A 115,343-nucleotide genomic window follows, 5' to 3' on the forward strand; every position below is an offset into this window, starting at 1 on the left:
GGACAATTAAATATGAGTTCGTTCTTGCACGCTTATACACTATATTTTTTGCATTCAACACTAAACAAACCTTCTTCACCGCGCAGCTTTGCCAATGCCTCGACAAAGAAATAATCGCCATAGATAATGGGAACGTTGATGTATTTTTGTTCAGGATAATGTACGGTCCCGTTCATCAGCAATCCCTCATGCTCCTCGCCCCACGCCGTACACGTATGATGCAAGCCCTCGAGGATAGATGCTGCAGCTTCTGTAAAATGCTCTGCACGCATCGAATATTTTGCCAGCTCCAGCAAACCACTGGCCGCAATTGCCGCCGCCGATGAATCCCATGCCCCGCGGTGCTCTTCTTCTGCTCTAAAATCCCACACAGGCAGGCAAGCATCGCCCAGCTGGGATAGGAAAAAATCAGCTGTGTTCTCGGCCACCTTCAAATAACGCGAATCGCGCGTGTACCCATACGAAAGCGTAAAACCATACAGAGCCCAAGCCGTGCCACGTGCCCAGGCAGAACCGGGAGCAAATCCCTGTCCGCCATGCTCGGCTACCTTTTTTCCAATCTCCGGATCGAATTCGATCACATGTGCGATAGAACCGTCCGAACGGACAAATTCACGTGCTATGGTATCTGCATGCTGCACAGCGAGAGCGGCAAAACGCGGATCTCCGCTTTCCTCCGAAGCCCAATAAAGCAAAGGTAGATTCATCATACTATCTATAATCGCAACGCCCCGTGTATCCATGTCCTTCGAGGGGAAGTTCCACGCGCGAATAAAACGGCCATTCACGTTAAAACGGGCAGCCAGCAGATTGGCAGCTAATAACCCACGTCTTTTGGAATCAGAATCTCCGTTCAATCGATGGGCGGCCACGCCGCTGAGCAGCCAAATAAAGCCAAGATCATGGTCTACAGCTTCGCTATTATAGAGTATTTTTTCCAAACGACCCTCGCACCGCTGTGCAATCCCGGCGGCCACACTGTCAGGACGCGCCCTATTGGCTAGCCATAGCAGTCCCGGATAAAAACCTGCTGTCCACCACGCTTCTTCACGATTATCATAACGTCCATCCTCAGCAACATGTGGAAAAGCGTCCCCCAGTCTTGCCGCCAAGGCAAGCGTCTTATCCAAAGCCAGCTCCCACGATTGCTCCAGCCACGCTTCTGATTTCGTCATTTCTTTTTCCTCTCCTTTTTCCACATGTTAAACCATATTTATGGCTCCAGCTCTATCTATTCAGGTAACCGAATGATAAAGGAAATGCGATTACCTTCACATTCCAGACGCGCTCCCTTAAGTAAACCATTCCGACAGGCCACAGAAGCTAGTTCTTCCGGCCAAACCACGTTCGTTCCATCCGTCGTCGGGATGACTTCAAGGCTTGCACCTGCGTATTCTACTCGAATGCTTTCCGTTTCTTTCCCAGCTGACATGACATGATGAATAACGCTGCGCTCCCGACCGTCGTACGCCATTAGGGGAATAAGTGCCCCTACATTCTGAATATTGCCTTGAAGCTCATACGCCACTTCAATTTTGCCCGGTACCTGACGATAATGCGTTCGGATTTCCCTCACTCCCGGGAAGGGGCCTTCCCACAGGAGTGTAAAATCCGTTGCTCCGTCAAACGCTGAGCTTTGTTCCATCTGTACGGTTCCTCCACCATCCTGCGGGTCAATCCCTCCATCCCGATCGAACTCCATCGTACCGGGAATGCCTTCCGACAAGCTGTGCCACTTTCCGTCCTCCGTTTGCCAGGCGGGGGTATAGCTCAGCGGGAAAATATCTCCCTCCGCGAAGCCTGTAAAGCCGCGGTCTGCATGACCTGCTGAGGACGGACCGATCAGCGACGGCAGCGCAGACTGCTGAATACGCACGATGCCCGGAACATTGTACGGGTCGTTGACCGATGTTTGCACAAGCATTTGCTGCCCGTCTACGGCTGCAATGACAGTCTGGAACCAGCCATCCGTTTCCAACACCCGGCTGCCGATCTCCGCCGGGATGAAGGTTGGAGAAATGTGATCCATCTCCTCCCCATATAGAAGGGTGTGGGCCAGCACAGCCACCGTCCACAGACTGTAGCAGGTATGATTTGAGTACACCTCAAAGCCATGTCGTGCCTCGGACGAATAATGGTTGCGGACGATATGTAGCTTGCCGTCATCCGTCTGCCAGCGACTAATCGCTTGCCAGCATAGATCTGCTGCCCGTCGGAACGCACCTGCGAGCCCATGCTCTCCTGCTGTAATAGCCTGCTGAGCATGTGTTGTAAAGACAAAGGCCGCCGCCGCTTCGTTCCACTGATGCTGGGCGCTTCTTCCACGCGGCGGAATTTCCCCGTGCGGGGATAGCGCCAGTAATGTGCTGAGCGCCCCCCTGCGAAGGTGGTCACGCAGTTCGAGTGCGCAGCTGCCATCATATCCGTTCTCCAGCATCACGCCCAGATGAAAACGTGTAACGATATCGTAGGCAAATGGGCTATTGGGCCGATCCAACGGACCATCCTGATACAGGCCCAACCCGGTAAAACGAGGCAAATGGTAGCTGCGGATATACGTCTCCATCCATTCCGAATCGGCTGCAATTCCTTCCGTTGCACGCAAAAACTCGCCGGAAATCATAATCGCATTCCAGTTGATCATCCGGTTCGGATTTTTCATTTTGCTCATCGTAAAAATGTAGGTCTGCTCCGGCTGAATTCTGCTCAGTTGCTGCTTCCATGCCATGGCTTGTTCTGGCAGCAGATTTTTAAGGAGCCGATACGCTCCCATCATCATAATTGGAAAAAAGTCTGGGTGGTGATCTGGCGCTTTTTCCTCCACTACACAAGCTATGCTATGCGTCAAGGCCGCAGCAGCAGATTCCAGTAAATCATGCCGGCCTTCTTTGACCAACACAGCCGCAGCCAACGCATAGGAGGGGGTGGAGTAGTACCGTTCACTTTCAGAATGGGGGTCAATGATAGCTCCGGTATCATCCTGATGCAGGGCATATGCGCGAACCAGCTTTTCCAGCACAGCCAGCTTATGTTGGTGAGTCCATCCGTCATTCACTCGATTTGGCGCGCTTTCCACCTGTTTTATAAATCTCTCCAGCTCCGTCTGCCAAGGGTACACGCTGCCTGTCTGCAGCTTATTCATCCTGTCTGCCTCCCATTCAAAATGAAAATTAATGTATGGTAAAAAACAGATTGCAATCTACGCTTGCAGAACCGTTCCATTGATTGGAGTCCAGTTGCAGCGATGTTTTATAAAACACAAAGGGAGCTCCGTCATGATCTATGTGCTTCACCGCCTCCAACCCCGCCCGCAGCACGCCGGCATCATAATCTAGCCTGACGACTGCGTTCGCTCCCTTCCATTCCACGAAGCCTGCTCCCAGATTAGGCTGAATACGGCTGATGAAAACCTCCTCCACATCCCATGACTTCATGCTCACGCCAGACGTTTCAAACTCAAAATGATCGGTGACGGTAAGCCTTGCCCCCTCGTTTCCCTCCAGCACATTCCATGTAAAGGAGCGGGTGAAGACCTCCAATTCTTCTACAGGATAAGCAGATGTCAAATCAAGCTTAAGCCTTGTGCCCGTCTGTATCTTCTCCTGCTCATCCAAAGCAATATCCAGCACAACTGCCTTTGCCTGTGTGCCCGATTGCTGCATAGTCCCATTGATGACAGGCACGGAATGACCGCCGGAGGAGATATTGATAATCGACTCTCGTCCCGATGAAAAATAGGCTTTCGTGTACAGGCCTGCTCCCAGATCACACAATATATTTTCGCCACCGCCATGAAGGATGAAATGTCCAAGATCGTTATGATTGTGCGGTTCATTGTTATGCCCAGCCTTCGCTGAAAATGCAAGCATGACACCTGGTTCACCCTTTTGGCTTCCGAGTCCACTATGGCTGGAACTGCGGCTGCGGCACATCAGCCAACCGAGTTGCGGTAAATAATTGGTAACGGTCTCACCGCTCCCGAATGCCAGAGGATTCGTCCAGACCAGGTTGCGCAATACATGAGCCCAGCGGCGACAGGGGTCTTCCAATAGACCAGGTACGCGGAAAGGGAGTGTAGATGGTCGTTCTTGCAATGAATTCAAATGAGAGATGAGTCCGGAAGGCAATCGTTCAGTTTCACTACTGTCCGAATAATTAGCGAAAATGCCATTCGACAGATGAACCCGCTCTGCAAAGGATGCGATTTGCCTAACCTTTTCCGAGTTCAGAATATCCACAGCTCCCTCGGTAAACTCACGCAGCATATCGGCAAAATAAGTAAAATAACCAAAGCCGTATACCCAGTAACCTACGCCTTCGGGACATCCCCCGTCCTCTCTGTAGCCTGCCAAAAAACAATCCAGCGTGCCCAGCATACTTTCGATGGCTACCGCTCTGGAAAAGTCGTCTTCTACCAGCAGCAATGCTGCAATTCCGCAACCGGAAGCACATACTGCCGACCAATTATGATCTGCGGTTTCCCATCCAAAATGACGAGGCTTCCAAAAAACGGGTTCCAGCACACGACGTTCGATCTCTTCATGCACCTGAGCGACCACATGGCTAGCCAGTTGTTCTCCTAGCAGCAATAAAATTTCAACCAGCGTTTGTGCTGTTTCGGACGCGAACAAATCCACCTGCTGCCAAGGCGGGGTTACTGTGTCCTCTTCATTGACATGTGCAGGAAGCGCCCATGTGTACTCACTGCATATGTCCAGCAGACCGCTTTCCACCTCTTTCATCTTTCGAGGCTCCGGCTTAACAACAGCTTCCAGCACTATAGCAACCAGTCGTCCACGCCGTTCAAAGTACACATCCTCATACGGCTTGCGCTCTCCTGTATTAGCAAATTCCCGAAACAGAGACAACGGCAGTTCAGGCCATGATGCTTCCCGATTATCTTTACAGACACGCTCAATATCTATCCAAAGCTCGGCGTATATCGGCTCAGAGACAGTCGTCCGCAGCCTTTTTGTCCAATTACTCCTTAACCGTTGCCTTACTGAATCCTGCATGCCGCCAGCCAGCGCCTTAACGAGCCGCGAAGCAGGCCAAGCCTCCCTCAGAAGACTCATTTGCATTTCCTCCCCATGAGAAGCATTTGTTTCACCTTCTTTTTTTGTTAACGCTTTCATTGTATCTAACAATCATCCTAAATTCAAAGGGGTAGTAAAACAATTGAGAAAAAATAAAAGAACCTCGATGCCCCGTTGCCGTGGTCATGGAAGTTCTTGTTTTACACTATTGGCCAATCCCCGTCCAGATTCGCTTTGATCATTTTTTCTAAACTGTGGGTTTCTCTTGTTTCCACTTTCTAATCCCGTCATCTTCCAGAATACCCAATGCTGCATCTGAGATATTAGGATCACGTAGCAAAGCGTCCTCGACTCTAAATTTAATATCGTCAGCATCTGCCAGCGTCATGCCCGGTGTAAGCTCAATCAACCCTTCCACGTGATAGTAGCGTCCCTCCTGTAAAATACGCATTTGATAAATATCCGTTACATGTGTATCTGCTAGAATAATGGAAGCCACACGTTCTTCGATATCAGGAGGAGCAGATACACCGATCAAACCTACCATGTTGTCGTAACCGACCCGAAAAGCAACACCGACCATCAGACAACCGATGAGTATACTCGAAATTCCGTCCAGCAGTTTAAAATCTGTCAGCGATGTAACCACTACTGCTAGCAGAGCAAGTACTCCACCCGTTGTTGCTACCAAATCTTCATAAAACACCAGCCGGGTTGGCGGTGCAGCACGCCCCACATGGCGGAACGCAGTGGTGAAAATGCTTAGCCCCTTCGCTTCTACTCTGGATTCATGCAGCACTTCTTTCATCGCTTTGCTCCATACAAATCCGTCCACCACTAGTGACAAAATCAGCACTACTACATTAATCCAAAATCCATGTGTAGATTCAGCCGGATGCTGCAGCAAATGAATGCCTTCCAATGCGGTTTCATAGGCCATAATCGTTACGACAATAACGGCAACCATACAAAACAGGTTGATCACTCGTCCAAAGCCGGTAGGAAAGCGTTTTGTCGGTTTTTTCTCTGCCAATACACTGCCCGCGAATACAAACATTTGATTCACTGCATCCGCAATGGAGTGCATCATCGTAGCAAACATAGAGCCGCTGCCTGTCAAGGCAAAAGCAATCCCCTTAATAAGAGCAATGCCGGTATTACCTAACGCAGCCGAGCCCGAGGATTTGTTTCCTTTTTTGACCATACTCCAAAAGGAGTCCTCTCTCTGTTTCACTTCCATCTTGTAGCTCCTCCTGAGGTATACATAATCTGATATATCCACATTATGTAATCGTTTGTTATGTATATTTTTAACCCGTCCATATTCTACCTAACCATCTGAGGAGAATCAATACAAACGATAATATTTTCCATGGAAAAGGAATGCCCCATGTCCCCCTACGACATGAAGCATTCCCGTTACAACCTTCTATCAGACATATCCTCAGGTTAACAACACAGATAATCTCCATGCGTTGACGATCGACATAAGTGCTGTTTACCAGCTTGATTTCGTAATTCCTGGAATTTGGCCTTTATGTGCCAACTCGCGGAACGCGATACGAGACAGCTTGAATTTGCGCAAGTATCCTCTAGGTCTGCCTGTCAGCTCGCATCGGCTTTTCAGGCGGGTTGGAGATGAGTCACGCGGAAGCTTTTGCAAAGCTTCGTAGTCCCCTTTTGCTTTCAATTCACGTCTCAGGTCCGCATATTTAGCTACAATTTCCTGGCGTTTCTTCTCTTTTACGACTTTTGACTTCTTGGCCATGTAAAGCTCCTCCTTGTGATATATGCCAATCATGAAGGTTCACCATCACTACCGCGAGATTGATGAACACGGATATGGACATGATTTTATAGCTTAAATAGTAATCATTACGATTAATACTTAATATAACGCTGCTCCAGGTGTGTTGTCAACCCAAGCGGTTTGAATCACGACATTAAAAAGCCGTTGAAACAGCAGCCCCCTTCACTCTTGTGAACGGTCTGTCGTTTCAACGGCTTTAAAATTTGCTGACTGACTTTGTTCATTCAGCCAAATGGCAAGCTACCCAATGATCTGGACGAGCCTCACGATAGAGTGGAATCTCTTTGGAGCAACGGTCGATTGCAAACGGACAGCGGGTATGGAACTTGCAGCCTGAAGGAGGGTTAACCGGACTTGGAATATCCCCCTTGAGCAAAATGCGTTCTCTCTTCAGCTTCGGCACCGGAATAGGTACAGCCGACAGCAACGCCTTCGTATACGGATGCAATGGATTCCCGAATAGCTCGTCACGCGATGCCGTTTCGACCATGGAGCCTAAATACATCACGCCAATACGGGAACACAAATGTTCCACCACGCTCAAATCATGCGAAATGAACAAATATGTCAGACCCCGTTCAGCCTGCAATTTGGCGAATAGGTTAATAATCTGCGCCTGTATGGACACATCCAGCGCTGATACCGGCTCATCAGCGATAATTAGATCCGGCTGAAGCGCCAGCGCTCGGGCAATGCCGATCCGTTGGCGTTGACCTCCCGAAAATTCATGGGGAAAACGGTCGATATGATACTCTGACAATCCACATAGCTTGAGCACGTCCAGCACAATCTGCCGGACCTCCTCCTTCGTTGCTATACCGTGATCCAGTAGCGCCTCACCAATGGCATCACCAATCCGTACACGCGGATTCAGCGAGCTATATGGGTCTTGAAAGATCAGCTGAATTTTGGGACGAAGTTCCTGCATCCCTTTGGCAGACAAGCTATGGAGATCCACCCCTTTGTATTTTACGGTACCGTCCGTTTTATCCGTCAATCTAACAATCGTGCGGCCCACCGTGCTTTTACCGCTCCCCGATTCCCCTACCAATCCGAAGGTTTCACCCTGACGGATCGTAAAGCTGATATCGTCTACCGCCCGCACATGTCCTGAAGTACGGTTCATAAACCCGGACTTCACCGGAAAGTACGTTTTTAAGCGGTCTATTTCCAACAATGGCTCAGCCATGAACAACCGCCTCCTCATATAACCAGCAGGATGCTTTCTGCTGAGCTGAAACTTCTTTTAATGTAGGCTCCTTTACACGACAAATGTCCATGCACTGCCCACAGCGGTCATGAAAATAACAGGAAGTCGTCAGCTCCAGCGGATTAGGTACCTGCCCGGGAATGGAATACAGTTCATCTTGGCGCTGATTAAGCACCGGTTTGGATTTTAGTAACCCTTGTGTATAAGGATGCTTGGGATGATTAAACAGCTGTACCACTTCGCCTTCCTCGACGATCTTGCCTGCATACATCACAATGACGTAATCAGCCATTTCGGCGACAACACCCAGATCATGGGTGATTAGCATGAGCGACATATTGGATCGGGCTTTAAATTCACGCAGCATATCCAGGATTTGCGCCTGAATCGTTACATCCAGCGCCGTGGTTGGCTCATCCGCGATAAGCAGCTTGGGACCACAAGAAACAGCAATCGCAATCATAATTCGCTGCAGCATCCCCCCGCTCAGCTCATGCGGATAACTTTTTAAAATCTGCTCCGGCCGGGATATACCGACCTGTTCGATCAGCTCCAGTGCTCGCTTACGAGCTTCCTTACGGCCTATTTTCAAATGCTCAATCAGTGGTTCGGATAGCTGTTCACCAATGGTCATGACCGGATTCAATGAAGACATCGGCTCCTGAAAGATCATGGATATTTCATGTCCGCGAATCGTGCGCATCTTATTTCTGCTAAGCTCTAGCAGATCGGTTTCCTCAAAGCGGATGCTTCCGCCTGCCACTTTACCACCGGGACTCTGGATCAGACCCATGATGGACATCGCGGTAATACTTTTGCCGCATCCCGATTCACCGACAATGCATACCGTTTCCCCCGGCTTCACACGGAAGCTGATATCATCCACCGCTTTAACCGTTCCTTCTTCTGTATAAAAATGAGTGCTTAAATGTTCAATAGAAAGTAAATTGTCCATGGTGTATGATCACCTACCTCTTATGTTTCGGGTCAAGTACATCCCTCAGCCCGTCACCAAAAATATTAATAGCGATGACTGTAGCAAAAATAGACAGGCCTGGCGGTATCCACAACCACGGTCGTTGCTGAAAATCCAGCACATTGTTAGCGGCATCAATCATGTTGCCCCAAGTCGGTGTCGTGGGCAGCACGCCAAGGCCAAAGAAGCTGAGTACAGATTCACTCAAGATAGCTCCGCCAATATTCAATGTAGCGATAACGATCAATAACGGTAAAATATTCGGCAGCAGATGCTTGAACAGCTTTCGACGATTCGAGAGTCCCAGTACCGTCGCGGCTTGCATAAATTCACGTTCCCGCAAACTAAGCATCTGGCCCCTCACCATCCGTGCAATCCCCGGCCAGTTGACCAGACTAAGCATCAGCATGACAATATACATCCGTTGATCGGGTGGAACCTTCCAGTCAGATAGCAGCGCGCCCATAATAAATAGTAGGGGCAAACTGGGAATCGTCAGCAGCAAATCAGCAACGCGCATAATAATCTGATCCGCAATCCCGCGAAAATATGCGGATATGACCCCCAGCGTAGCCCCCAAAAAGACTGACAATACCATTGAAGCCAAACCCACAGTAAGAGAAATTTGACCTGCCTGCATCACACGTGTCAGCACATCCCGCCCCAGCTTGTCTGTTCCTAACCAGTGATGGATATTTGGCGCCTTGTTCATCATTAATATATTTGTTTTATTATCGGAATAAGGAGAAAATAGCGGACCGATAAAACAGAGCAAAAACATAAATACCACGACAAGCAGACCAGCCATAGCAAGCTTGTTTCTGAACAGCTGCCGGAGCGCTTGCTGCCACATTGAAGATTTAACAGTTGTTCGCAGTCTGCCGTTGCTCTTGCTCAAATTACTGCTCACGGATGACATTCCTTAGCCCCCTTCTTACACTTTCACACGCGGGTCCGCGATGCGATACAAAATATCGGACAACAGTGTCCCGATAACGCTCAATATGGCAATCAGCATCGTAAAGCCCATAAGTAGCGGATAATCCCGGAGCGAAAAGGATTGCATGTACAACTGACCGATTCCTGGCCAATTAAAAATCTTTTCAATAATCAGGGACCCGCCAAACAGCGCAGGTAATTCGAAGCCAACGAGCGTAATGGCAGGCAGCAATGCATTTCTCAATGCGTGCGTAAAAAGTACCTTTCTTTCCTTTAATCCCTTTGCACGGGCTGTGCGTATATAATCCTGCTGGATCACGTCGATCATATTGCTACGGAAGTAGCGGGTCAACGACCCCAGTCCCAGCAGCGTCATAACGATCACTGGCAAGGTCATATGCTGGAGAACCTCCTTCACATACTCCATACCTGTAGCGTTACTCCCCGTATTAAGCATGCCACCGGGTGGCAACCACTTCAGGTCAACCGCTGCGATTTTAATCAGATACAACCCGATAAAAAATGAGGGCACAGACATGGCAGCGAAAATCACCACCATTACCAAAGTATCAAACCATGAATACTGCTTATAAGCAGCAACCACACCGATAATGACCGCGATAAACCAGGTCAGGAAGGTCGATACAACGGCCAGCAAAAACGAGTTCCAGATATACTCATTAAATAAGGTCAGCACCGGCTTCTGCTGGGCAAGCGAATAACCAAAATTTCCATGCAGCGCATTGCCCAGCCAATTTCCATAGCGTTCAAGAATAGGCTTATTCAGGCCGTAAATTTCCCTCAGCTCCGCCTTTCTCTCTGGCGACAGCTTCAGATTGCCGCTAATGAAATCTCCCGGTGTCATGGCATACAGGAAAAAAATCATCATCGAAGCGGCCAACAAAATAATAACCATATACGTCAGTCTTTTCGTTAAAAACGAGCTCATGACAGACTCCTTTCAATTCAAGGTCAGGCTACTCACTACGTTTTCCCCATTTGGGAGGCCCCTTGATCCGAACCTGATGTTCTTCACAAGGGGCCCGCAAATGTGGCTTATTTAAGGGACCATTCGAACAGATTACCAGACAAGCCAATGAACGGACTGACCTTTACATGTTCCATCCGACCATTGTAGGCATATACCGTCTTCTTATAGTTGGTAAAAATAGCGGGCAGTTCATCGTTTAGCAGCACATATAATTCTTGATATATTTTCTTACGTTCTTCCATATTCGTCGTAGACAAGCCTTTTTCATATAGCTCTTTTACCTTTGGATTGTTATATCCCTTGACTTCTCCATTGACGAATTGCTCGATTCCATCTGATGGATCTGTCAGCATGCCTGTCGAGAAGGCGGCAAGATCATAATCCTTACCTTCTACTTTGGCGACCATGGCATTAAAGTCTGCAAAGATTTCCGGCTGTAGGTCAACGCCAATCGCTTTGTAATTTTCAGCCGCAAGCGCAATAAAGGTGTCTGTTTCTGGACGTTTAGAGGTCAGCAGGTGAATGGTCAGCTTCTGACCGTTTTTCTCACGGATGCCGTCACTACCTTCTGCCCAGCCCGCTTCATCCAGCAGCTTTTTCGCTTGCTCTGGGTCGTAGTTGTATGGATTGATTCCATCGGTCGTGTAAGACCAGAATATTGGGGAAGCTGGAATGTTTGCGACCGCCCCTGCTCCCTGAGCTGCGTCGACATAAATGCTTTTCCGATCCAGTCCATAGGTCAATGCTTGACGAACCTTTTTATCCTTAAGCTTTTCATTTTCAAGATTTACTTGCAAATATCCATAAGTGCTAGGGGTATACGGCAAAATGTTTAAAAAGCCAAGCCCTTTTAGTTTGTCGATATTTTCCTGAGTTGCGGTGAATTGAGCAAAATCGGTATCGCCTGTTTCTATGAATTGCCAAGCGTCGCCTTCTGCTGTTTTGTAAATGAAATGCTGTGTTTTCGGTTTGCCTTTGAAAAAGTGATCATTCGCCTCCAGTCGAACTTCTTGCCCTGGAATGAACTTTTCCAACTTATAAGCCCCATTTCCCAGAGGGCTACTATGTAAATTTTTAAAATAATCCAGCTCTCCGAACTTGTAATCCTTGCCGTAGTAGGCTTTGGACAGTACATAGTCACCCAGAATCTGCAGAGCCAGCGCGTTTGGTTTTTCCAATGTCGCAGAAATGGTCTGCGCATCAATCACCTTGATTCCTTCAATTTGTTTTGCCTTGCCTTCCGTATAGTCTTTGCCGCCTTTAATGTTCAGCTTTCGGATTTGGCTGTCACCAGGATAGGCTTTGTCATAGATCAACGTCCAGGTAAAAGCGACATCCTCTGCTGTCAAAGGAGAGCCATCACTGAATTTTGTACCGGGAACCAGATGAAACGTGTACGTTAGATTATCCTTGGAAATATCCCAGCTCTTAGCCAGATTGGGCAGCGGAAGCCCCTTCTCGTCTACCGTGACCAGCGGAGTCCACAACTGCGAAATCACATTGCCGTCATAGCCGCTTTGGTTAAAATACGGAGTAAACACCCCGGCTGGGTCAGTCAGACCAACAATAATCGTGTCGCTTCTCTTTTTGGACACTTCCGGCAATTTGGATAAATCTGAAGCTTGTACCAGACTTGTTAATGGCTGCGCTGTAGCGGCTGTCTGTGCGACATCACTATTTTGCGAAGTAGCATCATTAGCGCTATCTGATCCACCACTAGAGCAAGCTGCTAATAAGGTAGAACTTGCCAGAAGTAGACTGCTGAGTAGAATAATTCCCTTTTTCAAAATAATCCCCCCGAGTTAATTTAGTAAATTCCGATCGAACAAGTTGTAATTAATAAGATAAATCTCATTATAGGAATCTATTCCGGTTCTGTAAAGAGAGAACTCCATTTTTTATGTAAAAAAATAGACGCCAACTCATCTGGATTCCAAATGATCGACGTCTATTTGTTTAAAGTGTTAAAGTCTAACTGGTGCGTGCAACCTAATTTCGCTCCATATAGCCAAGAATGCTCCGATGCATTTCATCCACAGCCGAAAGCCGTGCGCTATATCCGAGTAATGTTTCGCCATCAAAATGTGCATGGATGAAGCCAGAGGCCCGGAGTTTGAAAATATGGTCGTGGGTGATTCCCTTGGACAGCTTGAGATGACGGACAATCTCAATAAAGGTTCGTGGAGATTGGCTTTGATACAAATATTTTAAAATCTTAAGCCTGCTCTTCTCCCCCAAACTTCGGATCATTCGATATTCCTGCGGGGATAAAAAATCATCCTCCTGAACATAAATCCCTGCCGAATAATGGCACAACAGGAGCGACCCAAATCGATAAATGATATTAATCGGCTGAAAATGGTATTGAGGCACCAGCAACACCCGCGTCAGTCCTTTGGAAGGCTCGAACCGGAAGCCATTAGTGGTACGATCTACCCACTCCATAGTGCTATATACGCCCTTCTCCTTATTTCTCCGTTCAGCTTCCTGTTCCAGACCGCTTAGAATACTCGTATCCACATGGCGAAAATACTCCTCGTCCCAGCCAGATAGCAGTTGCAAAGCAAGTTTACGAAGCTTCTCCATATCGTCAGGCAGCTCGATCCCATGGGCTGATGCCAGTTCGTTTAATTCCTGTACAGTCCGGTTCTCCAGACGGTCTACGACCTCTTTAACGTTCCCATGATCAGAAAGCATACAGACGAGTCCATAAATAACCTTCCAATCTGCATTGATTTCCATGGACTCCAGCAATTTGGACAAACCTGGGGACAGCGTTCCACGCACTTGCTCCGCCCACCCGGCTGATAAATCGGTCTTCTTGTAAGCCTTGCGGCAAATAAAGGTGTGTAAGCTGCTAAGCAGCTCAAAAACCGGTCCATATGCTACATGTACATCGTAAGGAGCATTCACGTCGTGACTCATCGCTTTCTGTCCTCTTTTCTTTCATGTCTGATGTCCATTATACATACTATCGTACACCCGTTCATTCTTAGTGATCCATTCATACGAGAATTTAGCAAAACATAGATACAAATATGAAGGAAACAAACGCCATAATCAAGGCGCAAAAAAAGCCTGATCTCATCAGACTCTAACTGATCAGCTATGAATTAGAAAAGGTTGTCTCCCACAAATATTGTAGGAGACAACCTCTGGACAAATAGTATGATGTTTAATGTTTGTTAGCTGCTACTTTCCACTCTAATATCCCTGTGGATGCTGAACCTTTGGATACCATTTCAATTCTCAATTTCGCTGTTTTTACAGGCGTAAAAGTAGTCGTATTATACTGGTCTGCCGAAGTACCCAATCCATTAGCCTGCTTGACATTGGACCAGCTACGACCATTCCAATACTTAATCTTGTAAGACTTAGGAACATCAATGCCACCGCCATCTTTAAACCAATAGATTTCCGTTTGGGATACCGTATATTCCTGATCAAAATCATATTGGACCCATTGTGTACCTGTCTCAGGCCAATTGCCGTACACGGCATGACTTCGATCATTAGAGCTGGTTGGATCAAATCCATCATGGAGTGCGCTTATATCTTCCCAAGATGAAGTATAGGAAGTGCTGACCGTTGCAGCTGGTGCAATGTTTACGTTTTCATCAGGTGATGTATCGATGGGACCCTCATCACCTCTAGTCGTATTAAGGAAACGAGAAGTATCTTTTTTGAGCTGACTCCAGGTATAACGCAGCATCCAGATATCCCAGTCTGTGATATGATCGGAATCACCAGCCCACATAATGGTGTTGGTTGGGAATCCACCCGGTGGACGCTCGTGTTCTTCATAAAAATCAGTTAAGCCAAATCCATGCCCAATTTCATGTTCCGTGATTTCAATCTCATCCGAGTTTAAAGTGCTAAAAAGGTAATCATCATTCACACGTTGACCCCAATCCTGACCGGTTCCTCCTACAAAATTTTCGGTTACCCACAAATACATATCAAAGCGTTTATCATATCCACCCGGATACGAATAGTACGGGTCCCAATAGTGCTCATATCTGGACAAGGCTGCCGGCGCAACCGGGAGTACAGCGGGAATTTCAGGTTTTTCGGAAGCTAACTCATCTGTAGTCGTATCCGTATAAACGACCTCGTCAGGTTGCTTGTCCAGTAATAGTGAAGGATCAGCAACAGCCCACCCTACCACTTTTACTTTAATATCTTGATAGGGCCAGCCATCATATCCTTTGAGATGCTCCGTCCAATGATTCATCTGGCGACCTAGCATTCTAGCAATATCTTGGCGTTGTTGCAGTGTAACGGGCTTAGAAGATTGCCAGCGCACAACGTAATTGATTGCCCCTTTTCCCGCATCAATTTGATCAAAAATCGTGTTGTTACGAGCAGTTGAGCCTTCAGTCAACATCCTATTCTTCCAAACCCATTCCACTGAGGATTTGAGATAGGGCGGCATATCAGCTAACGTCGAATCACCCGTTGCCGCAACCACAGAATTCCCGTTTAGATGAGAATCCGCTGATACAAAACTAGCGTTTCCTATCAGTAATGAACTAGCAATGACTACTGAAAAAGAAGCCATCATCATTCCTTTTCTGTTCAACATGTATGTACCTCCATATCCATTTGTATTATTGCAATAGTGTTCTTGAAACGACTATCTCTATCACCTCTCTTTTCGTGTTTGCGAACTAATCTAGGAGATCAAGAGTACACTATCAATCCTCCTTGTCGTTTTTTGTAAATAATCACAAATCATATTATCACTGGATTTTTGCATCGTCAATATTTTCCTTAATAATTTAAATTAGTCATTTTAATCGTATATTGGAATATATATACCCTTTGCATGCACAAAACTGGTATTTTATAAAATGAAAAAACCGTTTATTCACTAAATCAATTCCACCACAGAATTTGATTTTGGAACAAACGGCTCTATTTATAATCGTTTTCACACTACTCTAGCATTTTTTAGCGGGTAGGAAAACGAGTAGTATCCTTCTTGACCTGGCTCCAGGTATAGCGCAACATCCAGGTATCCCACTCTGTTATTTTGGGAGAATTTCCGGCCCACATAATAGTTGGCACAGGAAAACCACCGGGTGGACGCTCATGTTCTTCATAGAAGTCAGGCAACCCGAATCCATGCCCCATCTCATGCTCTGTAATCTGGATTTCATCCGAATTCAAGGTGTTCAGGATATAATCATCAGGCATACGTTGCCCCCAATCTCCGCCGGCTCCACCCTGAAAATTGGAAGTTCCCCATAAGTACATATCAAACCGCTTGTCCAGTCCACCCGGGTAAGAATAGTTAGGGTCCATAAAATGTTCAAATCTCGATAGTGCGTTAGGAGCAACCGGAAGTTTAGCTGGAATATTCGGGTCTGTTTTACTTAAGTCATCTGTAATGGTATCCGTGTAAACGATTTCATTAGATTGTTTGTTAAGAATCTGTGATGGATTCGCAACGGCCCAGCCTACTATTTTTACTGTAATATTGTTATAAGGCCATCCATCATACCCTTTCAACTGCTTATTCCAATTATTGATTTGGCGACTCAGCATAGAAGCCATATCTTTACGCTGCTGAAGAGTGATATTTTTAGAGGATTGCCAACGCACTACATAATTTAGCGTTCCTTTTCCCGCATAGATTTGATCAAAAATCAAATTTTTACGGTTGGTAGAGCCTTCTTTGACCATTCTATTCTTCCAAACCCATTCTATCGATGGCTTAAATTTAGCAGGTATATCAGCAGCAGCCAAATTAATATTTGTCGACTCTATATCAGAAGTGCTTTCCAAATCTGAGGCTGCTGAACCAACGTTAGCCCCGCCAACCAGTAAAGAAGCAGCCACTACCAATGAAAAAGAAGCCATGATCATTCCTTTTTTCTTCGGCATTTATTTAACCTCCATACCTTTTATTTTTACGAGACATCTAAAACGACAACGCCTACTCTCTTATTACACCCGCTCTCGATTTTGAATAAAATTACAATTTTATACTATCATTGGAATGATATAGCGTCAAACAAAAATATCCCCTCTACAAGGAGGGGATAAGTATCCATAGACTAGGCTCGCACTCCTACTCTATGGATATCAATGTCGATTCTGCCAGTGAAGCCAGTAGCTTCGCTGTTCCGGGCAACGCGCGTTCGTCCAGATCAAAGGCAGGATGATGCCATTCCTGACTTCCCGCAGTGCCAACAAAGACAAACACACCGGGGATGTTCTTCTGATAAAACCCAAAATCCTCGCTCGCCGAGGATGGTATGGGACGAACTACGTCCAGACCGACCGCTTCTGCCGCCTCTTCCGCGATGACGGCCAACTTACCGTCATTCAGTACAGGTGGCGGACCCTCGATCCAACGGATAGATGCTTTCGTGCCGAAAGCATTGGCAACGCCTTTTACGACCTGCTCAAAGCGCTCAGTCACCTGGGCGCGAACATTCTCATCAAATGTGCGAATTGTTCCGTCCAAATGTGCACGGTCAGGAATGATGTTCCAGGCGTTGCCACTGTGCAGCTTCGTGACGCTAATGACCGCGCTATCCAGCGGATTAACGTTCCGACTCACAATGGATTGCAGCGCCGTAATGATATGTGACGATACCACGATGGGGTCAATCCCTGCATGCGGCACTGCCGCATGTGTGCTCAGACCCTCCACCTCGATGTAAAAACCATCCGCCGCTGCCATTAGCGGGCCTTCTTTGATGCCGACCGTGCCTACGGGCAGGTCCGGCTTGTTATGTAGGCCAAATATGGCCTGCACCCCTGCCAACGCACCGCTGTCCAGCACTTGGGTAGCGCCTTTGGCCTTTTCCTCAGCTGGCTGGAAAACCAACCGAACCGTGCCTTTCAGCTCCTGCTCCCGCTGCTTCAACAATACGGCTGCTCCTAACAGGGATGCGGTATGAAAATCATGCCCACAGGCATGCATCTTGCCGGAATGCACCGAAGCATAAGGCAATCCCGTCTCCTCCTGAATAGGCAACGCATCAATGTCTGCACGAAGCGCAACAGTTGGTCCCTCCTGCTGTCCGCCGATTTCCGCTACTAATCCGGTACGTAGCGGCACATCCAGAATGGTTATGTTCTGTTCTTCCAGCAGACGGCGGATAAAGGCGGTAGTTTCAACCTCCTCGTTAGATAACTCGGGATTTCGATGCAGATGGCGGCGAATGTCCACCAGCTTCTGCTCCAAAACCTGCTCCTTCGTCCCGGTTGATCCACTCATCCCTATTCCTCCTTCGTGAACCCAAAATAGTTATAATTCTCTCAGACCAGCAACATCTAGGACTGCACAGGCAACCCGGCAAAAGCTTCATGCAATAACTCGAATGAGCGCACGCGCTTGTGTATATCCCTTATTCCTGTCGTAACAATTAGCTCATCGGCCTGATACTTCGCTTGAATTTCCGTCAACACAGCATAGATTTCGTCTTTATTCCCTTTGTTAATTTGCGCTTGTGTAGCTTCAATTGTATATTCTTCACCTGATTGCTTGCCGAACTCTTCTGCACTTTCCAGCGTGCCCACCGTAGCCGTCTTGCCACTGGCCAGATGAATTTTGTACAGCTTGTGCTCCCCTGCTAGCTCTGCAGCTTCCTCGGAAGTGTCCGCTACGATGACTGAAAGCGCAAAAAGAGCTTTCGGTTCACGTCCATAACTATAATCGAAAGACTCCCGATACGTACGGAATGATTCCAATGCAACCTGCTCATTACTATTGATAAATTGCGAGAAAACGTAGGGCAACCCCAAACGCGCAGCAATTCCAGCACTGTCTGTACTTGTACCCAAAACGTAAATATCCGCTGGTGTTTCTGGAATCGGATTCGCCTGTAACCCGGCTAACGGTCCTTCTTCAGACGGAATATTATGAATATAGCCACTTACTTCATCAATTTTTTCTTCGAGAGAAGGCGCGTCATGAACGTTTCGTTGTAACGCCTGTGTGGATTTCGGCAACCCGCCCGGCGCACGTCCGATTCCCAAATCTACGCGACCCGGTGCAAGAGAGGAAAGCACATTAAAGTTTTCAGCTACTTTATAAGGGCTGTAATGCTGAAGCATCACTCCACCAGAACCGACTTTAATACGCTCAGTGCGTGCCAGCAAATGGGAAATGAGTACCTCTGGCGAAGAGCCCGCAACCTGCTCGGAATCGTGATGCTCTGATACCCAGAAGCGCGTAAACCCCAATTCCTCTACACGCTGTGCTAGCTTAATCGTATTACGAAGGGCCTGCGCTGCTGTTTCCCCCTCATGTATAGGGCTTTGATCCAATACTCCGATTTTAATACTCATGTCTCCCTCTCCCGTCTAAATTGAATAGTTATATTCCGGTGTAATCCGTTTCAGGAACTGTTTGGTACGTTCCTCTTTGGGGTGGTTAAAAATGTCGTCCGGTGTGCCTTCCTCGATAATATGACCGCCATCCATAAATACCACATGATTTGAAACATCGCGCGCAAAACCCATTTCATGTGTAACGACAATCATTGTAATGCCTTCCTTCGCAATCTTGCGGATCACCGACAGCACCTCACCCACCAACTCAGGGTCCAGCGCCGAAGTCGGCTCATCGAACAAAATCACTTCCGGGTTCAGCGCCAAGGCACGCGCTATGCCAACACGCTGCTGCTGCCCGCCGGATAGCTGGCTTGGATAATGATTCAGCTTTTCACCCAGACCGACCTTTTCCAGCACTTCAATGCTAATTTTTTTCGCTTCCTCGTGCTTGACTTTGCGGACAACGACAAGTCCCTCCATGACATTTTCCAGTGCTGTTTTATGCTTGAACAAATTGTACTGCTGAAAAACCATAGCCGTCTTTTGACGTAGAGCCAAAACATCCTTCTTCGCAGGTCGCTTGCAGTTCACTGTAAAATCGCCAATGCTGACTTCCCCATCATTCGGCTTTTCCAGATAATTAATGCAGCGTAGCAGAGTCGTTTTTCCTGAACCGCTCGGGCCTAAAATAACGACGACCTCGCCTTTGTTCACGGTCAAATCAATGCCTTTGAGCACTTCATGTTTGCCGAACGACTTCGTTATATTTTGCAGACGGATCATGATGCTCGACCTCCATTAAACACATTGATTTTTTTCTCCACTAAGCCGGATATTCGCTCAATTAATACCGTCAAACCCCAAAATAGCAGTGCAGCCGCGATATATACCTCTAAATATTTCCAGTTGGTAGATGCCAGAATTTCAGCCTGTGCCTGGATTTCTGTGACCGAAACCGTGAAGGCCAAGGTAGAGCCATGAAGCATCCCAATAACGGAATTCGTCAGGTTTGGCAAACTCACCACGAACGCCTGCGGAAATACAATCCGTCTCAGCACTTGCCACGTCGTCATACCAACGGCATAAGCCGCCTCGATTTGCCCCTTGTTGACCGATTGGATTCCAGAACGGACGACCTCAGACATATACGCGCCACTGGTAATGGAAAACGAAATGAGTGCAAATACCATATAAGGAACATCTTTGGAATGCAGAGGCCAGCCGAAATGCTTCGCTCCCGCATCAATCAACAAAGGCAAACTGAAATAAATAAGCAGCAAATGCATCAGCATCGGTGTGCCACGGATAAAGGTAACGTAACCGTGAGAAATTTGGGACAACACAGGAACCTTATAGATTCGCGCCAGTGCCGTTATAATACCGATGACCAACCCTGCCAGTACGGAAACCACCGTAATAATTAAAGTGTTGGGCAGCGCGGAGAACAACCCTAAAAAGGCAGTATATATAAATCCAAAATCCAGACTCATATGCCTTTACCTCCTTTACTAAGACGAGGACTTCTCAGGTAGCGCACCACAAAACCTTTTCGTTTTTCGGGTTCTTTCTGTACTGCATCCCGATGTTCATGCCGGAGAAGCGTATTTTCCAGCACCTTGAACAATTTTTGTAAAATCAGACTGATCACCAGATAGATAAGGGATAACGCGATATAGGTTTCAACAAAATGCTGGGTAGCCGACCCTAATGTCTGTGATTTCCCTGTCATCTCCATCGCTCCGATCGTAAATGCCAGCGAAGTATCCTTCAGATTGCCAATCACCAGATTAGAAAATACTGGAACCACCACAGCCAGCGCTTGCGGCATTATGATACGTGTGAAGGTCTGATAGCCTGACATGCCGACGGACTGCGCAGCCTCGATTTGTCCTCGATCTACTGCCTCTACTCCTGACCTGATAATTTCGGAAATAAAGGCTCCACTATTGAGCGCGTAGGTCGCTACGGCAAACCACAGCACATCCCATCTGGAGGAATTGATATCCACCAGCTTTAGTAGCTCTGGTAGCCCGTAATACACCAGAAACAATTGGATTAGAATAGGTGTTCCGCGAAAAAAGGAAACATACACTTGAGAAACACGTTTGAGAAATGGAATGTTATACATGCGAGGCAGCGCAACCAACAGACCAATGATAAGCCCCAATACAAGCGAGCTTGCCACAATAAACAAGGTGATGTGTAAGTAAGACAGCATTTTCGGGATAAAGCTAAAAACATAGTCAATATTGAACTCTCTGCTCATATGCCTGCCTCCTTTCTATACATCAACGGTCAGAATACATAGAGTACCCTGACCGCTGAAATGTCCAAGTCTATCCTTACTTCTTACTGCTACCTTCTTTTTTCACATCTTCCAGAGACTTAGTGAAATCCTCTCCAAGCCATTTAATGCTCAGCTTCGACAACGTACCGTCGTCCTTCACTTCCTGAATGGCTTTGTCCAGGTCATCCGCCAATCCTTGCTCATTTTTGTTCAGTACATACAGTACATCCGATTGAGTCAAAGGATCACCAACGGTCTTCAGAGCTACTTCTCCTTTTTCATCGGTGTTAAAACGGTTCGCAAAGTCTGTCGTAACGGTAGCATCTATACGGCCGCTCGTAATTTGTTGTACCGTATCATTGGCTGCACCACTCGTATAAACGATATTCAGGGCATCTCCGTGGGTTTTGTTATACTCTTTCAGCACATACGCCGCATTACTGGTTGGACTGGTGAGTACCTTTTTTCCTTTCAAATCATCAATTGAATGAATGGTATTGTTATCCTTCGCTACAGCGACTCTGTTCAGAAAAATGCTATACGGATTTTTGTTGAACAGATACTTGGCTTCGCGCTCCGGGTTTTTTTCCATTTGATGCGATACCAGATCAATCTTGCCGGCATCGAGACTTAGCAGCAAATTTCCAAAGTCCATCGTTTTGAATTCAAATTCGTATTGAGGCAGGCGCTTGTCCAGCTCCTTAATCAGCTCCACATCAAAACCTGTTAAATTTCCGTTTTCGTCAATAAAGCATACATTTTTGAATTGAGTGCCTGTGCCTACGATAATTTTCTTCACGTCTCCGCTTGAACCTGACGCGCTAGACGCGTTATCTGAGGAACCGCAGCCTGCCAACACCAGGATGATTGCCATAACAGACAATATTGCAAACCACTTTTTCATATGAATCCCCCTCATCTCTTTGTATATCAGCAGTTTGCGACATACATGGTAGCTACAACATCTGATTATTAATAATTCCTATAAGTTTAATTGGTTTTAGGATGTGATTAATTTAACACCTGGAAACCAATACGTCAATCCATCAAGCCATAGAACTTTTCTATAACAAAACAGCACCCCGGAAACCTTCTGTCAGTGCATCTGCAAAATCCGAGGTCACTGCACAGTCTTCTTTGGTCGCTATTATGCTAATCTGCATAGACACCCCAGCTACCTCTGGAACATGGATACGGAACAGTTTCTGATCTTTCACTTCACGGTTCACACAGACATCGGGCAAAAAGGCAATACCCGCTTCTTCCAATACCAGCTTTTTGGCCGTGACCACATTGTCTACCTGAAAAGCAATGTCCGGTGGCTGCTCCAGTGATTCAAAAGCGCGATGAATCCTCATCCAATCTAGTGATCCGCATTCGAAAAACACCAGTGTTTCACGTTGAATATCCTGTATGCTGGCCTTTCCTGTCTTCATAAACGGATGGCCGTCGTATACATACAGGGAAATCGGATCTTCATAAAAAGCAAGCGTACGGACAGCCGGATGCATCACTTTACGGACAAAACTGATGTCTACCTCACGGTTCAACAGCTTATGTACCAGTTGATCCGTCGTAGCCGTCACAATTTTGTAGTTAACCTCTGGATAACGGGCACGAAGCTGCTTTAATATTTCAGGAATGATGTAGTTCGACACCGATATCGTGCAGCCAATTCGAATTTGCTGAGGGGCTTTCTTACGCTGTTGGAGCTTTTGCTTCCCTTTTTGCAGCACCTGAAGCATCTGCTCCGCATAAGGAAGAAACTTTCGTCCATCCTCCGTCAGAACCGTTTGCTTGCTTTGGCGGTCGAACAGCTTGCATTCTAGCTCGCGCTCTAACGTCTGAATCCGTGCTGTAACGGAGGGCTGGGACAAGAACAAGGCTTCTGCCGCCTTGTTAAAGCTTCCATAATGATTCACGTATACAAAGGCTTCCATATTCTCGATATTCATACGCAAGTCCCCCAGTAAGTTTTATATACATTTATCCAATACGTTAACTTGGTTTTTTGTATCATAAAACTCACTGAACGACCTGTCAATGGAAATATTGAAAATATCTATAACTTTAATAGCTCATTTAGTTCTTTAACAGAACGTTCCAACCGTGCCACCAATTCTTCGGACAACCCGTATAGTCCATCCGGCAGACGTTCGACCCACTGATCCACTGCATACACCCCGCCAAGAATATGTCTTCCACCCAGTGCATTAATAACCGGCTTCAAGGCATAGTCAATGACCAGCAGGTGAGCCAGCGTGCCTCCGATAAATAAAGGCAGGACAGGTTTCCCCCTTAGCCCCTCCTGCGGAACCAAATCCAGGAATACTTTCAATAGTCCTGAATAGGACGCCTTATAGACTGGAGAAGCCACAATAACGGCATCCGCTGCTGCAATCAGCGCAAGTGATGCAGTGACATCGGGACTATTAAAGTTAGCCTTTATCAAATCCTCCGCTGGCAAGTCGACCACATTCAGCAGTGTGACCTCCGCTCCAGCCTGCTGCAACTGCTCCGTTGTATAGTTAACCAAGCCGTATAAACGGGATTGTGTAGACGGACTGCCTGATAGGATGACAACCTTGGACATATTTTTTCCTCCTTCTGTTATGCGTCAACCTTCACTTTGGATTTGGCTGCTGTATAGCGATTCTCAGGAATAGGCACACCCAGGTTTTCACGCAGTGTGCTAAATTCATAATCCTGACGGTAAATACCGCGTTCCTGCAAAATAGGCACAACTAGATTTACGAAGTCATGCAGACCCGATGGCACATCAGAACCAATAATAAACCCGTCTGCTCCTTTTCTTTCGAACCACTCCTGCACTCGGTCCGCTACCTGCTCAGCGGTTCCGATAAAAGAGGTTCTCGGCGTAGCTGAACGCAACGCAACCTCGCGTAAGGTCAAATTTTGTTCCTTGGCTACTCGTTTGATTTTATCAGTACCGCTGCGGAACGCATTGCTACCAATACCATCAAGCTCAGGGAATGGCTCATCCAGCGGATATTGTGAGAAATCATGATGATCGAAGAAACGTCCCAAATATTTTAACGCAGCCTCAATCGTCACCAGATTAGTGATCTCTTCATACTTACGTTCCGCTTCCTCCGTCGTGCTGCCAATAATCGGCGATATGCCCGGCAAAATGACAATATCCTCTTCGGATCTACCATAGCGTACCGCACGTTCTTTCACATCACGATAAAACTGCTGTGCTTCCTCTAACGTTTCATGTCCTGTAAATACAGCATCCGCTTCCTTGGCGGCCAGGTTTTTGCCATCCTCCGAGGAACCTGCCTGAAAAATAACCGGCTGTCCCTGCTTGGATCGTCCAATGTTCAGTGGACCCTGCACAGAGAAAAACTCACCTTTATGGTTCAATGTATGCAGCTTTTCAGGATCAAAGAATACGCCGGCTTCCTTATCACGAACGAACGCATCCTCTTCCCACGAGTCCCACAGTCCTTTGGTAACCTGTAAATATTCCTCTGCAATTTTATAGCGCTGCGGATGCGACGGGTGCTCGCCTTTGCTAAAGTTAAGGGCAGAGCCTTCCAGCGGGGAAGTTACCACATTCCAGCCTGCACGACCTCCGCTAATATGATCAATGGAAGAAAACTGGCGTGCTACCGTGAACGGTTCGCTATAGGAAGTCGACAGTGTGCCGACCAGTCCAATATGCTTCGTCACTCCAGCCAAAGCGGACAAAATCGTAATTGGTTCAAAACGGTTCAGAAAGTGGGGGATGGATTTTTCGTTAATGAACAGGCCATCTGCGATAAATACGAGGTCAAACTTTCCTTCCTCTGCCTTTTGCGCCTGCGTTTTATAAAATTCAAAGTTAACACTCGCATCCGCAGGTACTTCAGGGTGACGCCAAGTCGTCATGCTTCCCCCAACACCGTGAATAATCGCACCAAATTTAATTTGTCTATTCTTAGCCATAACTCTTCCACCTCTCTTGAACATAAATTGTTATCCTACGGCTATCATTTTTTAGGGCAGCTAGGCTGCTAATGGTTTGTATGGCAGTCTCCACTACTTATTTTTTATAGGTAGCGGAGCAACTGATCCTTTTCCTATTGGGCTATACTACTTGATTGTAACTTTCCAGCACTTTACCCAACTCTTCCAGATCCGGGTTGAGCAGTGCTTCATATTTGTTATCCCCGCCTACCTCGACGACAGGGACATAACGAATACCATATTTGGTCTCCAGCACGTCACGCAGCGCATCATTTCCGTCCACTTGGATATTTTCATACGGCTGATTTTGGGATTCCAGGTACGATTTGATCTCTCCACAAAAATGACAGCCGGTTTTACTCCACAATACAACTTTAGGTTTGGACGACATATACATACCTCCGTGAGCTTAATGTTTATAATCCCGATGAATTAAATAAGAATTATATTTATAATGTATCCTGCCATCCCTTTTCCGTCAATCGCTTGTGTAATAGACATTGACAATTCAACGATAGAAAATTTTAATTTTATATCGTAATCAATCGGTTTGTTGGCAGCTCGGTTATTTAAATTTAGGGGAATTGGAGTTTAAATGTGCCTTGACGCGGATATCCTTGGAATAGTAGCGCCCTTGTGGCGAAATGAAATGAGGTTGAGCAAATGCAGGATTGGGCCGAGGTTGCTATACGCACATTAATGGCTGTCGCTATATTATTTTTAATCACCAAAATCCTTGGAAAACGTCAGGTATCCCAGCTTTCCTTGTTTGAATATATAACAGGAATCACGATAGGTAACCTGGCTGCTACCATTCCTATGGAGCGTGAATCCACCTGGTATCTAGGCCTCATAGCCTTGTCAGTATGGGTACTGACAACACTTGGCATTGAATATTTGCAAATTAAAAGCAAGAAAATCAGAGATATAACAGATGGAAGGACAACAATCCTGATCAAAGACGGCAAAATTTTAGAGGATAATCTGAGAAAAGAACGGCTCACCCTGGATGAACTCATGGAGCAGCTTCGAAGCAAAAATGTATTCAAAGTATCTGACGTGGAATTTGCTCTTATGGAAACCAGTGGCGAAGTCAATGTGCTGTTAACCAAAGACAAGCAGCCGGTGACGCTTAAGGATCTGAATATGCTGCAATTACCGGAGAAGGAACCCACAGCAGTCATTATGGATGGACAACTTATGGAGCAACAAATGGCATATATGGGGATCACTCAACAATGGCTGGATGCCAAGCTAAAGGAAAAGAGTTTAACGGTCAAAGATGTGTTTTTCGCGCAGGTGGACCCGCAAGGAGAACTGTACATTGACCAATATAGTGACAATGTACAGCTAAACAAGGTGCAGGATTCGAATCAAGCCGTGCTGATTTTGCTGGAACAATGCACAACGGAGTTGCAAAAACTCGCATCTGGTTCCAGTGAGCAACAAAGAAAACAGCTATATGAGCAATGCTCACAAAGCTTGAAAGAAGCTATACAGGAGATGCAGCCGGTAAATACATCTAAGTCCTGAGCACATACGCATATGCCATAAGAGTATAAGTATGGGAACTAAAAAGGAGCGTCCTTCAGCCGTTTGTGGCTTTGAAGACGCTCTTTTAACAATGCAATTCAACCTCTACTCCCAGCTTCGACTCAGCTACGCACTAACTTTGATATTGAACCTATTTACACTGTAAAAAAATAATCTCGTTCTACCTTGCTCACTCTTAAACCAAATGTTTTATACCACTCGGATTTTCCTTTTTCCTGCGCTACCTTGTGCAGCTCGTTATGTTTCCAATTTTTTATAGCGTCTAGAGACTCCCAATAGGAAACTGTAATGCCAACTCCATTATGGTCACGAACACTTTCCACACCTAGAAAACCAGGCTGTTGGGCAGCCAGTTCCACCATTTTGTCTCCCATCACTCCGTACCCGCCATCTCCTTCCGTACGTTCAGAAGTAAAGATAGCCGCATAATAGGGCGGACGAGGAGTTTTAGCAATTGAATTCATATGACCCTCCTAAAACAAAATTAAATAACCTTTCTTTAATTTGATTATAATCATAAATATTAAATAAAAAAAATGAATATATCTGATATGATGCATGAATATATTTCATAAAAAAATAGGAGTGAACACGAATTTGTTTAAATATAAGATTTTTCTTTGCGTAGTTGAAATGAGAAGTTTCACAAAGGCCGGGGAAGTTTTAAATCTTACACAATCAGCAATCAGCCATGCGATCTCTGGATTGGAACATGAACTAGGGCTGACTCTTCTAATCCGAGGTCGTTCAGGCATCAGATTAACCAATAATGGGGAAAGATTAATGAAGCGATTTAGAGAGATTGTACAAATGGACGAAAAGCTTTACCAAGAGGTAGCTTTAATTAAAGGATTGGAAATCGGAACCGTAAAGATCGGCACATTTTCAAGCGTCTCTATTCATTGGCTGCCCCGTATTCTAAAAAAATTCAATGAGCAGTTTCCTCTTATTGAAGTAAAACTGCTCGATGGGAACTACCATGAAATTGAGAGCTGGATAGTCAGTGGGGAAGCGGATTTCGGCTTTGTGAACCTACCCACGTTAGACACATTAGAGGCGTTGCCATTAAAAGAAGAAAGCATGCTTTGTCTACTTCCTTCCGATCATATTCTTGGAAAGCAAGCCTCAATTCGAGTAGAACAGCTCAGAGATGAGCCTTTCATTATGCCTGTTGTAGGCTGTGACACCGATATAAGAAATATTTTTTCACAGCATCATATGTCACCTAAAATCAAATATGAATTAGAAGATGACCATGCGATTATGGCTATGGTGCAGAATGGCCTAGGCGTGAGTATTCTTCCTGAAATGATCCTGTCTCACATTCCTTACGACATCTCTATACGACCTTTGGACGAAAGGCATTCCCGTACTATCGGTATCGCTACCGCTTCCCTAAAAAATGTTTCTCCAGCAGCTAAAAAATGTATGGACTTTATTGCTGAATGGATCAGCTAACCTCATTATGTCGGCCAAGGAAGCGGATTCTCAAAACTGGACCAGTCCATATCCATTTCGTTATCGTTCAGCAGACATTCATCTAGCTCTTCTTCCAAGTCCGGTCTATTCATTCCAATACCTATCATGACGATTTCGTTCATGCGGTCGCCCCATTGTTCATCCCAATGGTCCAGAACCTCAGGGTCGGCTGCGACGATCTCCTGCCGTTCTTCTTCAGATAACGCAGCAAGCCAGCTTCCCGCAGGGCCAAATTGAATAGATGGTCCTGCCTGGCTAATACTCGCTGCCCAATCCTGCGGGGTGGCAATCCAGGCCAAACCTTTGGCGCGAACGACCTCCTCCGGCCAGTAGTTCATAAATTCAGCCAATCTTGCAGGATGAAATGGCCTTCTACGGCGATATACAAAGGAATTGATCCCATATTCGTCCGCTTCCGGTGTATGGCTTTCAAGCTCCAGCTCACGAATCCATCCAGCGGATTGACTAGCCTTGTCAAAATTGAACAGCCCTGTATTCAAAATGTCCGAAGGAGCGACCTTTCCCTTGGAAGTGCGAATGATTCGGGCTTCAGGCTGTAATCTCCGCAGCACACCCTCCAGCTTATCCAGCTCTGCAGGCTGAACCAGATCGCATTTATTCAGAATCAATACATCACAGGTTTCAATCTGGTCAATCAGCAAGTCCGAGATATCACGCGTGTCGTCTTCACCAGTAGCCTGCCTGCGATCCAGTAGCGTTTCTCCCGATTCAAAATCATGCCAGAAACGGTTCGCATCAACTACGGTCACCATGCAATCCAGTTTTGCCAGCGAAGCCAAATCAATGCCAGTTCCTTCATCAACGTATGTAAAAGTTTGAGCGATTGGCACGGGTTCACTGATGCCTGTAGATTCGATTAAAATATAATCAAAATCGCCTTGTTCCGTCAGCTTCTTGACCTCCAGCAATAAATCTTCACGCAATGTGCAGCAAATACAACCATTAGACAACTCGACCAGTTTTTCTTCTGTTCTGGACAAGCCGCCCTCTTTTTTAACCAGCTCAGCATCTATATTCACTTCACTCATGTCATTGACGATGACTGCCACTTTCATTCCGTCCCGATTGTTTAATACATGATTCAAAATCGTTGTTTTTCCTGCACCCAAATATCCGCTCAACACTGTTACCGGTATTGGTTTCTTATTCATCACTGTTACGCTCCCTTGAATATTGGCTTTTCATTTTCATTTTTTAAATCGTAATAATTACTATTAACATCAACTTTCAGTAATATACAGCATCCCTTTTACCTTGTCAACTGTAAGAAACTCTTGAATTGAATGATCTAAAGTTATTAATATGAGAAATAACGATACTTAAAGAATTAGGTGAATGCTATGCGCTCAATATGGTTAGGTGTGTTAGCGGCTTTCTTTTTTGCTTTTACATTTGTTCTGAATCGGTCTATGGAGCTGTCTGGCGGGAGCTGGATCTGGAGTGCTTCATTGCGATATCTGTTTATGGTTCCTGTTTTAGTCTTCATTGTGATGACCCAACAAAAGCTTAAGCCACTTTGGAAAGTCATGAAGGAACAACCAGGAACGTGGTTGTGGTGGAGCTTCATCGGATTTGGCTTATTTTATGCTCCATTATGCTTCGCATCGACTTATTCACCGGGTTGGTTGATCGCGGGAACCTGGCAAATTACCATTATTTCTGGTTCTTTGCTTGTCCCTTTATTTGTTGAGGTTGTCCAAACGGAGAACGGCCCTGTCAAAATACGAGGAAAAATCCCTCTCCAGGGACTGTTGATGTCTCTCGTTATTTTAATCGGCATTATTGTTATGCAAGTCGAACAGTCGCAATCTATTTCTACCCAAGATTTTTTATACGGTATTCTGCCTGTCATACTCGCCTCATTCGCCTATCCATTAGGTAATCGTAAAATGATGGAAGTCTGTGCGGGACGATTGGATGCCTATCAACGTGTGCTCGGGATGACATTAGCCAGCTTACCCTTCTGGTTATTGCTTTCGTTATATGGAGTTTTCAGCGCGGGAATGCCAAGTAAGGAACAGACGATACAGTCTGCTTTGGTGGCCGTGTTTTCAGGTGTGATCGCTACGGTTTTATTTTTTAAAGCTACAGATCAGGTTCGTGGAAATATGCAAAAGCTGGCGACCGTAGAAGCAATACAATCGCTGGAAGTTCTTTTTGCATTAATGGGAGAATTAATCTTTTTGTCTATCCCCATGCCGTCTCCTTTATCATGGATGGGTATGTTCATCGTCATCCTCGGCATGATTCTGCACAGTTATGCAACACATCATAAGAAAACCACTCAGCAAATCATATCTAAAAAGATAGATCCCATTTAGCGCATATTTATTCTTGTCACGGTCGTTCAAGTGTGGATCAGGCACCAGAAAAAAAGCAGCAGATCAGAAGCTTCCTCTTTGATCTGCTGCTTTTTTTTCGATTATTTCTCACAAAGAATGATGTTTTATTACGAGTACGAAGTATTATTACCAGGCGTAGGCTTCTGGAGCAGGTTTTCCCGGACCGGGGAAAATCTCATTAAGCTTGGCAAGCACATCTTCGCTCAATTTGACCTCAGGTACCCGTAGAGCATCCTCTAACTGTTCTAAGGTCCGTGGTCCGATAATTGGAGCCGTTACGGCCGGATGGGACAGTACCCAAGCCAGTGCAATCACGTCTTCCTTTTCACCCAGCTCGCGGGACAATGCTGCAAATTGCTCCAGCTTCGCACGATTCTGCTCCACCTTTTCTTTGGCGCGTGCGCTGCGAGAACCCGTACCTGCTAACGCATTCCGTCCCAGCAGTCCGCCCGCCAGCGGGCTCCATGGGATCACACCCAGACCCAGCTCTTGAGCTGCTGGTAATACTTCAAGCTCGGCGGAACGTTCGTTCAGGTTGTACAAATGCTGCTCGGATACAAGCCCCAGAAAACGCCGTGCCTTCGCTTCTGCCTGCGCCACCGCAATATGCCAGCCTGCAAAATTACTGGAACCGATATAATCAACTTGTCCCCGATCCACCACGGACTCAAATACGCCCCACAGTTCATCCCATGACACATTTCGGTCAATGTGATGCATTTGATATAGCTCTACATGGTCGGTTTGAAGACGTTTCAGCGACGCATCCAAATGACGGCGAATTTTGTAAGCAGACAAGCCTGATCCTGCATTGGGTCCGTCATGTTCATTTTTCATGTCTCCGTATACCTTCGTTGCCAACACGACCTTCTCGCGTCTTCCGCCGCCCTGTTGGAACCAACGTCCGATAATTTCCTCTGTCCAGCCTTTACGATCATGACCATATACATTAGCCGTATCAAAAAAGTTAATGCCCGCATCCAGCGCGGCATCCATAATTTTAAACGCATCCTTTTCTTCGGTTTCCGGTCCGAAATTCATCGTCCCCAGACATAACCGACTAACCTTCAAGCCTGACTTTCCTAAGTATGAATACTCCATACTGCTTCCCGCCTTTGCCAAAGGATTTTAAAATTCCGCAAAATTACATGCCAAAAAAGACCATACTCCGTTTATTCACCAGAAAAAACCACATTGAAACACCCAAAAATGCATTTTAAATGGTGGATAGCGCATGCAAAAAAGCCTCCACACCATGCCGAAGCATAACATGCGGAGGCCATCTCCCCTTATACTACCCGCCGAATATTAAAAGAAGTGACTTTACGGTGGTTGCCAGCGGAGCGGAGAATTTGAATCTGGAGAAGCGAAGCGTTCGCCTTTGTCACGGGATTCTTACCCTTTCATGTTTGTCTAATCCAAGAATCCCGTGGCAACAGCGATCGTAAGATCAAATCCTTCGCGGAGCGCAATTCATCCACCGTAACTCACTCTCTTTTTTACAATCAAGGAATCAATTTTGTTTCTTTTGCTCGCTCGGCCATTTTTTTCGTATGCTTGCTGAGCGGCTTCTTAAACACCAATCCAAACAGGAAGCAAACACCGATAAATACAAACAGCATCACCACATCTCGTATCACCGTTGAAGGCAACATCCCTCCTACTGTCTCTCGTAACAGACTAACCGCATAGGTGAAAGGTACGAACGGATTCAGCGCCTGAAAGAACGGTGTACTCGTCGCAATCGGGAATGTTCCTCCTGAACTGGAGAATTGAAGCACCAGCAGGATGACTGCCAGTCCCTTACCGATATTACCGAACACAGAAACTAGTGTATAGGTCATCGCCGTAAACACCAGACTGATCAGCATAGAGGATAGTACAAAAGCTACTTTGGCATCCACATACGCCCCGAGCAGGAACAAGTCACCGAGAGATACGCTCAGCGCCTGAAAAATACCAATTGTGGAGAATGTCATAAGCCGTCCGAAATACACTTGGTAGCTTTTAAATTGTCCTTCCGGGTCATCCACATCTACCCTGAACATCGAGACCAGTAGCATAGCACCTACCCAAATCGACAATGTAGTGTAAAAAGGTGACATCGCAGAACCATAGTTGGGGATTGGGTATATCCGCTCCTGCTTCAACGATACTGGACTGCCGAGAAAATCACTTTCCTTTTTCACATCCCCCTTGAGCAATGCAATAGCGCGTCCGAGTGCATTTTCGCCCTTAAGCTTGCGAATTGTGTCTGCAGCCTGACGTATGGAATCCTCGGCGGCTGGAAGATCGGTCCTTACAAAATTGGCTACTTGGTGTACCGCTTTTTCTGCTTCAGGAAATTTATTTTCAATTAAGTCAGCCATTTTGACAAACTGTTGTTCCGCTTTAGGCAAATCATTACGCACAAAATCTGCTGCTTGATGAATTTTACTTTTAACTGCTGGCAAATCGTTATTTACAAAGTCTGCCGCTTTGTTCACAGCATTCGTAAACTCGCCCATGCGCCCTTGAATCGTCGTCGCCGCTTCATGCAGTTTTTGACGGTACTGTGGCAGATCCTGCTGGAGACGTGTTAGCTCTTGCTGACCGAATTCTGCTGCAGCCTGTGCGTCATTTAATAGCTTTTCAATATTCGGTAGCTGCTCTTGAGCTGTAGTCAGCACATTGGCAGAATTGCGGGCAACGGATTTGATCTGATCCAGCGCCTTTTGAATGGCGGGTGCATACTCCGTATCATAATTGCCCAAAATGCTGTCAATTCCGCTACTGATTTCTCCTGCAAGGCGATCAGCGTCATCCAGCAGATTTTGCGCAGGCTTTTCGCCGCGCTTAATGGCATCCCCGATGCTAGTTACTGTGCTATTCAAACGACGGAAACGATCCTCTACCCCGCTCACACGGGAAATAAGTGAATCCAGAGGTTGACTTGGCAAATATCCGTTCACACGGTTCAGCAATTGAGAAATATGATCCAGCACCCCCACGGCAGTTGTCAGCCTACCGCTGATACGATTCACCGCAGCTTGTGCTGCTTTAGGATCAAAATCCACACCACGAATAATGTCTGTAATCTGAGAAACTTCATTCGCGATTTGTTGTACTAATTGTAAGTCTTCTTTAACTACTGTACCCATCGAATCAAGCGCACCCTCGTTTTTGTCCAGAAATTCAAGTAAACCGGTTGTAAAATCCTTGCCTGAGTCCGCTATTTTCTGTACTTCTGGCAGTGCTTTCTGGGCAGCATTAATGACTTTAAGAGCCGTTTGCGTGTCCTCTAGGGCGGTGGCCAGTGCGCTTTCTACCTTGCTGAAATTTTGATCCAGTTCAACAATTCGATCACCGGCCTTTTGAATATCAGGTAGTCTTTTTTGGATATCCAAAATAACAGCGGCTACCTTATCCAGCTCAGGCATGTTTTTGTCAATTTTGAGCACCAGGTCACCGGCACGGTTAATTTCAGGAATTTTCTCCTTCAATGCAATGATCTTTTGTCCCTGTGCCTTAATTTTGGGCAGATTTTGCTCCAGCTCCAATGCCTGTTTGCCCAACCTATCGATATCCGGTAATCGATTATTTAGCTCCAACACCCGGTTCTCAATGTTACGAATCGTCGGGAGTTCCTCCTCCAGCTTGACTCCTGCTTCCTTCAACTTCGTCAATACAGCCTGGCTGGCAGTTTCAATAAAGTTTTGGCTAATCTGATTCGTCAGAGAGGTTGCCCCCGAAGATGTAATTTTCGGAGCTACTGCATTAATTTTTTCATTTACGGCGTAATCAATTTCCGGCTTTTGCGGATTTTCCGTCAGCACACTCGTAATTTTCTCTGAAAAATCTTTCGGGATCAGCAGGCTGGCATAATAATCACCATTCAACACACCTTTTCGTGCTTCCGCTTCATTGACAAAAGTCCAACCCAGCTTCTTGTTATTTTGAAGGTTATGCAAAACCTCATCGCCGATATTAATCTTTTTACCATTCACTTCTGCACCTTGATCTTGGCTGGTTATTGCAATTTTAATCCCAGATGTATTCGCATACGGATCCCACATCGCTTTCAAATTCACCCATGCATAGACAGAAGGCAAAAGAATGATGCCAATGACTAATAAAGTCCCGGTCGATACTTTGAATACATTTCTCCAGTCTGTTAAGTAGATTTGCCATATCTTCCGCAACTTCATCACTCCTTGTATGTACATTAACCTGTCGTCCATTGTTGTATGCACACGTATTGTAAACGATTCGAGCGAATGAAGCCAATTCTGTTGCAAAATATGTCAAAAGCGTATGCCTCTTATAGAGATCATACGCTTTTGACTAAAATCAATCTGCTTAATTTCGAACTCCATTCGCAGGCATAGCCTCTAGTGAATAAAATGCCCCTTTTTTATTGATTTTTCCCACAACAGTAACTGCGCCCTTTTGGGAGAACGTATACTCGTTATCCTTAATTTTTACGCTATATCCTTTTAGGTTAATTCCAAAAAGGGAGTGAACTTTCGACTTCGCGGCTGAAAGCGCCTGAGTTTGGCTGAGCTTTGGCTTAGCGAATGCTTTGACAAAATCCTTTTCCCCCGTCCAATCCATGCCAAGCTCGTTTTTTACGGCCCACACTTTACCGGTTTTCACGCCAATCAGCACGTTGTTTAACTCATTATCGTCCCGGAAATTCCAAACGGTATCATTGCCTTCATGCTGACGAAACACATATTCAAACGGATTGCTCAAAGAAATACCAAGTGTTTTGAGCGAACGATTCGCTTTGTTGGTCAGTGAAGCTTTAACGTCTTTGAGCGAATACATTATGCTGGCCGTTATTTTATTTCCTTGATCAAGGTCAATGTAAAGACTTTGGTCATGCCCCCACAGTACCCAATAATTTTTGAGTTCTCCATCGTCATTCGGGGAATATGAACGCCAGACAGCATCCGTTTTAAACACTCCATCAGAATCAAATGTTTTCAGGAACGATGCAACCCTACTGCGTAGATTATTGTCCAGAACTTTGTTGAGATCAGCCGCATCATAAATAATGCTGGTGGATTGCACGATTCCCTTTTTGGAATCATAATTTTGGATGAAATCAGCATTAGCTGTCCCGCTCAAAGTACCGTTTACCGTCCAGGAGTCAAAAGCAGTATCAGCGCTTGTAAACTCTATTGTTTGTTTTCCGGCTAGTTGTTTCAATACATCCGTTAAACGCTTAGTGGCGGTTGGGTCCAAGTTAACAGAAGTTTGTGCGTTTTGAGCTATGGCAGCGGCGGGCTGCTGTGCCCATGCAACTGGAGCCGTTCCCAAAAGCATGGATATTGCCGCAACTGTTGCAGTGATAGAATTCCATTTTTTCATGGGGCAATTCCTCCTGATGTCTCAAAAGAGACTTAAAAGAATGGATACATATATTCCTTAGACGTAATACAAAAATAAAAGTTGCTTGCCCCAACTCAAAGAAGCCCTTCGGACCTAATAAATAGGCTCGAAGAGCTTCTTTCTTATGCATCGTTATCCATTCTTCAGCAGTCTGGCCGCCGAAAATGCTGCACCATGACGCAACTTCCGCTTCTCCAACCGTTTGTGCAGCGAACGATTATACAGAACCTGAATGACAAAATACGAGATAATACCCAGCACCACACCGAAAATCGACATGCCGATCAGGATGTGCAAGCCTCCGTGCAGCAAGTCTCTAAATACAGACCAGTTGCCGTGAAACAGCTCCATAAAAGAATGCTCGTGAAGTCGTCCGCCCCTGACATGTACCGGATAATGAGATGGATAAATCCAAGCCCCCACTTGCTTGGCGAATGGCATCAGTACAATTGGCAAAAAGGTTAGCTTACCTACAACGTTACCCACAATGGCCGCAGGCAGCGAGCCGCCAGACAGACGAACAATCGGATAAAAAACAAGGTATACCAGAGAAGCCGTGGAAATCACAATCATCTCCAGCGCAAAGCCAATGGCGAAGCCCAAAGAGATCTTTTTAACTCCACCAGGGGCGCGCAATAGCTTGATGAAATTCAGCCGAATCGCACGCCATATATTTTGAAACATATTATATTTCTTCTTCGATTTATGAGGTTTGAGCCTTTTCGGATTGAGCTTTATCAATAGGAGGACTCCTTCAACAGTACAATTCAAGTTCAGGAATGAGTATAAACAGCTCCCATCCTTACTTATGTCTATACTGTCATTATAACCCTCAGCGCTCGAAAAGCAATGCTATTCCGCCTGTTTCGCCGTTTTAGGACAGAATTCGCTTGTTGACATCGTTTTGGAGAGGCACAATGTCCCAAATCTCAGCCGCGTATTGCTGAATTGTACAATCACTAGAAAATTTACCAGAGTGTGCCATATTGACAATAGCACGCCGAGTCCACTCCGAGGGATTCCGATACACCTGTTCAATATGAACCTGTGTATCCACATAGGATGCAAAGTCTTTGAGCACAAAGTATTCATCATTATGATCAATCAGGGATTGATAAATGGCCTCAAATTCCCGTTCATGCCGCGTAAAAGGAGCATCGTTCACGAGTTGATCCAACACTTCACGCAGTCTTTCGTCACTATTGGCTGTTTTGCGCGCCGAATACTGGCCGTTCCGGTAATATGCCTCGATCTGATCCACCTTCAATCCAAAAATGAACATGTTGGCATCCCCTACCATTTCATGCATTTCAACATTGGCTCCATCCAATGTACCTATTGTGAGCGCACCGTTCATCATAAATTTCATGTTCCCTGTGCCTGAGGCTTCCTTGCCTGCCGTGGAAATCTGCTCACTGACATCCGCCGCAGGAATAATCAGCTCCGCTAGCGAGACCGAATAATTTTCAAGGAAAACGACTTTCAGCTTGTCCTTGACTTCTACATCCCGATTGATCGTGTCCGCCACGTTGTTAATAAGCTTGATCGTCTGTTTGGCAAGAAAATAACCGGGAGCGGCTTTGGCTCCAAAAATAAACGTGCGTGGCGTCACATCTAGGCCAGGATTACTTTTAAGCTGGCTGTAGAGATTCATCACATGCAAAATGTTGAGCAGCTGTCGCTTATAACCATGCAACCGTTTGACCTGTACGTCAAAAATGGAGGACGTATCCAGTCGCACGCCCTGTTTTGCAAAAACATGCTCAGCGAGCCTGACTTTATTATTTCGCTTAATCGCCTGTATCCGTTCTTTGAACGACTCGTCCCCACTGTAACGAAGCAGGTCGATGAGCTCCCTTGGACGGGTCCTCCAGCGTGTGCCGATGGTCTCATCGTACAAGCTTGCCAGCTCCGGGTTGGCGTGCATCAGCCAGCGGCGATGGGCAATCCCGTTTGTTTTATTATTAAAACGGTCAGGGTACAGCTCGTGAAATGACTTCATCTCTCGTTCCTTTAATATTTGCGTATGCAGCGCAGCCACCCCATTAACGCTGTAGCTGCCGACAATTGCCAAGTGAGCCATACGGATTTGTTCACCGTGAATAATCGCCATTTCACCAATTTTGATGTCCTGGCCTGGGTAACGCTCCAGTAGCATAGCGCAATAACGTTTGTTAATTTCTTCAATGATCAAGGAAATACGAGGTAGCAGCTCCCGTACCATATTGACAGGCCATTGTTCCAGCGCCTCACTTAATATCGTATGATTCGTATATGAAACGGTTCGCGTCGTAATATCCCATGCTTCGTCCCAGCCCAAGCCCTTCACGTCCATTAGAATACGCATCAGTTCCGGTATAACCAGCGTCGGATGTGTATCGTTAATGTGCAGTGCTATTTTATCGGGCAACTGGCTATAAGGTAAACGAAGCTTCTCAAACGTACGCAAAATACTTTGCAATCCGGCCGAGCACAGGAAATACTGCTGCTTCAAGCGAAGCAGCTTTCCCTCATAATTGGAGTCATCCGGATATAGAAATGCCGAGATGGATTCCACCGATCGATTGTAGTCGAGAAAGCGGTAATAACCGCCCTCGCCTCGAATCGGTCCTCGAACGGGATCAAGCGCTGATTCCGCACTCCAAATCCGCAGCGTATTCACCTGCGCATGACCATAGCCTACCAGCGGAATATCGTAAGGGACAGCCCAGACCGTTTCAGCATCCTTTGTCTCGAATACAAGACGTCCCTCCTGTTCACGGGTTTCCACTCTTCCCCAAAAATGAACCTCAACCTTTTTGTCAGGACGGCGTTCCTCCCAGACATTCCCTTTCTGTAGCCAGTAATCCGGCAGTTCAACCTGATTGCCGTCCACAATACGCTGTTCAAACAGACCATATTTATATCGGATACCGCAACCATGTCCTGCATAGCCAAGGGATGCCAGCGAGTCCATGAAGCAAGCCGCCAGACGGCCGAGACCACCATTGCCTAGCCCCGCGTCTGCCTCCTGTTCTTCAATTTCCTCCAGATCCCAGCCCAGTTCACCCAATGCCTGCCGAACCATATCCAGTACGCCCAAATTCAGCAGATTACTGCCCAGTAGACGACCTATCAAAAATTCTAGTGAAAAATAATAAATCTGCTTCTCTTGTCCTTCTTTGTAGGCTTGGTTCGTTTCTGCCCAATTCTTGCCGACTTGTTCACGAATCATGCCACCCAAAACCTTATATACGTCTTCCGACTGAGCCTCCTGCATCGGTTTGCCCAGCCTTCCGACCAGTTGCTCTCGAAAAGCCTGTTTAAATGCTTCTTTATTGCTGAACAAAGTTGTACCTCCTGTTATTTCCGTTTTAATGGCTAAGTATATCCTTTAAATTACGCTATTCTTGGCAATGACATAGGGAACTCTAATGTCTCCAATCAGAGTTCGATCTGGTGAAAGCTGTACATCTTTATCTAAAACCACATTCTCCACAACTGCCCCTTTACGGATGACGCATTTTTGCATAATAATCGAGTTGCTTACCCGCGCGCCCTCCTCTACCCGCACTCCACGGAAAAGAATACTGTTCTCAACCTTGCCCCCAATGGTGCAGCCATTGGCAACAAGTGAATGATCCACCTCGGCGCTATGCGTATAACGGGTCGGGGCTTCATACTTGATTTTGGTATGCACTGGCTGATTCTGAAACAGTGCTTGATACTGCTGCTGATCCAGCAGCTTCATGCTATTTTTATAGTAGCTCTCGATAGAATTGATGACCGCATGATAACCTTCATAACGATACGCATAAATGCGCAGTCCACTTGGGTTTTTCTGGATGGCATCGCGAAAGAAATGATTATCCTGATGGGCAATGCAATGCTTCACCTGATCCAGATACAAGCATTTGTCCATTACGAACATTTCCAGATAAATATTATGATGATCCTGCTCCTGATGAATACCAGTCACTCGTCCGTTCTCATCAATCTCCAGTCGTGCACAAGGAGCATGCTCAGATTCGAGCTGGTCGATGGGTTTATATACGAGGGTAACATCTGCATTTTTCTCCCGGTGATAACGGTATACATCCTCGATATCAACCTTATTGACATGCTGAGTTCCTGCGTGAATAATGGTTTGCCCCGATGAGCGATGGAAAAAGTCCAGATTGTTGTGCACATGCTGCAAATCTCCACGTGATGCATCCGTCGGATCATTCCAGTCCGGTGGCAAAATAAACAACCCTCCCCGTCTGCGGTCTAGATCCCAAGGCCGACCTTCACCCAGATGATCCAGCAGCGAACGGTATTTGCGGCGGATAAACAGTGCAATATCATGCACCCCTGCATGCATCATGTTGGATAAGGTAAAATCAATGAGCCGATATCGACTGGCAAAGGGAACTGCGGCCCCGCACCGGAAATAGGTCAACTCCTTCAACTGATCCAGTTCGTGATCCAGGTTGATAACTCCAATGAGTCGGCTCATAGCAGACACCGTCCTTATCCGGGTTAAATTCGTGCATGAAGCTGGCTTTCCTGATCGAACAAAATAATCTCATCAGAACTATTTTCAGGTCCAATAACTGCGTTATCTTCAATAACCATGTTCTCGTTCACGATAGCCCGGTGAATACGTACATTGCGCCCAATTTTTACGTTTGGCATGATGACAGAATCGGTAATGACGCTACCTTCACCTACTTCGACTCCATAAAATAGTACGGAGTGCCTTACTTCTCCATCCACCATGCAGCCTTCATTTACAATGCTGTTTTTCAGGATCGCCCGTTGGGTTATATACTGGGCCGGTTGATTGGGACTGCGGGTATAGATGCGCCAGAAAGGATCGTTCAGATCCAAAGGCGGATCCTGAACCAGAAGATCCATGTTGGACTCCCACAAGCTCTGAATGGTACCTACATCCTTCCAGTACCCCGCAAACGGGTACGCATACAACGACCGGCCATGCTGAAGCAGCAATGGAATGATATCCTTGCCAAAATCATGTGAGGATTCAGAATCGCTTGCACTTTCCAGTAAATAGCGACGTAACACCTCCCATTTGAACAAATAAATACCCATGGAGGCCAATGTGCTTTTCGGCTGTTCAGGCTTCTCCTCAAAGTCATATATTTTCAGATCATCATCGGCGTTCAGTATTCCAAATCGTTTGGCTTCCTGAATCGTGACATTGATGACAGAAATGGTGCAGTCTGCTTCCTTCTCCTTGTGATAGTGGAGCATTCGACTGTAGTCCATTTTATAAATGTGATCCCCTGACAGAATGAGTACATGCTCCGGGTCATACTGATCCAAGAAATGCAGGTTTCGATAAATTGCATCCGCCGTGCCCCTGTACCAGTTGTTTCCATTTTCTTTCTCGTGCGGTGGTAAAACAAAAACTCCTCCATCCAGGCGATCCAAATCCCAGTCGCTCCCAACGCCGATATAGGAATGAAGCACCAACGGCTCGTATTGCGTCAATACGCCTACAGTGTCTATACCAGAATGAGTGCAATTGCTGAGAGGGAAATCAATAATGCGGTAAGTTCCTCCAAAAAATACTGCCGGTTTGGCTAGTGTACGGGTAAGTCCTTTGAGTCTTTTGCCTTGTCCGCCGGCGAGCAGCATGGCAACCACTTCCTTCTTTCTCATAACAAAGACCTCCCTGTCATGTGCGTCTGAAGCAATTGTGGCGGGATATTAATAATATCCATTAAACATGAAAAGACAGTCGTAATCGTTTCATTGGCGAAGGAACGGGTAAGATGTGATGGAGAAGGGTAAAATCATAGTTATGCGGAACGAGTGCAAGGAATCACTAAATCGTAAAATCCCGTTCATCTTTTCACATTTTGGATGCTTTTAAAGCAATCGTGTATGACAACATGATCATAAGGAGGCGTTATTCATGAAGAATAAAAAATGGGTGGTAGCAGCATTGGGAATGGGTGTTACGTATCTGATGAAAAATAAAGGGGCACGCGATAAGGTATTGAATAAGGTACAGACTATTGTCAATCGTGCGAAAATATCTGCAAAATCGTAAAATGTTAAAGCTAGAAAAAAGCGAGCCTCTCTGAAGCATGGTTCAGGGAGGCTTTGCTCTGACTTTTCTCTGCGTCTACAAACAAAATATTGTTCGAGGCTGTACCCGTAGACGGTCAGGCATTCTCCTTATGTTCTTCTACTTCCATGATATGTTCAACGGTAAAGGTTCGATGCGTCCATTCAGAAGAACGGTAAGCCTCTAGGAGACCAAAGGTACGAATTTTCTCCTTGTCCACCTTCTTAAAGGTATGAGTAATCCCTACCTTGCCCCTGAAAGGAAAAAAGGAAAGACCTACAGTCTGATCCGATAGCCACTCGGCCCAAACTCGCCCGCTTTCATGTCGAACAGCCGGGAAGCTTAAACCTTCAGCAAACCATTCATAATCTGCTGTAGGCGTGCCCGGCTCTCGGCTGCACAAAAACAGACTCAATTCGTCACAAAACAACATTCTCCGTACATCCGTCCGCACTTGATGGTCGAAGGTTACGCCACATGCCAGCTCCTGTTTGAGCCTCTGACGACGCTGTGCCTCCGCTTCCTGATAAGCATGCGTAATCTGCTTGTCCTGAGCGTTTTGATGCTCGGTCCGTCCGACTAGCTCCTTGTACATCAAGCTACACAGCAACGCCGCATACGTATTACCTTGTTCGACTTCATCAATCCCAAGACGATAGAAAACAAAACGCGGATTGAGCGGAAAATCAATAAACGTATAAGGTGCAGACACATGATCATTCCAGAAAGGAGCAGCGTCTAACTGTATCCAGCCCCGATCATGCTCCCTTGCTGCATATACAAAATCCTGCTTATGACGTCTATTCTTGAAGGCACTCTCTTCCCATTGTGAAGCCAACTCACCTGAAATATGGGCATGGTCATGCTGCGTCGTCATGATATAAGCTTGGTCCGTTTCATAAATAACCATATGCTCTCCCCTTCCGTTCGGCGATTCGTGTGATTGTGTAAAAAACTCTCTGATTGAAGGCCATGGTTATGCATACGTATATTATATCAGGATAAGAGTAAAAAGGCAGTGGAGTTTTCCCCCTCTTTATATCTAATTACCCCTTTGATTCTGCACTCGAAACTGCTGCGGGGTCATCCCCTCCAGCTCACGAAACACTTTGTTAAAGTGCTTTGCATTGTCAAAGCCCACGTTAGCCGCAATTTCATAAATCTTGCCTCCTTGGCACTCCAGTAGCTTTTTGGCTTCTGTAACGCGCAGCCTTTTTACATATTGAACAAAGCTAAGGCCTGTATAGGCTTTGAACGCCTGACTAAAATACGTATAATTTAAGGATACTGAATTGGATACTACTGCCATATTCAAATCCTCGCTGTAATGAGCATGGATATATTGGATAGCACGTGTCATACTACCGCTTCTATCGACGATGGCACTCGTGCTAGCTCGTCTATCTTTCTCTACGCTGACAACACTATCGTATGTGAGGTGGTTCCTCTGCTTCAATTCCTCATTCAAAACTGCCAGCGCACCGAACAGTTCCTCCCTTACGATTGGCTTGAGTAAATACTCCCGTGCCCCACAGCGAATCGCTTCGCGCGCATACTGGAACTCGTCATATCCACTGAGAATGATTACCAAAGGTCTGTGTCCTGGCTCCAGCTCGCGAATATGCTGCATCAGCATAATGCCATCCATAACAGGCATACGGATATCCGTTATCACCAACTCGGGCAAAAACTGCTTCACATGCTGCCAGGCTTCCATTCCGTCCTTGACCAGAACACATTCATAGAGACTGGGAAATTCCCGTTCGATCATAGCTTGAAGTCCCATTCGAATATTTTTCTCGTCATCCGCAATCAACAGCTTGGTCGTCATGATCTGTCCCCCTCATCATGTAACGTTTTGGCAAAATCAGGGTCACTGTCGTCGATTGTCCGGGGATGCTGTCCAGTCTTATGCCATACTCTTCGCCATATTGCATACTCAAACGGCGATGCACATTATACAAACCGATTCCCCCATTCATCCCGGGCTCGTGGGAATCCATTTCCGTTCGCGCTAGACCAGCCATGATGGCGTTTCTTCTTTCTTCAGATATCCCCACTCCGTTATCCTGTATGCGCAATTCTATAATATCCTGCTTAGGGCAGGCTTCAATCGTGATGCTGAATGGGCTTTGCAATGCACTCCAACCGTGCTTGATAGCATTTTCGACTACAGGCTGCAGCGACATTTTCAGCATCTCCAGTTCCATAAACAACGACGATAGATGAATTTCCAATCCAATTTGGTTATCATGGCGAATGTTCATAATGGCCACATAATGCTGAATATGGCGGATTTCATCCCGCAACGCAACACACGACCCCGACCATTGGAGATTATAACGCATCATCGAGCCAAGGGAGGTAAGGGCATCCGACAGCGGATACTGTCGTTCTATCTCCGCCATCATTTTTAAATTTTCCAATGTATTATAGAGAAAATGGGAATCAATCTGATGCTTGAGCGCTAGCAGCTCAGCCTCCTGAGCAGCGGCCTGCTTATGTACTGCCTCGGCAATGAGTCCGTTAATCCGACTCAGCAGACTGCGAAAATATAGAGCCAGCTCAGCCACTTCTCCCCGCCCATATACTGGAATTCTAAGCTGAAAGTTACCCTCCTGCTCTACTTTTTTCATGGATTCACGCAGTGTATGTAGCTGCTTGAGAATGAAGGAATGCAGGGTATAAGAAATGACGGACATAAACACAATCAGCATACTAATAATGAGTAGCATGGCATTGCGTTTCTGACGGAGATCACCCAGCGGACCGTCCAGCGCCACCACATTTAGCAAATAGGCGTCCAACCCTTCTATATAACGGTACATGCCGAGATAAGGCTTATTCTCATAGGAAAAATCAAAAGCACCACCCGGTCCCTGAACCTGGGACTGAAACAGATGGTGCACATGAGACAGAGGGATCGAAATTGAATCTGATTGATAGGAAGCTGTAGCTATATCGGTAGAAGACATTGGTTTATCAGCGTTCCTTGAGCTGGAATCGTCGCCGTCCAGAATGAACATTTGCCATGCGCGATCACGCTGTTGGATTCCAAATACTCTAGGTGAAAATAGCTCCAGCCTCATGTTTGTTTCTACCAAGCCTGCGTGTCTTCCTCCGGTAGACTGAATTTCACGCAGCAGTGCCATATACTGCACTGTCTCACTTTCCTGCCGGGATTGCCCCAGAAGTAAGCTTTTCGGCCCCTTGTACATTTCCCACCATATTTTCCCTTGTCGGAGTTGGGCCGTTTTCAGCCAGGAGGCTTTAGGCAGTCGTGATTCATTGAAAATCATCGGCCATATTTCATGTGCCTGAGGATTACTCGTATACAGTCGAATGTTCTCTACATTGGGATTACTGTACAGTAAGTGCTGTAAATTTGGAAACACATTCAAGTTGAATTGGACCAGCTCATCGCTGCTTATTTCACGTTCCTCGGTCAGATAACGAAGTACGTTGCGATCTGAGATCGTAAGCTGTGCGGTTCGCTCCATAATTTCCATATTGCTGTGAATATGGGCCAGCTCTGTATCCAACACATACTGATTTTGTACGGTAATATCTTGCATGGTATTCTCGTACAGTTGGTGAAAGGTATATAGCGAAAACAATACCACCGGAATTAAAATGACTCCGATATACGCGACAATGAGCTTAACTTGTAGGGAGCAACCGCCAAGCCGATCGGCCGTCCCCTTCATCCACTGCCATATAGTGCGGCGCAGCAGGCTCTTCATCTGTGAACGTGCACGGCCTGGCATGAAATCACATCCTTAGGGGTTCAATAGATTAAGTCATCGAATTAAATCATTTGGTGAACTGTTCAATTTTCTTAAGGTTTTCCTCATAGGCTTTTTGCTGATAGGCCATAACTTTGTCGTATCCTGCTTTTCTGCGGTCTTCCAAAAAGCGAGCAAACAGCTGGTCGAATTCCTCATCTGAGGAAGCCAGCAGCAACTTCGGCAATGTCTTGCCCCAAATTTTATCTATCTGGCCTGACGCAATGCCCTCTGCCGAAGTTCCGGTCGGTTTGATGTTGTCATATTGGGAGAAGCCTTTCGTCTTGCCTTTCGTCCAATCCTCTGGCTGCTTATACGGCTCGACGCTTGGCGGCGCCCACTGCAAATTCATATTCGTATCCATCAGCATCCAGAAGGTGAAGGAGGCGCCATATTTTTTATCAAAAGCAGAACGATCCTTGTTCAGCAGCTCCTGCACCTCCGGCTTGAAGGCTGGCTTACCGTTAGCCATGTCCCACAGCTTGCCCTGCTCCCCCAGATATAGGTCGCGATTTCCTTCCTCGCTAATCAGATAAGTCAGAAATTCAATAGCCCGCTCCTTGTCCTTGACATCCTTCGAAATAAGCGTCACCGTCCAGCCGGAAATACCCGGCCCGGCCAGCGTCGGCGGGTCCAGCTTACTGTTCGAAGGTCCATCCACCGCGATATAGACGGAGTTCGGGTCCTTCGCATATAACATTACCTGTTGTGTGGCAAAGTCGGAGCGCTGATATAACATGGCAAAATATCGGCCCTGTGCCACCTTTTCCTCCATTTGCGGACGTTTGTCGATAAATACGTCCTTGGCGATCAGGCCCTGCTCATTTGCTTGACGGAATGTTTTGAGCCAGCGAATATATTCTTCGTCCGAACGACGATCGACCAGCTTGCCGTCCTTTTCATGAGGAATGGCTAGGAAATTAAGTAAATAGTCTTCAAAAGAATAATTTCCGTTATCCGTAAATTCGTGGAATCCCATCGGGATAAGAGGCTGACCGTTCACCTCTGGAAATTTCTCTTTCACTTTTTGAAGCGCTTTCAAAAATCCTTCTGGTGTTCTCATATCCGGCTTGCCGATCGCCTCGTACATGTCCTTCCGAACCATAAACGTCTGGTTGGAAACAAAATTTTGGCCGTATTTTTGATAATCCTGTGGCGAAGAAGAAGCATTAGGATACCCATATACATTCCCGTCCGTTTGGCGATACCAGGACATTTTCGCCGGATCAGCTATTTTAATCAAATACGGATCGTATTTCTCGGCCAGCTTGTTGAGCGGAAGCACCATCTTGCCCTCAATCATTTTTTTGACCGCGTCCTCTCCCCAACCAAGCGTGACAAAATCAGGCAGCTTGCCGGAGGCCAGCATGGTGTTGAGCTTTTCATTTTCATTTCCTGCGGGTACGATAAAATTGACGCTGACCCCGGTCTTTTGCGTAACATACTTCGAGGTCATATCCGTTCCCCACTTGTTCGGGAACCAGGAAAAGTTCAAATACCAGTCAAACGTAATCGGCTCCATATCCGCCTTCCATCCCGGTGCATCTGCGGTAGCTTTGGTCTTCTCGTCTTGTAATTCCGTGACAGTACTGCCTCCGCCGGACGTACATGCCGCGAGCAAACCCACCAGCAGAACAGAAGCCAACAGCCCCTTCTGCCATTTGCGAATGTTCATCATAAATCTCCCCCTTGGATGATGTGCTATCCCTTAATCGAGCCGATCATCAGACCCTTGACGAAATACTTTTGCAGAAAAGGATATACCAGTACAATGGGCAGTGTCGTCACGACCATTGTCGCCAGCTTGATCGATTGCGAAGTCACGGACTGGGCAACGACCCCCGGTGCAGCAGCCATCATCTGATTAGAGCTGGATTGGGCAACAACCCGGTACAAATATGTTTGAATCGGCTGAAGATCCGTATTATTAATATAGATCATTCCAGTAAAATAATCGTTCCACTGGTATACCCCATGAAACAACGCAATCGTCGCTACAACGGGCATGGATACAGGAAGCACGATCCGGCAAAAGATACCGAAATCGTTCGCACCGTCTATTTTCGCCGCCTCTTCCAGTGCATCCGGCAATTCTCGGAAAAAAGCCATAAAAATAATAAGGTCAAAAAAGCTGAACATTGCAGGAATGATGTACACCCAAAAGCTGTCCAGCAGTCCGAGATCACGAATCAGCAAATACGTCGGAATCAATCCCCCACCGAAAAACAGGGTAATGGTGCCAATCAGCATATACAGCTTGCGCCCGATCAACTCCCCACGGGAATATGCATATGCAATCATAGCGGTAAAAAACACATGAACAATCGTGCCGATAAGCGTCTTGGCAATAGTCACTCCCATCGCAGTCATAATACCGTTGTTAGCAAATACGGCCTGATAGCTGCCCAGACTGAATACTCTTGGCCACCAGTAAATGCCGCCCCGCATAGCGTCTGCTCCTTCGTTAAAGGAGTTCACCAGCACATACCACACGGGATACAACGTGACAAAACAAATGATCAGCATGAAGACGTTGTTCATGAAATCGAATATCGCTTCGCCTGCTGTTCTGCGTTGCAATAGCTGCATGCAGCCGTCCTCCTTCAAAATAGGGATGTATTATTTACCCGTTTGGTCACCGAATTGGCAATTAGCAGCAAAATGAGAGCAAGAACCGATTTCAGCAAACCCACCGCGGTAGAATACGAAAAACGGCCCTGCTGAATGCCCACCTGATATACATAAATATCAACTACATTACTTGCACTTTCATTCAGCGAGTTACGCAGGACGAGAATTTGATCAAAGTTGGAGTTCAATATGCCGCTAACCGCCAAAATAAACAAAATAGATATTGTCCCCTTGATAGCGGGAAGTGTGACGTACCACATTTTCTGAAACCGTCCGGCCCCGTCAATGGTGGCCGCTTCGTACATGTCCGTAGATACCCCCGCCATTGCTGCCAAATAGATAATAGCTGACCATCCAAGCTCCTTCCAGATATCCGAGCTAACGACGATAGCCCAAAAATAGCTCGGCTCTGCCAAATAACTGATCGGCTGGTCAATCCAACCCCAGGCTAGCAACAGTTGATTAATCATCCCGGTATCTGCCAGCCACGTTGTTAAGATCCCACCAAGAATGACCCAAGATAAAAAGTGAGGAAGGTATGAAATGGTCTGAATAGATTTTTTGAACCGAGTAGATCGTATTTCATTCAGGAACAGAGCAAATACAATGGGCAACGGGAACCCGATCGCCAGCTTGAGCAGGCTAATGCCCAGTGTATTTTTGACAATGTACCAAAAGTTATCATCCTCCAAAAAGGTCCGAAAATGCTCTAACCCCGCCCAAGGTGCGCTTGATAAGGTACCAATGATGTCAAAATGTTTGAAAGCAATCAAAATGCCGTACATCGGAATGTAATGGAAAATAATCATCCAAACCACCCCAAGCAGCGCCATAGTCTGCAAATGTCTTTGTTGAACCCATTTGCGCGCTAGTGATGCCCCTCTACCCGATCGAACCGGCGGCTGTGACTGCGGATTCTTCCATCCTGTACTCATACGAAGACCTCCCTTCTTTTTAATGTAAGCACTTACATTTATTATTTTAGAGGCTTCTGCTTCGAATGAGTAGTACTGGATTTTTTGATTTTGGTATCTAAAGTTCAGGTGGGGATCTGACTATACGCGAAAATTTTCTTCCAGCCTTTGGATTTTTACATCTATTAATTTACGAAGAAGACTATCAGATGGTACGATAAGACTATATGTGATTCCAATCATTACCTATTTACCTAGATCAGGAGGATTAAGAATGGAAGAATTGGTTCGTTCGATTCAGAAACAGGTTCGAATTAAAAAGGTTGCCTGCTGGGCGGGGCTCATCATGTTTGGTCTGTGTACTTTAGTTGGCGTTGCAGCTCAGGAATGGCTTATGACGCTCTTGGCGCTCGCGATGACAATTTTATCAGTCTATGGATTAACCATGATACGTGGTATGTCAAAGTTTACTAAAGAGTATCAACCGGGAAAGGGCTACGGTTATTATCGCCGTACGGTACAACAAAAGCTGCGCTATCTAACTTGGGGACAGTGGTTAGTAGGCGGCCTTATTGTCCTGATGTTCTTTATATTTAACGTCCGACTTAGCGCTTTTCTCATAGCTATCTTGGGCATCCTGACTATTCAGTTCAGTATCAAAAAACGAATTAAAAATCATCAGGAACCCGATGTCACTGAGCTGGAGGAATTTGTACGGATGGGGATTGTTTCTCCGCATGAGCAGACTATTGGGGTATATAAAGATTTTCTACACCTGAGCCATACGTTTCGGGGTAACCAAATTGTTATCGTTACAGACAAACGCCTGATTTCTGTATTTGTAGAGGAACAGGGGCGTGCGGTGAAAACGGAAATGCTACTCTCGGGTATAAACAAAATACGCGCAATCGGTACGGGTTTTCAGGGTCAAGGTATATTGCTGTCTGTAAGCAACCGTGACCATAACGAGCTTCACATTCATATGGTCGGGAAAAGCATTTTCTTTTCTCCAGAGCAATTCATAGGTTCCTTGCTGCGGGCACTGGATGCAGCGTTAAAAAGCAGATCATACAGTACGGAAGAACCATTCCCGGTTTACCAACAGACAAGGATTTCATTGCATCCATCAGAACAGGGTTTGCTGCATAAACCTACAACAGCTTAAATATTTTTGGGACATGTGCCACGTTATAAATACAATTATGATCGGTCTTCATAATACGCCCAATAGCAAGTAAGCCCTGATCTTAATGAGCTTACTTGCTATTGGGTTTACTTCCACATCATATTTTCAAATTAACTGCCTACCTGCAAAAACAACTAATTTTCTACTTTATTTCTGCGTTCTTAATGATTGGCTCCATGATAAAACACCGTGATGAGGTCATGACTTGTAACAAACACTAGCAAACTAAACAGACTGAGCGACAGAGGGCGTGAAATCAATTTTTTCATCCTTTAACACTCCTTTTAAAATAGTTATATATTGGTCTTGCTGTGTTGCTGTAGCTTGGGATCTGAAAATTTCAAATATAGCGGTACATTTCCTAAACTCATGCTCATGTTCCATACCCAGGGTATCGGACAGCATAAGTGATTGCAGGATATAGCCCAACGCAACCGTAAACTGTTCTTGCTTGATATAATAAAGAGCCAGTTGATAACAGAAGCGAAAATAATATGATACATTCACAGGCTCTTCAAAATATTTAAAACCTTCAATTTGTTCGGCAAATGATTTAAGCACAGCCTCTAAAGGATAATCGTATCTCGACGCTCCCTCAACGATGGAAAGAAGCCCCGGTAACAGCTCTTCCGGATTGTTACGAAGAAATTGGACGTATTCCTGCAACACTTCGGCATGGCCTGACAAAATTTCAAGGGCATACAAATTAGCTCTGGCAGCATAGCGGTAATATTCTACCTCTGCCTCCCCATATTGGTCGAGACCATTAAACCAGCCCAATTCTGCATATTTTTCGATGCAATCGCGAGCGGCCTCATACTTGCCCTGTTTTTGAAAGGCCATGCCTTTCATGAGATGACTGTAGCCGTAGTAGTAGACTAGCGGCCGTTTGGTATGTATGGGTTGTATAGGTTTCTTGCGCGCTTTGTAGAGCTGCAATTCCTGATACTTTTGGTTGACATGGCTATACAGCCGGTCGCATAAAGCAATCATATTGGCACCATCCGCAAATGAAAAAGACAGCTTAATCATGTTAACAAGTGTGTCTAGATCTGTGATGTCGGAGTGAACAAGATCATCCACCGTTCCCGCCTCCTTGTCCGACTTTTTATATTCACCAAACAAAAGTAAGATCTAAATTCTAACTAAAAATAACTTAATTACGTTTTTATTACGTAATTAAGTTATATCATAAATACAAACATATGACAAGTACATTATGATAATATATTCCAGTTTTTAAAATACCGATGAAAGTGGATCGTTCACTTGTTTATTTCCATGTGAAGCAAAGGAAATGCCCTACCTGATCCATCCAGTGCAGATCGCGCCGTTTGTACAAAGCCGTAATGTCTGTAGAAAGCATACGCTTTCTCGTTCTGCTCATTCACGTCCACTTTGAGGTGCTTGCCTTTTATTTTTTCAGCATGCTGGATGAGTCGGCTGCCTATGCCTTGCCCATGCCGTTCAGGGTCCACAAACAGCATCTCGATTTTCAATCCGTCCAGTCCGATAAAGCCTGTTGGTTCTTGACTTGTATTCCATTCCATCCAAACTTCAAGTTCTCTTAAAACACCATTGCGTACGATATGATGATAAAATTGAATGTCCTCTTCCGACAAAAATGTGTGCGTCCGGCGTACAGCCCGCTGCCAAATATCAACGAGTTGATCATGATTTTCTTCCCGATAAGCAACAATTTCATTTTGCACTTGCACTTCCCCCTTCATTTAAAAATCGATATTGCATGTTTTGCAGTAAGTCTAACATGCCTATTTAGAAGCATACAAACTCAAAAAGGGAAGCGGAATAATTCCGCCTCCCTTACATTACAGCATTTTACAACGTAACACCGTTTTTAAAAATAGCGAGCTCTCTGAAATTGTTTTTCTCATTGTTCACCCAGGTTCCGCTGGCTACATCGACGATGTAATCGACAAAGTTGCGAAGCGCATCTTCCATACTGACATCCTCCACCAATGAACCGGCGTTATAGTCGATCCAATGAGGTTTAGCCTTATACAACGGCGAGTTGGTTGAGACCTTCATCGTCGGAACAAAGGAGCCAAACGGCGTACCGCGTCCGGTTGTGAAAATGACGAGCTGGCAGCCTGCTGCGGCGAGAGCTGAAGATGCCACTAGATCGTTCCCCGGCGCGCTGAGCAGGTTGAGCCCCTTGGTCTTGAGACGCTCCCCGTACTGAATGACATCAGTGACCGTGGAAGACCCGGATTTTTGCGTACAGCCCAGTGATTTATCCTCCAGAGTCGTGATGCCCCCTGCTTTATTGCCCGGTGACGGATTTTCGTATACTGGCTGCTTGTAATCCAGAAAATATTGTTTGAAATCGTTAATCAGATGTACGATCTTATTAAATACTTGCTCATCGGCAGCGCGCTCCATTAAAATCGTCTCCGCGCCGAACATTTCAGGTACTTCTGTCAAGACCGTTGTTCCACCTTGCGCGGCCATATAATCCGACAATCGTCCGAGTAGTGGGTTGGCAGTAATACCCGATAAGCCATCAGATCCACCGCATTTCAAGCCGATGTTCAGCTCAGACAAAGGTACAGGTTCCCGCCGATCTTCTTGCACGGCCGCAAAAATTTCATGAAGCAACCTTACCCCTTCCTCTACTTCATCCGACACATCCTGGGAAAGCAAAAACTTTACCCGCTCTGAATCATATTCCCCGATAGCTTCCTTAAATTCTTTCATCTCATTGTTCTCACAGCCCAAACCCAGTACAAGTACGCCACCTGCGTTCGCATGTTTCACGGCATCAATCAAAATCGTGCGCGTATGTGCATGATCGTCACCCAACTGAGAACAACCATAGTTATGCTTGAGCACAAGTGCATTTTCAAAAGGTGAAATATCTCCCGCTTCCTGCTTGAAACGGTTTAAAATAAGTTCAGCGATCCCGTTCACACAGCCGACCGTCGGCACAATCCACAACTCATTGCGAATCCCCACACGACCGTCCTTTCGCCTAAAACCTTTAAACGTACGACTCTCCTGTTCATATAAATGAGGAGCTGGCTTAGGCTTATAAGTGTACTCCTCCACGCCTGTCAGGTTCGTCTTCGTATTATGCGTATGCACATGCTGACCTGCCTGAATGGCCTGAATGGCATGACCGATGGGATATCCGTATTTCAGAACATGCCCACCTTCAGCTATATCCTGCAAGGCGATTTTATGCCCACGTGCTACATCCTCGGCTAGCTCCACCCGTTGTTCTTCTTGTGCTCCCCACGCCAGTGTCTCTCCCTGCTTGTAATCACGCAAGGCGACAGCCACGTTATCTTGATCATGAATTTGAATGAATTCCAGCATTCCGGTCTCCTCCTTGCTTATGCTCTGGGCACGCTGTTCCCGGTTAGAGAATCGAGCGTCTCCTTCATTCCTCTGCTTGTAATTTCATACACGTGCTGTGCCGTTTGTTCAGCCAGTCCTTCGATCTGGTTCAGGTCTTGCCCCCACCATGTCTGTCGGCCAAGTACCAGCGCAGTCAATTGCTTCGCCCCGGCGAGAGTACCGTCATATTTACTCCACAGTTCACCAAACGCACTCAACACTTCAGCTTCGTCTGCCAACGCAATCGACTCGCCATTTCTGTCACCCCGGTAAAATACGAGCAAGGACGCCAGTGAAAACACGATTTTGACAGGCAGCACCTTACGTTGTGCCACATACTGGAGCAAGGATGGCAAGTTCCGTGTCTTGAACTTGGACACCGAATTCAACGCAATACTCATGACATAATGACTTACATATGGATTACGGAATCGTTCAATAACATCGTCGGCATATACATTCAATTCCGCTTCTGGCGAGTCCAGCGTCGGAATAATTTCTTCTCGAATCAGCGACTGGATAAAGTTTCCCATAATATCATGCTCGACCGCCTGCCCCACCGTATCCAGGCCATATAAATAAGCTACAGGTGTAAGCGCCGTATGTGCTCCATTCAAAATGCGTACTTTCCGTGTACGGTATGGCGCCATATCGTCGACAATCAGTACATTCAATCCGGCCAAATGAGCAGGTAATTCTTCTTTAAGCCACTGTGGCCCTTCAATAACCCATAAATGATACTGTTCGCCCACAACAACCAAATCGTCCTTGTAACCCAATTCTGCTTGAATCTCATGAATCCGGTCTTTGGGATAACCAGGTACAATCCGATCTACCAAACTGTTGCAGAACGTATTCGATTCCTCCAACCATGCAATAAACTCAGCCCCAAGCTTCCATTGGTCCGCATATTTCAATACGATTTCCTTGAGAGCGTCTCCATTACGGTCGATGAGCTCGCACGGAATGATCACCAGTCCCTTGCTCTGATCGCCCCCGAAAAATTGAAAGCGCTTGTACAGAAAGGCTGCCAGTTTGCCTGGGAAGCTCTTTTGTGGACGATCTTCTAGCTGATCCTCTGGTGCATAAGCGATCCCCGCTTCCGTCGTGTTTGACACGACAAAACGCAGCTCCGGCTTTTGGGATAATGCTTCATACTCCAAAAAGTCCGAACCGTACGGATTAATCCCACGAGTGACGCACTCCACAACGGTATGCTCCTTCATGGCCTTCCCATCCTTAATCCCTTCAAGAATAACCGTATACAGGCCATCCTGCTCGTTAAGTTTCTCCACGAGGCCTCCTGGCTGCGGTTGTACAATCACAACTCCCGTATTCCATTCTGCCAATTTATTCATTTTGTCAAATTGCCAGTCTACAAAAGCACGCAGGAAGTTCCCTTCCCCAAATTGGAGCACCTTCTCGGGATGTGGTTCAGTAACAATAAAGCTTTTTCTGTTTAATTGGTCTAATTCATCTACTTGTTTCATCCGGAGTAACCTCCCATAATTACCATAATGATTTCATCGTTATTTTATCACAATGCACACGTTAACAAAATAGTTTTATCAATATTTTTAGTTTGAAAAAATAATAATGACAATAATATGAACACGTTAACATATGCGTTTATATATAAATTTGCAAGTATATCGTCCTTTTTCTGTTGTTTCGCACCTGATCCAAGACGGTTAAGGCTAACTATCACCCTATCCCGAGACCTTGTTCTTATATACATTTCAGGAGAATAGACGCAAGAAAGCACGGGCAGGATAACACTACTTACTAGGCAGGAGGAACATCTATGAAGACAATCGCAGATACTATTGTACAAGTTTTGGTCAATGCTGGGGTCAAGCGGATTTATGGCATTGTTGGAGACTCTCTAAATAATATGGTTGATTCCATTCGCAGCAATGGTCAAATCGAATGGATTCATGTAAGGCACGAAGAAGTGGCTGCCTTTGCAGCCGGAGCGGATGCTGACCTTAGTGGCAGCATTGCTGTATGTGCTGGAAGCAGTGGTCCCGGAAATTTGCATCTGATTAATGGTTTATATGATTGCCACCGCAATCGGGTGCCTGTACTGGCTATTGCCGCTCATATTCCAAGCGACGAAATCGGAAGTGAATATTTTCAAGCTACGCATCCTGAGCATCTTTTCGGAGAATGCAGTCACTTCTGTGAGGTTATTACGACACCGCGACAAATTCCCAGAACAGTGACCATGGCCATTCAACAGGCAATTTCACGTTCAGGTGTATCCGTCATTGTTCTTCCCGGTGATGTAGCAGCTTTGGCGGCGGAAAAGGTACCCGTCCCTGAACATGTCTACCATCCCACTGCACCTGTAGTGCATCCGTCAGCTTCCGAAATCTCCCGACTGGCCGAATATTTGAATAAAGGCAAACGAATTACGCTACTATGCGGCGCCGGCTGTGCACAATCTCATGAATTGCTCATGCAGCTATGCGACAAGTTAAAATCCCCTATGGTATCCGCTCTGCGAGGCAAGGAATATCTGGAGTATGACAACCCTTATTATGCTGGATTGACGGGACTGATCGGGTATTCTTCCGGATACCATGCGATGATGGATTGTGACGTCCTGCTTATGCTCGGAACAGACTTCCCTTACAGACAATTTTACCCTGAAGATGCGATTGTTCTACAAGTAGATATAGAGCCAGCCCATCTCGGCAGACGTACTCCGTTGACGTATGGTTTATGCGGGGATGTAAAAGCCACATTGGAAATGCTGCTACCGCATTTAACGTCAGAGCATGATTCCAAGCATCTAGAGAAAACCGTCTCCCACTATACCAAGGTACGCCAGGAGTTGGATGACCTTGCCGTCGGTAAACCAGGGCATACGCCGATCCATCCCCAATATCTCGCCAAGGTCATCAGTGACGCCGCGCAGGAAAATGCTATTTTCACCTGTGATGTCGGTACTCCCACTGTATGGGCGGCGCGTTATTTGCAGATGAACGGTCAGCGTCGGCTGCTTGGCTCGTTCAACCATGGCACGATGGCAAATGCGCTGCCGCAGGCAATCGGAGCGCAGGCTACTGAGCCTGACCGACAAGTGATTGCCCTCTCAGGCGATGGCGGACTCACGATGCTGATGGGCGACCTGCTCACCCTGAAGCAGCATCAGCTGCCTATTAAAGTCATTGTTTTCAATAATGGCGCTCTCGGTTTTGTCGAGCTGGAAATGAAAGCGGCCGGATTCCTGGAAAACGGCACTGAACTGGTGAATCCTGATTTTGGTGCTGTAGCGCAAGCCATGGGACTCAAGGGCATCCGGGTTGAAGATCCGACAATGCTGGAGGATGCCATTCAGCAAGCATTGGCTCATGATGGCCCTGTTGTGGTAGACGTGGTGGTGAACCGTCAAGAGCTATCCATGCCACCCAAAATTAATCTTAAACAAGCAGAAGGATTTACACTGTGGATGATGAAAGCGATGCTGAACGGACGCGGTGACGAGATTGTAGAACTGGCTAAAACCAATCTCTTTCGTTAAATGCAGACGAGGCAGAGCGCATTTCAACCTAATAGGGGCAGAAACCATACATCTAGCATGGTTTCTGCCCCTTTGGCCTGCCTGTTAATAAAACGAAACTCAGCGTGGTCTGCCTGCCGTTGATTTCCGTTTCTTAAGCGCAGTCTCCATAAATATAAGCTCACCCTCATTGGACGGTGACTGAATTCGTTCCAGAATGCAGGCGGCTCCGCGCTCACTTATCTGCTCAATCGGTCTTTTGACCGTTGTTAACGGTGGAGTCGTATACATTGAGAACCCGATATCGTCAAAACCAATGACTGAGATATCCTCTGGTACCTTCAAGCCGTTTTCGAATACCGCATTCATGGCCCCAATAGCCATATCATCGTTAGAGCAAAATACCGCTGTCGGCGGCTCCTGCAAGGAAAGCAGCTGCTTCATTGCCTGGCTTCCGCTTTCAGTATCATAATGACCTTGCACGATATATTCATGTCGAATCGGCTTACCACTATCAATCAACGCATTCATAAAACCCTCGCGGCGTTGCTGGGTAGACTTGAAGCCTTCTACCCCTTCGATGATCGCAATGCGTTCATGCCCGCTTTCAACGAGAAAAGAGACCGCTTCATAGGACCCTTCCTTATCATTAGAAATCACATTTACAATCCCCGCACCGGACACCTGCCGATTCAGTACAACAAGCGGAATACCTTGACCGAGCACATGATAAATAAAAGGGTTGTCCGCCTCGCTCTGGCTCATCAGAATGATACCATCAAAACGCTTGCGATGAATGGCCGAAAAATCGGCGTAATCGTCAATTCCTCGCACAAACAAATTGTAATCCACCCCGATGACATGATTAACTCCGCGGATGGTATCCGCAAAAAAACTGGAGCTGGTGCCTTCTGAAATACTGGTGAAAAACAGGCCAATCGTATGCGAGCGCTGGAGAACCAGGCTTTTGGCATTAAAATTTGGAATGTAATTGAGTTGCTCTGCCAACTCCATAATTTTGCGTTTCGTATCTTCTTTAATCAGCGGGCTGTTATTGAGCGCCCGGGAGACGGTTGTATGGGAAACATTAGCCAATTTGGCAATGTCTTTAATGGTAGCTGCCATATACGTATCCTTTCCTTAGTGAGGCTCTAAAAACTTATATACCCACCATACCACAGGAGCCGCCCGGAAAAGAAGACTTTCACAAATTATACGCGGTTGTCCGCATGTCGACGCTGTAACTCTTGAACCATTTCTGCATGTCTACTGTCAGTCAGCTTGTACATTTTACCGATGACCAGCATGGCCAAAGCCAGGGCAACAGCCGGATAGAGACAAAGTAATGCCTTGATCCCAAGCAGCGTTCCAGAGGACTGAACCACATTCGGAACATACCCGATGAGCGCTAGTCCAATACCCGATAGAAAGCCAGACAAGGATTGAGCCAGCTTACGTGAAAAGTTAAATAACGAGTAAGTAATCCCTTCCTTACGCTCCCCGGATGACCATTCGCCATAATCAATGATATCGGACACGAATGCCCAGGTAACCCCGTTAGGAATACTAATACCAATGAACGAAATACTGGCCAGGATTGTGAAAATATATACATTTGAAGGCATGAAAAAGTTAATGGAGTCGGCAATGACACTAACCAGCATCCCCAGTATAGCTGTTTTTCGTTTACCGAAGCGCCGTACCAGCTTAGGCAGGAACAACACACCCAGTAGCGACGAACCGATAATAATAAAATTCATATAAGCCATTAATTCTACATGCCCCAAGTTATATTCGGCAAAATAGATCAGCAGTGCGGACTTAATATTGTACGCGGATATGGTGAAAATCGTCATCAAAACGAGTACCAGCAAAGGCTTGTTATTCGTAAAGGTATGGACAATAACGCCTATAGATAGCTTCTCTTTTGGTCCGGACTGGCTAATAATACGTTCTTTCGTTCCTCGGTAACATATGATGAAAGCGATCACACCAATGAGTGACATAATCCCCATCACAACTGGATAGCCAACATGATGGTTAGGAAACAGTAAAATAAGCGGCATGACAACGACACTGGTGACGAATAATGCGCCCAGAGATCCTGCCTGACGGAAAGATGACAATGAAGCACGCTGATGAGTATCCTGCGTAATGGCGGCACCCAGCGAGCCGTATGGAATGTTTACAATAGAGTAGCCGATCCCCCAGATCATATAGGACGCATAGGCGTAAATGAGTTTGCCTGTGGGTGAAATATTCGGCGAAATAAAGGTTAGAACCGTAAGAATTGCAAGGATAACGCTTCCAACGATAAGAAAAGGCCTAAATTTTCCACGTGTACCGATATGTTTGCGATAATCAACAAAGGACCCGACAATGGGATCACAGATGGCGGCAAACAGCTTGCTGACCAAGAAAATGCCTGCGGCGGCTCCTGCAGAAACCCCTGCTACATCTGTAAAAAATTTCAGCAAATACAACTGCCCCAAATCAAACATGAATCCGTTTCCAAAGTCACCCATACCATACGAAATCTTTTCTTTCAGGCTAATATGCTCGCCTGTCTTGTTGTCAGTTTGGACGCTCTCCTGCACGATAGGCACTCCCATACCTACACACTCCTCTATGTTTGTAATTATTTTCACATAATTAGTTCAGGATTTTGCAAAATTCGATTCCAGTCGCTCCGAAGTGCAAGATGCAGACGAACTAAACCATTTCGATCTATATCTTGTTCATTGGAAGTCGCTTATGGGATTTTTGCAAAATCCTCAGTTGATAACTATTTTGTTTTCAATTGCTCTTACCGGGAGTTTGAAACAAGCTCCTGGCAAGAGCTATTTTTTATAAAGTTAGTGAGTTCTCACCTTAGGCAGTAGCTTCACTTACTATGAACAACCGTTGGGAAATTAAAATATTGCTCAGCGTTATTGTAGCAAATGTTTTGTACCATTGCTCCGAGCAGTTCCAGATCCTCAGGCGCCTTACCTTCCTGAACCCACGTCCCAATTAAGTCACAGAGTATACGGCGGAAATATTCATGGCGCGTGTAGGAAAGGAAGCTGCGGGAATCCGTCAGCATACCAATAAAGCGGGACAGCACCCCATAGTTAGCCAGCAACTTCATCTGCTCCTGCATGCCTTCGATATGGTCGTTATACCACCATGCCGTGCCAAACTGGATTTTCCCTACAGTTCCACCGGATTGGAAGCAACCCGCGAGACTTGCCAGTACTGGATAATCAACCGAATTAAGCGAATACAAAATGGTTCTCGGTAATCCTCCTGCCAGCTCCTGTGCGTCCAGCAATGCCGCCAATGGACGAGCGATAGAGCCATCATTTACAGCATCATAGCCTGTATCCGGTCCCAAATGACGGAACATAGCCGTGTTGTTGTTACGCAGCGCGTGAATGTGATATTGCATAGCCCAGCCATGTTCTGCATACTGTTTGCCAAGGAAAACCAGAACGTATGATTTGTATTTCGCCTCCTCTAAAGGAGTCACATGGCCTTCCTCCAGCGCCTTGCTGAATATGGCTGCCGCTTCCTCCAGTGTCGTTTCTTCATAGACTACAGTATCCAGCGCATGATCAGATACCCGGCCTCCGGCAGCATGGAAATGGCGCACCCGGCTCGCCAGCGCATTCAAAAATCCTTCCAAGCCAGAGACATCCAGTCCGCTGACTTCACCCAACCGAGCCACCCAAGGCTTGAAAGTTTCACGATTAATTTCCAAAGCTTTGTCGGGGCGGAAGCTTGGCAGCACTGCCACTGGGAAATCGGTCAGCTTGCTGATTTGTTTGTGGTATTCGAGATGGTCTGTCGGATCATCCGTGGTGCACACCACAGTTACCTTCGAGTTCACAATCAGATCACGTGCGCCAAAGCCCTTTCCCTGCAGCTTTTGGTTTACCTTTTCCCAGATCACTGGTGCGTTCTGTTCATTCAGCAGCTCATAGACACCAAAAAATCGTTGAAGCTCCAAATGCGTCCAGTGGTACAGCGGGTTGCCGATTAGTGTAGGTACGGTTTTGGCCCAAGCCAAAAACTTGTCATAATCTTGACCATCCCCCGTAATCAGGCGTTCCTCAACCCCATTGGCCCGCATAAGTCTCCACTTGTAATGATCTCCGTACAACCAAGCTTCCGTAATATTCTTGAACGCTTTATTTTCATAAATTTCTTGTGGACTTAAATGACAATGATAATCGATAATCGGCATATCCTTGGCGTACTGATGGTACAAGATTTCAGCCGTTGGATTGCTCAACAAAAAGTTTTCGTCTAAAAACGCTTTAGTCATTACTCTCTCATCCCTTCTATAATCGTGTTTCCTAATAAATTGTTAACGTTAACAAAAATATTCGTACTCTACTTGTTTTTCAACAATAACATTCTCCACCACATAGCAGGCCTCGTGATTGCATAAGATAATATAGCTATAATACGAAACCTGTACATCATTTCAAGCTGGATTACTTCACCTTAAATTTAATGTTTACGTTAACAACAATTACATTGTAACCGCTATCCTTTGTAGAGGAAAGTGATTTTTATCATGTGAGAGGACAAAAAAACCGACCTTCCACTCTTTGGGGCAGATCTGTTTGCATTTCGTCTATGTCCTGCACCATCCAACACCAAAAAAGGAATTTTCAAAAGACTCGATTGTGATAGGTGCCTTTTCCTTTATATCCGCCGAGAATATCTGCCATTGCAATAGCAACCCATTCCAAATCTCCGCACTTTTTATTTTCCCCGAAGAATCAAACTTTGAAAACGCTTTATATATTTTCAATCTTTTTCAGAAAATTTCCTTCTTGAAAATACCAGTTATTGTATTATAATTGTCATATACATCCATTGTTTTACATTGAAAGTATTTCATTAGTTTATTTCAAAGATGAGAAGAAGAGGTGGTAGCATTGAGTACCAAAGTTCAAGCTGTCCAAGCAAAGACCGATACTAGAGGAGCAGACCTTGTTGTCGATTGTTTAATCAAGCAAGGGGTGACGCATATTTTTGGCATTCCAGGTGCCAAGATCGATTCTGTTTTTGATGTTCTTCAAGATCGGGGTCCAGAATTAATCATATGCCGTCATGAACAAAATGCTGCCTTTATGGCCGCTGCAGTCGGTCGATTAACTGGAAAGCCGGGCGTATGTCTTGTCACCTCTGGCCCCGGCGCATCCAATTTGGCGACAGGACTTGTCACCGCGAATGCTGAGAGTGATCCTGTCGTCGCTCTTGCAGGTGCAGTCCCAAGATCCGCACGCCTGAAACGCACGCATCAATCCATGGATAACGCCGGACTATTCGAGCCTATTACCAAATACAGTGTAGAAGTAGAACATCCTGATAGTGTACCGGAAGCTATTACTAACGCATTTCGGATTGCGACCTCAGCCCAGCCTGGAGCCACCTTTGTCAGTCTGCCGCAGGACGTGTTGACTTCGTCATCTGAAGTAACAGCCATTGAGAAAATTTCCCTTCCCCAGCTTGGAATCGCACCAGCCGGGCTCATCAAACAAGTCGCAGACCAAATCAAAAAAGCCAAGCTGCCCGTACTTCTCCTCGGCATGAAAGCCAGCACGCCCGAAGCCACAGCAGCCATCCGTGCACTGATTCGAAACACGGATTTGCCTGTAGTTGAAACTTTTCAGGCCGCTGGAGCCATTTCCCGGGAGCTGGAAAGCCACTATTTTGGAAGAGTCGGTCTGTTCCACAATCAGCCCGGTGACATGCTTCTTGGAGCGGCAGATCTGGTACTGACAATTGGCTATGATCCTATTGAATATGATCCAAAAAACTGGAACATTCCTGCAAACCGAACCCTCATTCACCTGGATGATCATCAAGCAGATATTGATCATGATTATCAACCTGATTACGAGCTTATCGGGAATATATCCCTGATTGTGAGTAGCCTTGCAGAAGAATTGCCTACCTTAAAGCTATCTAGAACCTCCTGCAACCAATTAAAACGTCTTCACCATGATCTAAACGAGCAAGCAGCTGTTCCTGTACACAAGCATGACTATCTGATTCATCCATTACAATTCATTCGCACACTGCGCAGCCTGATTGACGATAACGTCACAGTCACTTGTGATGTCGGCTCACACTACATTTGGATGGCACGATATTTCCGTTCGTATGAGCCGCGTCGCCTTCTATTCAGCAACGGGATGCAGACGTTAGGCGTAGCACTTCCTTGGGGGATTGCTGCTACACTCGTCAACCCCGGTCAAAAAGTCGTTTCTATTTCCGGAGACGGAGGATTTCTTTTTTCATCAATGGAGCTCGAAACCGCCGTACGTCTTAACTCACCGTTGGTGCATATCGTATGGAGAGATGGTTCCTATGACATGGTCGCTTTTCAACAACAGATTAAATACGGAAGAACATCTGGTGTAAAATTTGGAGATGTTGATGTAGTGAAATATGCTGAAAGCTTCGGGGCCACTGGATTACGCGTGCACTCTCCTGAAGAACTAGAAAGTGTATTGCAGCAGGCACTTCATACCGATGGTCCTGTGGTTGTCGATATTCCGATTGATTATCAGGATAACATCCAATTGGGACGTAAACTGCTGCCTAACCAATTAAACTAACCTTAACCATGCCTCACTCGTGACGGCTTTATGACAATTATGGAGTATAACGTTTTTTTTATGATTTTTTTGAGTTATTCATGTTATTTACTGAAATTTTACGTTTATTATTGAAAAAGAAAGAAAATAAATGCATACAATTACAAAAGGAAGTGTATTGCCATGACCGTTGCACAATTGGAAACCAAGCAAGAAACTGATCATGATATTTACCAAACGTCCACCATGCTTGCTTTATTAGATGGTCTTTATGACGGAGTCGTTGCGTTCGAGGAACTGCAAAAGCACGGGGATTTCGGACTCGGTACCTTTGATCAACTCAATGGCGAGATGATCGCGTTCGATGGTGAATTTTATCACTTGCTTCCAGACGGTACGGCCCATCGCGTAAAACCAGAAGAAACTACTCCATTTTCCACCGTCACCTTTTTTCATGAAGATTTCACATATACTATTGACCGTCCCATGCATCGTGAAGAGCTGGAGGCTCTGCTGTTAACGTTGTTTCCAAGCCGTAATCTGTTCTATGCCTTCCGTATGGATGGTACTTTTCGTGAAGTAAAGACACGGACCGTGCCTCACCAAGTTAAACCATACAGACCGTTTATCGAAGCGACCAAGTCACAGCCTACCTTCACTTTTAATGAGGCTTCCGGCGTGATTACAGGTTTTTGGACACCTGCCTATGCTCAAGGTATTGGGGTAGCTGGATTTCATCTGCATTTTATTAACGATGAACGCACCGGAGGCGGGCATGTCTTTGATTTTATCGTCGAAAAGTGCACCATCCGCATTTGTCAAAAATCCAATCTGCACCTGGTCCTGCCCGATACCCCGGATTACTTGAAGGCTAACCTGTCCAGAGAAAACCTGGAGAAGGAAATCGCCGTTACTGAAGGTGCGCAGTAATCGCAGTTATTTAACTCATCAAGTTACGGACCCCATAGCTAAATAATAAACAGCAAAAGATCACAGTCAGAGAAGAGAATTAGTACTCTCTGACTGTGATCTTTTTATGTACGAGCGTATATACACGTTAGTTACTACTTATGCTCTCACTCCGGTTCACCTATCCTCGATCTGATCCAGTTTATCTGCATAATATTGAATGGCACGTGAGTACTCCTGTGTAGATAAATCCGAGGTCGTTTCAGCCACCTCCATTAGCAACTCCTGCATGGCCTTCCCGTATTCCCCCAGATTATATAACACCATCGCGTAAAATACCCGAAACGGTCTGTAATCCGGAAATTCGTTCATTCCTGTGTCCAACCACGCTTTCGCCTTGGCGTAAACGCCCAATACACGATATGTACTGCTTAATCCCAGGATAGCTCCTTTCCTTGATTCTGCAGATAACGCCATACCCAGGCTTTTTTCATAATAGGCAACCGCTTCCCGCTCTAAGCCCAATGAATCATGGGTCCAAGCTGTCTGATACCACAATTCTGCATCATTTTGCTGCTGTTCTAATGCCTTTAAAAGAAGCTTACGTGCTTTCTCTGCTTGCCCTGTTCGTCTAAGCTCGTCAGCTTGCGCCATGATATCGTTCATATTCTCCTCCACTTCTGACTCATGCCTATCTTTGAGACATATGTTACCCGACATTTGAATGCAATGTAAATGGAGTTTTTCCTAAGATTTGAAATCCAAAAAAAAACGACCCTCCCTTTAGGAGAGCCACTATATATCCGAAGTTGAAGTTACGGTTTATTTAACCTTCAATGATCCTACAGTTAGTATTCCCGCTACACGCTGCGCGTCGAAAATACGAGAAAGCTCCTCCACTGCCGTCAAGTACAGTAGACCGTTGCCCTCCAGCTTAGGAGAATTGCCGAGTGGAATCGTGCGTTTGATGAGTTGTGCGTATAATTCCGCTTCGGTGAGATCACGCTCAAAGCTCGCATTCGCCAGCTGCTTAATCAACGCCAATGCACCTGCTACGTGTGGAGTAGCCATCGAAGTTCCGCTAAAGGTCGCATATTTGCCGCCCGGAACAGTGGACAAAATATCTTCTCCCGGTGCAACCAAATCCACCTCATTATTAGAATTACTAAATTCTGAGGCGTGCCTGTCAAAATTGATAGCACCTACGCTAATCACTTCATTATAGCAGCCGGGGTAGCCGAGCTCGTCCGTTCTATCGTCACCGTCTCCCTCATTTCCAGCTGCACAGATGACTAAGATTTGGCTAGCTACAGCCTTTTTTACTGCTTCATGAAGCTCTGGTACATCCTCAGGACCGCCAAGTGACATCGATATAATATCTGCCTTTTGCTCAATTGCATAATAGATGCCTTGAATAATCCAGTCATATTGACCGGAGCCCTGCTTGTTTAGCACTTTGATGATGAGCAGGTCTGCCTCTGGAGCAACACCCACGACACCCTCCGCATTTTCTGCTGCCGCAATGGTTCCTGCTACATGCGTACCATGACCGTTGTAATCCTTGAAAATTTCCGGATCACCTTGATCATCATCCGTAAAATTCCGGCCGCCAATAATGCGCGCCTTCAAATCTGGATGGTCCGAATCACAGCCCGTGTCCAGCACCGCCACCTTCACACCTCGGCCTCGAGTCTGGTTCCATACCGCAGGAGCCTGAATCAGCTCTACACCTCGCGGTATTTCATTCACTTGTTGCTCCTGCTTGATCACTTGGTAAGGAATGATATGCACTTTACGTTCCATCCTATTCCCTCCTTCATGGATTCAATCGGAAACCATCCGTCTTTGAAACTTTGAAACTTTGAAAACCTCTAATACATTCGAGGTTACTATATTCTAGCAATTTTTGAAAAGTTTGAACATCCCCATTTTGCTTATTTTTGTAAAAAAAACAGACATCCTCCAATTCGCTTGGAGAATGTCTGTTGTGAAATCTCTTTCAGCCTTAGGCTGATTCCGCCTGAAGTTCAGCCTTAGATAACAGCGATTTGTGCTGCCATTTCCGCCCCTTCCAGCGTAAATAGTGGAAAATGCCTCGTACCCACTCATCGCAGGCATGTGCAATCCACACACCCAGCACACCATATCCCATATGAATGCCCAGCACATATGCTAACGGGATTTTAATCCCCCACATTGAAATAATGGCCATCATTAACGGGAACTGAACATCTCCCGCTGCTCGCAAGGAGTTAATGACAACATGATTAAACACACGGCCCGGCTCCAGCAATATACAGAAGAGCAAAATCGCTGCCCCTAATTGAATGATTGCCGGCTCATCTGTAAAGATCGCCATCACTTCATACCGGAAAAAGGATACTACCACGATCACAGCAATTGTAATGACCAAAGACCATTTCAGGCTCCGTAAAAGTTGATGATAGGCCTTTTCCTTGTCTCCTGCTCCAATCAGGCGGGCAACAATAATTTCCGTCCCCTCGCCTACAGCCATTCCAAATACCATAAAAAAGTACACAATTGTATTCGTATAAAAATGGGTTGCGATCGCCGTTGTACCCATAAAGCTGACAAACCGGGTCACCATCATTTGGCTAAGCTGATAAGACAACCATTCCAGCCCGGCAGGAATACCAATCTTCAGGATGGCTACCAGCTTACTCCACTGAAGCTGTACATAATACCGGATGCGAATCGGCGCACTTACACGCTTGTACAGCAGTAGAAAAATCCAGACACATGCTACAGCACGACTAATAACCGTTGAAATCGCTGCTCCCGCCACTCCCATCTGCGGCAGACCAAACCAGCCATAAATGAGCAACGCATTTCCCACGATGTGCAATATATTCATACCAATGCCCACGATCATCGTATCTTTAGTAAAACCATGCGATCGAATAACCGGACCTGCGGTTAGCATGAGCGCTTCCAGAAACAGCGAACCCCCTGCCAGCATCATATAAACCTCTGCATTTTCCTTAATCGTCGGGGTAATATGGTAAAAGGATAGTAAAAAATCCCGGCTCACAATAAACATCAAACTCAGCGCCAGACCAAACACCAGATTAAAGGTTAGTGCCGAAGCCGTAACACGGCTAGCATCCACATGCTTTTGCGCCCCCAATAGCTGAGCAATAATCACACCTACACCAAGACCAAGCAGATTGAAAAGTATAATCGTAAATTCAATCAACTGTCTTGATACACCTACAGCCGATACAACCTCATCAGAAACATGGCTTAGCATGAACGTATCCACGCTACCCATCAAAATGTGAAACAACATCTCTATAAAGATCGGCCAAGTGATTGCAAAAACCGTCATCGTTTTAACGGCTTGTGCTTGCTTGGAACCGTTTTCCTGAGACAGTGACATCCTTCCGTATTCCTCCTAAATGCGACCCAACTATTACTTAATACCTACACTTCAATATCGATAACACTTACTCAATCATAAAAAGTCATATGCTTTTTTTCATTTTTATAATATTGCAGGCGATCCTGCAATTGTCCTGTGTGGAATTCAAACTTATGTCCGTCTGGATCTGTAAAATAGACCGACCTTTTGTCCTGTTCATTCCGCTCTCTTCCGGGCAAAATGGTGACATTAAAAGTTCTCAGCTTGTTAAGCATGCTCTCAAAATCCGCTTCCGCTACCGAAAATGCAATATGCGTATAGGATTGATGAATTTCATTTCTTGGGATATCCTCCTCCACATTGAGGGCCAGCCACATTCCCAAGCAGTCCAGGTAAGCCAACTTACGTCCTTTAACGAGCAGTTTTCCATCTAGTACATTCTGATAAAAATGTATTGATTCCTCTAAATCTGACACCGAAAAGCAAATATGATTCCATCCTTGTATGCTCATATTCCCTGTTCCTTTCAGCGAACACTGTTCAGCCAATAAGGCCACGCTTCTGTATATTTATCGAGATCTTTAGGATGATGGCGAATGCAGGTAGCTATACGAAAGTATAATCCCAGTAACACTTCCCTGTTCAGCTCGTATTCCCCTGTCATCTCCGGCCCAAGCTTCTCTAAGGCAGGCAAAATAGTATCGACGGTCAGCCTATCCGGTGAAGAACAAAAGGCGTATATTAGATCATACAGAGGTTCTCCCACCACTGGATCAGGGTCAATAATGCCCGTCAATGTGCCGTTTTCGGTAAACACAAAATTATGTACTCCACAGTCACCATGAAGCAAATATTTAATATTACGTTGTGGCAATCCAGCCACAAGGGTATGAACGAACCGATGATTCTCTCGGGGTAAAACGCCTTGTATGATCTTTTCAGATTCCTTCGTTCTGTGCAGCAGAAAATCTCTCCATTCCACAAACGGGTGGTCCGGATAACCATAATGACGTTCCTCACCAAAAGGCTTATAGTGCGAGATCACCTCCGTCGCCAGACGAAGCAACAAATCGCTTTTGTTTCGTCCATGATACTGTGTGAGCCCCGACCTGAACGTGTACACCAAATAACGGTGCAACGGATCTACATAAACCAAACGTGATAGCTTCTCAATCTGTACATAGGTATGTAAGAACTCTGCCTCGGCTTCTACGACAGCGGGATCATTTTGCTTAATCACGTATCGCGGCTTAGTTCCGTCCATGACAACAACCACTTTGCTCGAAGTTCCGCCGATCAACGGTTTGAGATTTCGCATATGGCTTTCAAGCACGCCCGTTTCGTGAAGCTCATTCAGGATCAGTTGAACATCCATCTTACGCCTCCTCCATGCGTTTGATCGACAATGCAGCTGGCGATTTGGATATTTCATTTAGCTCCCACACGTTCGCCAGCCGCTCTTCTTTTAAAAATAAATCTTTTCATGCTCCGCATAGATTTCAAGCGCCCGCTCCATCTTATGCACATAGGCCTCATCCTGACTAGAACATAGAAATGTAATATGTCCCTCCTGCGATGGACCGGATTTTGGCGAAGGTTCCAGCAAATTACGCTCAGACAACACCTGTTTCAACCGTCTGACTGTTCCCTGGCTCCCGTCAATTAACTGAATATGAGAAGGCAGTAGTTCCCTTAGAATCTCCTTATAAAAAGGATAATGAGTACATCCCAATACCACCGTACCATATATGTCCAGATTGAACGAAGACAGCTCACGGTTAAAATATTCGGACATTTCTGCCCGGTCAAAATTCAACTGTTCGCAATAATGTACTAGCTCCGGCAGAGGTAGTGAGTCCACGCTCCCATGATCGTCAACCCTGGATACCAGCGCTGCATAACAGGATTGTTTCAACGTCAATGGTGTGGCTAACACCAGAACTCTTTTACCATTGGCTCGGTTCATCTCGACCGCTGGCTTCACAGCTGGCTCCATCCCGATAATCGGAATAGGATATTCCTTCCTTAGCTCCGCAACCGCGATACTTGTAGCCGTATTGCAGGCAATTACCAATGCCTTAACATCTTCTTTTAGAATCGTTTGTACTGAAGCCTTGACATAACCAAGCACCTCTTGGGGAGTTTTCGTCCCGTAAGGCACATGAAGGGTATCCGCCATGTATACAAAATTTTCGTTTGGCAAACGTCTTAGTGCCTCGGACAATACTGTAATTCCACCCAATCCTGAATCAAAAAAACCTATCTTCAAGCTACTCACCTTTTTTCGTTCAACTATTGTGCCATATCTTGCTGGCACCATGTTCATTTTCTTCTTAGCCTACTCAAACCATTCTCTGCATTAAACTTTACATTTAAATTTTACCGCAAAACTGATATTTTGCAAAAGAAACACGTAAAATTTACAGTGTAAAAAATAAAGTAGCTTTTCAAAGTAAATTTAATATAAAAGTGTTGACAGATATTATCTTTATATTGTAATATTACGTGGTAACTTACTAACTTAACTTACTTATTCAACTTACTTAGGGGGAAATAAATCATGTCTAAAGTATTATTTGTCAAAGCTAATGATCGTACAGCTGAAGAATCTGCAACAGTTAAATTGTATAACGCCTTCGTAGAAAGCTACAAGTCTTCCCACCCAACTGATGAAATCACTGAGCTGGACCTGTTCTCCGTCGAGCTTCCTTATTTGAACGCTAACATGATCAACGGAACGTTCAAATCCGCTAGAGGCATGGAGCTGAACGCAGAAGAAGCTCGCCTGGCAAACGTCGCTAATGGCTACCTGGATCAATTCCTGGCAGCAGACAAAGTCGTATTTGCTTTCCCGCTCTGGAACATGACGATTCCAGCTGTACTGCATACGTACATTGACTACCTGAACCAAGCTGGTAAAACATTCAAATACACTGCTGAAGGTCCAGTTGGTCTCGTAACTGAAACTAAAGTAGCCCTGTTGAATGCAAGAGGCGGCGTTTATTCCGAAGGACCAGCTGCTGCAGCTGAAATGTCTTTGAACTACATGAACAACATCTTATCCTTCTTCGGAGTAAAGGATATCGTGAAAGTTGTTCTGGAAGGACATAACCAAGCTCCAGATCAAGCACAAGAAATCGTTGCTTCTGCTGTACAACGTGCAGTAGACACAGCAAAATCGTTCTAATCATATATTATGAAGAGAAGAGGATATCCGCGCCCTATATGGGCTGGATATCCTCTTTTTTGTTATAAAGTATAAAAAACACGTGCTCCCCTGATCTATAATCAAGTGAGAGCACGTGTTTGTGAAATGAGATTACTTCTATTTTAAGGAATGAATTGCTGCACGATTTTTACAACTTTACCCTCACGAAGCGTAATATGGTATGGATATTGACTGAGGTCCAGAACGTCCTTTTTAGCAAAATCTTTCTCAAACTGTGCCAGAGGAATCGATTCGTTCCATTGCACGTCTGTATCTTCTATGTTACCCGTGTGATCATAAATCTGCACCTCTACCGAAGCATCTGGCGCAACCTGATACACGTCATTTTGCACGGAATTGTTTACGATGTAGTAGCCGTCTGGAGCTCCATCCAATCCTGTATTTCCTTCATGTTCCAATAATGCTTTGTCAGCTGCCGCGCCTTCATACCATTCAATCGGGTCTGCCGACAAATAAATTTGTCCGTCACGAATCTCCATTTGGTTTATATATACGGTCTCCTGATTTTCAGCAGCTGCTACAGGCGTGTAGCCTTGCGCTGTTGCCCCTGCCGTCGTAATCAGCATCATCATTAAAGCCAATACGGTCCATTTCGAAGCTAGTTTCATCATGTCTGATCTCTCCTTGCCGTTTGGGTATGTACACGGTGTCTGTAAGCTTCATTACCCTTGTGTACTTATCATAAACGTTGCACGGTTAAAAAGTGTATCAGATACATAAAAAAGAAGTTACGATTTTTTAAGACTTGGTCTTAAAACTTGATAACATGTCCTATTTTTCTTTGCTATCTTAATAATCCGACCTGACGTGCCTGTTCTTCGGTGAGAATAAACTCTTCATTTTGCCATACTTCGTCCTCTTTGGTTACAGCAAACATCCCCATGATCTCTGTCCATATTCCTTTGTCAACGGCTTCCTTTTGCGTAATGATAATTTTCATTTCGTTTCCTCCTCCTGTAAAATATGAGCAATCCAAGGCTGTCGAATTGTGTGTCTCACTTCGCGATCAGATGGTTTCTACGATCGCTGTTGGAGCTTGATTTTTTGAATATATTTTAATGGTTAAAATCAAGTTCCAAAGGCGAACGCTATCGCTTCTCCGAAATCCATCTGCCCGCTTCGTTACTCAGCTTATCTCTACCATTCTCATTTTTCATGAGTTTGCCTCTAAAAAAGCCAACAACCTAAACTGATACTTAGGCCAAATATAATACTTTTATTTAAAGCCTCTAACCCTTATATGGAACTCACAATGCTTGTCCTAGATTTGCATTATCGGAGTGCTTGAGAGATTCTTGTCCCGCTTATAACATATGTACCCTTTTCCTGCCGAGATTATTCGCATCTTATTTGTAACCATAAAATTTTATATTATTTTTGTAGGTAGTGACCTCTTTCGAAATGACTAAGCCCTAACATAAAAACGGCTGTAGGTTATCCTACGAGCCGTTTTCACTAAAAAATTTTCTATGCTTGGTTAATCTATCAGTACCATCAACATATACGTATTCATTTATTGTTTCTGCATAAAAAAATGGTCGCCAAAAGCACTAAAGCAGCAGAGAGGACGGAATTGTTCTGAAGAAGCGGAGCGTTCGCCTTTGTCCCCGGATTTCTACCCTTGAACATACAATCGAGAAATCCGGGGGCAACAGCGATCGGAAGAATGATCCGTTCTCGTAGCGGTCACAAGCCGCATACCGTTATTTAGTTACCCCTAATGTTTTCCTAATTTTTACACAGAAAAGTAAAAAGGCTGTACGCATACTGGCTTGGACACGGTTACTTGTTGCCCAGTGTAGGTCAAGCGTCCACTTGCCTTGTCCACTTTGAACGTAACAATGTTGTTGGTGTCGCGGTTGGCCACGAGCATATGATCACCATTTGGAGTCAAAGCAAAATGGCGTGGATGCTCTCCTTCGGCAGATACATGCTCGACCAAGCTCAGCTTGCCAGTTGCACCGTCTACAGCGTATACCACAATGCTGTCATGCCCACGGTTGGACCCGTACAGATAAGCCCCATCCTCCGAAATTGCAATTTCAGCAGTTGTGTTTTCACCTGTAAAGTCAGACGGCAATGTCGGTACGCTCTCAAGCTCAGTGAGATTGCCAGCCTCTGCATCATATGCAAAAGAAGTAATGGAAGAATCCACTTCGTTAATGACAAAAGCAAATTTACCATTCGGGTGGAACGTCAAATGACGTGGACCTGCACCTGCATGGGTTTTCGTTTCACCATGAAGCACCAGTTGTCCTTTGCTGTCATCAATGGTGTAAACGCGGATCATATCCAGACCGAGATCTTGTACGAACAGGAAGCGGCCATCCGGACTAAAGAAACTGGAATGTGGATGTGGACGATCCTGACGTTCAGGATGCGCTCCTTTGCCCTCATGCTGTTTAACATCCAGCAACTCACCAATACGTCCGTCCTCAGTCAGAGACACCAGTCCCACCATACCTCCGTGGTAGCTGACTACAATAAGGTAACGATCAGATGGATCACGCTGAATGTGGCAAGTTGTTGCACCCACGTTTTCCGCACGATTCAGCAATGTAAATGTTCCTTTAACTGGGTCAATTTCGAAAGCAGAGGCTTCGCCTACTTTCGCTCCTGCAGCAGAAGTCGTCTCTCCAATGGAATACAGCTTCCGATTTTTGACGTCCACATTCAAGAATGTAGGATTTTTCAAGCCGGAGAACTCATCCTGTAGTGTAAGTGCTCCTGTCTGTTCATTAAAAGTGTACGAATAAACCCCGTTACCTTCCAATTCGGCGTAAGAGCCTGCGAATACGAGCAATTTTTGTTGTGCTGTCATGGTTGTGTCCTCCTTGGATTAAAAAAATGATGGGCAGTTGGAATGATTGCTCCTGTTACAAATATCGCTTTAAGAGGCGCGCTCCACCACGGGCTCTGTGGACAACGCCACATTCCCCGCTACGGCACGCGAGATCATGCATGAGGTTTCTGCCTGCTCTGCCAGTCGCAATGCTTGTTCGATCTGCGATTCTGTCGCATCGGCGGCCAATTGAACCTGCGGACGATGCACAATTCGGCGATATGTAAAAATATTGTTCGTTACATCGACAATCCCTTCGGATTCCAGTGCCAGTGATGCCACCGGGAGACTCGCGCGCTCCATCATCGCCGCCAAAGTAATCAAATAGCAGGTAGCGGCGGCACCGAGCAGCATTTCATCTGGATTGGTGCCCACACCAGGGCCTCCCATCTCAGCCGGGATCGAAATTGCAGTCCGCAACTGTCCAGCCTCAATACGGCCGTCGCTGTTGCGCCCCCCGTTCCAGTCTGCCTTGAGCAGAAAGGTATGCTCCATTTCAGGTCACTCCTCTCTCTTATATTATGAATCTTTACACAGGTGAATGTAAAGGTTAGTCAATCTCCTGATTTTTAGTTTCCGTACCCAGCAACCATACAGCCGCTGCTCCAATCAAGATAGCTACGAAGAAAATCACAAAGATAGATGGTAACGCTACGCCCTGTCCTACGAGTATACCGACCGCAAACGGCCCGATAACGCCTCCAATACGGCCAAACGCAGCCGCCATACCCACACCAGTTGAACGTACAGCTGTCGGGTACAATTCCGGAGTATAAGCATACATGGCTCCCCATGCACCAAGATTAAAAAAGGACAAGCAGATACCAGCAGCTAGCAGCATTCCCGCTGTTTCCGAGGTGCCAAACCAAATGGCAGACACTGCTGTGAGCAGCAAGTAGATGATCAGTACGAATTTTCGCCCTAGCTTTTCAATTAGATAGGCGGCGGTAAAGTATCCTGGTAGTTGCGCAAGCGTCATGATCAGCACATATTCAAAGCTTTTAACCAGTTCGAAACCTTTCATAAACATAATGCTCGGTAGCCACAGGAACATGCCGTAGTATGAAAATACAACTGTGAACCATAAAATCCACAGCATCAGCGTAGACTTGCGATTGGGTCCCGACCAAATCGAAGCCAATCGTGCACGCAGCGGAAGTTTAACGCTTTGCTGCTTATAACGCGGTGAATCCTCAATAGCTCTGCGCAGATAAAGAGCGTACAGCGCAGGTACTGCGCCGAGAATAAATGCCATTTGCCAACCATACTTTGGAATAACAAAATAAGCAATAAGAGCCGAAAGGATCCAGCCTGCCGCCCAGAAGCTTTCCAGCAGCACAACCGCTCTTCCTCGTTCTTTCACAGGCACTGATTCTGACACCAACGTCGAAGCAACAGGCAATTCCCCACCCAAGCCTGCACCAGCAATAAAACGCAGCACCAGCAGCATTCCGAGTCCTGTCGCCAAAGCTGATAAGCCGCTGGCAATAGAAAAGATCAACAATGTCCACACTAATATAGCACGTCTGCCGTAACGATCAGCCAAAATCCCCGCCAAAGCGGCTCCGAACACCATCCCTATAGAATTCATTGCAGTCAGCAGTCCAATTTGCTCAGATCCCAGATGCCACTCTTTTGCCAACGCTGCGACTATAAATGAAAGCAGCCCCACATCCATAGCATCAAACAACCAGCTGAGTCCTGCGCTAAAAAGCAATTTTCTTTTTTTGGCTGGTGGTAATGAAGTTAATTCACTCATGATTCGCTCTCCCTTAAAAATATATCGTATGTAGACGTATATTCAGGTGTCTTGTCACCTGTAGCCTGCATCTATTGTACCGTAAGCTTCCTTAATCTGCGAGCTTTTTAACACAGAAAAAAAACGGAAGATTGCCTACGGCAATTCTCCCGCCTTCTGGAACCTGCCACTTACCGGTTTTGGACCAGACCGATGATCGTCACCATGAGCACCAGCAGCTGGATGAGTGTATCGTTACTCATTCCAATCGCCTCCATCCCATATGAGATACTCCTTCGGCCGTTTCCCCTCTCCCCGGATCATGACGCTTGTTCCCCAATACATACCTATGCAGGTGGCGGGAAGCTTATGATCAATAATGGATGAAAATCTCCATACGTTTAAGGTTTAATCCAGGACCACTGCAAATCCATTTCCTGAATACATTCACGGTTATCATGTTCATCATTGGCCACCAGTGGGGTCACTGGATAGATGCTCATGTCGCCTTGCTCATACGTGCGCAGTAGAGGCAACAGCTCATCTATGTTCTGGACAGACGGGTCCAGCCATGAATCTATATGATCAGCTTCCAAAATAGCTGGCATACGGGTATCGAATTCACGTATATCCGTATTGGCATGAACTGTCATCATCGTACAGGTGCGTAAAGGCTCCTTACGACTATCCTGCCATACTTCATATAGCCCCGCGACCGCAAACATCTTCTGTTCCGGCAGTACCACCCGTACAGCACACATGCGTTTACCCAATTTGCGCCAATAATAAAATCCATTGCATGGAATGATACAGCGTCGGGTTTCCGCCATCTTGCGATAACTCGGATTTACCCGAACCGTATTCAAGTCTGCATTGACACAATCCTTGCCCCAGTAGGGAATAAATCCCCAGCGAAATTCATCAAGTACCCGTTCTCCATCCTGATGCAGCACAATTGGAATATGCTGGGTGGGACTCATGTTATAACGCGTTTTGTAATAATACATCACCCGTTGTATACCAAAATGATCCCTTACCTCATCCAAATCAGCCGATAACGAAAACCTTTTGCACATACGCTATTCATCCTTCCGCCTTTTTCACCTATTGTGCGGATATACAAGGAAAAATATGCATATGCAGATTTTGCAAAATCCCAATAAACGACAAAACATATAGCAATATCCCCGCAGTTGTGAAGCTACGGGGATAGATACTAGCTTATATTGTTATTATTTCTTTTCTACCGCGTGACCGCCAAATTCATTGCGCAGCGCAGCAACCACTTTCCCGTTGAACGTGTCCGCATCAAGAGACCGGTAGCGCATCAGCAGGGACAAAGCAATGACTGGAGTTGCAGCCTGAATGTCCAGTGCTTCCTCAACCGTCCATTTTCCTTCACCAGAAGAGTGCATAACCCCGCGGATTTCGTCCAGGTTTGCATCTTTGGAGAATGCACGTTCAGTCAAGCCCATCAGCCAAGAGCGAATAACAGAACCGTTGTTCCACACACGCGCTACTTGTTCATAATCAAAGTCAAAGCTGCTTTTTTCTAGCACTTCAAATCCTTCACCGATGGAAGCCATCATGCCGTATTCCACACCGTTATGAACCATTTTCAGAAAATGTCCGCTTCCGGATTTACCTGCATACAGATATCCATTTTCCACTGCTGTGTCGCGGAAAATAGGCTCAACAACCGCCCAAGCTTCCGGATCTCCACCGATCATGTAACAAGCGCCATTGCGTGCGCCTTCCATCCCGCCTGAGGTCCCAGCATCCATGAAACTGATACCATATTCTTGAAGACGGGCATGACGAGCAATAGACTCTTTGTAATGAGAATTACCACCTTCAATAATGATGTCCCCTTTGGACAACATCGGTTGAAGCTGATCCAGCACAGAATCAACAATTTGGTGAGGAACCATAATCCATAATACTCTAGGGGATTGAGTTGCCTGTACAAGCTCTTCCAATGTAGAAGCACCTTTAGCTCCATAATCCTTCATTTCTTGGATGGCGGCTGCATTGACGTCGTAAGCAACAAGTTCATGTTTATGATCGATCAAATTTTTTCCGAGATTCAAGCCCATTTTTCCCAAACCAATTAATCCTACTTGCATAGTAAAGGCCTCCTGCCGTAGCAAACATATTTTGTATATACTTTCTTGTTAGTGTTAAGAACGAACGACTGCTTTTTCAGTGCTTTCGGACTTTTCGTCCAGCCACCATGTAAAGCCTTGCTCTTCCAACAATTGATCTGAAGCTTCTGGACCGTAAGAGCCTGCTGCATACGTATGAAGTGGGACCTCACCACGAGCAAAAGCTTCCAGTACAGGTTGAACCCACACCCATGAAAGCTCAACTTCGTTCCAATGAGCAAAAAAGGTGGAATCGCCGCGCAGCGCATCAAAGATGAGGCGCTCATAGGCTTCTGGTACATCCTTAGCCTCGGAATGATAATTCATCAGAACCGTTTCCAGTTGACCGGCGTTTAGCGGGTCTCTGCTATTCAGACGCAGCGTTACCTTTTCATCCGGGTTAACATGGATGGTCAGCAAGTTCGGGTCGGACGGCTGCCCTTGAGCGGCATAAGGATCTGTGCTGTCCTTTTTGAATTCCACGACGATACGAGTGGATTTTTCTTTCATACGTTTGCCGGTACGAATATAGAACGGCACACCAGACCATTGTTCGTTATCAATCCATAGGCGAGCTGAAATGAAAGTATCATTTTGTGAATCAGGACCGATGTCCGGCTCTTCTTTATAGGAAGGAACTGCTTTTCCGTTGATCTCACCGTTGGTATATTGACCTCTAACCACGTTGGAAGCAATATCGGAAGGATCAAGCGCACGAAGCGCGTCCATAACCTTGCTTTTTTCGTCACGCACCTGGTCAGCCGTGACATGTCCCGGCTTGTTCATCGCCGTCATCATCAACACCTGTAGCATGTGATTTTGTACCATATCACGAATAGCGCCGGAGTGATCGTAGTATCCCGCTCGCTCCTCCACCCCTACAGTCTCGGAAGCGGTAATTTGCACATTGGCGATGTATTGATTGTTCCATATCCCTTGAAGCAATGGATTAGCAAATTTTAAGGCTTCCAGGTTTTGCACCATGGGCTTACCTAAGTAATGGTCAATACGATAAATCTCATCCTCAGCAAAGGTTCTGCTCAGGCGATCATTCAGCTCACGTGCTGATTCCAGATCATGTCCAAATGGTTTTTCGATAATGAGCCGTTTCCAACCCTTTGTTTCAGCTAAACCACTCTCCCGAATATTGAGGGCAATCACTTCAAAAAATTCCGGTGCCACCGATAAGTAAAACATGCGGTTCCCCGGAATTCCCAATTCATTTTCACGTTGCTCAGCAAGCTGTAGCAGCTTTTTATAATCTTCCGGGTGATTAACGTTCAATGCGCTGTAACGGAAAGCACTTAAGAACTGATCCATCTGTGCACGGTCTTCATTCACGTGTCTGGAAAAATCCTTAATGGATTGCTCTACATTACTTTGAAATTGCTCATCCGCCACTTCACGACGCCCCATCCCAATTACAGAAAAGGAAGCCGGAATTTTACCTTCTACAAACAAATTATACAAGGCAGGGTAGATTTTACGTTTCGCCAAATCCCCTGTCGCTCCAAATAAGACAAATGTCATTGAATCCATGAAATATTCCTTCTTCCCATTATAAAGATGAGGTTATTAAAAGTTACCTGAGGAATTAACGTAACCCATAATACACCCAAAATAAGGGGCAAGTCAATCAAATTTTAGCGAAATCGTGAACATTCGATATATCCTTTAATGATAACGTTTTCTGTGGTATGATTGACGAAGGGAAAGAGAAAAAACTGTTAAATATGTCACAGTTGATACAAAGCGTTATAGTTACTATTGGTATACAGAGTTACTTTTAGTATACTGTTTAAAACAATAATGAAATTGAGGGGATTCAGATGAGCGACGACAGGCAGCCTAAGCTTTTGTGCGGTAAGGTGGAACAGTCCTTTCAGATCATCAGCAAAAAATGGACCGCTCTCATCATTCATACTTTGATGGAACATCCCAAACGATTTAGTGAAATTCACGTCTCCATACCTGATCTTAGCAAACGCATGCTGAACGAACGCATCAAGGAACTAGAGCTTTCCGGCCTGATCCTTCGCAATGTCATCACAGAGCGGCCTGTGCGTACCGAGTATTCGCTGACACGCAAGGGTAAAGAGCTAGGTGATGCATTAAATGGTGTGGAGAGCTGGGCCGAGAGATGGCTTTAACCGCTAACAGGAGGTCGTCACACATGGTCTCCTGTTATTGTGTTACCCCATGTGGATCATAATACAAACTATAGTACGAAAATAATGGGACAACCGCGCAGCAGCTCATGATTTCAGAATGAGCCAAGGAAGGATGAGAATGATGGCATTTGGCATTACCCGGCAGGAGCTTATGGCCTGGAAAAGAGAGGTCAGTCGTGGTGAAATTGCTTTTCTTACACATTACTGGCTGGATGATCGCTTTCCAGGCATTACAACCGTCACCAAGGTGGGATGTTCTGATTTGGACAAGCTGCGCTTATGGTGCAACCATAACGGATTGGACCCCCAATATATTCATCAGCGTCAGCCCTATCCGCATTTTGATCTTATCGGCAACAAACAAACGGAAATTTTACGTAAGTACGGCATGAGCGATCAATTAAAACGCTTCGAACTTCATCTCTCAATGAGTACACGCCCATCGTTCTAAACCGCAGCTCTCAGAGCTGCGGTACTTTTGTTTTCATACCAGTTAATACCTTGTGTATCCAAATCGCTGACACGGCTCCTTCTCCCATCGCCACAGTCGCTTGCTCGGCATGTGCTCCTAAGTCCCCGGCTACCCATACATTTTCCACATTTGTCATTTTGCTGCGAGGATGAGTTTCGATATGCTTATTATGCAGCAGATGTACACCCAGTTGCTCTGCCAGCTCTGAATGAACGTGATTGCTGCCAAAGGCTAAAAACCCCCGCTCTGCTCGAACCACTTGTCCATCAGCCAGCCGCACTCCTTCAAAACAGCCCGGTTCTCCGGTTATAATCTCAGAAATGGCTGCTTCCTTATAGCCAATCCCTTTTTCTCGCAACTTATCGATCAGCTCGTCCGGCACCTCTGAACGCTCATGATCGACATAAACAAGTTGATCGGTGCGCGCTGATAAAATCAGAGCCATGGAAGCTCCTGCTTTGCCTGCCCCCATAACAACCGTGCTGCGATCCTGAACCTCATAACCATCACAATCCGGGCATACATATACACTGTGGCCCAAGCAGGCTTGTAACCCATCTAGCTTTGGAAAACGGTCCGTTAGCCCTGTCGCCAACAGCAGCGTTTTTGACGAATACACGGATCCTCCCTCCACTTGAATGTCAAAAAGCTCATCTCTTTTGGCGGCTTTTACCGCCTTCCCTTCAACAAATTCAGTACCTAGTTTCGTGGCTTCATTACGTCCAAGCCGTCGCAGCTCTTCACCAGAAATTCCGTCAGGAAAGCCCAAAATATTATGATACTGGTGGCACAGCGTAGATCGACCATAGCCCGAATCTATCACTAGAACTCGATGACTGCTGTATCTCCCCAATTGAATCGCTGCTTGCAATCCGGCAATTCCCCCACCAACAATAATGCAATCATAGTTCATAACTTTTCCTCCTTTGAATGCGCGTTATCCTAGACATCTGCATAAAATCGCAATAACACCTATGTAAACTTCTCATCCAATTTTAAACATAATATCACCCACTAACGGATGAATTAACCCCTGTGTCCGTATATATCAAAAGCTTACATGCCTTAAAAATGGAATGACAAAGAGCACTGTAGATAACCACAGTGCTCTAATCAGGCTGAACCTGAAACGTCATTTTATCGTAAAAATTATTTAAATGTTTTTACGCGTTCTTCAACAGGCTGGAATTCTTTTTCACCTGGTTGGAATGTCGGTTTACCAAATGGCATTTCAGCAATCAGTTTCCAATGCTCAGGAATGTTCCATTCGTTTTTCACTTTTTCATCAATCAATGGGTTGTAATGCTGAAGGGATGCGCCCAGTCCTTCTTGCTCCAGAGCCGTCCATACAACCAATTGCAGCATACCATTAGATTGGTTGGACCAGATCGGGAAATTGTCCGCATAGGCTTCAAATTGTTGTTGTAGACCAGCCACCACGTTATTGTCTTCAAAGAACAAGACTGTTCCGTATCCGCTGCGGAAACCGTTCATTTTCTCAGCAGTAGACTTAAATTGCTCCTCATTGCCTACAACCTCACGCAAAATATCTTCTGTAATATTCCATAGTTTGTCATGATGCTCTCCAAGCAGCACTACAGCGCGTGAAGTTTGGGAGTTGAAAGAGGTAGGTGTGTACTTAACAGCTTCCTCTACAATCTCTTGAATCCGTTGGTCAGAAATGACTTGTTCTTTGCTAATACCATAATAGGAGCGTCTGTCTTTCAGAGCTGTGAAGAAGTCTTTAGCCATTTTGTTACCTCCTGAGAAAAATTAATTACTTTTCGTAACTTAATATACATTACATATATCTTAAAGTCAAGAGATTTCTTTTTAAATATTACCAGTTAGTTGATGATTATACGCCACCATTATATTTTTTCTCACTGGAAGAGGTGTGCTTGGTTGCATCCTTGTCTCTCTCCTCCTGCCTTTCCATCTTCAAATCCTCTACAGGAATGGCGTCTACCGTCTGCTCAATCTCAAAACGGTCAAACAAGCTTTCCTACTCTGTCGGATACTGCTCTGCATGATCTCGATTGATCGACTGTTCCTGATGTTTAGACTCCGTTGTTCCTCTCCCCGTCTGCCCTTTCTGCTCATTCTGATCGTGCAGGTTATCTTCAAATGGGGCCATTTTACTTCCCTCCCTATCGGATTGGTGTCCACAGTATACTTTTACCTTTCACATCGGGGATTAAACGCAAAAAAGAGAAAATCTCCACAAAGATTTTCTCTACTCTGTTCTTATAGATGGTTGATTGGATTATTCCGAGCTGGATTTACCTGTACACTCATGAAAAAGATGAGGTTCCAGCTTCTCTCCCGTTACGAGCCTCTGCACCAGTTGAGTCCCCGAGTCGGGGGTCATTTGACCATACCAGTCCCCTTGAGGATATACGATCACAACCGCAGCATCATGACAACGCCCATTACAACGAGTTCTGGTCGTGTGAATATATGCTTCTGCATTTTGTTTACGAATTTCATTCCGAATTGCCTGTGTAACTTCTTCACCCTCATGTCGCATACATGTGCCTCCATTGCAGATCAACACATGATGCTTCATCGGTTCTAATTCAAAAATGGCCATAGCTTCCCCTTTAATCAACAGTTGTTGGTTTTAAATCAATGTTTATCTGGATAAAGAACAAGCTGTGCTTCCATCTGACCAGCTTCAATCGTCAGCACGATAAATGAATATTCGTCTTCGCCACGTTTGTCCGTCGGAGACCCCGGATTAAGGACAAGCTGACCGTCAATCGTTTTGACCACCGGAATATGCGAATGTCCATAAATCAGGCAATCCAGCATTTCTCCCTTAAACGTATTCAATGCGATATTTTCTGTCGAACCTCGCCAGCCGTGACCGTGAACCATACCGATCCGCTTGCCTTCAACATCAACGATTCGCTGATAGCCTAAACGCTCCACGATGTCCATTCCATCATTGTTTCCAGCAATGCCTTGCACAGGCGCAAATTCAGCTAGACGTTCATATACGAACCAATCCGTCCAGTCTCCGGCATGGAGAATGAGGTCACTGCCTTTTAACTCCTGTACAAGCCGACTAGGCAGTGTTTTGCTTCTATACGGCATATGAGTGTCTGAAAGTACGATGATTTTCATATCAATTACTCCTTACCAGCGTCTTTACACAGATGAACTTTGTTGCCCCACGCGCTGCTGAAGTGCCTGTTCCAGATCTCGCAGCGTAACGGTCTCGAAAAACGCCTGTATTTTCTGCTCTGCCACGGTATATAAACCATCCAATAATGCGTCTATGTTCCTGCCTACCTCACAATTATGATTGCTATCGGTATGGATGGCGAACAACGGACCTTCATCCTTGGTCGCCTCATAGATCATTTTCAGATTGATGTTTGAACTGGACATGCTTAGACGAAAGCCGCGTGCTCCAGGCGACGAATCTACCAAACCCGCTTGCTTGAGTCGGCTCATAATCCTTCTCACAACTACCGGATTTGTATTGATGCTGGAAGCAATAAGTGACGATGTCATTCGCTCCGGTGCCCCTTCAGCCAGAAGAAGCAGACAATGGATACTAACGGAAAAATGGGTACTCATGTTAACCACCTTTATGTGTGTGCCTCATTAAATGTTTGGTAAAATGCTTGTTTCCATCATACCACAATAGAGGCACCAACACAGTGCTTACTGCATCTTACTCCGGAAAATAGTCATTTTCAGTACGTACTCGCACTTTTAATTGGCGTACACTATATTCCAACTGCTTAACGATATCCTCCAGTTGACGACGGTCAAGTCCATTAAGGTCGGCGGCAGGCTTAGGCGCATTTTTCAAATCACGTATGGTTGCCTGCTGCTCCTGCCACTTGTCCATCAGGTCGGCTATATTCGCATAAAAGCGTTCATAATCCTTGATCACTTCATCCAGAAAGGCATCCACCTCGTCCGGATCATAGCCGCGCATTTTATTCTTAAACTGTTTCTCATGAATGGAGAGCGCGTCCAGCTGAATGCCCAGTTGTTTAAACAACTGCTTTTGTTTATCCAGACGACGCTTCATATGTTCATCCATCGGTTATTCCCTCCTTAACACACTATTCTTTTTATATCACATTCTAGGCTGGGAATAAAAGTCTCTGCTGATTGCCCGGCCCTCTGAACGGGTATAAAAGAGCATACGTGTCACTTATACAGATCACGAAGGGGAGAGATGATCATGAACCATTTGAACGATTCGCAGCTTGCAGAGCTGAAACATATGTTGCTGGAGCAGAAAAAGGATTTAGAAAAGCATTTTGAACAAAACGGTCAGGAAAACGATCAATTGGGAGAAACACTGACAGATTCCACAGGTGAGCTCTCGTCCTATGATAACCACCCCGCTGATATAGGGACAGAAACCTTTGAACGGTCCCGTGATCTGGCGATTAATGATTCGCTGCAAGACGAGCTGGAGCAGGTCAATGCAGCCCTTCAACGGATGAAGGATGGGACATACGGAATATGTGTGGAGAGCGGGGAAGAAATTCCTTTTGAACGGTTGCAAGCCATTCCATATACAGCCTATACAATCGAGCACACGCCAACTCGAGAATTATCGAATGACCGTCCTGTAGAGGAACAGGTCATGACTCCACCGCCCAAGGGTGCAGGTGAGGTTCGCCAACGGAATGCAGGACGATTTGACGATGCGGGCGCATGGGACGCCGTGGAGAAATACGGTACATCAAACTCGCCTGCAACTGCCGCCAAGCGTGATGTCACCGATTATGATGAAAATATGTAATGCTATATGCTTATGTATTCGTTCATCTAAAAAAGCAGCTTGTCCTTTTAAAAAAGCAGCTTGTCCTTTGGACAGGCTGCTTTTGATGTCTTACAGGAATACGGTGATCCCGTTTATCCAATTTCTATCCGTTTCCGACTGCGAGCTGACTCAATACAAGCGTCAATCACCTTCATATTGCTCACCGCATCTTCTGGCTCATACGGCAACGGGACACCGTCAAGCACCGCTTTAGCAAAAGCATCCGCTTGCAGTTCAAAGGAATTAAAACCTTTCAGACGTTCCTCACGCGTAACCGAACCGACGTGGACGAAAATTTGCGGTACCACAGACGTTCTTTCCCAACCGAACATTTTGGGCATCGCAATCGTACCCTTGCTACCGAGAATTTCCATGTTGGAACGGTTGGCTGCCCACATGCCACAATCGAAAGTAAGGTTGACTCCACCCGGAAATTCCAGCAAGCCGGAAGCCATCATATCGACGTTGTCATGTTCCGGGGAAAATAAGGCATGTACCGTCACTGCCTCCGGCTCCCGATCCAAATACATACGAGCGGCTGATATCGGATAGACACCCACATCATATAGCGAGCCGCCGCCCATGTTTTTATTAAAGCGCACATTATCTGCCTGATCGGTATTGTTAAACGTAAACGTGCAATGAATGCCGCGAATGTCACCAATTTCCCCACTATTGATAATTTCCTTAATTCTTCGATGTTTGGGATGATAGCGATACATAAAAGCTTCTGCAAAGATCACTCCTGCACGTTGACATGCTTCAATCATGCGACTTGTCCCGGCCGAGCTAAGAGAAGATGGTTTTTCACACAAAACGTGCTTCCCAGCCTCCGCTGCCCGAATGGTCCACTCCTCATGCAGATGGTTCGGCAACGGAATATACACCGCTCCGATTTCGGGATCAGCCAACAGTTCATCATAGCTTCCATAACTTTTCGGAATATCGAACTCCCGGGCGGCCTCAGCTGCTTTATCCGCATTACGACTAGCAATCCCAAGCACTTCTCCGCGTTCGGATTGCTGAATCGCAGGAATTACAGCGATTTGGGCGATCTCCGCAGTGCCTAAAATTCCCCATTTCAGCTTTCTACCCATCATTCTCATCCTTTCGTGTTAGGAATAGTTGTCTTGTTCCGCTTTATGCAGCATACCTAAGCAACGGTCCAAATCGGCTTTGACCTGTTTCTTGTACAGTCGGGCTTTCTCCTCGCCATCATCTGTAAAGTGATAGAGTACAATCTCCTGAAAATCCACGCGCGGGTCTGTTCCTTTCAATCGCTTGGTACGGTAAAAAACGCCTTCCTGTACCAGCTCATGCAGCGCCCGGTAAACCTCGCTCTGAGGCGGAACATATCCAAAGCCACTAAACTCATCCTTCATCGATTCGAGCATCTGATATCCATAACCGCGATGCCTCTCCACCATTGTGATCAGATAAATTTTGATAAAAGCCCGCTGGGATATCATAAACGCCATTTCATAGCCTCCTCCACACCTTATTCGTGCACCTTATCTTCCATTATAAACCACTCTGCGTCCATACACTATTTCCTTTGATGATATGAGAGCGTATGAGAATCTTTCATCCCTTGTGACCTGTTTTAAGATGGCGAGAGATATAAAATGAGGCGATATAGAGTAGTGTGCGAAACGCTGAGGAATGATTTTATTGTTTTTGCTATTATGAATTTTTCATATGTTGAAATAATGTAATTAAAGCTAAAAAAATAGAGTTACAGATTACGAAGACTGGATTAATTGTTTTAAGGCCTCCGTATTGTTACTTGTCAAAACAGGAATATATTCTGTTATTTTTTGGATGTCCCAGTCCCACCATTTCAGGGTTTGGAGCATAGCTATTGTCTCCTCATCAAACCGATAACGAATTAACTTCGCGGGATTTCCTCCTACAATGGAATATGGCAGAACATCTTTAGTCACCACGGCATTTGACGCAATGATCGCGCCATCACCAATTTGAACTCCGGGCATAATGGTAGCGTTGTAACCAATCCAAACATCATTTCCAACCACAGTGTCCCCTTTGTAGCCCCCACTTAAATTGGGTAAACCAACTTTCCAATCTCCACCAAACGCTCCAAAAGGAAAAGTGGTAAATGCATTTGTATTATGATTAGCGCCATTCATAATAAATTTGGCTTTGGCTGCAATCGCGCAAAACTTTCCAATCTTTAATTTGTCCCCTATAAAATCAAAATGATAAAGGACATTTTTCTCAAAATCCAAAGGGTTATCATCATCGTCATAATAGGTATAATCCCCGATTTCGATATATGGATTAACCACTACATTGTTCAAAAAACACAGACTTCTAATATTTTTCATCGGAAAAACGCTTCTTGTATCTGGACCACTCATTTTGCGACCCTCCCATATGGATGTGCCTTCACCCTACTGGTAAAGGCACATCCAGTCTATCAGTATGTATACTATTAAACAAATGCAGATAGAAAAGTATCCCTTGGCCTTATTTCTTGGCTTTGGGATACTCTTGTGAACATATGTGATTGGATTATCAAATCAGGCTTGCTTTTGTAAGGCTGGAGGACCTCCAGTCGGGCGAGGACGAACCCGAAGCCCCACGATCCATTTGCCCAGAGGCAAACGTGCCAGCAGCCATGTTCCGGCAACGGAAAAGATCATACAGAGAACGAACGAAGCCAGCGTACGAAGAACGTAGCTCCAGTCTGCAAACAACGTCTCGTCAAAATAATAGGTCACACGCAGCATAAAGGCATGCATGAGATAGGCTCCATAGGACAACGTTCCGATGGCCGTCAGCATACTCGCCGCACGTCCCCTCTTATGAGCAATCCACGTCGCTACCCGATAAGCTACAAAAATAGACGCAACGCAATATACAGCCATGACCGGACGCAGCAGAGACAAATAGTTAAAGGAAAGAACTGTACCTCGCGGCGTCTGGAACTGACCGATCATCTCGTACAGTAAGTAGCCTGTAATCACGATAAACAACGGCCAGTATATCATCTGTGCTTTGGTTACCCAAGCATTCCAACGCTTGACGTTCATCCCGGCTGCTGCTCCTAGCACAAAATAAAAGAAAAAGTAGATCACATTCCGGTCAGCGTACAGGGTAAACCAAGAGGTAATGACCGGAAGCTGGAGCTTATCCATCGCTTGGTATACGGGTCCAACGGCGAACATGAGCAAAATATATAGCACACCGAATCCAGCCAATACAGTGGGTCGCCATTTTGACGGCAGTAGCGCAGACAAATGACGGACCGCATAACGAAACACGGGAAATAACACATAACATTGGATAATCATAACGATGTACCATAGATGATAGCTGCTTTTCCCGTTCAACAGCTTCTGGAAAAAATCCAGCGGGTGAATATATCCACCACTTTGGGCAAGCTGATTTCCCAATTCGTATAAAAGAGACCATATGATATACGGAACGATGATGTCCATGAATCTTTTACGTAAAAACGTTCCGTACTTTAAGACCCCATCATAATTGTAAAATAGCACCATGCCCGTGATAAACACAAACACAGGAACTGCAAATTTGGAACACAGCAGTAAAAGTGTCATCAAAACCCCGTCCTGGATGCGCGCCCCCTGCGCAACCGCATAGTGTGCGACGGAATGCTGAAGAACAACGGCAGCAAAAGCCAGCCCTCTTAGCAAAGCGACTTCGGAAATTCTCTCTTTTTGACTCATGTCACTCTCCTGTTACATCTAGCAATTTATAAATCCAGGATTTTTCAAAATCCTCAAATCTATTATAACGACAATTCTGTAAAAATATATAGAAGGATAAACGTGCCAACAGCAAGCAAAGCATCATTTATCTCAGGTTTATTCTATGTTTCACTAACATGTAAAAGCAGCAGCCTTCCCTCTCGGGGAGACTGCTGCTGGAGAAACAACCTATATACAAAGGAGATAGGAAAGCCTGTTAAATCACGTTCTCAACTAGCCGTTAGTTGTTTAGAGGTTCCTTCTAGTATCTGTGTACGCATCTGTCCGCGTGTCCGCCACCGTATCATCATACGTTCTGTAACGATCCGCATTCAGCGAACGGTTGGTGCGGAAAATATCATAAACATCCCTGTGATGGTCAGCTGAATCCACCAGCACTAAAATCTTGCCCTGATCGACGTATGTCTCGTATTGACGTGCATCATCTTCTGGAATACCTAGCCCGACCAGTCCACCGACCAAGCCACCTGCTCCCGCACCGACAGCTGCTCCGGTAAGAGTAGCCGCGATAGGTCCAGCAGCGAGGATCGGTCCGATACCCGGAATAGCCAAGGCCCCGATGCCTGCCAGCAAGCCAGCAACGCCGCCTACAATACCGCCGGTAGCCGCACCTGTGGCCACACCCTCCGGTGCTTTGGTGCCTGTCTCTTCACTAATCGTCCTTAGCTCGTCACGATCACGGGTGATCACAGAAATTTCACTGATTGGGATTCCTTTGCTCTGCAATTGTCCTATCGCACGAGATGCTTCCTGCTCTGTATCAAAAACACCAACAATTTTCTTTTCATTATAATCGTTTAAGTTATTAGTCATGATAGTTACCTCCCAATATTTTGGTGTTGAGTGGTTCGTCTTTCATTACCCCGCTATTATGACGTTTAAACGATTTTACGAAAATTCAAAAGTCGATACCCTTCAATTTGAACCCATTCTATAAAAGTTACATATGGAGCCACTGCGCAGTCAGATGGTGCTTCCCATCGCTGTTGCCCCCAGATTTCCTGAATGAACGTGCAAGAGTAGAAACCTGGAGCCAAAGGCGACCGCTTCCGCTTGTACAGCACCATTCTGCCTACTCCGTTTTTATGTGAATTTTTTGAATTCAGCTTCAGCTTACTACTTCTCACACCGTTCTGTCGCATAATAAGACAGCTGCTGGTCAACGCTTTGGCTTTGCTCTGTTGGTCGCCACAGCTTCCAGTGGATCATCCGGCCAATAATGCTTGGGATATCTGCCCTTCAGGTCCTTTTTGACTTCAAAGTAAGCCTCGCTCCAGAAGCTGGACAAGTCGGAAGTCACTTGGACAGGTCGCTGGGCAGGTGACAGTAAATGCAATACAATGGGTACGCGTCCGCGTCCAATACGAGGCGTATCCCTCATACCGAACAACTCTTGTAGTCGTACGGCCAGCGCTGGTGCCTCAGGATTCGAATAATCGACAGGAATGCGGGAACCGCTGGGTACGCGGATATGCGTCGGCGCTTCCTGATCAAGCTGCTGCCGCTGTTCCCAATCCAGCCTGCCAAGCAGCAATGCAGCACTGTCCAGCCGTTGCAAATCGGATACATTTTTGGCTCCTAGAGCAAAAGGCAACAGCCACGATTCCAGTGAATCCAGCAATGCCGATTCCGTGCAGTCCGGCCAGTCCTCAGGCGCCGAGAAGTGCATAAAAATCAAACGAGCCTGCAACTGGAGGGTTTGCCGATTCCATGACAGTAGCTTTAGACCGCGTTCACGGATACCCTGCATCAAGGCAGCAGCTACTTCCTCTGCCGGAGGTCGCTCATAGGACGTTTCCTTTAAGACAAGTGAGCCCAGCCGCAGTACCTTGCGGGCTCTCACTGCTGAGGCGGAGCTATCCCAGTATACGTTGGCTTGTTCCAGCAGCAATTCGCTGCAATGCTGAATCAGCTCTTGCAGTTCAACCGGTGCCGCCAACTGAATGGCGCCATCTGCTCCCTCGTCGTCCACTTCGGCGGCGACAAGATAGGACGAACGCGACATCCACTCCACTTGTCGGAGTCGCGCCCCCCGACCGCCGCTAAGCAAAAAGCGGCCGTCCCCTCGGCCCTGCGCGATCCGATCCGGATACGCAAAGGCCAGCAGCAGCCCGCAAGCCGCGGAGCCGTCAGGCTCGTCCTGCACTGCGGCTGCTGTTGGCAGCGTGGCTAGCAGCTGCCGGCTCTCCTGCACGATACGGCGAATCACCGTATCGTCTGCTGCCCGCAGCAGGCTGTGCGTACTGCGGGCATGGGCCGCCTCGCGCAGGGCATCCAGCCGCGGGCGCAAATCCGTTCCGCCATGAGCGCGGAACGGGTCCCGCTCTTGCAGCAGCGCAGCCAGACGGCTGGCAGTCGGGGCCAGGCCAAGGGCTGCTGCACGCAACAGCATGTGCCCGAGGCGCGGGTGCGTACCCAGGGCGGACACTTCGCGCCCATGCACGGTGATGCCGCCTGTAGTGCCATCGGCTGCTTCATCCAGGCAGCCGAGCTGGTGCAGCAGACCTGTGGCTTGGCGGTATGCGGCCTCAGGCGGGGCATCCAGCCAGGCCAGTTCGGCAGGCTCGCGCACACCCCAGGCCGCCAGCTCCAGCGCGAGCGGGGCCAGATCCGCCGCGGCGATCTCCGGGCGGCTGGCATCGGGGAGCGCGGCATGCTCCTGCGCGCTCCACAGCCGGTAACATACGCCCGGTTGAAGGCGCCCTGCCCGTCCGCGCCGCTGGTCGGCGGAGGCCTTGGACACCTTGACGGTGGTCAAACGACTCATGCCAGTTCGCGCGGAAAATACCGATTCCCGCGATAGTCCGCTATCGATCACCACCGTGATCCCGGCGATGGTCAAGCTGGACTCGGCAATCGATGTGGCCAATACCACTTTTCGACTGCCCAAAGCCGATGGGCGTATTGCCTCATCCTGCTGCTCCAGCTTCATGCTGCCGTACAGCGGAATTACCTTGACGTGTGCTGGTAAATGCTTTGAAGCCAATTCTCGTTCCGTTCTATGAATTTCTCTAGCCCCTGGTAGAAACACCAGCAGATCGCCTTCATGAGCATGAAGTGCCTTTTCTACCGTCTCAGCCGTAAAGGACTCTAATGAAGTTGACGAAGGTTTGCACATATGAGAGGTTTCTACTGGAAATACGGTGCCTGGACATTCCAGCAATGGCGCATCCCCTAATAGTCTGCATACAGGCTCTGCCTCCAGGGTGGCAGACATGATCAATATCTTCAAATCTGGTCGCAGCAGCGCCTGGCTTTGCAGGGCAAGTGCCAATCCCAAGTCTGCATGCAGGCTGCGTTCATGAAACTCATCAAACATAATCAGCCCGACTCCCTCCAATGCCTGATCATGTTGCAGCATCCGGGTCAGTACGCCCTCCGTAACCACTTCAATCCGCGTGTTTGGTCCTACTTTTGTATCCATACGAACCCGATAACCCACGGTCTTCCCGGTGGGCTCTCCCAGCGCTTTCGCCATTTGCGCTGCTGCTGCACGTGCTGCCAAACGCCTCGGCTCCAGCATAATCATCTTTTGCCCTGCCAGCCACGGCTCATGCAGCAATTCCAGCGGTGTTACCGTCGTTTTCCCCGCTCCCGGCTGGGCAATCAGTACCGCCGCCGAATGGGATTGCAGTGTATGTTTAAGCTCGGGGATCACTTGCATAATAGGCAGTTGTTTATCTGTCAATGAAATCTCTCCAATGATACGCTTGATGCGTAGAATCTAAGTTTTAATTCCTTTATTATTGTGAATTTTTCATTACCTGTAATTATTGAATATTGAATAAAAAATGTTAAGCTGCACTCTCGGACTTCTCTTTGATCTGTAGTGCATAATTCTTCTAATCTATTATACAGATATTTAAATTTCCCGTCTGGCCATCGCAACTATGTAAGTTTTCTGTGTTAGTTCCTATACCTGTCGGGATGCACTTGCGGCAAGTTCGTTTTATAATATGGTTGATATGGATTGCTGAAGGACGGAACATAGAATCGAGGTCACTTTCGTATGGAATTACAAGCCCAACCCATCAGAGGGCGATTTGCCCCAACACCGTCGGGATGGATACACTTAGGAAACGCTCGCACCGCCTTATTATCCTGGCTGCACGTTCGTTCCCTGGGCGGAACCTATATTTTGCGCATGGAAAATATCGATATGACGCGAGCTCGCAACCAGTTAGCGCAAGGGATTATGGAAGATTTGCGCTGGATCGGGCTGAATTGGGACGAAGGACCCGACATAGGCGGTCCATACGGTCCCTATACTCAAAGCCAGCGGCTGGAACGCTTCCAATCTGCATTGGAGATACTACAGAGCAAGATTTACTGTATCCTTGTTTTTGCAGTCGGGCCGACATTCTGGCTGCCGCTCATGCTCCACATGGACTGTCTGGTGAAGGGCCTGCGTATTCGGGGGCATGTCGTAACCTTAGCTCTCAAGATGTCGTAGCCAAAGCACAACATAAACTCCCTTCACTTCGCTTTAAAGTACCGCAAAATCCAGATGCCGTTATTTCGTTTCATGATCAGGTAGCAGGTCATGTGGCCTTTGGTGCGGCAGATGGGGGCGATTTTATCGTCAAACGGGCGGACGGCATGTTTTCCTATCAGCTTGCCGTCGTTGTCGATGATGCGGATATGCATATGACCGACGTACTACGCGGGTATGATCTTCTCGATTCAACGCCCCGTCAGCTATTACTGTACCAAGCTTTGGGGTTGCAGCCGCCACGTTTCGCACACGTTCCCCTTGTCCTGGGCCCTGATGGACGAAGGCTTGCCAAACGACATGGTGGCGTAGCACTCCGAGCTATGCGCCGACAAGGTGTCACACCGGAAGCAGTCATTGGCTGGCTCGCCTATTTTTCCGGGCTGCTGGATTCACCTGAGCCTGTGAAGGCTGTGGATTTAATCGATGACTTTCATTTGGACAAACTGCCCAAAGAACCTGTCATCCTGACGAAACAATGCCTCACGAGATTATCTGCACTGCAACGGTAATGAGGTAAAGCACGGAAATCAAAGTGTACGGGCAAGGGCATTCCGCCCTTTGCTCCTCTCGCTTCTATTCCTCCAGTCGCTTACGCATAGCGGACTCATATTCATAAAATACAGATGATGTATTCAGCCCTCTTTCCTCCAGCAGCATACGTAGACGAAGTGATTTTTCAGTCAGCCTGCGACTGATCCGTTGTTGCTCTCCTGCCTCATGGCAAGCGTGAAGCAAATCACGTAGCTGGACACATTCCTTTTGTAACTGAAGCTCTTCCGGTAAAATGCCTGCATTCTTCAACAGCTTGTACGACATCCGCAGCTCCTCTGGAACATGTGACAAATCCTCGATGACCAGTGGCTTGCCCGCTCCCGGCAAATGATCAAACTCACCTTTGGCCATCGCCTCGGCAATCTTCTGCTCTGCCATTCTGGAGAACATCCCCATCACTCCTTGTATTAAGCTTCCTATGTACAATCTATATTAAAGAAACCTGGAGTCCTTTGCCACTGTAGCTTACATATCATTAGGATGTCCTGTATCCATAAAGGAGAAAGAGGGTTATTCTTCGATCCCAAGCAATTGAGATACTTGTACTCTATATTTTTTGGCCTTACGTGTTCCATGAATGAGATTAGACAAGCGGCTAGCAGGAATATGGTAGGTATCACAAAATGTTCTCTGATCCATTTGCCTCTCGACTAGCTTTTCTTTGATTTTCCAGCCAAAAGGGGTTACAGGATTTCGTATGTTCAACAACGTTATCACCTCTTCATAAGTATAGGATTTAGGATTTAGGATTTAGGATTTAGGATTTAGAATTTTGATTGGGGTTTGGAGATTGGATTTCACACTCTTCCTTTAGCAACATGTCATGAACTCATTTGTTAGGATTTCATTTTGTATATTTGGTATTGATTCAATAGTTCATCCAGTTTCATGGATTGTTCAATCACTTTGGGATGCGTTAAAAATCCGTATTTCTTCTGGACTTGGTACAGTCTTTTTCTGGCCCGTTCGACACGAAGTAAAGTCACACCTGGATTCATCAGCATGATTCCCCCTTCTGTGTCATATCCTAATGCAAAACGTAAATTTTTGGTTTTTTTTAAAATACGCTTAACAAAAAAAGTGCTTCTGGAATATTCCAGAGGCACTTTTTGTCGGTATATGTTTATTTTTAGTTGGTTTCAGGTTGTTCCAGGGTAGTTTCAATCAACAACACCACCCATTAACAGTAAGGTTAGTGAGTGTTAATTCTTATTTTACCTTTAAGCACCTCCAATAGTATCGTTAAGCTGAATAATATGGTGTTGGTTATAATCATGATTAGGTACAGCCACGATAAATAAAAAGCTAGCTGCGACGATCAGAAGAACCATTTTTCTTAACATTGTCTAACCACACCTTTTCAATGAAATTTAAAAACTGCGCCTTTGTTTCATGTGCTGCATTCATTCTGAAATGTAAGAATAATCCCATGCAGTTTATAAAATAAGTTTCATTATTTATTATATGTGACTTTAGCATTGCATACATCAAGTGTTTAAAACCATCGTTATACCTCCCTTGATGCAAATAGTAATAAGCTAACTCGTATCCAAGACGTGCAAACTGTTCTGGTATCACTTGTTGGGTATACATATCAGATGACGGATTGTGTTGGGCAAATAAGTCAATTTTCTTTTTAAACCTTCGAAGTATATGATCTACATCTATACTATACTGGTTTGCCGCCGACATAACATTCAACACTTTTGTAACCATTTCTTTTTCAGAAGCATCTGGCGATGCAGCAATATATTCAACATAATTGTTTAATACACTTATATCTCCAGATAATAGTTTATAGGTGTAGATATTACCTTCTGCCCAATCTTGAAACTGTTTAATCCAATGCAGAGTATCCTCGTCAGTCTCTTTGACCCAATCTAAATTAGCGTAGGCGTATGTATATTCTAATGCCTGCTCATAATCTCCTTTGGCCTCATATACACTGGCACACAGTAAATCAGAATAGGTGATGTACACAAACAATGGACGGCTCAGCCTCTTTTCAAGTTCCGCAGGCTTTCGTTTTTTCTGCTGATGCTCTAATGTATATTGAATTTCCGCTCTAGCTCTCATTTTTCGAGCGGTCACATCAAGCCTGTCCCATAAGCGCAAAGAACGAAACACATTCGCCAAATCTTTTAGCGCATCAAGTTGGTCTATTTCATCCAGACGTTCCACGAAGGGTTCAAATAGCGTTGCTGCCTTGAGATTACGGCTTTGGTCGTCTCCAACTTGAATCGAGAATATACGATATTGGCAGGTGGCCAAGCGTTCAGAATGCTGATATTTCTCCACTTCTGCGACATTCTCATAGAGAGGCAGCGCAGCAGCATGTCGTCCCTGTTCAAATAATGCTTCTGCAACATCAAATAGCCTAGTCGCATACAGCGGATTATCCATGATATGTCCAACCATTCGACGGATTGCATCCAGCTTGTCCAGCTCCGCACAACGATACAATAATGGCTCGATTCGCCTAAAATTCGGAGAAAGGTCAATGATGTAATTTTCTATGTATAGATCGTAAAAATAGCCTTCTGGCAAATCCATAGCCGCAGTAATTCGGTCTAGCTGCTGTACGGAAATAGGACGATGCTGAGTAATCCAATTACTAAGCGTTCTTTGATGAACCCCTGAATATTGGGCAAATTGACTCAACGTCATATCATTTTGTTTTAGATAATCCTCAAACTCCGCTGAAATCGTAGGTGTATGCTTCAAGTCATAACCACCCTTCACATAAAAATTCCATTATTTTAAAAATCACCCTCTATTCTTCTCCATAATTAACCATCTGTCAATATATTATGCAACTAATGTTTTTAGCGGAAATTCAGCATAACTTACACATATTGAGACATGATGGACGAGTAGCATTCTGAAATGATTGGATTGATCCAAGTAAAAGGTTTCACAGAGTTGACATGACTAATTCATTTCCCCATGTGGATTCTCACCAGTAATGATATAGAGGTCCCATGCAGAAACTCTGTTGTACCTTTTAATTACATGAAAAATCCCCTGATGTTGATGCAATCAGGGGATACCTAGGTTCATTTCTCTCGCTTTGATAATACGAAGTTGATTATTTCTCCAGTCACAATTCCTGTCAAAATTGCATAGATTCCCATAGCGCTCATCTTATATCCCAAAGCGTAAAATAACCCTATACCTATTGCGTAGCCCAACAAAATCACTGCATAGCGCTTTAATTTCAATCCACGCACTCCATACAGAGTGCGACGCCAAACGATATTATTGAGTACGTAAAAGAGCAGGAGATTTCAATCCACGCACTCATATAGAGTGCGACTCCTGCCGCCTGGATTGCAATGAATATGACTAGATTTCAATCCACGCACTCATATAGAGTGCGACCTAAAATCCTAATGCCTTGCGGTATCCCGGTCATAATTTCAATCCACGCACTCATATAGAGTGCGACGAGGACGTGTTGACGAAGTTCGTCGGCAGGATTGTATTTCAATCCACGCACTCATATAGAGTGCGACCATATCTTCGCAACAGTGGCGTAAGGGAGGAGATCATTTCAATCCACGCACTCATATAGAGTGCGACGAAGATATCAAATTGAGATCCCATGGGATGTTGAATTTCAATCCACGCACTCATATAGAGTGCGACCGGTAGGCAGTATGACAAAGCGAAGTTTATTGCGATTTCAATCCACGCACTCATATAGAGTGCGACTCTGCTTATTAGCATATGCTAATGACTCACGAACTTATTTCAATCCACGCACTCATATAGAGTGCGACTATCCGGCAAAGCAATTGGCTGCTGCAATCATTGTGAATTTCAATCCACGCACTCATATAGAGTGCGACACTTTTTCTTCTTCGTAGCACCGCTCTATTTGTGATTTCAATCCACGCACTCATATAGAGTGCGACTGTTTACCACGTGGAAAGCTCAATAGCTCATCTTCATTTCAATCCACGCACTCATATAGAGTGCGACCATCAACTGTGTTAAACATGCTGGAATATTACAAAATTTCAATCCACGCACTCATATAGAGTGCGACGAATGAGAAGGACGTATGCAGGCCGTGCATAAGTATTTCAATCCACGCACTCATATAGAGTGCGACGCTCCCCTTGATCTAGCTTGTCCGCGTTTCGACGATTTCAATCCACGCACTCATATAGAGTGCGACGAGGTGTACAGCGCGTACAGCGCGACTATTACGCCAATTTCAATCCACGCACTCATATAGAGTGCGACTCACGAATTATTCGGTGAGCCTGCGTCCGGCGAATTTCAATCCACGCACTCATATAGAGTGCGACCAGGTTACGGACGATAAGAGTCCGGCATTTACTACGATTTCAATCCACGCACTCATATAGAGTGCGACTCCGTTGCCGAATGTACGGCTTGCGCAGTCTAATCATTTCAATCCACGCACTCATATAGAGTGCGACTTCGATCATATCCGGTGTGACAACCAAATATGACACTGGTATTTCAATCCACGCACTCATATAGAGTGCGACAGCGAAAATGCAGTAATTGATTATCTAATGATATCATTTCCATGCATTTTCGAAAAAAGCAATGTCTAAAAGGCTTAAATTAACCATTGACTTTTTCTCACTGATAGCATTTTCTATACTTTTCGACAAATTCCGAGGTGCGAAGGACCCGGGGTTTTCATGTGAGCTTCACATTCGCACCTTATAAAATCAGTGAGCTTTCCATATTGGAAGCTTCCTTAGCCCCTATATGCTCTTCTTCTTTTTATAGCTATCACCCAAATTGTAGAAATGCAGGCTAAGTTCTCTTTCGTCTATTAATTCTTCTAGTTCATACTTTAAACGTCTAAATTGGGTCAAATCCAAAATACATTCAAATAGAGATACATAATCCTATCCTGTTTCATTGTACCATGCCTTCATTACGATTTTCCTTATATCATCGTTTCATCATGACAGCCCATTTTCTTTTTTTGTAAAATCCTTTATCTAATCATTTTCTTGTTAATCAAAAACAGGACAAAACAGCCGGCATACGCCTCGAAACTCTTTCATCATATCCAGTGTCAAGGAGGCTCATCCCGGATAACCTACATTAGCATCCAAGCCGACGGCTTCCAGTGCTGATTTCATATCGTTGGGCAGTAGTGTATAGGCAAAAGATAACAAAGCATTCACATGATCTAACGGCGGGCGCTTATGGCGTCCATGGAAGTAAAAATCAATTTTTCACTACAAAATCAGTTCATCCCAAACGGAATTGTACTGAACCGCCTCCCTCCCCTCCAAACAGCGTAAAATCACCAGCTCCTCCACTTCTCTGTGATGCCATGCGTTCATGATGACAGGACATTGGTCAGATTTAATTCTGCCTGGATGATAATATAATCCAGTTTTCATATAAATACCTCAATAGTCCCTGTTTATATCATCATCATACGAGATTGAATGTACATCATAAGTGCTGGTAAACAAGGAAAGTTTAACGCAGGAAGTTATCCCCCTGGAACCAGTGAGTCAGGTTACGTATAAGAATTCGAATTCATCCCTCACATCCGTAACTGATACTACGTATAAAAATAATAGGTATAAAGATTCAACGGGGCAGTTATATACTTTACCCGTATTACAGCCTAAACTAGCGTGTATGGGAAATCACTTATTAACACCAATGGATTTTAGCACTAACTCCGCGAGCTTTCCTGAATGTCGAGACCTGAGAAACGGGCCGTATCGTTCGGTATGGTCACATATAGGGTTTGCATGGGCTAGTACACGGGTTCATTTACCAAGTGCTAGAGAGATTCGTGATAATAATAGTGGTTATAATGGAAGCACAGGATTTATCTATATGGGTGGTTGGAGTAACACCAATATGGCGGTTGATGTTGGTTTGCAGCATAGTACAAAATATAATGACTGGGCTCCTTTTATGCTTATTGAAGGTGTGAAGAACCCTTATACTTTTAAGCCACGTTTTGAACCCGATCAGGAAGTACAAATGAAATTTTATGTTCCTTCTGACGGTAACATTGCCTTGACTGTAACAGGTTATGCAGACGGTGAAAAGATAAGTAGGAGCTATGTCGAGCCGGCCCCAGGTTGGACTGCTACTGGCAACGGTAACCTTATCAAAAGAACGACAAGTATAGGGCAAATACAAGATCGACAAGACTATAATGATGGATCTTACTTTAGAAGAGTTCGTTGGGCCACATCCTATATCGGTTCAAATTCAGAAGATAATATCCCTTGGCGTAACAGTCAAACCTATGATTATTGTTCTATGCCACGGAGTAAAGTTGAAGTGGATTACGTGCATGGAGGAGAGGAAACAGACAGTATATTTTTAGACTGAATTTTTATGAGAGGGGCTGCTTCGCCCCTCTCTTTTAAGGAGGAAATTTTGTGGGAAAGATGTTGTTCAGAATTATGCTTATAGGTGCATTGTTTTTTTGTTTTTCTCAACCCAATACAGGAAAAATGTCAGCTCAGAGTATAGCTCCAAGCACTCCATTTTTGAAGATTAACAATTACTATGTCTTGTTCACAGCCCCCAAAGCACCTTATATTGATCAGAACAATCGCTATATGGTGCCTTTGAGATCCATTAATGATTTGTTGGGAGGACAGACTAAGTTTAACCCAACTTCTAACACGGCTACAATTAAGTTTGGAACACACAAGGTTGAGTTTAAAATGAACTCCACTGAGATTGTTACCGACTCGAACACGTCCGTGATGGATACCGTCCCTGTACTTTATAAAAATGCGATGTTTGTGCCTTTAGGGGTACTTACTAAGCACTTAGATATACACCAGGAATGGGATCAGCAAAATAAACTGTATTCCCTCTCTGGGAAAGAATTAATGAAGACACCTATGATGGAGAATGTAGAAGATTCGGATCATTTTAGAGAACAAGTGGATAATGAAAATGCATTCCAGTTGTTATCGTACAAATTGACCATGGGAGAAAAAATTCATCTGGCCATTACAGCTAAGAATGTGACAGGGAAAAAGATTAGTGAGAGCATTGAAGATTTAAATACTACTTTTATTTTTTCTGACAATAGCACAGCCGGGGAAAATAGAAATCGTAAAAGACCCAATATAGATAAGGATGAAATTGTAACTCGCGAATATGACATAGATTATGTGAAAACAATTGAGAATAATAAAATTATCAAACATGAGCTGTCGTATATTCTCTTTAAGGGAAGAACGCTAAAACCATAGAATCCCTTATGTGAAATGGTACTGTTTTCCTTGCAGATGGGTCGTAGGGTGTGAATTGAGTTAAAAGTAAAGCTGATCCAAGAAGGGATCAGCTTTACTTTTGCCATTCTAATTATGTAGCCATACAGAGGTTTTCATTCTCCTCCTCTTATCAAGGCTACTGAAATAAAAAATGACAAAAAATATTATAATATGGAAACTTTTTGCTGAATAACAACGTCTATATAGTTGATCGTTGATTTATAAAAAATTCCATAGGAGGAACAAACATCGAGAAAAGTGAAATGGAAAAAGAAATTGATGATCACTTCAATGACATTTGTTTTATCTTTAATGGCAGCAACAGTAAGCGCTGACACTGGAACCGCGCATATTAAAATTGGTTCTATATCAGGTGGGGCAAGTAATATCTCCTATTGGTATGATTCATCTCTTTCAACATACGGCCAAACTGGTGCTGTAGACAATGCGAGAAGTAAGTGGGATGCAACATCATCTAGAATTGGATGGAGTTCTGGAAGTTCCTCAAGTGCAAAATTAAAAGTTTATGCCGGGAATTACTCACTTCCTGGAGGTACTTACGGATCAACCTCTTACTTTCTTTCTAACGGACAGCAAGTTGACGCTGGAGCCATAACAAATGGGTCAAATTATGATGTGGCTAGAGTTGTATTAGATGCAGGCTGGACAAGCGGCTGGTCACAATCAGAAAGATTTATGAATGCTGGTCACGAACTTGGTCATGTACTTGGCTTAAACCACTTTCAAAATGCTCCTGCTCATGCAGGAGAACATTGGATGAAATCAGGTAGATATGCTCTCTCATCACCTACATCAACAGATACTTCACATGTGGTTAAGAAATGGGGGAATTAAACATGCGGAAAAAACTGGTATTGACGGTCGCTGCTTCTCTAGCACTTGGGATGGGTATTTTCTCCTATTCATATTCAAATAGTGCGGCAATAAGTAAGCAAGCCCAACATAATGCTAATCCAATTGCTATGAAAGACCCTTCATCTATATTACGTACAGGTGAAATTGAAGCCAACCATGCAATTTTCACAAATGCAGATGATGCGGAAGCTCAATCCGATGCTGTAGTTAAAGTCATTGCAACCGGAGAAAGCAAAAATGTCATTGAAAATTTTGATTGGGGGCCTTCAGGTAGAACAGAAACTAAGGTCAAAGTAACTAAAGTATATAAAGATTCCATAAAAAAGGAAATCGGTTCTGAACTTGTAGCATTCGAGCCTACCTATGTGATCCAAGACAAACAGGGCAGTATTAGAATGAATTATGAAGATTACACACCAATACAAGAAGGGAAGGAATACATCTTATTTTTAGTATGGAGTGAGCCGCTTGGTGGATATTGGATTAATGCTTTAGAACAAGGAAAGCATGATTTGTCTGGGACTGATGCAGAAGAAAAAACATTACAAGCTACTAATAATCAGTATAATGAGCTGAAGAAAAGTGTATTAGAAAAATATAAATAATGACTGGCAGGTAATAACTTATATGTGCCTTTTCGGACAAATGTGCTAATAGGTCCTAGGGCTGTGAATTGAGTATAATTATGTAGCCATACAGAAGATTTCAATCTCTCCTCTATCAAGTCCAGTTCGTTCAACTCCAGTGCCGCATTTGTCTCAATTACTCCCACATTCCTTCTTCATCCATTGTACTGTGACGTTCCCATCTTATTACGTATTTCGAATACTCTAGTATCATTGAAGCAAGCAGCTGTGTTTTTTCGCCATACGTTAGTTTGTATTGTTCTGAGATTTTCATTAGAAGAGATTGAACACCTGCCTCAAAAGCGTCATTGTCTTCTTCCTTACTCCAAAAAGTAGCGATAATGCGCCGGAGCCAATACAAAACCTCCTTATGAAATATGCTACCTCTCCAATACGCACTCACATGGAGTGCGACGTACGAGGCTGTCCCTTTTCACCAGTATCTTCAAATTTCAATCCACGCACCCATATAGAATGCGACTTTAGCTTCTACTGTTAATTCTTCAAGTCCTAGCAAATTTCAATCCGCGCACTCCACACAGAGTGCGACTCCTTCGGTACACTATACTGGTTCATCTCTGTTACCTATTTCAATCCACGCACTCACATGGAGTGCGACCATAGCGTGTATTTTCTGCACGAAGCATTTTCTTTACATTTCAATCCATGCACTCCATACAGAGTGCGACAGCAGCTCTAATAGCTACCCAAGGAGAGGGGATAGAGATTTCAATCCACGCACTCCATACAGAGTGCGACCGCATGACGTAAGCAATAGATTTTAAAAATTTGTCATTTCAATCCACGCACTCCATACAGAGTGCGACGATCGAATGGGCGCGGTGTGATGCGAGAGGTTAACGGATTTCAATCCACGCACTCCATACAGAGTGCGACTCACATGATGTTTTCACAGGCGATGCGACTACACAATTTCAATCCACGCACTCCATACAGAGTGCGACGATGGAGGCACACTGTCAGGGGGCACACTTGAGATATTTCAATCCACGCACTCCATACAGAGTGCGACTTCTAACGGATAAATCCCGTAAGGTATGGCCGTCATTTCAATCCACGCACTCCATACAGAGTGCGACGCTTTCCGCATCTATGCGGTTTTCTCTACCAACCTTATTTCAATCCACGCACTCCATACAGAGTGCGACTATGTTCTCTCTTTAATTAAGTATACCACGAAGCATTTCAATCCACGCACTCCATACAGAGTGCGACGTAAAATGTTTTAATGATCTTGATTGTACCATCTTTTGATTTCAATCCACGCACTCCATACAGAGTGCGACGACATACCACATCCTCAATTGGCGGTAGATGGTGGGATTTCAATCCACGCACTCCATACAGAGTGCGACTTGTCCGATGTGGTATCCGTAAAGCCCATCGTGAATTTCAATCCACGCACTCCATACAGAGTGCGACCCCAGCGAAGAAGTACAATTTTGAGCCATCGAAATTTCAATCCACGCACTCCATACAGAGTGCGACTATTTCCAATTTACCGTTTTCAACCAAATAGTCATTTCAATCCACGCACTCCATACAGAGTGCGACTTGGGCGTACTCCAGTGAGCCGCTCCACTCCCTCCAATTTCAATCCACGCACTCCATACAGAGTGCGACCTGGACTGGATTTCGATGCAGCTCAAGCATAATGAATTTCAATCCACGCACTCCATACAGAGTGCGACGCGGATTTGAGCACTGCTTCCGTTGGGGATGACGATTTCAATCCACGCACTCCATACAGAGTGCGACGGTGGAGCTGCTCCAACCAAGATCAGCGAGCCCATTAATTTCAATCCACGCACTCCATACAGAGTGCGACAGCGAAAATGCAGGAATTCATACCCTAATGATATCAATTCCACACATTATCGCAAAAACTGATGTCAAAAAGGCTTGTATCAACTATTGACTTTTTCTCATAGACAGCATTCTAATGCTTTTCGACAAATTTCGAGGTGCGAAGGACCCGGGATTTTTATGTGAGCTTCACATTCGCACCTTATAAAATTAGTGGGCTTTCCATATCGTAAGCTTCCTTTGCCCCTATATGCTCTACTTTCTTCTTGTAGTTATCTCCTAAGTTGTAGAAGCGCAAGCTGTCTTCTTTTGGGTCTATTAATTCTTCGAGTTCATACTTTAAGCTGCGGAACTGGGTCGAGTCCAAAATACATTCAAACACAGAATTTTGCACCCTTTGTCCGTGATCTACGCACTTTTTCGCAACCTTTGCCAGTCTTTTTCTACCTTCTCTGTCTACTGTACTCACATCATACGTGATCAAAATGAGCAAGTGTTCACACCTACTTCCACAAAAATGGAGGGTACTCGTCCAGATCTCCCCGAATATATCTAGCCAAGAGCAAAGCCTGTGAATAGGGCACCAGTCCCCAAGACATTTTCTCATTCAAATAAGGATGAATCATTTTTTCCTGTTTTCGTTCTTGCCATGCCTTCAATACGATTTTCCTCGTATCATCGTCCATCATCACAGCCCCGTTTTCTTTTTTGTAAAATCCTTTCCCATGAATCAATTTTTTGTTAATCAATGTAAGGACAAAACGGTCGGCATATACTCCTCGAAGCTCTTCCATCACATCCAGTGCCAAGGAGGCTCGCCCTGGACGATCTCGATGCAGAAAACCTACATAAGCATCCAGACCGACAGCTTCCAGTGCAGATTTCATATCGTTGGATAACAGTGTATAGGCAAAAGATAATAGGGCATTCACATTATCTAGCGGCGGGCGCTTATGGCGCCCATGGAAGTAAAAATCATCTTTTTGCTGCAAGATCAGCTCATCCCACACGGAATTGTACTGAACTGCCGCCGTCCCCTCCAAACCGCGTAAAATGTCCAGTTCCTCCACTTCTCGGACTTGCTTCATGATCTCTGTCAAAGAAGCGGTCACCTTCTTCATGCGTTCCGTATCAATACGAAGTGGATAATCCCTCGTTGCCCGTTCCAAAATCCATTTATGGTTATATATTTTGCCTATAATCATATTTCTGGCTACAAGAGCACTTCTTCTATCATCATCGGAAATCCGGTACTGTTCTTTTCTCAGTACCACATTTCCCCGGCTTTCCCCGGTAACTCTCGCCAGGAAGCGTCCGCTTCGTGTCATAAAGGTTAGGTCTATATTGCGTGTTGCACAAGCTCCCATGAGGCCTGGACTGGCCCCTGAATAGCCAAAAGTGCAAACCGCCTCCAAATTGTGCAAAGGATACCGTGCAAGAATGGACTCTTCTTGTTTGATCACGATATTTTCCCCATCTAGTGACAAGTACGTATCTGGCATGGTCACAAATAATGTGTTTAGTAATTTTTTCATTCAGCTATCCTGCTTTCAATAAAGCTTGAAACTGATTTTTTATTCAGTATTTCGGGAACACATATGTTATGTAGTGAGCAGCTCAGGCAGTGTGGTCCCGCTTTGGCTTTAGGTGTATGATTTCGTTCAAAATAATGCCGCATTTCCTGCAAGCTTGTACGCACACGCTCTCGGTCAGCCGCCGTGATGATGACCTCTACACGGTGTTTGATCTCATCGTAATAAAAGTAGCCTTTTGAAATCTCACACACGAGCATTTCTTCAAGACACATCACTTGTGCGACCAATTGTGCATGATCCGAGTCATTTCGTTTCGGTTTGCCACGCTTGTATTCAACAGGAAAAGGAAGGTAGGTACCTTCCTCCCCTGCAAGCGGAACACCAAAGGGATCACATATGAACTCCACCACGTCACAGATTCCCGTAATTCCAAGCTCTCTGGAATGTACAGGTAACGCGCGTACGATGAGCTTATCCCCTCTTTTTTCACGAATCATGGGCTGATCGGCTTTCCTGTGCAAATGATTGCCCTCAATCGTCCGCACGTTTTCTTCCCATTGCTGCTCAATGTGAATAAGCGCCCACTGCCTTCTACAAAAATTAAAATGCTGTAAACCGGATAGCAGCAAATAATCTTCTTCGTTATAGACCTGCATACTCTTGGACCTCTAAGCCTTCGAGCGGTGTTAATATACATTCATAATGTGTATCAAAAGATTTGTCGATTGCAATTACATTTTCTTTCGGTTTCACTTCCAAAGATCGGTGTACTTTAGCAGATGAGTATTTTCCGAGTTTGGAATTGTGCTCCCACCAATAGACTTTATGAACCTCCATACTACCGTCAGGACGAGCGGATGAGACATCATTTTCAAATAACGAAATCAGCGCATCCTTGATCTTTCCAGCATCTTCGTTGGTAAATCCTGTTTTTTCAGCTAGTTGTGTATTGATGCTTCCCTTGAAAAGGTACACGCCGAAATCCACCCGATGCTTCATCCCCATCGTATCGGAACCTCTTTCTTTCCCCGGTTCGGAGTTTACACTTTTTGTGATTTGCATACTTGTAATATCAATAGGATCTATACTGGTTGCCGTATGTATAGATACAGGGCCTCTTACCCCAACGGACACTCCTGCTCCCTTACTCGCCGCCTTGAACGCAAATACTTGACCGAAGCTACGAACATCTATCCATTCCTGACAGGCAATTTTAGCAAATTCATTACTTGAGCCTTCCTTGCCCTTGAAGAATTTTTCCAATTCAGGATTGGCATCTGCACGTTCTCTTAAACTATTAAAAGTATCCGATTTACGATCATTAGATTGAACAAAAATAGACTCTCCCATGTCTTGCAGACGATTTCTCAATTTCCGTTTCAGAGCCACATCTGAAATCTCACCATAACCATCATAATTTTGCCGCGGACGATTACCATTCAGGGGATCGCCATTGGGATTTGCTCTAGTAACCGACAATACAACTGCAAAATCAATTTTGTGATCCAACACGGACATATAATTACTCTCCTTTAATGTACCTACATATTTTTAAAGTTACTTAGGATTTCTGCTGTTCATTCATGTCTAAGGTGTTGTTCTCTTTGTTGTCGTTATTACCCTCAAGATCTTTTTTATGATTATTATGGTAGATTTCATAGCGTTGGCTACTGAGTCCTAGCAAGTATTTCCCAGTCAATGGCTTATTGTTGAATTCGTTGAAGGGGATTTTGTGAAGTACTTCATCAATCATATTGGAATAATAGCTTAAGCGTTTACCAAGTCTGGCCTGATGTGGCTGCAAGGCATTCTGAATGGTCCTCCAGGTTCTTTCCGGATGTTGTGAGAATGCATTCATATATCGGATTGCATTGGTAGATCGCTTCTCATCCTTGTCTAATGCGCTTCGTTCCATCACATCTGCTATCGCTAACAATCTGCCAAATAAATAACTGCGATCCATATTTTCTTTATCTAATGCCACATTGTATCCCTCCCGTTGGTTAACCAAAGCACATGTCACGCTCAGTGTTTTCTCCCATTCCCACTTGTCCATGGATACCGGGTTAGAGGCGCGGTTAATAGCACTCCTCACAATATCCTGAGGAATGTTTTGACCATCTACTATACAGGGGAGCATTCGTTCCATCAAACCCTTAACGAGTTTATCATTAGCCTTTGAACCGTATGCTGCAAAAGCAATATCTTTCGTTGCTGGAGCACCCCAAAATTGTAAATATTCACCCTGCTCATCCTTCCGATAGCGATGAAGCCATACACAGGTGGAATGCCAGTGAATAAGCTTTTCAAAATACAATTTTTTATCCAAATTACGATAATAGATCACAGCCATCCGCCCTGTTGTTGCTGAGTCAAGTACAAGAATATTGACTTTTGCTTTGGAATTAGATTTGACAGCTAGTGTATTGGCATAACCCGTTAACGCTTTGGCTAATTCAAAAGCAAACTCTTCGTTTGTATGACTTTTTATTTCTTTAGCCTTGGATGGCAAGCCCATTGCAAAGATATTATCATTTTCGGTAAAATTCAGAATACTCGGTTCATCATTTCCCCACACTAGAAAAACTCGTTGCTCCATGACTTTACCTTGACGGTTAATGAGCCATTTTAAGGCATTATGAGCCTTTTGAGATACTTCATAACTGATACTTGCAGCTTCATGACTGTGGGCAAATCGTCCTCTGAACGTGAATCCACTCGTATCATTGGCGGAAATCAACTTCGCCTTATCCCCGGAATTTCTGATTTTATTGGCATGCTTGTCTGTGCTAGGGAGCTGCCTTCCGGTAACATAGCAAATGTCTTCTTCTCCCAGTAATTGACTATAGTAACCAACAAATGAATCGTACACTTCTTTATCTTCCCATACTTTAGCTAAAACTTTATCTGGAGAATACACATTAAAACGAATGAATACACTCTCTTGTTCACCAGGAACTGCTGTAAATATAGGTGGTTTTTCCCCATGGATAGGTTCGTACTTCTTGTCCCATGTACTTATTAATTTTTGATCCGCATCAAGATATAAAATAGACATGTCTACTAAGTCTTTAATCAGGCAGCGCTTGCTTAAGTAACGGTATATGCTTTTCACCTTAGAAGTAGCATAATCTGAAGTAGCCCAGCCTTCCAACTGCTGAATATAAGCAGAAAAAGGCTCTTCTTTTTTTATTTTTCCACCATATACTACAAAATCTCCGGCAACATAGCTTAATTTATCATGCAGCGGATAAGGTGATATGACAGAGCCGGCTCTACTGGCGGATTTTTCAGTAGAAGGAATCAATGTACTAAACTCATTTTTATCCAATATCCTGGCTGAATGAAAATCACCTTGTTCTGTAACTTCGACTTCGATCTGCGCATTTTGGGTCGTGTGGGAAATAGGCAACAATGTATATTCACGATCATTATGTTTCTTCTCAATCACACCAACACGGTCAAGATTAGATTCATACGTTTCATATAAATTTAGCAACCAGCTCATTTAATTCCCCCACCCTTCCCATTGCGCAAGCAGCTCATCAGCGGATTGAACGTTATTTTCATCAAACCGTTTAGGTTGCATATTCGCTATTGTGCGAACTTGAGAGCATTCCTCCGGCCGAATAAAATCAATGACTCCGTCCTTCATTACTGGATTCCACAAACGGACTTCCATTTGATCCCTGCCTGTCTCATCTGGATAGTTAATTCCATGTACCATATTGCCTAAATGAATGTCACCATAGTTATCGTAAAAACCTGCTTCTATACCAAATTCACAAGGCTCTACATAAGCTTGACATTCTCGTGTACCTAGAAAAATATCTCTACGTCCACCAGCAAGTAATGATCGCTTGAGAATGTTATGATGCTTATTCTCATTACGGTCATATTCCATCTCGGGACGATGCGGATTAAATACAAAATGAGCCTGAACCTCATAACAGGGATCTTTCAAGTAAGTATAATTAGCAAGGGTATTACCACCACCATATTCGATGGGACGAACGCCTTTGGATTCCATCCGAATAGCATGAAGAACACGAACTTTGTCTACTACCATCATAATCGTAGGCTTCCAATAAATACTTTCGACAATACCTTTTAACGCCTGATACGTTGGGACACTATAAGTTAATTTCTCTCCACCAAGTTTGGTTAGTGGATCTGTGAACAGTGCATAATCTCCATAAACTTTAAATTCGATCGCATTTCTCAACTAGCATTTACCTCCTTTCTATGACTATTTTTTCTAAACCCAGTACCAGAATATTACTTTTGGCAGGGTCAGTCAATGTAGAATATAAGTCCCTAGTCCCAATTAAAGTGTTTTTAAAGGATAAATCCACTAAGCAGACTGTCATTTTCAAGGTTAAGTCCATAACTGTCATCATAAGCTCCATCGGTTAGTGCATATATTTTTCCATCCAAAAAAGAAACTAACCCCTTATTTTGATCTAATCGGTCTTTCTCATAGTTAAATATATTAATAGTGAATTGTTGTGCCCTGCGTAACAAATCGGTAAGGTCTTCTATGCTTTGCTGTCCATTTAGGTCTGCGATGATCTCCTTTCCTTCTTTTTCTCCATCCCCATAAGGAACAATTACCGCCGTAGTATGATCCTCAATGACTTGAAAATGGTCCGCTGCGGTCCTATAGCTATTCGCTAAGAATAAGGGAAGAATCGTCTCATTTTCTTTGCAATAAGATTGAAAATAAGTATTTTCTATACGATTGGCATATAATAGTTCAGTCATGTTTTTTCTCAATTTAGGAATAAAATAATTTAATTCGGTCTTTAACTCGGAATAATATTTTTGAAAATATATTTCCATGGACTGAGCTGATAATACGTTTCCGCCAAAGCAAGTTTTGTTACGTTTTAAGTCAATGAACATTTTTCTGGAAATCTCTTTACCTATTCTGATTTCTTTTAATCGCTTGAGATCTTCTTCTTCATGATCAATGACATATACTTGCTTCATTCTATCTTCTCCGTGGCGATTACATCTGCCCGCCGCCTGAGCAATGGAATCCAAACCAGCCAAGGACCGAATGACACACTTAAAACTGATATCCACTCCCGCTTCAATTAATTGTGTACTGATGCAAACGACAGGCTCTTTATGTTGCAGGTGATTTTTAACTTTCTCCAATATGGAATTGCGATGAGCTGGACACATGGATGTACTTAAATGGTAGATCGGGACTGTACCGCTTCCTTCTTTTAATCTGTGATATAGGTTTTTCACCACTGTTTTTGTATTTAAAATAACGAGCACGCTTTGTTCATCAGCAAGTCTTTCCTCAACAAAGTCGGCAAGTTTCTCTGTATTAAATTTCATATCCGTTGCTTTATCCACAATTTCAACCCGCTTAAACGCTTCTATAACCTGGTTCAGGTCATGCACCATTTCTGCATCTGGTTCGATCTCTAGCTTGTTATGTACAAAATCCAATTCGGGTTGTGTAGCCGTGCAGAGAACAATACCTGAATGAGCATATGTTTTCAAAAAATTCACTGCTTGATTAAATAATGAAATACAATGAGTAGGGACTTTTTGTACTTCATCAAAAATAATGACAGACTCGCTTAAATTGTGAAGTCTACGGATATTTCTACTGCCGCCAGCATAAAAAACATTTAAAAATTGCACCATTGTGGTGAAAATGATCGGTGAATCCCAATTGTCCTTAGCCAGCTTTAATTTTTGACGCGTACTCACAATTACATCTTCAAGCTCATTACTCTCTCCCTCTTCTACATCGTCCATGACCACATTAGAGTGATGTTCCAGAATATTCGCATCGTCCACTATTATTTCGCGAACTTCTCGGGCATTTTGTTCAATAATGGTCGTAAATGGAACGACATAAATAATATGTTTCTTCTTAAATGTTACAGCATGTTTTAAGGCATAACGAAAGCTGGCGAGCGTCTTTCCACCGCCTGTGGGGATCGAGAGCGTATGTATTCCAGAGGGCCTTTCTGCAAACTGTTCGCATTGTTCGGACATTTCTTTTCGAAGTAGATTAATAGGTGTATTGGCATCCCTGGCTGCTTGTAGGGATTTGATGTGCATCATTAATTTTTCGTAATACTCATGAAATAACATTTGGTGATTCATTGCTTCAACTGCGATCTTATCGCCTGTGTTCTTATTTTCTTCAAAGCAGCGAGTATTGGTTCGATCTGCATCGATCAAAGCGCTAAACACAAACTTGGATAAATACATCAATTTGAGTTCAAAATCTGCCTCATCATCTCGGTTCATATATTGATCCAACTCAGCCTTTGCTTGATTCACATAATCAAAAAATGTAGATTTCTCCATGACCTGCTTATAGAAAAACGCTACTGCATCTTCAAACCCTTCTATCTCTAGGTCACGCACCCGATACAAAAATCTTGATTCCAGCTGTGGGTTTAAAAAATCCTGCAAATAAGAATGGTGTGAAATAATAGCGTTTGCTACAACTTCGGTCAATACATATTTGATAAATAAATCCTGCTTATCGAATGTGCCTTGAGGTTGAATGTGAAAAAGATTAAATAATAACTTTCCACCCGCACTAGAATGATCTACACTTCCTCGTTTCGGTGGATTGTCAGGATTTTGTACCGCCAAACGTATGTAATTTTGAAACTTTTCCGTGTACTTCCCCAAGTCATGAAGCATGCCAGCGAGTCCGGTGATATGTCGAATACCTATTTTGTCTCCATAAATTTCTGCTAATTGTTGAGTTTCCAATAGATGTTCGGCAACCGTTTGAATCTCTTGGTCGCTTTCCCGTATGTGAGCGATATATTGCATTTTTTAATCTCCTTTAATTTTCTTCGTGAATAACCTCTTCCAAGTAATGACTAACCACATCGGAAGCCAAAAAAGCATAAATAAAATATAGATCGCAGCAATAACACCTTTCTGACCTATTAAATGATAAAGATCATGTAGAGATTGATAAAGACCCTCTCTAGCTGTTGACAGTTCCTCATCGTTTTCCTCTTGGTTCTCTTGCTGCATTTCCTGTGCACGTTCTGTTAATTCCTTAGATACAAACCAATATCCCACGATAAGGCCTATACCTAGATAGATATAAAAATATAGACCAGGAATGAATAATAAATTCATCTATTTTCCTCCTTTAAGCAAATACTTAATCTGTATAATCGTGCCTTAAGGTAAATAGCGACAGCATCTACAATCCCCACTTGGATATTTCCCGTTGTTAAGTGAATTCATAGATAATACTAATATAATTGTCCTCGCGTTGTAATTTCTCTTCCTTTCCTCTCTTATCTACTTAATTCAAGGATTTCGGTTTCACACCCATAGCTCTATATTCATTTTATGACTTTTAGGTGGTTATTGTGAAGAGACTTGTATTCCGCTTAAAATACTAGATTCTCTTCTACTTACTAATCATATTAGATCTATTCTCGTTATGTAAACAAATATTATTTATAGTCATGTGGAAATAGTATTTTTAGAGAGAACCAAACTAATAATCTTAAAGTTCATAAAACAAATTATATATTGGCTCCAATCATGTAAATTCTGCTGAGAGTTGTTATGCAAGGTTGCGAACACTATAGATACTTCAATCCATATACTCGTATAGAGTGCGACTAAATATTTACGCATGAAAATGCTAATTACTGACGTAATTTAATCCACGCACTCACATAGAGTGCGACGATTGCCGGCGACGTTTTTCACTCCAGACAGACTGATTTCAATCCACGCACTCACATAGAGTGCGACGAACAAAATTGCTAGTCCTACCAAAATCCAATTAGAATTTCAATCCACGCACTCACATAGAGTGCGACCAAAATCAATTCCGAAATAAGTATCGTAAGGAAAGTATTTCAATCCACGCACTCACATAGAGTGCGACTTTGTCGTTAGGGAGCTGAATATTGTCTTATGGAAATTTCAATCCACGCACTCACATAGAGTGCGACTGCAACTAGAAATACCTAGCACAGCAGAAATTATAGTTATTTCAATCCACGCACTCACATAGAGTGCGACGGCTTTTTTATATTTATGAAAGGAGGGATGAAGGCATTTCAATCCACGCACTCACATAGAGTGCGACGAAAAGGACGTTAACCCCTGAGCAGCGAGAGCAATTTCAATCCACGCACTCACATAGAGTGCGACGAAAAGGACGTTAACCCCTGAGCAGCGAGAGCAATTTCAATCCACGCACTCACATAGAGTGCGACCGTGTTAAATCCTGCCCACTGGCAATTGTTTACTTATTTCAATCCACGCACTCACATAGAGTGCGACTCGTTGACCTCGACGGGCTTGCTAAGCTCGAAGCGATTTCAATCCACGCACTCACATAGAGTGCGACGGAAACGCCTTTGATAAGTACGTT

102 protein-coding genes, 2 pseudogenes and 3 CRISPR repeat arrays (1 of these 107 only partly in view) are annotated in these 115,343 nt (G+C 45.1%); of the genes and pseudogenes, 17 read left to right on the plus strand and 87 right to left on the minus strand.

The window, feature by feature from the left end:
- Positions 1 to 32 precede the first annotated feature (32 nt).
- The 23 genes from ACQW03_RS00445 to ACQW03_RS00555 all read right to left on the minus strand — a co-directional run bounded on the left by ACQW03_RS00445 (position 33) and on the right by ACQW03_RS00555 (position 25,904).
- Positions 33 to 1,175 (minus strand): glycoside hydrolase family 88 protein, encoded by a 1,143-nt coding sequence (locus tag ACQW03_RS00445; RefSeq protein ID WP_071640723.1) that lies wholly within the window; start codon positions 1,173 to 1,175, stop codon positions 33 to 35.
- A 56-nt stretch (positions 1,176 to 1,231) separates the two neighbouring features.
- Positions 1,232 to 3,142 carry a glycosyl hydrolase gene (locus ACQW03_RS00450; protein ID WP_441947786.1) on the minus strand — a complete coding sequence of 637 codons (1,911 nt, stop codon included), beginning with the start codon at positions 3,140 to 3,142 and terminating at the stop codon, positions 1,232 to 1,234.
- Between the two features lie 28 nt (positions 3,143 to 3,170).
- On the minus strand, positions 3,171 to 5,075 hold the full coding sequence (locus ACQW03_RS00455; protein WP_441947788.1) for a hypothetical protein: 1,905 nt from the start codon (positions 5,073 to 5,075) through the stop codon (positions 3,171 to 3,173).
- 208 nt (positions 5,076 to 5,283) lie between these two features.
- Complete coding sequence (locus ACQW03_RS00460; RefSeq protein WP_023988369.1) at positions 5,284 to 6,276, minus strand: cation diffusion facilitator family transporter; 993 nt, start codon at positions 6,274 to 6,276, stop codon at positions 5,284 to 5,286.
- A gap of 258 nt (positions 6,277 to 6,534) precedes the next feature.
- Complete coding sequence (rpsN, locus tag ACQW03_RS00465) at positions 6,535 to 6,804, minus strand: 30S ribosomal protein S14 (protein WP_028542369.1); 270 nt, start codon at positions 6,802 to 6,804, stop codon at positions 6,535 to 6,537.
- 262 nt (positions 6,805 to 7,066) lie between these two features.
- Positions 7,067 to 8,035 carry an ABC transporter ATP-binding protein gene (locus ACQW03_RS00470; protein WP_053325319.1) on the minus strand — a complete coding sequence of 323 codons (969 nt, stop codon included), beginning with the start codon at positions 8,033 to 8,035 and terminating at the stop codon, positions 7,067 to 7,069.
- Positions 8,028 to 9,011 carry an ABC transporter ATP-binding protein gene (locus tag ACQW03_RS00475; RefSeq protein WP_441947791.1) on the minus strand — a complete coding sequence of 328 codons (984 nt, stop codon included), beginning with the start codon at positions 9,009 to 9,011 and terminating at the stop codon, positions 8,028 to 8,030. Before ACQW03_RS00475 ends, ACQW03_RS00470 begins: the two co-directional genes overlap by 8 nt.
- A gap of 13 nt (positions 9,012 to 9,024) precedes the next feature.
- Positions 9,025 to 9,951, minus strand: coding sequence for an oligopeptide ABC transporter permease (gene opp4C, locus ACQW03_RS00480; protein WP_069079650.1), 927 nt, complete (start codon positions 9,949 to 9,951; stop codon positions 9,025 to 9,027).
- Between the two features lie 15 nt (positions 9,952 to 9,966).
- Entirely contained in the window at positions 9,967 to 10,920 is a 954-nt protein-coding gene (locus ACQW03_RS00485; protein WP_023988364.1) for an ABC transporter permease, read from the minus strand.
- A 107-nt stretch (positions 10,921 to 11,027) separates the two neighbouring features.
- Positions 11,028 to 12,749, minus strand: a complete 1,722-nt coding sequence (locus ACQW03_RS00490; RefSeq protein WP_441947794.1) for an ABC transporter substrate-binding protein — start codon at positions 12,747 to 12,749, stop codon at positions 11,028 to 11,030.
- Positions 12,750 to 12,951: 202 nt separating this feature from the next.
- Complete coding sequence (locus ACQW03_RS00495; RefSeq protein WP_071640715.1) at positions 12,952 to 13,887, minus strand: ArsR family transcriptional regulator; 936 nt, start codon at positions 13,885 to 13,887, stop codon at positions 12,952 to 12,954.
- Positions 13,888 to 14,137: 250 nt separating this feature from the next.
- On the minus strand, positions 14,138 to 15,547 hold the full coding sequence (locus ACQW03_RS00500; protein WP_441947796.1) for a discoidin domain-containing protein: 1,410 nt from the start codon (positions 15,545 to 15,547) through the stop codon (positions 14,138 to 14,140).
- 368 nt (positions 15,548 to 15,915) lie between these two features.
- Entirely contained in the window at positions 15,916 to 16,851 is a 936-nt protein-coding gene (locus ACQW03_RS00505) for a dockerin (protein WP_441947798.1), read from the minus strand.
- A gap of 187 nt (positions 16,852 to 17,038) precedes the next feature.
- A complete protein-coding gene (locus tag ACQW03_RS00510) occupies positions 17,039 to 18,196 on the minus strand; it encodes an amidohydrolase (RefSeq protein ID WP_220031251.1) in 1,158 nt (385 codons plus the stop codon).
- Positions 18,197 to 18,252: 56 nt separating this feature from the next.
- Positions 18,253 to 19,269, minus strand: a complete 1,017-nt coding sequence (locus tag ACQW03_RS00515) for an LLM class flavin-dependent oxidoreductase (RefSeq protein WP_071640707.1) — start codon at positions 19,267 to 19,269, stop codon at positions 18,253 to 18,255.
- Positions 19,270 to 19,284: 15 nt separating this feature from the next.
- Positions 19,285 to 20,037 (minus strand): amino acid ABC transporter ATP-binding protein, encoded by a 753-nt coding sequence (locus ACQW03_RS00520; RefSeq protein WP_071640705.1) that lies wholly within the window; start codon positions 20,035 to 20,037, stop codon positions 19,285 to 19,287.
- Positions 20,034 to 20,744: an amino acid ABC transporter permease gene (locus tag ACQW03_RS00525; RefSeq protein WP_023988356.1), complete on the minus strand. Its 711-nt coding sequence runs from the start codon at positions 20,742 to 20,744 to the stop codon at positions 20,034 to 20,036. The genes ACQW03_RS00520 and ACQW03_RS00525 overlap by 4 nt, the downstream gene beginning before the upstream one ends.
- Positions 20,741 to 21,520: an amino acid ABC transporter permease gene (locus ACQW03_RS00530; protein ID WP_076294145.1), complete on the minus strand. Its 780-nt coding sequence runs from the start codon at positions 21,518 to 21,520 to the stop codon at positions 20,741 to 20,743. Before ACQW03_RS00530 ends, ACQW03_RS00525 begins: the two co-directional genes overlap by 4 nt.
- 76 nt (positions 21,521 to 21,596) lie before the next feature.
- Entirely contained in the window at positions 21,597 to 22,445 is an 849-nt protein-coding gene (locus ACQW03_RS00535; RefSeq protein ID WP_023988354.1) for a transporter substrate-binding domain-containing protein, read from the minus strand.
- A 160-nt stretch (positions 22,446 to 22,605) separates the two neighbouring features.
- A complete protein-coding gene (locus tag ACQW03_RS00540) occupies positions 22,606 to 23,496 on the minus strand; it encodes a LysR substrate-binding domain-containing protein (protein ID WP_441947802.1) in 891 nt (296 codons plus the stop codon).
- Positions 23,497 to 23,603: 107 nt separating this feature from the next.
- Positions 23,604 to 24,134 carry an NADPH-dependent FMN reductase gene (gene ssuE, locus ACQW03_RS00545; RefSeq protein ID WP_071640701.1) on the minus strand — a complete coding sequence of 177 codons (531 nt, stop codon included), beginning with the start codon at positions 24,132 to 24,134 and terminating at the stop codon, positions 23,604 to 23,606.
- Positions 24,135 to 24,151: 17 nt separating this feature from the next.
- Positions 24,152 to 25,492: an LLM class flavin-dependent oxidoreductase gene (locus ACQW03_RS00550; RefSeq protein ID WP_023988352.1), complete on the minus strand. Its 1,341-nt coding sequence runs from the start codon at positions 25,490 to 25,492 to the stop codon at positions 24,152 to 24,154.
- 142 nt (positions 25,493 to 25,634) lie between these two features.
- On the minus strand, positions 25,635 to 25,904 hold the full coding sequence (locus ACQW03_RS00555; protein WP_023988351.1) for a glutaredoxin family protein: 270 nt from the start codon (positions 25,902 to 25,904) through the stop codon (positions 25,635 to 25,637).
- A 272-nt stretch (positions 25,905 to 26,176) separates the two neighbouring features.
- Between ACQW03_RS00555 and ACQW03_RS00560 the strand changes: the two genes are divergently transcribed.
- A complete protein-coding gene (locus ACQW03_RS00560) occupies positions 26,177 to 27,046 on the plus strand; it encodes a DUF421 domain-containing protein (protein WP_441947805.1) in 870 nt (289 codons plus the stop codon).
- Positions 27,047 to 27,201: 155 nt separating this feature from the next.
- On the opposite strand, the gene ACQW03_RS00565 is transcribed toward ACQW03_RS00560, so the two are convergent.
- On the minus strand, positions 27,202 to 27,531 hold the full coding sequence (locus ACQW03_RS00565) for an antibiotic biosynthesis monooxygenase family protein (RefSeq protein ID WP_025722950.1): 330 nt from the start codon (positions 27,529 to 27,531) through the stop codon (positions 27,202 to 27,204).
- Between the two features lie 94 nt (positions 27,532 to 27,625).
- On the opposite strand from ACQW03_RS00565, the gene ACQW03_RS00570 reads away from it, so the two are divergent.
- Entirely contained in the window at positions 27,626 to 28,525 is a 900-nt protein-coding gene (locus ACQW03_RS00570) for a LysR family transcriptional regulator (protein WP_220031248.1), read from the plus strand.
- Positions 28,526 to 28,530: 5 nt separating this feature from the next.
- Here the strand turns inward: ACQW03_RS00570 and ACQW03_RS00575 are convergent, their stop codons facing one another.
- Complete coding sequence (locus ACQW03_RS00575; RefSeq protein WP_441947809.1) at positions 28,531 to 29,718, minus strand: GTP-binding protein; 1,188 nt, start codon at positions 29,716 to 29,718, stop codon at positions 28,531 to 28,533.
- A gap of 189 nt (positions 29,719 to 29,907) precedes the next feature.
- Between ACQW03_RS00575 and ACQW03_RS00580 the strand changes: the two genes are divergently transcribed.
- Positions 29,908 to 30,888, plus strand: coding sequence for a DMT family transporter (locus tag ACQW03_RS00580; RefSeq protein WP_441947811.1), 981 nt, complete (start codon positions 29,908 to 29,910; stop codon positions 30,886 to 30,888).
- A gap of 147 nt (positions 30,889 to 31,035) precedes the next feature.
- Here the strand turns inward: ACQW03_RS00580 and ACQW03_RS00585 are convergent, their stop codons facing one another.
- From ACQW03_RS00585 to ACQW03_RS00615, 7 genes are all read right to left on the minus strand, one after another.
- Positions 31,036 to 32,010, minus strand: coding sequence for an aldo/keto reductase (locus ACQW03_RS00585; RefSeq protein ID WP_023988341.1), 975 nt, complete (start codon positions 32,008 to 32,010; stop codon positions 31,036 to 31,038).
- Positions 32,011 to 32,414: 404 nt separating this feature from the next.
- Positions 32,415 to 35,090: a YhgE/Pip family protein gene (locus ACQW03_RS00590; protein WP_441947813.1), complete on the minus strand. Its 2,676-nt coding sequence runs from the start codon at positions 35,088 to 35,090 to the stop codon at positions 32,415 to 32,417.
- A 157-nt stretch (positions 35,091 to 35,247) separates the two neighbouring features.
- A complete protein-coding gene (locus ACQW03_RS00595) occupies positions 35,248 to 36,264 on the minus strand; it encodes a hypothetical protein (RefSeq protein WP_441947815.1) in 1,017 nt (338 codons plus the stop codon).
- Between the two features lie 153 nt (positions 36,265 to 36,417).
- A complete protein-coding gene (locus tag ACQW03_RS00600) occupies positions 36,418 to 36,969 on the minus strand; it encodes a DUF2062 domain-containing protein (protein ID WP_028542387.1) in 552 nt (183 codons plus the stop codon).
- Between the two features lie 190 nt (positions 36,970 to 37,159).
- Positions 37,160 to 39,613: a glycogen/starch/alpha-glucan phosphorylase gene (locus ACQW03_RS00605; protein ID WP_441947817.1), complete on the minus strand. Its 2,454-nt coding sequence runs from the start codon at positions 39,611 to 39,613 to the stop codon at positions 37,160 to 37,162.
- Positions 39,614 to 39,658: 45 nt separating this feature from the next.
- Positions 39,659 to 40,762 carry a glucose-1-phosphate adenylyltransferase subunit GlgD gene (gene glgD / locus ACQW03_RS00610; RefSeq protein ID WP_441947819.1) on the minus strand — a complete coding sequence of 368 codons (1,104 nt, stop codon included), beginning with the start codon at positions 40,760 to 40,762 and terminating at the stop codon, positions 39,659 to 39,661.
- A gap of 23 nt (positions 40,763 to 40,785) precedes the next feature.
- Positions 40,786 to 41,931 (minus strand): glucose-1-phosphate adenylyltransferase, encoded by a 1,146-nt coding sequence (locus ACQW03_RS00615; RefSeq protein WP_025722958.1) that lies wholly within the window; start codon positions 41,929 to 41,931, stop codon positions 40,786 to 40,788.
- 256 nt (positions 41,932 to 42,187) lie between these two features.
- Here ACQW03_RS00615 and ACQW03_RS00620 point away from each other — a divergent pair, with 256 nt between their 5' ends.
- Positions 42,188 to 42,325 carry a hypothetical protein gene (locus ACQW03_RS00620; RefSeq protein ID WP_179085945.1) on the plus strand — a complete coding sequence of 46 codons (138 nt, stop codon included), beginning with the start codon at positions 42,188 to 42,190 and terminating at the stop codon, positions 42,323 to 42,325.
- 115 nt (positions 42,326 to 42,440) lie between these two features.
- Here the strand turns inward: ACQW03_RS00620 and ACQW03_RS00625 are convergent, their stop codons facing one another.
- The 6 genes from ACQW03_RS00625 to ACQW03_RS00650 all read right to left on the minus strand — a co-directional run bounded on the left by ACQW03_RS00625 (position 42,441) and on the right by ACQW03_RS00650 (position 49,694).
- Positions 42,441 to 43,253: a DUF3891 family protein gene (locus ACQW03_RS00625; RefSeq protein ID WP_023988333.1), complete on the minus strand. Its 813-nt coding sequence runs from the start codon at positions 43,251 to 43,253 to the stop codon at positions 42,441 to 42,443.
- 132 nt (positions 43,254 to 43,385) lie between these two features.
- The gene (locus ACQW03_RS00630; protein ID WP_071640682.1) at positions 43,386 to 44,174 is read right to left on the minus strand and encodes a response regulator transcription factor; all 789 of its coding nucleotides are present in this window, start codon (positions 44,172 to 44,174) and stop codon (positions 43,386 to 43,388) included.
- Complete coding sequence (locus tag ACQW03_RS00635; protein WP_441947822.1) at positions 44,146 to 46,110, minus strand: sensor histidine kinase; 1,965 nt, start codon at positions 46,108 to 46,110, stop codon at positions 44,146 to 44,148. The genes ACQW03_RS00630 and ACQW03_RS00635 overlap by 29 nt, the downstream gene beginning before the upstream one ends.
- A 46-nt stretch (positions 46,111 to 46,156) precedes the next feature.
- Positions 46,157 to 47,803, minus strand: a complete 1,647-nt coding sequence (locus tag ACQW03_RS00640; protein WP_071644292.1) for an extracellular solute-binding protein — start codon at positions 47,801 to 47,803, stop codon at positions 46,157 to 46,159.
- Positions 47,804 to 47,829: 26 nt separating this feature from the next.
- On the minus strand, positions 47,830 to 48,717 hold the full coding sequence (locus ACQW03_RS00645; protein WP_025722962.1) for a carbohydrate ABC transporter permease: 888 nt from the start codon (positions 48,715 to 48,717) through the stop codon (positions 47,830 to 47,832).
- A 14-nt stretch (positions 48,718 to 48,731) separates the two neighbouring features.
- Complete coding sequence (locus ACQW03_RS00650; RefSeq protein ID WP_441947825.1) at positions 48,732 to 49,694, minus strand: ABC transporter permease; 963 nt, start codon at positions 49,692 to 49,694, stop codon at positions 48,732 to 48,734.
- 253 nt (positions 49,695 to 49,947) lie between these two features.
- Between ACQW03_RS00650 and ACQW03_RS00655 the strand changes: the two genes are divergently transcribed.
- Complete coding sequence (locus ACQW03_RS00655; protein WP_076294155.1) at positions 49,948 to 50,838, plus strand: hypothetical protein; 891 nt, start codon at positions 49,948 to 49,950, stop codon at positions 50,836 to 50,838.
- Between the two features lie 246 nt (positions 50,839 to 51,084).
- On the opposite strand, the gene ACQW03_RS00660 is transcribed toward ACQW03_RS00655, so the two are convergent.
- The 4 genes from ACQW03_RS00660 to ACQW03_RS00675 form a co-directional block, all read right to left on the minus strand.
- Positions 51,085 to 51,942 carry a DNA-binding protein gene (locus ACQW03_RS00660; RefSeq protein WP_071640674.1) on the minus strand — a complete coding sequence of 286 codons (858 nt, stop codon included), beginning with the start codon at positions 51,940 to 51,942 and terminating at the stop codon, positions 51,085 to 51,087.
- A gap of 182 nt (positions 51,943 to 52,124) precedes the next feature.
- Positions 52,125 to 52,571, minus strand: coding sequence for an acetyltransferase (locus tag ACQW03_RS00665; RefSeq protein ID WP_441947827.1), 447 nt, complete (start codon positions 52,569 to 52,571; stop codon positions 52,125 to 52,127).
- A 127-nt stretch (positions 52,572 to 52,698) separates the two neighbouring features.
- Positions 52,699 to 54,198, minus strand: a complete 1,500-nt coding sequence (locus ACQW03_RS00670; RefSeq protein WP_076294157.1) for a UxaA family hydrolase — start codon at positions 54,196 to 54,198, stop codon at positions 52,699 to 52,701.
- A gap of 17 nt (positions 54,199 to 54,215) precedes the next feature.
- Positions 54,216 to 55,709, minus strand: a complete 1,494-nt coding sequence (locus tag ACQW03_RS00675; protein WP_071640667.1) for a tagaturonate reductase — start codon at positions 55,707 to 55,709, stop codon at positions 54,216 to 54,218.
- A gap of 314 nt (positions 55,710 to 56,023) precedes the next feature.
- Between ACQW03_RS00675 and poxB the strand changes: the two genes are divergently transcribed.
- On the plus strand, positions 56,024 to 57,748 hold the full coding sequence (gene poxB, locus ACQW03_RS00680; RefSeq protein WP_071640665.1) for a ubiquinone-dependent pyruvate dehydrogenase: 1,725 nt from the start codon (positions 56,024 to 56,026) through the stop codon (positions 57,746 to 57,748).
- A gap of 99 nt (positions 57,749 to 57,847) precedes the next feature.
- On the opposite strand, the gene ACQW03_RS00685 is transcribed toward poxB, so the two are convergent.
- From ACQW03_RS00685 to uxaC, 3 genes are all read right to left on the minus strand, one after another.
- Positions 57,848 to 58,852, minus strand: coding sequence for a LacI family DNA-binding transcriptional regulator (locus ACQW03_RS00685; RefSeq protein ID WP_071640663.1), 1,005 nt, complete (start codon positions 58,850 to 58,852; stop codon positions 57,848 to 57,850).
- Positions 58,853 to 58,938: 86 nt separating this feature from the next.
- The gene (locus tag ACQW03_RS00690; RefSeq protein ID WP_071640661.1) at positions 58,939 to 60,339 is read right to left on the minus strand and encodes an MFS transporter; all 1,401 of its coding nucleotides are present in this window, start codon (positions 60,337 to 60,339) and stop codon (positions 58,939 to 58,941) included.
- A gap of 272 nt (positions 60,340 to 60,611) precedes the next feature.
- Positions 60,612 to 62,036, minus strand: a complete 1,425-nt coding sequence (gene uxaC / locus ACQW03_RS00695; RefSeq protein WP_076294160.1) for a glucuronate isomerase — start codon at positions 62,034 to 62,036, stop codon at positions 60,612 to 60,614.
- A 613-nt stretch (positions 62,037 to 62,649) separates the two neighbouring features.
- Between uxaC and alsS the strand changes: the two genes are divergently transcribed.
- Together alsS and budA are read left to right on the plus strand one after the other, a co-directional pair.
- Positions 62,650 to 64,347, plus strand: coding sequence for an acetolactate synthase AlsS (gene alsS, locus ACQW03_RS00700; RefSeq protein ID WP_179085946.1), 1,698 nt, complete (start codon positions 62,650 to 62,652; stop codon positions 64,345 to 64,347).
- Between the two features lie 162 nt (positions 64,348 to 64,509).
- Positions 64,510 to 65,256 carry an acetolactate decarboxylase gene (gene budA / locus ACQW03_RS00705; protein ID WP_071640653.1) on the plus strand — a complete coding sequence of 249 codons (747 nt, stop codon included), beginning with the start codon at positions 64,510 to 64,512 and terminating at the stop codon, positions 65,254 to 65,256.
- 156 nt (positions 65,257 to 65,412) lie between these two features.
- On the opposite strand, the gene ACQW03_RS00710 is transcribed toward budA, so the two are convergent.
- The 6 genes from ACQW03_RS00710 to murI all read right to left on the minus strand — a co-directional run bounded on the left by ACQW03_RS00710 (position 65,413) and on the right by murI (position 70,937).
- Positions 65,413 to 65,901, minus strand: coding sequence for a tetratricopeptide repeat protein (locus ACQW03_RS00710; RefSeq protein WP_071640651.1), 489 nt, complete (start codon positions 65,899 to 65,901; stop codon positions 65,413 to 65,415).
- 156 nt (positions 65,902 to 66,057) lie between these two features.
- Positions 66,058 to 67,038, minus strand: coding sequence for a S8 family peptidase (locus ACQW03_RS00715; RefSeq protein ID WP_071640649.1), 981 nt, complete (start codon positions 67,036 to 67,038; stop codon positions 66,058 to 66,060).
- Positions 67,039 to 67,240: 202 nt separating this feature from the next.
- Entirely contained in the window at positions 67,241 to 68,635 is a 1,395-nt protein-coding gene (locus tag ACQW03_RS00720) for an MATE family efflux transporter (protein WP_076294165.1), read from the minus strand.
- A gap of 71 nt (positions 68,636 to 68,706) precedes the next feature.
- Positions 68,707 to 69,129 (minus strand): metallothiol transferase FosB, encoded by a 423-nt coding sequence (fosB, locus tag ACQW03_RS00725; protein WP_071644290.1) that lies wholly within the window; start codon positions 69,127 to 69,129, stop codon positions 68,707 to 68,709.
- A 14-nt stretch (positions 69,130 to 69,143) separates the two neighbouring features.
- Positions 69,144 to 69,992, minus strand: a complete 849-nt coding sequence (locus tag ACQW03_RS00730; RefSeq protein WP_441947833.1) for an aminoglycoside phosphotransferase family protein — start codon at positions 69,990 to 69,992, stop codon at positions 69,144 to 69,146.
- A 90-nt stretch (positions 69,993 to 70,082) separates the two neighbouring features.
- Entirely contained in the window at positions 70,083 to 70,937 is an 855-nt protein-coding gene (murI, locus tag ACQW03_RS00735; protein ID WP_076294167.1) for a glutamate racemase, read from the minus strand.
- A 240-nt stretch (positions 70,938 to 71,177) separates the two neighbouring features.
- Between murI and ACQW03_RS00740 the strand changes: the two genes are divergently transcribed.
- Complete coding sequence (locus tag ACQW03_RS00740; protein WP_071640643.1) at positions 71,178 to 71,804, plus strand: FMN-dependent NADH-azoreductase; 627 nt, start codon at positions 71,178 to 71,180, stop codon at positions 71,802 to 71,804.
- A 143-nt stretch (positions 71,805 to 71,947) separates the two neighbouring features.
- Here the strand turns inward: ACQW03_RS00740 and ACQW03_RS00745 are convergent, their stop codons facing one another.
- The 8 genes from ACQW03_RS00745 to zwf form a co-directional block, all read right to left on the minus strand.
- The gene (locus ACQW03_RS00745) at positions 71,948 to 72,457 is read right to left on the minus strand and encodes a hypothetical protein (protein WP_441947836.1); all 510 of its coding nucleotides are present in this window, start codon (positions 72,455 to 72,457) and stop codon (positions 71,948 to 71,950) included.
- 173 nt (positions 72,458 to 72,630) lie between these two features.
- Positions 72,631 to 72,786, minus strand: a complete 156-nt coding sequence (locus ACQW03_RS00750) for a hypothetical protein (RefSeq protein ID WP_023988309.1) — start codon at positions 72,784 to 72,786, stop codon at positions 72,631 to 72,633.
- 795 nt (positions 72,787 to 73,581) lie between these two features.
- On the minus strand, positions 73,582 to 74,667 hold the full coding sequence (locus tag ACQW03_RS00755; protein WP_071640641.1) for a lactonase family protein: 1,086 nt from the start codon (positions 74,665 to 74,667) through the stop codon (positions 73,582 to 73,584).
- 69 nt (positions 74,668 to 74,736) lie between these two features.
- Positions 74,737 to 75,183, minus strand: coding sequence for an OsmC family protein (locus ACQW03_RS00760; protein WP_013310026.1), 447 nt, complete (start codon positions 75,181 to 75,183; stop codon positions 74,737 to 74,739).
- Positions 75,184 to 75,238: 55 nt separating this feature from the next.
- Positions 75,239 to 76,447 carry an MFS transporter gene (locus ACQW03_RS00765; RefSeq protein WP_071640639.1) on the minus strand — a complete coding sequence of 403 codons (1,209 nt, stop codon included), beginning with the start codon at positions 76,445 to 76,447 and terminating at the stop codon, positions 75,239 to 75,241.
- A 380-nt stretch (positions 76,448 to 76,827) separates the two neighbouring features.
- Entirely contained in the window at positions 76,828 to 77,502 is a 675-nt protein-coding gene (locus ACQW03_RS00770) for an SOS response-associated peptidase (RefSeq protein WP_028542409.1), read from the minus strand.
- A 156-nt stretch (positions 77,503 to 77,658) separates the two neighbouring features.
- A complete protein-coding gene (gnd, locus tag ACQW03_RS00775; RefSeq protein ID WP_013310023.1) occupies positions 77,659 to 78,552 on the minus strand; it encodes a phosphogluconate dehydrogenase (NAD(+)-dependent, decarboxylating) in 894 nt (297 codons plus the stop codon).
- Between the two features lie 54 nt (positions 78,553 to 78,606).
- On the minus strand, positions 78,607 to 80,109 hold the full coding sequence (gene zwf, locus ACQW03_RS00780; RefSeq protein ID WP_441947840.1) for a glucose-6-phosphate dehydrogenase: 1,503 nt from the start codon (positions 80,107 to 80,109) through the stop codon (positions 78,607 to 78,609).
- Between the two features lie 290 nt (positions 80,110 to 80,399).
- Between zwf and ACQW03_RS00785 the strand changes: the two genes are divergently transcribed.
- On the plus strand, positions 80,400 to 80,720 hold the full coding sequence (locus ACQW03_RS00785; protein ID WP_007430161.1) for a winged helix-turn-helix transcriptional regulator: 321 nt from the start codon (positions 80,400 to 80,402) through the stop codon (positions 80,718 to 80,720).
- Positions 80,721 to 80,862: 142 nt separating this feature from the next.
- The gene (locus ACQW03_RS00790) at positions 80,863 to 81,192 is read left to right on the plus strand and encodes a hypothetical protein (RefSeq protein WP_071644288.1); all 330 of its coding nucleotides are present in this window, start codon (positions 80,863 to 80,865) and stop codon (positions 81,190 to 81,192) included.
- 10 nt (positions 81,193 to 81,202) lie between these two features.
- Here ACQW03_RS00790 and ACQW03_RS00795 read toward each other — a convergent pair whose 3' ends face one another.
- From ACQW03_RS00795 to ACQW03_RS00825, 7 genes and pseudogenes are all read right to left on the minus strand, one after another.
- Complete coding sequence (locus ACQW03_RS00795) at positions 81,203 to 82,126, minus strand: NAD(P)/FAD-dependent oxidoreductase (RefSeq protein WP_441947842.1); 924 nt, start codon at positions 82,124 to 82,126, stop codon at positions 81,203 to 81,205.
- 236 nt (positions 82,127 to 82,362) lie between these two features.
- On the minus strand, positions 82,363 to 82,965 hold the full coding sequence (locus ACQW03_RS00800) for a nitroreductase family protein (RefSeq protein ID WP_025722870.1): 603 nt from the start codon (positions 82,963 to 82,965) through the stop codon (positions 82,363 to 82,365).
- Positions 82,966 to 83,071: 106 nt separating this feature from the next.
- A pseudogene (locus ACQW03_RS00805) lies at positions 83,072 to 83,350 on the minus strand (hypothetical protein).
- Between the two features lie 129 nt (positions 83,351 to 83,479).
- On the minus strand, positions 83,480 to 83,806 hold the full coding sequence (locus ACQW03_RS00810) for a (2Fe-2S) ferredoxin domain-containing protein (RefSeq protein WP_441947844.1): 327 nt from the start codon (positions 83,804 to 83,806) through the stop codon (positions 83,480 to 83,482).
- 35 nt (positions 83,807 to 83,841) lie between these two features.
- Positions 83,842 to 84,342 (minus strand): metallophosphoesterase family protein, encoded by a 501-nt coding sequence (locus ACQW03_RS00815; RefSeq protein WP_441947846.1) that lies wholly within the window; start codon positions 84,340 to 84,342, stop codon positions 83,842 to 83,844.
- Between the two features lie 24 nt (positions 84,343 to 84,366).
- Complete coding sequence (locus ACQW03_RS00820; protein ID WP_013310015.1) at positions 84,367 to 84,801, minus strand: Rrf2 family transcriptional regulator; 435 nt, start codon at positions 84,799 to 84,801, stop codon at positions 84,367 to 84,369.
- 97 nt (positions 84,802 to 84,898) lie between these two features.
- The gene (locus ACQW03_RS00825) at positions 84,899 to 85,276 is read right to left on the minus strand and encodes a DivIVA domain-containing protein (RefSeq protein WP_441947848.1); all 378 of its coding nucleotides are present in this window, start codon (positions 85,274 to 85,276) and stop codon (positions 84,899 to 84,901) included.
- Between the two features lie 144 nt (positions 85,277 to 85,420).
- On the opposite strand from ACQW03_RS00825, the gene ACQW03_RS00830 reads away from it, so the two are divergent.
- Positions 85,421 to 85,990 carry a TraR/DksA C4-type zinc finger protein gene (locus ACQW03_RS00830; protein ID WP_441947850.1) on the plus strand — a complete coding sequence of 190 codons (570 nt, stop codon included), beginning with the start codon at positions 85,421 to 85,423 and terminating at the stop codon, positions 85,988 to 85,990.
- Positions 85,991 to 86,103: 113 nt separating this feature from the next.
- On the opposite strand, the gene ACQW03_RS00835 is transcribed toward ACQW03_RS00830, so the two are convergent.
- From ACQW03_RS00835 to hrpB, 6 genes are all read right to left on the minus strand, one after another.
- Complete coding sequence (locus tag ACQW03_RS00835) at positions 86,104 to 87,108, minus strand: Gfo/Idh/MocA family protein (protein WP_061830313.1); 1,005 nt, start codon at positions 87,106 to 87,108, stop codon at positions 86,104 to 86,106.
- 18 nt (positions 87,109 to 87,126) lie between these two features.
- Positions 87,127 to 87,489 (minus strand): helix-turn-helix transcriptional regulator, encoded by a 363-nt coding sequence (locus tag ACQW03_RS00840; RefSeq protein WP_013310011.1) that lies wholly within the window; start codon positions 87,487 to 87,489, stop codon positions 87,127 to 87,129.
- Positions 87,490 to 87,753: 264 nt separating this feature from the next.
- Positions 87,754 to 88,392, minus strand: coding sequence for a CatB-related O-acetyltransferase (locus tag ACQW03_RS00845; protein WP_441947852.1), 639 nt, complete (start codon positions 88,390 to 88,392; stop codon positions 87,754 to 87,756).
- A gap of 162 nt (positions 88,393 to 88,554) precedes the next feature.
- Positions 88,555 to 89,727, minus strand: coding sequence for an acyltransferase (locus ACQW03_RS00850; protein ID WP_071640622.1), 1,173 nt, complete (start codon positions 89,725 to 89,727; stop codon positions 88,555 to 88,557).
- A 270-nt stretch (positions 89,728 to 89,997) separates the two neighbouring features.
- Positions 89,998 to 90,582, minus strand: a complete 585-nt coding sequence (locus ACQW03_RS00855; RefSeq protein ID WP_441947854.1) for a general stress protein — start codon at positions 90,580 to 90,582, stop codon at positions 89,998 to 90,000.
- A gap of 346 nt (positions 90,583 to 90,928) precedes the next feature.
- Positions 90,929 to 93,457 (minus strand): ATP-dependent helicase HrpB, encoded by a 2,529-nt coding sequence (gene hrpB, locus ACQW03_RS00860; protein WP_441947856.1) that lies wholly within the window; start codon positions 93,455 to 93,457, stop codon positions 90,929 to 90,931.
- A gap of 321 nt (positions 93,458 to 93,778) precedes the next feature.
- On the opposite strand from hrpB, the pseudogene gluQRS reads away from it, so the two are divergent.
- A pseudogene (gluQRS, locus tag ACQW03_RS00865) lies at positions 93,779 to 94,773 on the plus strand (tRNA glutamyl-Q(34) synthetase GluQRS).
- Positions 94,774 to 94,837: 64 nt separating this feature from the next.
- Here gluQRS and ACQW03_RS00870 read toward each other — a convergent pair.
- From ACQW03_RS00870 to ACQW03_RS00900, 7 genes are all read right to left on the minus strand, one after another.
- Positions 94,838 to 95,212 (minus strand): DnaJ family domain-containing protein, encoded by a 375-nt coding sequence (locus ACQW03_RS00870; RefSeq protein ID WP_069080479.1) that lies wholly within the window; start codon positions 95,210 to 95,212, stop codon positions 94,838 to 94,840.
- 114 nt (positions 95,213 to 95,326) lie between these two features.
- Positions 95,327 to 95,521, minus strand: a complete 195-nt coding sequence (locus ACQW03_RS00875) for a Rha family transcriptional regulator (protein ID WP_071644281.1) — start codon at positions 95,519 to 95,521, stop codon at positions 95,327 to 95,329.
- A gap of 131 nt (positions 95,522 to 95,652) precedes the next feature.
- Complete coding sequence (locus ACQW03_RS00880) at positions 95,653 to 95,820, minus strand: aspartyl-phosphate phosphatase Spo0E family protein (RefSeq protein WP_071558834.1); 168 nt, start codon at positions 95,818 to 95,820, stop codon at positions 95,653 to 95,655.
- Positions 95,821 to 96,121: 301 nt separating this feature from the next.
- A complete protein-coding gene (locus ACQW03_RS00885; protein WP_441947859.1) occupies positions 96,122 to 97,540 on the minus strand; it encodes a helix-turn-helix domain-containing protein in 1,419 nt (472 codons plus the stop codon).
- Positions 97,541 to 98,100: 560 nt separating this feature from the next.
- A CRISPR array of direct repeats spans positions 98,101 to 99,339; the repeat unit is 32 nt; unit sequence ATTTCAATCCACGCACTCATATAGAGTGCGAC.
- A gap of 225 nt (positions 99,340 to 99,564) precedes the next feature.
- Complete coding sequence (locus ACQW03_RS00890) at positions 99,565 to 99,684, minus strand: CRISPR-associated endonuclease Cas2 (RefSeq protein ID WP_305954439.1); 120 nt, start codon at positions 99,682 to 99,684, stop codon at positions 99,565 to 99,567.
- Positions 99,685 to 99,894: 210 nt separating this feature from the next.
- Positions 99,895 to 99,996 (minus strand): CRISPR-associated endonuclease Cas1, encoded by a 102-nt coding sequence (locus tag ACQW03_RS00895; RefSeq protein WP_256703524.1) that lies wholly within the window; start codon positions 99,994 to 99,996, stop codon positions 99,895 to 99,897.
- A 54-nt stretch (positions 99,997 to 100,050) separates the two neighbouring features.
- The gene (locus ACQW03_RS00900) at positions 100,051 to 100,218 is read right to left on the minus strand and encodes a hypothetical protein (RefSeq protein WP_256703364.1); all 168 of its coding nucleotides are present in this window, start codon (positions 100,216 to 100,218) and stop codon (positions 100,051 to 100,053) included.
- Between the two features lie 271 nt (positions 100,219 to 100,489).
- Here ACQW03_RS00900 and ACQW03_RS00905 point away from each other — a divergent pair, with 271 nt between their 5' ends.
- The 4 genes from ACQW03_RS00905 (at position 100,490) to ACQW03_RS00920 (ending at position 103,559) form a co-directional block, all read left to right on the plus strand.
- Positions 100,490 to 101,176 (plus strand): YrpD family protein, encoded by a 687-nt coding sequence (locus ACQW03_RS00905; RefSeq protein WP_441952276.1) that lies wholly within the window; start codon positions 100,490 to 100,492, stop codon positions 101,174 to 101,176.
- A 59-nt stretch (positions 101,177 to 101,235) separates the two neighbouring features.
- Positions 101,236 to 102,057 (plus strand): copper amine oxidase N-terminal domain-containing protein, encoded by an 822-nt coding sequence (locus ACQW03_RS00910; protein ID WP_441952278.1) that lies wholly within the window; start codon positions 101,236 to 101,238, stop codon positions 102,055 to 102,057.
- A 279-nt stretch (positions 102,058 to 102,336) separates the two neighbouring features.
- Positions 102,337 to 102,933 (plus strand): hypothetical protein, encoded by a 597-nt coding sequence (locus tag ACQW03_RS00915; RefSeq protein WP_441947862.1) that lies wholly within the window; start codon positions 102,337 to 102,339, stop codon positions 102,931 to 102,933.
- A 2-nt stretch (positions 102,934 to 102,935) separates the two neighbouring features.
- Complete coding sequence (locus ACQW03_RS00920; RefSeq protein ID WP_441947864.1) at positions 102,936 to 103,559, plus strand: hypothetical protein; 624 nt, start codon at positions 102,936 to 102,938, stop codon at positions 103,557 to 103,559.
- Between the two features lie 677 nt (positions 103,560 to 104,236).
- A CRISPR array of direct repeats spans positions 104,237 to 105,429; the repeat unit is 33 nt; unit sequence ATTTCAATCCACGCACTCCATACAGAGTGCGAC.
- Positions 105,430 to 105,609: 180 nt separating this feature from the next.
- Here ACQW03_RS00920 and cas2 read toward each other — a convergent pair.
- The 8 genes from cas2 to ACQW03_RS00960 form a co-directional block, all read right to left on the minus strand.
- Complete coding sequence (cas2, locus tag ACQW03_RS00925; protein ID WP_023988276.1) at positions 105,610 to 105,900, minus strand: CRISPR-associated endonuclease Cas2; 291 nt, start codon at positions 105,898 to 105,900, stop codon at positions 105,610 to 105,612.
- Between the two features lie 10 nt (positions 105,901 to 105,910).
- Positions 105,911 to 106,942: a type I-C CRISPR-associated endonuclease Cas1c gene (gene cas1c, locus ACQW03_RS00930; RefSeq protein WP_068940696.1), complete on the minus strand. Its 1,032-nt coding sequence runs from the start codon at positions 106,940 to 106,942 to the stop codon at positions 105,911 to 105,913.
- Complete coding sequence (cas4, locus tag ACQW03_RS00935; protein ID WP_441947867.1) at positions 106,939 to 107,598, minus strand: CRISPR-associated protein Cas4; 660 nt, start codon at positions 107,596 to 107,598, stop codon at positions 106,939 to 106,941. Before cas4 ends, cas1c begins: the two co-directional genes overlap by 4 nt.
- Complete coding sequence (gene cas7c, locus ACQW03_RS00940) at positions 107,585 to 108,460, minus strand: type I-C CRISPR-associated protein Cas7/Csd2 (protein ID WP_441947869.1); 876 nt, start codon at positions 108,458 to 108,460, stop codon at positions 107,585 to 107,587. The genes cas4 and cas7c overlap by 14 nt, the downstream gene beginning before the upstream one ends.
- A 43-nt stretch (positions 108,461 to 108,503) precedes the next feature.
- Positions 108,504 to 110,450: a type I-C CRISPR-associated protein Cas8c/Csd1 gene (gene cas8c / locus ACQW03_RS00945; protein ID WP_441947871.1), complete on the minus strand. Its 1,947-nt coding sequence runs from the start codon at positions 110,448 to 110,450 to the stop codon at positions 108,504 to 108,506.
- Positions 110,451 to 111,167 carry a type I-C CRISPR-associated protein Cas5c gene (cas5c, locus tag ACQW03_RS00950; RefSeq protein ID WP_441947873.1) on the minus strand — a complete coding sequence of 239 codons (717 nt, stop codon included), beginning with the start codon at positions 111,165 to 111,167 and terminating at the stop codon, positions 110,451 to 110,453.
- A 113-nt stretch (positions 111,168 to 111,280) separates the two neighbouring features.
- Entirely contained in the window at positions 111,281 to 113,764 is a 2,484-nt protein-coding gene (gene cas3 / locus ACQW03_RS00955; protein WP_441947875.1) for a CRISPR-associated helicase Cas3', read from the minus strand.
- Positions 113,765 to 113,767: 3 nt separating this feature from the next.
- Positions 113,768 to 114,082 carry a hypothetical protein gene (locus ACQW03_RS00960; RefSeq protein ID WP_061829402.1) on the minus strand — a complete coding sequence of 105 codons (315 nt, stop codon included), beginning with the start codon at positions 114,080 to 114,082 and terminating at the stop codon, positions 113,768 to 113,770.
- 466 nt (positions 114,083 to 114,548) lie between these two features.
- Positions 114,549 to 115,343: direct repeats of the CRISPR family, unit length 32 nt; unit sequence ATTTCAATCCACGCACTCACATAGAGTGCGAC (it continues 513 nt past the right edge of the window).

Origin of the sequence: Paenibacillus sp. DRB1-1 (genome assembly GCF_052119485.1) — a bacterium.
GTDB classification, from domain to species: Bacteria; Bacillota; Bacilli; order Paenibacillales; family Paenibacillaceae; genus Paenibacillus; species Paenibacillus polymyxa_B.

Coding starts and splice junctions, on each gene's coding strand:
- ACQW03_RS00445 (WP_071640723.1), bottom strand. CDS start 1,175: ATGACGAAATCAGAAGCGTGGCTGGAGCAATCGTGGGAGCTGGCTTTG.
- ACQW03_RS00450 (WP_441947786.1), bottom strand. CDS start 3,142: ATGAATAAGCTGCAGACAGGCAGCGTGTACCCTTGGCAGACGGAGCTG.
- ACQW03_RS00455 (WP_441947788.1), bottom strand. CDS start 5,075: ATGAGTCTTCTGAGGGAGGCTTGGCCTGCTTCGCGGCTCGTTAAGGCG.
- ACQW03_RS00460 (WP_023988369.1), bottom strand. CDS start 6,276: ATGGAAGTGAAACAGAGAGAGGACTCCTTTTGGAGTATGGTCAAAAAA.
- rpsN (WP_028542369.1), bottom strand. CDS start 6,804: ATGGCCAAGAAGTCAAAAGTCGTAAAAGAGAAGAAACGCCAGGAAATT.
- ACQW03_RS00470 (WP_053325319.1), bottom strand. CDS start 8,035: ATGGCTGAGCCATTGTTGGAAATAGACCGCTTAAAAACGTACTTTCCG.
- ACQW03_RS00475 (WP_441947791.1), bottom strand. CDS start 9,011: ATGGACAATTTACTTTCTATTGAACATTTAAGCACTCATTTTTATACA.
- opp4C (WP_069079650.1), bottom strand. CDS start 9,951: ATGTCATCCGTGAGCAGTAATTTGAGCAAGAGCAACGGCAGACTGCGA.
- ACQW03_RS00485 (WP_023988364.1), bottom strand. CDS start 10,920: ATGAGCTCGTTTTTAACGAAAAGACTGACGTATATGGTTATTATTTTG.
- ACQW03_RS00495 (WP_071640715.1), bottom strand. CDS start 13,887: ATGAGTCACGACGTGAATGCTCCTTACGATGTACATGTAGCATATGGA.
- ACQW03_RS00500 (WP_441947796.1), bottom strand. CDS start 15,547: ATGTTGAACAGAAAAGGAATGATGATGGCTTCTTTTTCAGTAGTCATT.
- ACQW03_RS00505 (WP_441947798.1), bottom strand. CDS start 16,851: ATGCCGAAGAAAAAAGGAATGATCATGGCTTCTTTTTCATTGGTAGTG.
- ACQW03_RS00510 (WP_220031251.1), bottom strand. CDS start 18,196: ATGAGTGGATCAACCGGGACGAAGGAGCAGGTTTTGGAGCAGAAGCTG.
- ACQW03_RS00515 (WP_071640707.1), bottom strand. CDS start 19,269: ATGAGTATTAAAATCGGAGTATTGGATCAAAGCCCTATACATGAGGGG.
- ACQW03_RS00520 (WP_071640705.1), bottom strand. CDS start 20,037: ATGATCCGTCTGCAAAATATAACGAAGTCGTTCGGCAAACATGAAGTG.
- ACQW03_RS00525 (WP_023988356.1), bottom strand. CDS start 20,744: ATGAGTCTGGATTTTGGATTTATATATACTGCCTTTTTAGGGTTGTTC.
- ACQW03_RS00530 (WP_076294145.1), bottom strand. CDS start 21,520: ATGAGCAGAGAGTTCAATATTGACTATGTTTTTAGCTTTATCCCGAAA.
- ACQW03_RS00535 (WP_023988354.1), bottom strand. CDS start 22,445: ATGAAAAAGTGGTTTGCAATATTGTCTGTTATGGCAATCATCCTGGTG.
- ACQW03_RS00540 (WP_441947802.1), bottom strand. CDS start 23,496: ATGAATATCGAGAATATGGAAGCCTTTGTATACGTGAATCATTATGGA.
- ssuE (WP_071640701.1), bottom strand. CDS start 24,134: ATGTCCAAGGTTGTCATCCTATCAGGCAGTCCGTCTACACAATCCCGT.
- ACQW03_RS00550 (WP_023988352.1), bottom strand. CDS start 25,492: ATGGCTAAGAATAGACAAATTAAATTTGGTGCGATTATTCACGGTGTT.
- ACQW03_RS00555 (WP_023988351.1), bottom strand. CDS start 25,904: ATGTCGTCCAAACCTAAAGTTGTATTGTGGAGTAAAACCGGCTGTCAT.
- ACQW03_RS00560 (WP_441947805.1), top strand. CDS start 26,177: ATGCAGGATTGGGCCGAGGTTGCTATACGCACATTAATGGCTGTCGCT.
- ACQW03_RS00565 (WP_025722950.1), bottom strand. CDS start 27,531: ATGAATTCAATTGCTAAAACTCCTCGTCCGCCCTATTATGCGGCTATC.
- ACQW03_RS00570 (WP_220031248.1), top strand. CDS start 27,626: ATGAATATATTTCATAAAAAAATAGGAGTGAACACGAATTTGTTTAAA.
- ACQW03_RS00575 (WP_441947809.1), bottom strand. CDS start 29,718: ATGAATAAGAAACCAATACCGGTAACAGTGTTGAGCGGATATTTGGGT.
- ACQW03_RS00580 (WP_441947811.1), top strand. CDS start 29,908: ATGCGCTCAATATGGTTAGGTGTGTTAGCGGCTTTCTTTTTTGCTTTT.
- ACQW03_RS00585 (WP_023988341.1), bottom strand. CDS start 32,010: ATGGAGTATTCATACTTAGGAAAGTCAGGCTTGAAGGTTAGTCGGTTA.
- ACQW03_RS00595 (WP_441947815.1), bottom strand. CDS start 36,264: ATGAAAAAATGGAATTCTATCACTGCAACAGTTGCGGCAATATCCATG.
- ACQW03_RS00600 (WP_028542387.1), bottom strand. CDS start 36,969: ATGTTTCAAAATATATGGCGTGCGATTCGGCTGAATTTCATCAAGCTA.
- glgD (WP_441947819.1), bottom strand. CDS start 40,762: ATGAGCCGACTCATTGGAGTTATCAACCTGGATCACGAACTGGATCAG.
- ACQW03_RS00615 (WP_025722958.1), bottom strand. CDS start 41,931: ATGAGAAAGAAGGAAGTGGTTGCCATGCTGCTCGCCGGCGGACAAGGC.
- ACQW03_RS00620 (WP_179085945.1), top strand. CDS start 42,188: ATGAAGAATAAAAAATGGGTGGTAGCAGCATTGGGAATGGGTGTTACG.
- ACQW03_RS00625 (WP_023988333.1), bottom strand. CDS start 43,253: ATGGTTATTTATGAAACGGACCAAGCTTATATCATGACGACGCAGCAT.
- ACQW03_RS00630 (WP_071640682.1), bottom strand. CDS start 44,174: ATGACGACCAAGCTGTTGATTGCGGATGACGAGAAAAATATTCGAATG.
- ACQW03_RS00635 (WP_441947822.1), bottom strand. CDS start 46,110: ATGCCAGGCCGTGCACGTTCACAGATGAAGAGCCTGCTGCGCCGCACT.
- ACQW03_RS00640 (WP_071644292.1), bottom strand. CDS start 47,803: ATGAACATTCGCAAATGGCAGAAGGGGCTGTTGGCTTCTGTTCTGCTG.
- ACQW03_RS00645 (WP_025722962.1), bottom strand. CDS start 48,717: ATGCAGCTATTGCAACGCAGAACAGCAGGCGAAGCGATATTCGATTTC.
- ACQW03_RS00650 (WP_441947825.1), bottom strand. CDS start 49,694: ATGAGTACAGGATGGAAGAATCCGCAGTCACAGCCGCCGGTTCGATCG.
- ACQW03_RS00655 (WP_076294155.1), top strand. CDS start 49,948: ATGGAAGAATTGGTTCGTTCGATTCAGAAACAGGTTCGAATTAAAAAG.
- ACQW03_RS00670 (WP_076294157.1), bottom strand. CDS start 54,198: ATGCTGGAATTCATTCAAATTCATGATCAAGATAACGTGGCTGTCGCC.
- ACQW03_RS00675 (WP_071640667.1), bottom strand. CDS start 55,709: ATGAAACAAGTAGATGAATTAGACCAATTAAACAGAAAAAGCTTTATT.
- poxB (WP_071640665.1), top strand. CDS start 56,024: ATGAAGACAATCGCAGATACTATTGTACAAGTTTTGGTCAATGCTGGG.
- ACQW03_RS00685 (WP_071640663.1), bottom strand. CDS start 58,852: ATGGCAGCTACCATTAAAGACATTGCCAAATTGGCTAATGTTTCCCAT.
- ACQW03_RS00690 (WP_071640661.1), bottom strand. CDS start 60,339: ATGGGAGTGCCTATCGTGCAGGAGAGCGTCCAAACTGACAACAAGACA.
- uxaC (WP_076294160.1), bottom strand. CDS start 62,036: ATGACTAAAGCGTTTTTAGACGAAAACTTTTTGTTGAGCAATCCAACG.
- budA (WP_071640653.1), top strand. CDS start 64,510: ATGACCGTTGCACAATTGGAAACCAAGCAAGAAACTGATCATGATATT.
- ACQW03_RS00710 (WP_071640651.1), bottom strand. CDS start 65,901: ATGAACGATATCATGGCGCAAGCTGACGAGCTTAGACGAACAGGGCAA.
- ACQW03_RS00715 (WP_071640649.1), bottom strand. CDS start 67,038: ATGGAACGTAAAGTGCATATCATTCCTTACCAAGTGATCAAGCAGGAG.
- ACQW03_RS00720 (WP_076294165.1), bottom strand. CDS start 68,635: ATGTCACTGTCTCAGGAAAACGGTTCCAAGCAAGCACAAGCCGTTAAA.
- fosB (WP_071644290.1), bottom strand. CDS start 69,129: ATGAGCATACAAGGATGGAATCATATTTGCTTTTCGGTGTCAGATTTA.
- ACQW03_RS00730 (WP_441947833.1), bottom strand. CDS start 69,992: ATGGATGTTCAACTGATCCTGAATGAGCTTCACGAAACGGGCGTGCTT.
- murI (WP_076294167.1), bottom strand. CDS start 70,937: ATGGTGCCAGCAAGATATGGCACAATAGTTGAACGAAAAAAGGTGAGT.
- ACQW03_RS00740 (WP_071640643.1), top strand. CDS start 71,178: ATGTCTAAAGTATTATTTGTCAAAGCTAATGATCGTACAGCTGAAGAA.
- ACQW03_RS00745 (WP_441947836.1), bottom strand. CDS start 72,457: ATGATGAAACTAGCTTCGAAATGGACCGTATTGGCTTTAATGATGATG.
- ACQW03_RS00750 (WP_023988309.1), bottom strand. CDS start 72,786: ATGAAAATTATCATTACGCAAAAGGAAGCCGTTGACAAAGGAATATGG.
- ACQW03_RS00755 (WP_071640641.1), bottom strand. CDS start 74,667: ATGACAGCACAACAAAAATTGCTCGTATTCGCAGGCTCTTACGCCGAA.
- ACQW03_RS00760 (WP_013310026.1), bottom strand. CDS start 75,183: ATGGAGCATACCTTTCTGCTCAAGGCAGACTGGAACGGGGGGCGCAAC.
- ACQW03_RS00765 (WP_071640639.1), bottom strand. CDS start 76,447: ATGAGTGAATTAACTTCATTACCACCAGCCAAAAAAAGAAAATTGCTT.
- ACQW03_RS00770 (WP_028542409.1), bottom strand. CDS start 77,502: ATGTGCAAAAGGTTTTCGTTATCGGCTGATTTGGATGAGGTAAGGGAT.
- gnd (WP_013310023.1), bottom strand. CDS start 78,552: ATGCAAGTAGGATTAATTGGTTTGGGAAAAATGGGCTTGAATCTCGGA.
- zwf (WP_441947840.1), bottom strand. CDS start 80,109: ATGGATTCAATGACATTTGTCTTATTTGGAGCGACAGGGGATTTGGCG.
- ACQW03_RS00785 (WP_007430161.1), top strand. CDS start 80,400: ATGAGCGACGACAGGCAGCCTAAGCTTTTGTGCGGTAAGGTGGAACAG.
- ACQW03_RS00790 (WP_071644288.1), top strand. CDS start 80,863: ATGGCATTTGGCATTACCCGGCAGGAGCTTATGGCCTGGAAAAGAGAG.
- ACQW03_RS00795 (WP_441947842.1), bottom strand. CDS start 82,126: ATGAACTATGATTGCATTATTGTTGGTGGGGGAATTGCCGGATTGCAA.
- ACQW03_RS00800 (WP_025722870.1), bottom strand. CDS start 82,965: ATGGCTAAAGACTTCTTCACAGCTCTGAAAGACAGACGCTCCTATTAT.
- ACQW03_RS00810 (WP_441947844.1), bottom strand. CDS start 83,806: ATGGCCATTTTTGAATTAGAACCGATGAAGCATCATGTGTTGATCTGC.
- ACQW03_RS00815 (WP_441947846.1), bottom strand. CDS start 84,342: ATGAAAATCATCGTACTTTCAGACACTCATATGCCGTATAGAAGCAAA.
- ACQW03_RS00820 (WP_013310015.1), bottom strand. CDS start 84,801: ATGAGTACCCATTTTTCCGTTAGTATCCATTGTCTGCTTCTTCTGGCT.
- ACQW03_RS00825 (WP_441947848.1), bottom strand. CDS start 85,276: ATGGATGAACATATGAAGCGTCGTCTGGATAAACAAAAGCAGTTGTTT.
- ACQW03_RS00830 (WP_441947850.1), top strand. CDS start 85,421: ATGAACCATTTGAACGATTCGCAGCTTGCAGAGCTGAAACATATGTTG.
- ACQW03_RS00835 (WP_061830313.1), bottom strand. CDS start 87,108: ATGGGTAGAAAGCTGAAATGGGGAATTTTAGGCACTGCGGAGATCGCC.
- ACQW03_RS00840 (WP_013310011.1), bottom strand. CDS start 87,489: ATGGCGTTTATGATATCCCAGCGGGCTTTTATCAAAATTTATCTGATC.
- ACQW03_RS00845 (WP_441947852.1), bottom strand. CDS start 88,392: ATGAGTGGTCCAGATACAAGAAGCGTTTTTCCGATGAAAAATATTAGA.
- ACQW03_RS00850 (WP_071640622.1), bottom strand. CDS start 89,727: ATGAGTCAAAAAGAGAGAATTTCCGAAGTCGCTTTGCTAAGAGGGCTG.
- ACQW03_RS00855 (WP_441947854.1), bottom strand. CDS start 90,582: ATGACTAATAACTTAAACGATTATAATGAAAAGAAAATTGTTGGTGTT.
- ACQW03_RS00870 (WP_069080479.1), bottom strand. CDS start 95,212: ATGGGGATGTTCTCCAGAATGGCAGAGCAGAAGATTGCCGAGGCGATG.
- ACQW03_RS00880 (WP_071558834.1), bottom strand. CDS start 95,820: ATGCTGATGAATCCAGGTGTGACTTTACTTCGTGTCGAACGGGCCAGA.
- ACQW03_RS00900 (WP_256703364.1), bottom strand. CDS start 100,218: ATGAAAACTGGATTATATTATCATCCAGGCAGAATTAAATCTGACCAA.
- ACQW03_RS00905 (WP_441952276.1), top strand. CDS start 100,490: ATGGATTTTAGCACTAACTCCGCGAGCTTTCCTGAATGTCGAGACCTG.
- ACQW03_RS00910 (WP_441952278.1), top strand. CDS start 101,236: ATGTTGTTCAGAATTATGCTTATAGGTGCATTGTTTTTTTGTTTTTCT.
- ACQW03_RS00920 (WP_441947864.1), top strand. CDS start 102,936: ATGCGGAAAAAACTGGTATTGACGGTCGCTGCTTCTCTAGCACTTGGG.
- cas1c (WP_068940696.1), bottom strand. CDS start 106,942: ATGAAAAAATTACTAAACACATTATTTGTGACCATGCCAGATACGTAC.
- cas4 (WP_441947867.1), bottom strand. CDS start 107,598: ATGCAGGTCTATAACGAAGAAGATTATTTGCTGCTATCCGGTTTACAG.
- cas7c (WP_441947869.1), bottom strand. CDS start 108,460: ATGTCCGTGTTGGATCACAAAATTGATTTTGCAGTTGTATTGTCGGTT.
- cas8c (WP_441947871.1), bottom strand. CDS start 110,450: ATGAGCTGGTTGCTAAATTTATATGAAACGTATGAATCTAATCTTGAC.
- cas3 (WP_441947875.1), bottom strand. CDS start 113,764: ATGCAATATATCGCTCACATACGGGAAAGCGACCAAGAGATTCAAACG.
- ACQW03_RS00960 (WP_061829402.1), bottom strand. CDS start 114,082: ATGAATTTATTATTCATTCCTGGTCTATATTTTTATATCTATCTAGGT.